This window comes from Bradyrhizobium sp. Kon69 (assembly GCF_055807515.1).
The window spans coordinates 56,005-164,241 of sequence record NZ_JBVVOS010000017.1 but is presented as its reverse complement, the minus strand read 5'-3'; the positions used below and the strand labels follow the sequence as shown (position 1 = coordinate 164,241).

Annotated in this window: 117 protein-coding genes, 3 tRNA genes and 1 pseudogene (1 of these 121 only partly in view); 50 read left to right on the top strand and 71 right to left on the bottom strand. The window is 64.5% G+C overall.

Annotation, left to right across the window (positions count from 1 at the left end; translation table 11 throughout):
• A protein-coding gene (locus AC0L3U_RS23065; RefSeq protein WP_473363324.1) for a sensor domain-containing diguanylate cyclase crosses the window boundary here: on the top strand, positions 1-362 show its 3' end. It extends 1,543 nt beyond the left edge of the window; only the last 362 of its 1,905 coding nucleotides appear in the window; its start codon lies off the left edge, out of view; it ends in the stop codon at positions 360-362.
• A gap of 65 nt (positions 363-427) precedes the next feature.
• On the top strand, positions 428-1,075 hold the full coding sequence (locus tag AC0L3U_RS23060; RefSeq protein ID WP_473363323.1) for an HAD family hydrolase: 648 nt from the start codon (positions 428-430) through the stop codon (positions 1,073-1,075).
• Between the two features lie 24 nt (positions 1,076-1,099).
• Here the strand turns inward: AC0L3U_RS23060 and AC0L3U_RS23055 are convergent, their stop codons facing one another.
• The 6 genes from AC0L3U_RS23055 to AC0L3U_RS23030 all read right to left on the bottom strand — a co-directional run bounded on the left by AC0L3U_RS23055 (position 1,100) and on the right by AC0L3U_RS23030 (position 8,401).
• Positions 1,100-2,068 carry an ABC transporter ATP-binding protein gene (locus tag AC0L3U_RS23055; RefSeq protein WP_473347290.1) on the bottom strand — a complete coding sequence of 323 codons (969 nt, stop codon included), beginning with the start codon at positions 2,066-2,068 and terminating at the stop codon, positions 1,100-1,102.
• Positions 2,065-3,060 (bottom strand): ABC transporter ATP-binding protein, encoded by a 996-nt coding sequence (locus tag AC0L3U_RS23050; protein WP_473363322.1) that lies wholly within the window; start codon positions 3,058-3,060, stop codon positions 2,065-2,067. Before AC0L3U_RS23050 ends, AC0L3U_RS23055 begins: the two co-directional genes overlap by 4 nt.
• Positions 3,060-3,977 (bottom strand): ABC transporter permease, encoded by a 918-nt coding sequence (locus AC0L3U_RS23045; protein ID WP_007597392.1) that lies wholly within the window; start codon positions 3,975-3,977, stop codon positions 3,060-3,062. The genes AC0L3U_RS23050 and AC0L3U_RS23045 overlap by 1 nt, the downstream gene beginning before the upstream one ends.
• Positions 3,943-4,902 (bottom strand): ABC transporter permease, encoded by a 960-nt coding sequence (locus AC0L3U_RS23040; protein ID WP_106941042.1) that lies wholly within the window; start codon positions 4,900-4,902, stop codon positions 3,943-3,945. Before AC0L3U_RS23040 ends, AC0L3U_RS23045 begins: the two co-directional genes overlap by 35 nt.
• Positions 4,903-4,930: 28 nt before the next feature.
• Positions 4,931-6,721 (bottom strand): peptide ABC transporter substrate-binding protein, encoded by a 1,791-nt coding sequence (locus tag AC0L3U_RS23035; protein WP_473363321.1) that lies wholly within the window; start codon positions 6,719-6,721, stop codon positions 4,931-4,933.
• A gap of 261 nt (positions 6,722-6,982) precedes the next feature.
• Positions 6,983-8,401, bottom strand: a complete 1,419-nt coding sequence (locus AC0L3U_RS23030; protein ID WP_456767517.1) for a M20 family metallopeptidase — start codon at positions 8,399-8,401, stop codon at positions 6,983-6,985.
• Between the two features lie 283 nt (positions 8,402-8,684).
• On the opposite strand from AC0L3U_RS23030, the gene AC0L3U_RS23025 reads away from it, so the two are divergent.
• From AC0L3U_RS23025 to AC0L3U_RS23015, 3 genes are all read left to right on the top strand, one after another.
• A complete protein-coding gene (locus tag AC0L3U_RS23025; protein ID WP_456767514.1) occupies positions 8,685-9,656 on the top strand; it encodes a S1C family serine protease in 972 nt (323 codons plus the stop codon).
• A gap of 28 nt (positions 9,657-9,684) precedes the next feature.
• Positions 9,685-10,755 carry a phospholipase gene (locus AC0L3U_RS23020; protein WP_473363320.1) on the top strand — a complete coding sequence of 357 codons (1,071 nt, stop codon included), beginning with the start codon at positions 9,685-9,687 and terminating at the stop codon, positions 10,753-10,755.
• A gap of 82 nt (positions 10,756-10,837) precedes the next feature.
• Positions 10,838-11,044, top strand: coding sequence for a hypothetical protein (locus tag AC0L3U_RS23015; RefSeq protein WP_027514183.1), 207 nt, complete (start codon positions 10,838-10,840; stop codon positions 11,042-11,044).
• A gap of 76 nt (positions 11,045-11,120) precedes the next feature.
• On the opposite strand, the gene AC0L3U_RS23010 is transcribed toward AC0L3U_RS23015, so the two are convergent.
• The 3 genes from AC0L3U_RS23010 to AC0L3U_RS23000 all read right to left on the bottom strand — a co-directional run bounded on the left by AC0L3U_RS23010 (position 11,121) and on the right by AC0L3U_RS23000 (position 12,787).
• Positions 11,121-11,780: a DsbA family protein gene (locus tag AC0L3U_RS23010; protein WP_473363319.1), complete on the bottom strand. Its 660-nt coding sequence runs from the start codon at positions 11,778-11,780 to the stop codon at positions 11,121-11,123.
• A 98-nt stretch (positions 11,781-11,878) separates the two neighbouring features.
• On the bottom strand, positions 11,879-12,355 hold the full coding sequence (locus AC0L3U_RS23005) for a PaaI family thioesterase (protein WP_473363318.1): 477 nt from the start codon (positions 12,353-12,355) through the stop codon (positions 11,879-11,881).
• Positions 12,356-12,358: 3 nt separating this feature from the next.
• A complete protein-coding gene (locus tag AC0L3U_RS23000) occupies positions 12,359-12,787 on the bottom strand; it encodes an acyl-CoA thioesterase (RefSeq protein WP_473363317.1) in 429 nt (142 codons plus the stop codon).
• A gap of 109 nt (positions 12,788-12,896) precedes the next feature.
• On the opposite strand from AC0L3U_RS23000, the gene AC0L3U_RS22995 reads away from it, so the two are divergent.
• Positions 12,897-13,445, top strand: coding sequence for a TetR/AcrR family transcriptional regulator (locus AC0L3U_RS22995; RefSeq protein WP_473363316.1), 549 nt, complete (start codon positions 12,897-12,899; stop codon positions 13,443-13,445).
• A 47-nt stretch (positions 13,446-13,492) separates the two neighbouring features.
• Here the strand turns inward: AC0L3U_RS22995 and AC0L3U_RS22990 are convergent, their stop codons facing one another.
• On the bottom strand, positions 13,493-13,984 hold the full coding sequence (locus AC0L3U_RS22990; RefSeq protein ID WP_473363315.1) for a hypothetical protein: 492 nt from the start codon (positions 13,982-13,984) through the stop codon (positions 13,493-13,495).
• A 201-nt stretch (positions 13,985-14,185) separates the two neighbouring features.
• On the opposite strand from AC0L3U_RS22990, the gene AC0L3U_RS22985 reads away from it, so the two are divergent.
• Both AC0L3U_RS22985 and AC0L3U_RS22980 read left to right on the top strand, forming a co-directional pair.
• Entirely contained in the window at positions 14,186-14,470 is a 285-nt protein-coding gene (locus AC0L3U_RS22985) for a PsiF family protein (protein WP_473363314.1), read from the top strand.
• Between the two features lie 97 nt (positions 14,471-14,567).
• Complete coding sequence (locus AC0L3U_RS22980) at positions 14,568-15,653, top strand: AbrB family transcriptional regulator (protein WP_473363313.1); 1,086 nt, start codon at positions 14,568-14,570, stop codon at positions 15,651-15,653.
• 3 nt (positions 15,654-15,656) lie between these two features.
• On the opposite strand, the gene AC0L3U_RS22975 is transcribed toward AC0L3U_RS22980, so the two are convergent.
• Positions 15,657-16,196 (bottom strand): disulfide bond formation protein B, encoded by a 540-nt coding sequence (locus AC0L3U_RS22975; RefSeq protein ID WP_473363312.1) that lies wholly within the window; start codon positions 16,194-16,196, stop codon positions 15,657-15,659.
• Between the two features lie 154 nt (positions 16,197-16,350).
• Here AC0L3U_RS22975 and AC0L3U_RS22970 point away from each other — a divergent pair.
• The 3 genes from AC0L3U_RS22970 (at position 16,351) to AC0L3U_RS22960 (ending at position 17,326) form a co-directional block, all read left to right on the top strand.
• Positions 16,351-16,435 (top strand) — tRNA-Leu (locus AC0L3U_RS22970).
• A 193-nt stretch (positions 16,436-16,628) separates the two neighbouring features.
• The gene (locus tag AC0L3U_RS22965) at positions 16,629-16,931 is read left to right on the top strand and encodes a hypothetical protein (RefSeq protein WP_473363311.1); all 303 of its coding nucleotides are present in this window, start codon (positions 16,629-16,631) and stop codon (positions 16,929-16,931) included.
• 161 nt (positions 16,932-17,092) lie between these two features.
• Positions 17,093-17,326: a hypothetical protein gene (locus tag AC0L3U_RS22960; RefSeq protein ID WP_247817356.1), complete on the top strand. Its 234-nt coding sequence runs from the start codon at positions 17,093-17,095 to the stop codon at positions 17,324-17,326.
• Positions 17,327-17,390: 64 nt separating this feature from the next.
• Here the strand turns inward: AC0L3U_RS22960 and AC0L3U_RS22955 are convergent, their stop codons facing one another.
• Positions 17,391-19,223 carry a caspase family protein gene (locus AC0L3U_RS22955; RefSeq protein ID WP_473363310.1) on the bottom strand — a complete coding sequence of 611 codons (1,833 nt, stop codon included), beginning with the start codon at positions 19,221-19,223 and terminating at the stop codon, positions 17,391-17,393.
• Positions 19,224-19,459: 236 nt separating this feature from the next.
• On the opposite strand from AC0L3U_RS22955, the gene AC0L3U_RS22950 reads away from it, so the two are divergent.
• Positions 19,460-19,978 (top strand): Ig-like domain-containing protein, encoded by a 519-nt coding sequence (locus AC0L3U_RS22950; RefSeq protein ID WP_473363309.1) that lies wholly within the window; start codon positions 19,460-19,462, stop codon positions 19,976-19,978.
• Positions 19,979-20,010: 32 nt separating this feature from the next.
• Here the strand turns inward: AC0L3U_RS22950 and AC0L3U_RS22945 are convergent, their stop codons facing one another.
• Positions 20,011-21,840, bottom strand: coding sequence for a caspase family protein (locus AC0L3U_RS22945; protein ID WP_473363308.1), 1,830 nt, complete (start codon positions 21,838-21,840; stop codon positions 20,011-20,013).
• A 421-nt stretch (positions 21,841-22,261) separates the two neighbouring features.
• Here AC0L3U_RS22945 and AC0L3U_RS22940 point away from each other — a divergent pair, with 421 nt between their 5' ends.
• Positions 22,262-22,945 carry a response regulator gene (locus tag AC0L3U_RS22940; RefSeq protein WP_456767499.1) on the top strand — a complete coding sequence of 228 codons (684 nt, stop codon included), beginning with the start codon at positions 22,262-22,264 and terminating at the stop codon, positions 22,943-22,945.
• The gene (locus AC0L3U_RS22935; protein WP_473363307.1) at positions 22,942-24,879 is read left to right on the top strand and encodes a sensor histidine kinase; all 1,938 of its coding nucleotides are present in this window, start codon (positions 22,942-22,944) and stop codon (positions 24,877-24,879) included. The genes AC0L3U_RS22940 and AC0L3U_RS22935 overlap by 4 nt, the downstream gene beginning before the upstream one ends.
• 117 nt (positions 24,880-24,996) lie before the next feature.
• Here the strand turns inward: AC0L3U_RS22935 and AC0L3U_RS22930 are convergent, their stop codons facing one another.
• The gene (locus AC0L3U_RS22930; RefSeq protein WP_027565657.1) at positions 24,997-25,278 is read right to left on the bottom strand and encodes a hypothetical protein; all 282 of its coding nucleotides are present in this window, start codon (positions 25,276-25,278) and stop codon (positions 24,997-24,999) included.
• Between the two features lie 69 nt (positions 25,279-25,347).
• Here AC0L3U_RS22930 and AC0L3U_RS22925 point away from each other — a divergent pair, with 69 nt between their 5' ends.
• Entirely contained in the window at positions 25,348-25,737 is a 390-nt protein-coding gene (locus AC0L3U_RS22925; RefSeq protein WP_473363306.1) for a cysteine rich repeat-containing protein, read from the top strand.
• 96 nt (positions 25,738-25,833) lie between these two features.
• Here the strand turns inward: AC0L3U_RS22925 and AC0L3U_RS22920 are convergent, their stop codons facing one another.
• The 4 genes from AC0L3U_RS22920 to AC0L3U_RS22905 all read right to left on the bottom strand — a co-directional run bounded on the left by AC0L3U_RS22920 (position 25,834) and on the right by AC0L3U_RS22905 (position 28,840).
• Positions 25,834-26,547: a hypothetical protein gene (locus AC0L3U_RS22920; protein WP_473363305.1), complete on the bottom strand. Its 714-nt coding sequence runs from the start codon at positions 26,545-26,547 to the stop codon at positions 25,834-25,836.
• A gap of 86 nt (positions 26,548-26,633) precedes the next feature.
• Positions 26,634-27,344, bottom strand: coding sequence for a hypothetical protein (locus AC0L3U_RS22915; protein WP_473363304.1), 711 nt, complete (start codon positions 27,342-27,344; stop codon positions 26,634-26,636).
• A 132-nt stretch (positions 27,345-27,476) separates the two neighbouring features.
• Entirely contained in the window at positions 27,477-27,725 is a 249-nt protein-coding gene (locus AC0L3U_RS22910; RefSeq protein WP_027514201.1) for a hypothetical protein, read from the bottom strand.
• A gap of 140 nt (positions 27,726-27,865) precedes the next feature.
• Positions 27,866-28,840 (bottom strand): NAD(P)H-dependent flavin oxidoreductase, encoded by a 975-nt coding sequence (locus AC0L3U_RS22905; protein WP_473363303.1) that lies wholly within the window; start codon positions 28,838-28,840, stop codon positions 27,866-27,868.
• Between the two features lie 109 nt (positions 28,841-28,949).
• Between AC0L3U_RS22905 and AC0L3U_RS22900 the strand changes: the two genes are divergently transcribed.
• Positions 28,950-30,512, top strand: a complete 1,563-nt coding sequence (locus AC0L3U_RS22900) for an AMP-binding protein (protein WP_473363302.1) — start codon at positions 28,950-28,952, stop codon at positions 30,510-30,512.
• Between the two features lie 10 nt (positions 30,513-30,522).
• On the opposite strand, the gene AC0L3U_RS22895 is transcribed toward AC0L3U_RS22900, so the two are convergent.
• From AC0L3U_RS22895 to AC0L3U_RS22865, 7 genes are all read right to left on the bottom strand, one after another.
• Positions 30,523-31,296, bottom strand: a complete 774-nt coding sequence (locus AC0L3U_RS22895; protein WP_473345423.1) for a thioesterase family protein — start codon at positions 31,294-31,296, stop codon at positions 30,523-30,525.
• Between the two features lie 89 nt (positions 31,297-31,385).
• On the bottom strand, positions 31,386-32,354 hold the full coding sequence (locus AC0L3U_RS22890) for an NAD(P)H-dependent flavin oxidoreductase (protein WP_473363301.1): 969 nt from the start codon (positions 32,352-32,354) through the stop codon (positions 31,386-31,388).
• Between the two features lie 150 nt (positions 32,355-32,504).
• The gene (locus AC0L3U_RS22885) at positions 32,505-33,905 is read right to left on the bottom strand and encodes an aspartate ammonia-lyase (RefSeq protein WP_473363300.1); all 1,401 of its coding nucleotides are present in this window, start codon (positions 33,903-33,905) and stop codon (positions 32,505-32,507) included.
• Positions 33,906-33,936: 31 nt separating this feature from the next.
• A complete protein-coding gene (locus tag AC0L3U_RS22880) occupies positions 33,937-34,473 on the bottom strand; it encodes a hypothetical protein (protein WP_473363299.1) in 537 nt (178 codons plus the stop codon).
• Positions 34,474-34,521: 48 nt separating this feature from the next.
• On the bottom strand, positions 34,522-35,124 hold the full coding sequence (locus AC0L3U_RS22875) for a YqaA family protein (RefSeq protein WP_456767491.1): 603 nt from the start codon (positions 35,122-35,124) through the stop codon (positions 34,522-34,524).
• Between the two features lie 45 nt (positions 35,125-35,169).
• Positions 35,170-35,571 carry a phosphoribosyl-ATP diphosphatase gene (gene hisE, locus AC0L3U_RS22870; RefSeq protein ID WP_456767490.1) on the bottom strand — a complete coding sequence of 134 codons (402 nt, stop codon included), beginning with the start codon at positions 35,569-35,571 and terminating at the stop codon, positions 35,170-35,172.
• A gap of 115 nt (positions 35,572-35,686) precedes the next feature.
• The gene (locus AC0L3U_RS22865) at positions 35,687-36,058 is read right to left on the bottom strand and encodes a hypothetical protein (RefSeq protein WP_473363298.1); all 372 of its coding nucleotides are present in this window, start codon (positions 36,056-36,058) and stop codon (positions 35,687-35,689) included.
• A 227-nt stretch (positions 36,059-36,285) separates the two neighbouring features.
• Here AC0L3U_RS22865 and AC0L3U_RS22860 point away from each other — a divergent pair, with 227 nt between their 5' ends.
• The 6 genes from AC0L3U_RS22860 to AC0L3U_RS22835 all read left to right on the top strand — a co-directional run bounded on the left by AC0L3U_RS22860 (position 36,286) and on the right by AC0L3U_RS22835 (position 43,927).
• Complete coding sequence (locus tag AC0L3U_RS22860; RefSeq protein ID WP_473363297.1) at positions 36,286-37,332, top strand: ABC transporter substrate-binding protein; 1,047 nt, start codon at positions 36,286-36,288, stop codon at positions 37,330-37,332.
• 89 nt (positions 37,333-37,421) lie between these two features.
• Positions 37,422-39,218, top strand: coding sequence for a glucan ABC transporter ATP-binding protein/ permease (locus AC0L3U_RS22855; protein WP_473363296.1), 1,797 nt, complete (start codon positions 37,422-37,424; stop codon positions 39,216-39,218).
• A 215-nt stretch (positions 39,219-39,433) separates the two neighbouring features.
• On the top strand, positions 39,434-40,879 hold the full coding sequence (locus tag AC0L3U_RS22850) for a D-alanyl-D-alanine carboxypeptidase family protein (RefSeq protein ID WP_473363295.1): 1,446 nt from the start codon (positions 39,434-39,436) through the stop codon (positions 40,877-40,879).
• 188 nt (positions 40,880-41,067) lie between these two features.
• A complete protein-coding gene (locus tag AC0L3U_RS22845; RefSeq protein ID WP_473363294.1) occupies positions 41,068-42,753 on the top strand; it encodes a long-chain-fatty-acid--CoA ligase in 1,686 nt (561 codons plus the stop codon).
• Between the two features lie 15 nt (positions 42,754-42,768).
• On the top strand, positions 42,769-43,323 hold the full coding sequence (locus AC0L3U_RS22840; protein ID WP_473363293.1) for a DUF924 family protein: 555 nt from the start codon (positions 42,769-42,771) through the stop codon (positions 43,321-43,323).
• Between the two features lie 118 nt (positions 43,324-43,441).
• Entirely contained in the window at positions 43,442-43,927 is a 486-nt protein-coding gene (locus tag AC0L3U_RS22835; RefSeq protein ID WP_027565673.1) for a peroxiredoxin, read from the top strand.
• Between the two features lie 126 nt (positions 43,928-44,053).
• Here AC0L3U_RS22835 and rnhA read toward each other — a convergent pair whose 3' ends face one another.
• The 3 genes from rnhA to ispH are packed head-to-tail and all read right to left on the bottom strand — an operon-like array spanning position 44,054 to position 46,473.
• Positions 44,054-44,518, bottom strand: coding sequence for a ribonuclease HI (rnhA, locus tag AC0L3U_RS22830; RefSeq protein ID WP_007597503.1), 465 nt, complete (start codon positions 44,516-44,518; stop codon positions 44,054-44,056).
• Positions 44,515-45,498, bottom strand: a complete 984-nt coding sequence (locus AC0L3U_RS22825; protein ID WP_473363292.1) for a homoserine kinase — start codon at positions 45,496-45,498, stop codon at positions 44,515-44,517. The genes rnhA and AC0L3U_RS22825 overlap by 4 nt, the downstream gene beginning before the upstream one ends.
• Before the next feature lie 6 nt (positions 45,499-45,504).
• Positions 45,505-46,473 (bottom strand): 4-hydroxy-3-methylbut-2-enyl diphosphate reductase, encoded by a 969-nt coding sequence (ispH, locus tag AC0L3U_RS22820; protein ID WP_007597506.1) that lies wholly within the window; start codon positions 46,471-46,473, stop codon positions 45,505-45,507.
• Positions 46,474-46,726: 253 nt separating this feature from the next.
• On the opposite strand from ispH, the gene AC0L3U_RS22815 reads away from it, so the two are divergent.
• Positions 46,727-47,422 (top strand): DUF1013 domain-containing protein, encoded by a 696-nt coding sequence (locus AC0L3U_RS22815; RefSeq protein ID WP_007597507.1) that lies wholly within the window; start codon positions 46,727-46,729, stop codon positions 47,420-47,422.
• Positions 47,423-47,610: 188 nt separating this feature from the next.
• Here AC0L3U_RS22815 and AC0L3U_RS22810 read toward each other — a convergent pair whose 3' ends face one another.
• From AC0L3U_RS22810 to AC0L3U_RS22795, 4 genes are all read right to left on the bottom strand, one after another.
• On the bottom strand, positions 47,611-47,871 hold the full coding sequence (locus AC0L3U_RS22810; RefSeq protein WP_007597509.1) for a hypothetical protein: 261 nt from the start codon (positions 47,869-47,871) through the stop codon (positions 47,611-47,613).
• Positions 47,872-47,983: 112 nt separating this feature from the next.
• On the bottom strand, positions 47,984-49,918 hold the full coding sequence (locus tag AC0L3U_RS22805; protein ID WP_473363291.1) for a propionyl-CoA synthetase: 1,935 nt from the start codon (positions 49,916-49,918) through the stop codon (positions 47,984-47,986).
• A gap of 145 nt (positions 49,919-50,063) precedes the next feature.
• Positions 50,064-51,449, bottom strand: a complete 1,386-nt coding sequence (locus AC0L3U_RS22800; RefSeq protein ID WP_473363290.1) for a tetratricopeptide repeat protein — start codon at positions 51,447-51,449, stop codon at positions 50,064-50,066.
• Between the two features lie 146 nt (positions 51,450-51,595).
• Positions 51,596-52,354: a tetratricopeptide repeat protein gene (locus tag AC0L3U_RS22795; protein WP_473363289.1), complete on the bottom strand. Its 759-nt coding sequence runs from the start codon at positions 52,352-52,354 to the stop codon at positions 51,596-51,598.
• A gap of 108 nt (positions 52,355-52,462) precedes the next feature.
• Between AC0L3U_RS22795 and AC0L3U_RS22790 the strand changes: the two genes are divergently transcribed.
• Entirely contained in the window at positions 52,463-54,040 is a 1,578-nt protein-coding gene (locus tag AC0L3U_RS22790) for a cation:proton antiporter (RefSeq protein WP_473363288.1), read from the top strand.
• 77 nt (positions 54,041-54,117) lie between these two features.
• Entirely contained in the window at positions 54,118-54,888 is a 771-nt protein-coding gene (locus tag AC0L3U_RS22785) for a hypothetical protein (protein ID WP_473363287.1), read from the top strand.
• A 130-nt stretch (positions 54,889-55,018) separates the two neighbouring features.
• Here AC0L3U_RS22785 and AC0L3U_RS22780 read toward each other — a convergent pair whose 3' ends face one another.
• The 5 genes from AC0L3U_RS22780 to AC0L3U_RS22760 form a co-directional block, all read right to left on the bottom strand.
• Positions 55,019-55,825 carry an SDR family NAD(P)-dependent oxidoreductase gene (locus tag AC0L3U_RS22780; protein ID WP_473363286.1) on the bottom strand — a complete coding sequence of 269 codons (807 nt, stop codon included), beginning with the start codon at positions 55,823-55,825 and terminating at the stop codon, positions 55,019-55,021.
• An 88-nt stretch (positions 55,826-55,913) separates the two neighbouring features.
• On the bottom strand, positions 55,914-56,327 hold the full coding sequence (locus AC0L3U_RS22775; protein ID WP_473363285.1) for a DUF1850 domain-containing protein: 414 nt from the start codon (positions 56,325-56,327) through the stop codon (positions 55,914-55,916).
• Positions 56,288-58,396: a TRAP transporter permease gene (locus AC0L3U_RS22770; RefSeq protein ID WP_473363284.1), complete on the bottom strand. Its 2,109-nt coding sequence runs from the start codon at positions 58,394-58,396 to the stop codon at positions 56,288-56,290. Before AC0L3U_RS22770 ends, AC0L3U_RS22775 begins: the two co-directional genes overlap by 40 nt.
• A gap of 160 nt (positions 58,397-58,556) precedes the next feature.
• On the bottom strand, positions 58,557-59,504 hold the full coding sequence (locus AC0L3U_RS22765) for a TAXI family TRAP transporter solute-binding subunit (protein WP_473363283.1): 948 nt from the start codon (positions 59,502-59,504) through the stop codon (positions 58,557-58,559).
• A 162-nt stretch (positions 59,505-59,666) separates the two neighbouring features.
• Complete coding sequence (locus AC0L3U_RS22760) at positions 59,667-60,146, bottom strand: hypothetical protein (RefSeq protein WP_456767472.1); 480 nt, start codon at positions 60,144-60,146, stop codon at positions 59,667-59,669.
• A 195-nt stretch (positions 60,147-60,341) separates the two neighbouring features.
• Here AC0L3U_RS22760 and AC0L3U_RS22755 point away from each other — a divergent pair, with 195 nt between their 5' ends.
• Positions 60,342-60,644, top strand: coding sequence for a hypothetical protein (locus tag AC0L3U_RS22755; protein WP_219682443.1), 303 nt, complete (start codon positions 60,342-60,344; stop codon positions 60,642-60,644).
• A 163-nt stretch (positions 60,645-60,807) separates the two neighbouring features.
• Here the strand turns inward: AC0L3U_RS22755 and AC0L3U_RS22750 are convergent, their stop codons facing one another.
• Together AC0L3U_RS22750 and AC0L3U_RS22745 are read right to left on the bottom strand one after the other, a co-directional pair.
• Positions 60,808-62,022 carry a hypothetical protein gene (locus tag AC0L3U_RS22750; protein ID WP_473363282.1) on the bottom strand — a complete coding sequence of 405 codons (1,215 nt, stop codon included), beginning with the start codon at positions 62,020-62,022 and terminating at the stop codon, positions 60,808-60,810.
• A 70-nt stretch (positions 62,023-62,092) separates the two neighbouring features.
• A complete protein-coding gene (locus AC0L3U_RS22745) occupies positions 62,093-62,722 on the bottom strand; it encodes an NUDIX hydrolase (RefSeq protein WP_473363343.1) in 630 nt (209 codons plus the stop codon).
• A gap of 64 nt (positions 62,723-62,786) precedes the next feature.
• Between AC0L3U_RS22745 and AC0L3U_RS22740 the strand changes: the two genes are divergently transcribed.
• The 4 genes from AC0L3U_RS22740 (at position 62,787) to AC0L3U_RS22725 (ending at position 66,618) form a co-directional block, all read left to right on the top strand.
• On the top strand, positions 62,787-63,212 hold the full coding sequence (locus tag AC0L3U_RS22740; protein ID WP_473363281.1) for a PaaI family thioesterase: 426 nt from the start codon (positions 62,787-62,789) through the stop codon (positions 63,210-63,212).
• Between the two features lie 280 nt (positions 63,213-63,492).
• Positions 63,493-64,503, top strand: a complete 1,011-nt coding sequence (locus AC0L3U_RS22735; protein WP_473363280.1) for an aldo/keto reductase — start codon at positions 63,493-63,495, stop codon at positions 64,501-64,503.
• A 13-nt stretch (positions 64,504-64,516) separates the two neighbouring features.
• Complete coding sequence (locus AC0L3U_RS22730) at positions 64,517-65,830, top strand: tetratricopeptide repeat protein (RefSeq protein ID WP_473363279.1); 1,314 nt, start codon at positions 64,517-64,519, stop codon at positions 65,828-65,830.
• A gap of 197 nt (positions 65,831-66,027) precedes the next feature.
• A complete protein-coding gene (locus AC0L3U_RS22725; protein WP_473363278.1) occupies positions 66,028-66,618 on the top strand; it encodes a hypothetical protein in 591 nt (196 codons plus the stop codon).
• A 9-nt stretch (positions 66,619-66,627) separates the two neighbouring features.
• On the opposite strand, the pseudogene AC0L3U_RS22720 reads toward AC0L3U_RS22725, so the two are convergent.
• Positions 66,628-68,185: pseudogene (locus tag AC0L3U_RS22720) on the bottom strand (oleate hydratase).
• A 198-nt stretch (positions 68,186-68,383) separates the two neighbouring features.
• Here AC0L3U_RS22720 and AC0L3U_RS22715 point away from each other — a divergent pair.
• Both AC0L3U_RS22715 and AC0L3U_RS22710 read left to right on the top strand, forming a co-directional pair.
• Complete coding sequence (locus AC0L3U_RS22715) at positions 68,384-68,731, top strand: DUF3088 domain-containing protein (RefSeq protein ID WP_473363277.1); 348 nt, start codon at positions 68,384-68,386, stop codon at positions 68,729-68,731.
• A 263-nt stretch (positions 68,732-68,994) separates the two neighbouring features.
• On the top strand, positions 68,995-69,315 hold the full coding sequence (locus AC0L3U_RS22710) for a hypothetical protein (protein WP_473363276.1): 321 nt from the start codon (positions 68,995-68,997) through the stop codon (positions 69,313-69,315).
• A 58-nt stretch (positions 69,316-69,373) separates the two neighbouring features.
• Here the strand turns inward: AC0L3U_RS22710 and AC0L3U_RS22705 are convergent, their stop codons facing one another.
• The 4 genes from AC0L3U_RS22705 to AC0L3U_RS22690 all read right to left on the bottom strand — a co-directional run bounded on the left by AC0L3U_RS22705 (position 69,374) and on the right by AC0L3U_RS22690 (position 72,430).
• Entirely contained in the window at positions 69,374-70,648 is a 1,275-nt protein-coding gene (locus AC0L3U_RS22705) for a flavin monoamine oxidase family protein (RefSeq protein ID WP_473363275.1), read from the bottom strand.
• A gap of 10 nt (positions 70,649-70,658) precedes the next feature.
• On the bottom strand, positions 70,659-71,369 hold the full coding sequence (locus tag AC0L3U_RS22700) for a RibD family protein (protein ID WP_473363274.1): 711 nt from the start codon (positions 71,367-71,369) through the stop codon (positions 70,659-70,661).
• Positions 71,370-71,388: 19 nt separating this feature from the next.
• Complete coding sequence (locus AC0L3U_RS22695) at positions 71,389-72,063, bottom strand: FABP family protein (protein WP_473363273.1); 675 nt, start codon at positions 72,061-72,063, stop codon at positions 71,389-71,391.
• A 160-nt stretch (positions 72,064-72,223) separates the two neighbouring features.
• The gene (locus AC0L3U_RS22690) at positions 72,224-72,430 is read right to left on the bottom strand and encodes a hypothetical protein (RefSeq protein WP_473363272.1); all 207 of its coding nucleotides are present in this window, start codon (positions 72,428-72,430) and stop codon (positions 72,224-72,226) included.
• 377 nt (positions 72,431-72,807) lie between these two features.
• Between AC0L3U_RS22690 and AC0L3U_RS22685 the strand changes: the two genes are divergently transcribed.
• The 6 genes from AC0L3U_RS22685 to AC0L3U_RS22660 all read left to right on the top strand — a co-directional run bounded on the left by AC0L3U_RS22685 (position 72,808) and on the right by AC0L3U_RS22660 (position 77,288).
• Positions 72,808-73,662 carry a hypothetical protein gene (locus AC0L3U_RS22685; protein ID WP_473363271.1) on the top strand — a complete coding sequence of 285 codons (855 nt, stop codon included), beginning with the start codon at positions 72,808-72,810 and terminating at the stop codon, positions 73,660-73,662.
• Positions 73,663-73,721: 59 nt separating this feature from the next.
• Positions 73,722-74,864, top strand: a complete 1,143-nt coding sequence (locus AC0L3U_RS22680) for a helix-turn-helix transcriptional regulator (protein WP_473363270.1) — start codon at positions 73,722-73,724, stop codon at positions 74,862-74,864.
• A 247-nt stretch (positions 74,865-75,111) separates the two neighbouring features.
• Positions 75,112-75,657 (top strand): sigma-70 family RNA polymerase sigma factor, encoded by a 546-nt coding sequence (locus tag AC0L3U_RS22675; RefSeq protein WP_473363342.1) that lies wholly within the window; start codon positions 75,112-75,114, stop codon positions 75,655-75,657.
• Complete coding sequence (locus tag AC0L3U_RS22670; RefSeq protein ID WP_473363269.1) at positions 75,654-76,301, top strand: ChrR family anti-sigma-E factor; 648 nt, start codon at positions 75,654-75,656, stop codon at positions 76,299-76,301. Before AC0L3U_RS22675 ends, AC0L3U_RS22670 begins: the two co-directional genes overlap by 4 nt.
• A gap of 79 nt (positions 76,302-76,380) precedes the next feature.
• Entirely contained in the window at positions 76,381-76,965 is a 585-nt protein-coding gene (locus AC0L3U_RS22665) for an RNA polymerase sigma factor (protein ID WP_473363268.1), read from the top strand.
• Between the two features lie 20 nt (positions 76,966-76,985).
• A complete protein-coding gene (locus AC0L3U_RS22660; RefSeq protein WP_473363267.1) occupies positions 76,986-77,288 on the top strand; it encodes a hypothetical protein in 303 nt (100 codons plus the stop codon).
• Positions 77,289-77,339: 51 nt separating this feature from the next.
• Here the strand turns inward: AC0L3U_RS22660 and AC0L3U_RS22655 are convergent, their stop codons facing one another.
• Entirely contained in the window at positions 77,340-77,840 is a 501-nt protein-coding gene (locus AC0L3U_RS22655; RefSeq protein ID WP_473363266.1) for a TspO/MBR family protein, read from the bottom strand.
• A 2-nt stretch (positions 77,841-77,842) separates the two neighbouring features.
• Entirely contained in the window at positions 77,843-78,244 is a 402-nt protein-coding gene (locus AC0L3U_RS22650; protein ID WP_473363265.1) for a DUF2177 family protein, read from the bottom strand.
• A 318-nt stretch (positions 78,245-78,562) separates the two neighbouring features.
• Between AC0L3U_RS22650 and AC0L3U_RS22645 the strand changes: the two genes are divergently transcribed.
• From AC0L3U_RS22645 to AC0L3U_RS22635, 3 genes are read left to right on the top strand one after another with little or no spacing between them, the layout of a single operon-like run.
• On the top strand, positions 78,563-79,876 hold the full coding sequence (locus AC0L3U_RS22645) for an NAD(P)/FAD-dependent oxidoreductase (RefSeq protein WP_473363264.1): 1,314 nt from the start codon (positions 78,563-78,565) through the stop codon (positions 79,874-79,876).
• Between the two features lie 3 nt (positions 79,877-79,879).
• On the top strand, positions 79,880-80,662 hold the full coding sequence (locus AC0L3U_RS22640; RefSeq protein ID WP_456767451.1) for a DUF1365 domain-containing protein: 783 nt from the start codon (positions 79,880-79,882) through the stop codon (positions 80,660-80,662).
• A 10-nt stretch (positions 80,663-80,672) separates the two neighbouring features.
• The gene (locus AC0L3U_RS22635; protein ID WP_473363263.1) at positions 80,673-81,890 is read left to right on the top strand and encodes a class I SAM-dependent methyltransferase; all 1,218 of its coding nucleotides are present in this window, start codon (positions 80,673-80,675) and stop codon (positions 81,888-81,890) included.
• A 29-nt stretch (positions 81,891-81,919) separates the two neighbouring features.
• Here the strand turns inward: AC0L3U_RS22635 and AC0L3U_RS22630 are convergent, their stop codons facing one another.
• From AC0L3U_RS22630 to AC0L3U_RS22585, 10 genes are all read right to left on the bottom strand, one after another.
• On the bottom strand, positions 81,920-82,168 hold the full coding sequence (locus AC0L3U_RS22630; RefSeq protein ID WP_473363262.1) for a hypothetical protein: 249 nt from the start codon (positions 82,166-82,168) through the stop codon (positions 81,920-81,922).
• A 168-nt stretch (positions 82,169-82,336) separates the two neighbouring features.
• Positions 82,337-82,412 (bottom strand) — tRNA-Phe (locus AC0L3U_RS22625).
• A gap of 185 nt (positions 82,413-82,597) precedes the next feature.
• On the bottom strand, positions 82,598-82,780 hold the full coding sequence (gene yacG / locus AC0L3U_RS22620) for a DNA gyrase inhibitor YacG (protein WP_247406949.1): 183 nt from the start codon (positions 82,778-82,780) through the stop codon (positions 82,598-82,600).
• Positions 82,781-82,934: 154 nt separating this feature from the next.
• The gene (locus AC0L3U_RS22615) at positions 82,935-83,564 is read right to left on the bottom strand and encodes a Maf-like protein (RefSeq protein WP_027565713.1); all 630 of its coding nucleotides are present in this window, start codon (positions 83,562-83,564) and stop codon (positions 82,935-82,937) included.
• A gap of 156 nt (positions 83,565-83,720) precedes the next feature.
• Positions 83,721-84,188, bottom strand: coding sequence for an arsenate-mycothiol transferase ArsC (locus tag AC0L3U_RS22610; RefSeq protein ID WP_219682453.1), 468 nt, complete (start codon positions 84,186-84,188; stop codon positions 83,721-83,723).
• 5 nt (positions 84,189-84,193) lie between these two features.
• Positions 84,194-84,691: a UPF0262 family protein gene (locus AC0L3U_RS22605; protein ID WP_018453111.1), complete on the bottom strand. Its 498-nt coding sequence runs from the start codon at positions 84,689-84,691 to the stop codon at positions 84,194-84,196.
• Complete coding sequence (gene hisD / locus AC0L3U_RS22600) at positions 84,688-85,983, bottom strand: histidinol dehydrogenase (protein ID WP_473363261.1); 1,296 nt, start codon at positions 85,981-85,983, stop codon at positions 84,688-84,690. Before hisD ends, AC0L3U_RS22605 begins: the two co-directional genes overlap by 4 nt.
• A gap of 152 nt (positions 85,984-86,135) precedes the next feature.
• Entirely contained in the window at positions 86,136-86,573 is a 438-nt protein-coding gene (locus tag AC0L3U_RS22595; protein WP_473363260.1) for a DUF2948 family protein, read from the bottom strand.
• 81 nt (positions 86,574-86,654) lie between these two features.
• The gene (locus AC0L3U_RS22590) at positions 86,655-87,314 is read right to left on the bottom strand and encodes an NAD(P)H-binding protein (protein ID WP_473363259.1); all 660 of its coding nucleotides are present in this window, start codon (positions 87,312-87,314) and stop codon (positions 86,655-86,657) included.
• A 26-nt stretch (positions 87,315-87,340) separates the two neighbouring features.
• On the bottom strand, positions 87,341-88,279 hold the full coding sequence (locus AC0L3U_RS22585) for an SDR family oxidoreductase (RefSeq protein WP_473363258.1): 939 nt from the start codon (positions 88,277-88,279) through the stop codon (positions 87,341-87,343).
• A gap of 83 nt (positions 88,280-88,362) precedes the next feature.
• Here AC0L3U_RS22585 and AC0L3U_RS22580 point away from each other — a divergent pair, with 83 nt between their 5' ends.
• Positions 88,363-89,016: a TetR/AcrR family transcriptional regulator gene (locus AC0L3U_RS22580; protein ID WP_473363257.1), complete on the top strand. Its 654-nt coding sequence runs from the start codon at positions 88,363-88,365 to the stop codon at positions 89,014-89,016.
• A 6-nt stretch (positions 89,017-89,022) separates the two neighbouring features.
• On the opposite strand, the gene AC0L3U_RS22575 is transcribed toward AC0L3U_RS22580, so the two are convergent.
• The 5 genes from AC0L3U_RS22575 to AC0L3U_RS22555 all read right to left on the bottom strand — a co-directional run bounded on the left by AC0L3U_RS22575 (position 89,023) and on the right by AC0L3U_RS22555 (position 93,152).
• Positions 89,023-89,847 (bottom strand): alpha/beta fold hydrolase, encoded by an 825-nt coding sequence (locus AC0L3U_RS22575; protein WP_473363256.1) that lies wholly within the window; start codon positions 89,845-89,847, stop codon positions 89,023-89,025.
• Between the two features lie 19 nt (positions 89,848-89,866).
• Positions 89,867-90,376 carry a hypothetical protein gene (locus tag AC0L3U_RS22570; protein ID WP_473363255.1) on the bottom strand — a complete coding sequence of 170 codons (510 nt, stop codon included), beginning with the start codon at positions 90,374-90,376 and terminating at the stop codon, positions 89,867-89,869.
• A gap of 278 nt (positions 90,377-90,654) precedes the next feature.
• Positions 90,655-90,963, bottom strand: coding sequence for an EthD family reductase (locus AC0L3U_RS22565; protein ID WP_473256112.1), 309 nt, complete (start codon positions 90,961-90,963; stop codon positions 90,655-90,657).
• 240 nt (positions 90,964-91,203) lie between these two features.
• Positions 91,204-92,910 carry an FAD-dependent oxidoreductase gene (locus AC0L3U_RS22560; RefSeq protein WP_473363341.1) on the bottom strand — a complete coding sequence of 569 codons (1,707 nt, stop codon included), beginning with the start codon at positions 92,908-92,910 and terminating at the stop codon, positions 91,204-91,206.
• Between the two features lie 41 nt (positions 92,911-92,951).
• Positions 92,952-93,152, bottom strand: coding sequence for a hypothetical protein (locus tag AC0L3U_RS22555; RefSeq protein WP_473363254.1), 201 nt, complete (start codon positions 93,150-93,152; stop codon positions 92,952-92,954).
• A 315-nt stretch (positions 93,153-93,467) separates the two neighbouring features.
• On the opposite strand from AC0L3U_RS22555, the gene AC0L3U_RS22550 reads away from it, so the two are divergent.
• From AC0L3U_RS22550 to AC0L3U_RS22540, 3 genes are all read left to right on the top strand, one after another.
• Positions 93,468-93,542: transfer RNA gene (locus AC0L3U_RS22550), tRNA-Thr, on the top strand.
• Positions 93,543-94,851: 1,309 nt separating this feature from the next.
• Positions 94,852-95,340, top strand: coding sequence for a hypothetical protein (locus AC0L3U_RS22545; RefSeq protein ID WP_473363253.1), 489 nt, complete (start codon positions 94,852-94,854; stop codon positions 95,338-95,340).
• A 79-nt stretch (positions 95,341-95,419) separates the two neighbouring features.
• A complete protein-coding gene (locus tag AC0L3U_RS22540; RefSeq protein ID WP_473363252.1) occupies positions 95,420-95,806 on the top strand; it encodes a VOC family protein in 387 nt (128 codons plus the stop codon).
• Between the two features lie 125 nt (positions 95,807-95,931).
• On the opposite strand, the gene AC0L3U_RS22535 is transcribed toward AC0L3U_RS22540, so the two are convergent.
• The 4 genes from AC0L3U_RS22535 to AC0L3U_RS22520 all read right to left on the bottom strand — a co-directional run bounded on the left by AC0L3U_RS22535 (position 95,932) and on the right by AC0L3U_RS22520 (position 98,295).
• Entirely contained in the window at positions 95,932-96,408 is a 477-nt protein-coding gene (locus AC0L3U_RS22535) for a Crp/Fnr family transcriptional regulator (protein ID WP_473363251.1), read from the bottom strand.
• A gap of 172 nt (positions 96,409-96,580) precedes the next feature.
• Positions 96,581-97,219, bottom strand: a complete 639-nt coding sequence (locus tag AC0L3U_RS22530) for a ferric reductase-like transmembrane domain-containing protein (protein WP_473363250.1) — start codon at positions 97,217-97,219, stop codon at positions 96,581-96,583.
• Between the two features lie 11 nt (positions 97,220-97,230).
• Entirely contained in the window at positions 97,231-97,719 is a 489-nt protein-coding gene (locus tag AC0L3U_RS22525) for a peptidase associated/transthyretin-like domain-containing protein (protein WP_473363249.1), read from the bottom strand.
• Between the two features lie 153 nt (positions 97,720-97,872).
• The gene (locus AC0L3U_RS22520) at positions 97,873-98,295 is read right to left on the bottom strand and encodes an MgtC/SapB family protein (protein WP_456767371.1); all 423 of its coding nucleotides are present in this window, start codon (positions 98,293-98,295) and stop codon (positions 97,873-97,875) included.
• A 230-nt stretch (positions 98,296-98,525) separates the two neighbouring features.
• Between AC0L3U_RS22520 and AC0L3U_RS22515 the strand changes: the two genes are divergently transcribed.
• Positions 98,526-99,521 (top strand): LLM class flavin-dependent oxidoreductase, encoded by a 996-nt coding sequence (locus tag AC0L3U_RS22515; protein ID WP_473363340.1) that lies wholly within the window; start codon positions 98,526-98,528, stop codon positions 99,519-99,521.
• Between the two features lie 133 nt (positions 99,522-99,654).
• On the opposite strand, the gene AC0L3U_RS22510 is transcribed toward AC0L3U_RS22515, so the two are convergent.
• The 6 genes from AC0L3U_RS22510 to AC0L3U_RS22485 are packed head-to-tail and all read right to left on the bottom strand — an operon-like array spanning position 99,655 to position 104,258.
• On the bottom strand, positions 99,655-100,530 hold the full coding sequence (locus tag AC0L3U_RS22510; RefSeq protein ID WP_473363248.1) for an amidohydrolase family protein: 876 nt from the start codon (positions 100,528-100,530) through the stop codon (positions 99,655-99,657).
• A 13-nt stretch (positions 100,531-100,543) separates the two neighbouring features.
• Positions 100,544-100,936 carry a RidA family protein gene (locus tag AC0L3U_RS22505; protein ID WP_473363247.1) on the bottom strand — a complete coding sequence of 131 codons (393 nt, stop codon included), beginning with the start codon at positions 100,934-100,936 and terminating at the stop codon, positions 100,544-100,546.
• A gap of 25 nt (positions 100,937-100,961) precedes the next feature.
• Positions 100,962-101,765: a 2-oxo-hept-4-ene-1,7-dioate hydratase gene (gene hpaH, locus AC0L3U_RS22500; protein ID WP_473363246.1), complete on the bottom strand. Its 804-nt coding sequence runs from the start codon at positions 101,763-101,765 to the stop codon at positions 100,962-100,964.
• A gap of 3 nt (positions 101,766-101,768) precedes the next feature.
• Positions 101,769-102,629, bottom strand: coding sequence for a fumarylacetoacetate hydrolase family protein (locus AC0L3U_RS22495; RefSeq protein ID WP_473363245.1), 861 nt, complete (start codon positions 102,627-102,629; stop codon positions 101,769-101,771).
• Positions 102,630-102,671: 42 nt separating this feature from the next.
• A complete protein-coding gene (locus AC0L3U_RS22490; protein WP_473363244.1) occupies positions 102,672-103,289 on the bottom strand; it encodes a flavin reductase family protein in 618 nt (205 codons plus the stop codon).
• 3 nt (positions 103,290-103,292) lie between these two features.
• Complete coding sequence (locus AC0L3U_RS22485) at positions 103,293-104,258, bottom strand: Bug family tripartite tricarboxylate transporter substrate binding protein (RefSeq protein ID WP_473363243.1); 966 nt, start codon at positions 104,256-104,258, stop codon at positions 103,293-103,295.
• A gap of 132 nt (positions 104,259-104,390) precedes the next feature.
• On the opposite strand from AC0L3U_RS22485, the gene AC0L3U_RS22480 reads away from it, so the two are divergent.
• From AC0L3U_RS22480 to AC0L3U_RS22465, 4 genes are all read left to right on the top strand, one after another.
• Positions 104,391-105,200, top strand: a complete 810-nt coding sequence (locus AC0L3U_RS22480) for an IclR family transcriptional regulator (RefSeq protein ID WP_473363242.1) — start codon at positions 104,391-104,393, stop codon at positions 105,198-105,200.
• Positions 105,201-105,446: 246 nt separating this feature from the next.
• Positions 105,447-106,742: an O-acetylhomoserine aminocarboxypropyltransferase gene (locus AC0L3U_RS22475; RefSeq protein WP_473363241.1), complete on the top strand. Its 1,296-nt coding sequence runs from the start codon at positions 105,447-105,449 to the stop codon at positions 106,740-106,742.
• A 4-nt stretch (positions 106,743-106,746) separates the two neighbouring features.
• Positions 106,747-107,529, top strand: coding sequence for an alpha/beta fold hydrolase (locus AC0L3U_RS22470; RefSeq protein ID WP_473363240.1), 783 nt, complete (start codon positions 106,747-106,749; stop codon positions 107,527-107,529).
• 68 nt (positions 107,530-107,597) lie between these two features.
• A complete protein-coding gene (locus AC0L3U_RS22465; RefSeq protein WP_473363239.1) occupies positions 107,598-108,101 on the top strand; it encodes a DUF6496 domain-containing protein in 504 nt (167 codons plus the stop codon).
• The last annotated feature ends 136 nt before the right edge of the window (positions 108,102-108,237 follow it).

The window sequence follows — 108,237 nt, the reverse complement described above, 5'->3', positions numbered from 1 at the left end:
TGCGCGCGCTGGCCCGAATCCTGTCCGCGCACACCAAGCGCCCGGCCGATCTCGCGGCACGCTATGGTGGCGAAGAATTCGCCGTGCTGTTGCCGGACACCGGTCCCGAGGGCTGCGCCGAGGTCGGCGATGGGATTCGCAAGGCCCTGCACGATCTGGCCATGCTGCACGCGCAAAGTCCCCCTTCCCGCCTGGTGACTGCAAGCGTCGGCGGCGCGACGAGCCTTCCATCCCAAACCACGACGGACTGCAGCACGCTGGTCGCCGCCGCCGACCGCGCGCTCTACGCCGCCAAGGACAACGGCCGTGACCGGCTGGTGATGTCGGGACAGGTCGTTCCCTGGCCCGCCAGGAGCGCGTGACGGATCGACCGCTGGCCCGATTTGTCGCCGGCGCTCCAGCGCGGTATGGCTTGGATCACGGCCGGATGTTCGGCCCATCCGAGAGTGCCGCTGTGACTGGTAGAATCAAGCTCGTCCTCTTCGACATGGACAATGTCCTTTGCGACTACGACAGGGCAAAGCGTGTCGCATGGCTGGCGAAGCTTGCGGGGACCACGAGCGAATCCGTCCACAAGGCGATCTGGGACAGCGGCTTCGAGTTGCTCGGCGATTCCGGCACTCTCGATGCCGCGGACTATTTGCGGGGTTTCGGCGACCGCATTGGCTATCCGCTGTCACTGGACGAGTGGATCGAGGCGCGACGCCGGTCAATGCAGGCCGATCATGCCATGCTGGAGATTGCCGGCAGCTTGCGTCAAACCGTCGACATTGCCGTCCTGACCAACAACACCACGCTAGTCGCCGGCCATATCGCTGCGCTGCTGCCGGAATTGCCGCCGCTGTTCGGCGCGCGGATCTACGCCTCGGCCCGGTTCAAGACGGCGAAGCCAGACCCGCGCTGCTTCCGCCTCTGTCTGTCGGAGCTCGACGTCAAACCGGAGAGCGTCCTGTTCGTCGACGATCTCATGGCCAATGTCGCCGGCGCACGAGAGGCGGGCCTGTTCGCGCATCACCACACCTCGGTTGAGACTTTCAGGCAGGCCCTTTCGGAGCACGGCTTGCTTCACGCATGAATGGGCGCTCCGCTTTCCCCGGCGTCAGGCGAGATGGCACGCCACAAAGTGCCCGCCCGCTCCCTCCTTCAGCTCCGGTGCGCTTTCCGCGCAACGCGGCTGGGCGATAGGACAGCGGGTGTGGAAGTGGCAGCCCGACGGCGGCTTCATCGGGCTCGGAACGTCGCCCTTGAGGCGGATGCGCTCGCGCTTGAGCTTGGGATCGGGCACCGGCACCGCTGATAACAGCGCCCTCGTGTAGGGATGCTGCGGATTGCGGTAGAGGTCGCTCGCCTTGGCGAGCTCGACGATACGGCCAAGATACATGACCGCGACGCGGTCGGAGATGTGCTCGACCACCGACAAATCGTGCGCGACGAAGAGATAGGTGAGGTTCAGCTCGGCCTGGAGATCTTCCAGCAAGTTGATGACTTGCGCCTGGATCGAGACGTCGAGCGCGGACACCGGTTCGTCGCAGACGATCAGCTTCGGCTCGACCGCGAGCGCGCGCGCGATCACGATGCGCTGGCGCTGGCCGCCGGAGAACTCATGCGGATAGCGCCGCATGTGCTCGGCCTTGAGACCGACCTTCACCAGCAGGCTCGCAACGCGATCCTCGCGCTCCTTGGCCGATGAGCCGAGCTTATGGATGATCAGTGCCTCGCCGAGGATGGCGCCGACCGTCATGCGCGGATTGAGGGAGGCGAACGGGTCCTGGAACACGAGCTGCATGTTCCGCCGCATCGCGCGCAAATCGGTGCCGCTGAGCTGGCCGACGTCCTGGCCGTCGAACACGACCTCGCCGTCGGTCGGCTCGATCAGGCGCAGCACGCAGCGTCCCGTCGTCGACTTCCCGCAGCCGGATTCGCCGACGAGGCCGAGCGTCTCGCCGCGATTGACCGAAAATGAGACTCCGTCGACCGCGTAAACGCTGCCGACCTGGCGCGACAACAGCCCGCCGTGCACGGGAAAATATTTCTTCAGGCCGCTGACGCGGAGCAAGGGCTCGGTCATGCTGCGCCTCCCAACTGCGTATCGCCGAGATGACAGGCCATGCGGTGGCCGGGCGCGATCTCGCGCAGCAGCGGCTCCCTCTCGGTGCAGACGCTCATGGCGTGGCGGCAGCGCGGAGCGAAGCGGCAGCCGACCGGCGGATTGATCAGGATCGGTACCGAGCCGCCGATCGCCTCCAGCCGCAGCTTGTGCTCGCTGGCGAGATCGATGCGCGGGATCGAGCGGATCAGTCCCTGGGTATAGGGATGGCCGGGATTACCGAAGAGGTCGTCGACAGGCGCCTCCTCCACCACCTTGCCGGCATACATCACGACGACGCGCTGCGCGGTCTCGGCGACGACACCCATGGCATGGGTGATCAGCATCACCGCCATGCCGAAGCGTTCCTTCATGTCCTGGAGCAGGTCGAGGATCTGCGCCTGAATAGTGACGTCGAGAGCCGTCGTCGGCTCATCGGCGATGATCAGTTTCGGCTTGCAGGCGAGCGCCATCGCGATCATCACACGCTGGCGCATGCCGCCGGAGAACTGATGCGGATAGTTGTGCACGCGGCCTTCGGCGTTGGGTATCTGTACCAGCTTGAGCATCTCGATGGTGCGCTCGAGCGCCTGTTTGCTGGTGACGTTCTCATGGCGGCGCAGGCTTTCGGCGATCTGCTCGCCGATGGTGAGCACCGGATTGAGCGAGGTCATCGGCTCCTGGAAGATGAAGCCAATCTCCTTGGCGCGGATCTCGTCGAGCTGACTGCTCGTCAGCGGCACGAGATCGCGGCCTTCGAAGATGATCTCGCCCGCCGCGATGCGGCCCGGCGGCATCGCGATCAGCTTCAGGATCGACATCGCGGTGACGGTCTTGCCGCAGCCGGATTCGCCGACGACGCAGAGCGTCTCACCCCGGTTGATGGAGATGTCGACACCGTCGACGGCCTGGAGGATGCCGTCGTCGGTGGAGAAGTGGGTTTTCAGTCCCTTGATCTCGAGCAACGGCGCCATCAGATCACCCGCCGCGCATCGAGCGCGTCACGAAGGCCGTCGCCGATGAAGTTGATGGCGACCACCGCGATGAAGATCGCGCCGCCCGGAAACAGCGCCCAGTGCGGGCCGATGTCGAGAAAGTCCTTGGCATCATAGAGCAGCCGGCCCCAGGTCGGCGTATCCGGCGGGAAGCCGAGGCCGAGGAAGGACAGCGTCGATTCCGCGATGATGGCTGCGGCGACGTCGATGGTGCCGGCGATGATCACCGGACCCAGCGCATTGGGCAGGATATGGCGCACCACCTGCCGTACCGGGCTTGCCCCGAGGGCGCGCGCGGCTTCGACGAATTCCTTCTCGCGGATCGACAGGAACTGGGCGCGGACGAGGCGGGCGACCGGCATCCAGCGCAAGCCACCGATCACGAGCACGATCAGGATGAAAATGCCGCCCTCGGGGCCGAAAGCGGCCTTCAGCCCGTCGCGGAAGAGATAGATCAGCAGCAGCAGCAGGGGCAATTGCGGCAGCGACAGGAAGAGATCGGTGAGCCACATCAGCCCATGGCCGAGCGCACCGCGCGACATGCCTGCGAGCGCGCCGATCAGCACCCCGACAAAGACCGAGACCAGCATCGCGGCGAGACCGACCGCGAGCGAGATGCGCCCGCCATAGATCATGCGGGCAAGGATATCCTGCCCGAGATCGTCGGTGCCAAAGGGATGGGCCAGCGACGGCCCCTGCATGCCCGCCACGATATCGATGTCGTCGATCTTGACCCGCCAGATAAAGGGGCCGACCACCACCGCCAGGATCAGAACGAGGAGCAGGAACGCGCTGACCACGGCAAGCTTGTGGCGGCTATAGCGCCGCCACGTCTCGCGCCAGGGCGAGTAGACGCGCCGCTCAGCGGAGGGAGATGCGAGGGTCAAGCCAGCCATAAAGAACGTCCGCGATGAGATTGAACAGCACGACCAGGCACGCGAAGACGAAGGTGACGGCCATCACCACCGGCGTGTCGTTGGAAAGGATGGAGGAGATCAGCAGCGAGCCGATGCCGGGGATGCGGAAAATCTGCTCGGTGACAATGGCGCCGCCGAACACCGCCGGGATTTGCAACGCAATCAGCGTGACGACCGGGATCATCGCGTTGCGCATCACATGCTTGATGATCACCCGCCGCTGGCCGATGCCCTTGGCGCGAGCGGTGGTGACGTAGTCGAGCCGGATCACGTCGAGCATCGCCGAGCGCACGAAACGCGTCATCGACGCAGCCTGGAACAGGCCGAGCACCGCCACCGGCATGATCGCCTGACGGATCGTCTCCGCCAGCCAGTGAATACCGGTGCCCTTGATGTCGGTCGTGTAGACGAAAGGCAGCCAGTCCAGCGTGACCGAGAAAATCAGGATGAACAGGATGCCGGTGAAGAAGGTCGGCAGCGAGAAGCCGACAAAGGCGAGCGTGTTGGCGACCTGGTCGAACAGCGAATAAGGTTTCGTTGCGGCATAGACCCCGACGGGGATCGCGATCAGGAGCGCCAGAATCTGCGCCGAGCCGATCACATAGAGCGTCGTTGGCAGTCGCTGGAGAATGAGCGTGTCGACGTTCATCCGGCTGACGAAGGAGAAACCCCAGTCGCCGTGCAGCATGGCGTTGAGCCAGTGCAGGTAACGAAGGTAGATCGGATCGTCGAGGCCGAACTTCGCCCGAAGCGCGAGAGCGACTTCGGGCGGCACGTTCGGATTGGTGGCCAGCTCCGAGAAGGGATCGCCCGGGGCTAGTGCGAGCACGACGAACAGCACGAGCGAGATTCCGAGCAGGCTCGGAATCGCGATCAGGAGGCGACGCAGGACATACTGGCTCATGAAGAAGGACCGCTCTAGGCGTGCGTGATCATTCTTCGCGGTACCAGTCGAACAAATTGTCGGTCTCGTTGGCCCAGCCAGAAACGACCGGGCGCAGATTGTTGGCGGCTGCCTCGACCTTCAGGCGGTGCTGCACCGGGATGAAGACGATGTCCTGGTACATGAGGTCATTGGCCTTGATGTAGAACGCCGCGCGCTTGACCGGATCCATCTCGCCGTCCGCGGCAAGAATGGTCGCGTCGTATTCCTTGTTGACCCAGCGCGGGAAGTTGGTGCCCTGCCACTTATTTTCCTTGGTCGCGACTAGGTTCGAAAGATAGCGACGCATGTGCTGCGACGGATCGGGCTGGCTCAGCGGGATCTGGAACATCTCCATGTCGGCGTAGAACTTGGAATAGGTATCGGGATTGCCGACGTCGGAGGAGAAGAACACGGAGGCGACGACCGATTTCAGCTCGACGTCGATGCCCGCCTTCTGGCACGCCTGCTTGACGATCGCCTGCGTCTTCTGACGCGGCCCGTTGATCGCGGTCTGGTAGAGGAGCTTCAGCTTCTTGCCGTCCTTCTCGCGGATACCGTCGGCGCCCGGCTTCCAGCCGGCGTCGTCGAGAATCTTCGAGGCCTTCTCAATGCTGAACTCCCACGTGGTGTTCTTGGACACGAATTTTTCGGGCCCGTTGAGGAAGTTGGCGGTGGTGCGGCCGGCGCGGCCGTAGATCGCCTTCTTGACCGACTCGCGATCGATCAGCAGCGAGAGCGCCTTGCGCACTGCCGGATCGGAAAACAGCGGGTGCTTGGTCTTCATCGAGGAGCGTTCGCCATCGACCTCGGTGTTGGGATCGGTGAAGTTCAGTGCGATGAATTCGGTGTCGCCGCCGACGGCGTAGACGGTCTTTCCCTTGCCGCCCTTCTCCAGGCGCAGCAGCACGTCGTCCTCGACCTGAATGTTCCAGCCGAAATCATATTCGCCGGTCTGGATCACCGCGCGCGCGGCCGAGACGGCGTCGCCGCCCCCCTTCATCTCGATCGAATCGAAATAGGGCCGGTTCGCCATGTGATAATCGGGATTGATCACGCCGCGGACAAGATCGCCCGGCTTGAACTCGACGAACTTGTAGGGACCGGTGCCGACCGGCGAGAGGTTGGTCGGCGCCTCCCGCGACTTGGATCCCATATAGTCCTTGAACAGATGTTTCGGGATGATCGTATTGGGAGCCCCGACAAAAGCGTCGGCCCAGAACGGCGTGGGCTTGTTGAAGAGGATGCGGACCGTAAGGTCGTCCACCTTCTCGACGGTGATGTCGCGGAGCGTCGCGATCGTCAGCGCGGAGGTCGCCGGATCCTTGGCATATTCCCAGTTGAAGACGACGTCGTCGGCTGTGAACGGCGTGCCGTCGTGCCATTTGACGCCGGGCTTGAGCTTCCAGGTCACCGACTTGCCGTCAGCGGCGAGGCCGCCGTTCTGGATCGAGGGAATTTCGGCGGCCAGAACCAGCTTCATATTGCCGTCGGGATCCCAACAGGCGAGCGGCTCGTAGAACAGGCGCGCGCCGTCCTGGTCTTTGGTGCCGGTGGCAAAATGCGGATTGAGCAGAGTCGGCCCCTGCCACCACAGCAGCTTGAGCGCACCACCACCGCCGCGCTTGGTCGGCTTGTAGGTCGAGACGCCCTCGGCCATCGCGACGCCGCCAAGCGCGAGGATCTGGTTCGCCAAAGGCGCAGTGAGACCCACGGCAGCCAGGCGCTGAATGAAGCCGCGGCGATCCATCCGCCCGTCCTTCACGTCACCGATCATCGAACGCAGTTCTTTGTCCAGCATGGTTGTCCCCGTCTGGTTCCCGTATGGATGCAGGCGGTCGCGCGAGGCGACCACCGGGCTTGGCTGGCGGTAGATGGCACACCGAATGGGGTGCGCGTCAACTGCGACCGTGTGTATGCAAACGGTCTTCTGACTGTCTGTTGGGCAAAACCATATTCCGCAGCCCATCCGTTCGGCAATCCAGCATCAAAACACGCTGAATTCCGCGCTGCACTGCAGAAAATTTGATCGCGGCATCAGACGAAGTATCGAGGCGAAATTCTACGCCACGGACATGTCGAGCGGCGGCGCGACGTGGTCTGGCAGCGGACAGACGTAAGGCGTCTTGGCCGTCCGCTTCTTAAGGTCAGCCTTGGCAGCCTTGATCAGCTCGGGGTCCGTCAGCGCCTTGATGCCGATGCCGGCCATCGCCTTGGCCGCCTGCACCATGGCTTTGTGCGCATGCGCGCTCTTGCCCTGCGCGACCACCTGCCAGGTGTGGAAGGGTGTGCCGATTGCAACCGTGGGTGCGTGAACCTGCACGGTCGGCACCACCCAGCTCACGTCGCCGACGTCGGTCGAGCCAACCTGCGGGTTACGCTTGGCATCGAGCGGCACCAGGAAGTCGGCCAGCGGCCGCTCGGTCGGCTCCATGCCAATCGCATAATAGACCGCGGCGATGTCCTTGTCGCTCAGCGTTGCGCGGATTTGGGTCGCGAAGTTCTTGTCGGCGTCGTCAAAATGCGGCGGGCCGAGCTCTTCCATGACCCGGTGCAGCGCTTGCTCCAAGGGAGCATTGGGCAGGATGTTGGAGACCGCGGAAACGATCTTCATCTCCATCTTGGTCTCGGTCATCAAGGCTGCACCCTGCGCGATCTTGTTCACGCGCCCGACCAGCTCGTTCATGCCGGGCAGGTCGCGGGCGCGGATCGAATAGCGCACACGCGCGTGGGCCTGCACCACGTTCGGCGCGATGCCACCGGTATCGAGCACCGCGTAGTGGACGCGCGCATCGCTCGGCATGTGCTCGCGCATATAGTTCACGCCGACATTCATCAGTTCCACCGCGTCGAGCGCGGAGCGGCCGAGATGCGGCGAGGCCGCCGCATGCGAGGTGCGGCCGGTGAAGATGAAATCGGCGCGGGTGTTGGCGAGTGACGGCGTCACTGCCACCTCCCAGAAGCTGCTCGGGTGCCAGGTGATGGCGATGTCGGCGTCTTCAAATGCGCCGGAGCGCACCATGAAGGCTTTTGCCGCGCCGCCTTCTTCCGCCGGGCAGCCGTAATAACGCACGCGGCCGGGCACCTTGTTCTCGGCAAGCCAGTCCTTCACCGCGGTCGCGGCCAGCAGCGCCGCCGAGCCGAGGAGATTGTGACCGCAGCCATGGCCATGGCCGCCGGTCTCGACCGGACGATGCTCCGCGACGCCCGCCTCCTGGCTGAGGCCCGGCAGCGCGTCATATTCCCCCATGAAGGCAATGACCGGCCCGCCCTCGCCCCATTCGCCCATCACCGCGGTCGGAATGCCCGCGACCTGCTCGGTGATGCGAAAGCCCTGATGACGCAACTCGGCAAGATGCTCGGCGGCGGACCGCGCCTCGGTGTAGCAGACTTCGGGCATGCCCCAGACCTTGTCGCTGAGGTCGATGAAACGTGCCTTGATCGTGTCGATGCCACGCCAGATGTCGCTGCGGTTGTCCATGCTTCGGTCCGTGATCCCTAGGTCAAGCGAAGCGGCAATGGTTAGCAGCTTCATTGTGCGGCGCCTAGCACCTCGCCGGACAGCAGCCATGCGGTCAATGCCGGAGAGCCGCCCGACCGACCGTGCATAACCGGTCCTGTGCCTTTCAAAGATTTCACATGGCGTTCTCTGGAATAGTTAGGAACGAGGCTTTCAAGACGGCCTCCTCCGGCCTAAATTATGCGTGCTTCGTGCGTCGTTCCGCTAGCCACAGCGGAGCGATGCTCTCAGCCAGGAGAACTCGATGCCCGCCCTGACCGAATGGAGAGTGCCGCCGGCCAATCAACCGCGTGCGAGCGATTACGGTTTCGATCTCGACCGCGCGCTCGCCTCCGTCGTCGGCCTGCATGCCATCATCCCGCCGGACGCCTTCAGCGCCGAGACACTGGGGACCGAGCGCGCCGGCAACGGCGTCGTGATCGACGATGGGCTGGTGCTCACCATCGGTTATCTCATCACCGAGGCAGAGTCCGTGTGGCTGCATGTCGGAGACGGGCGCGTGGTGGAGGGACATGTGCTCGGCTTCGACGCCGTCACCGGCTTTGGCCTGGTGCAGGCGCTCGGCCAGCTCGACGTCGCCCCCTTGCCGCTCGGTATCTCGGCCGAGACCCGGCTCGGCGACCGCGTCGTGGTCGGCGGCGCTGGCGGACGCACGCGTTCGGTCGCGAGCCAGATCGTGGCCAAGCAGGAATTCGCCGGCTACTGGGAATATCTGCTGGACGAGGCCATCTTCACCCATCCCGCGCACCCAAACTGGGGCGGCACGGCGCTCCTCAACGAGCGCGGCGAGCTGATCGGCATCGGCTCGCTCCAGCTCGAACGCGAGCGCGACGGCAAGGCCGAGCACGTCAACATGATCGTGCCGATCGACCTGTTGAAGCCGATCCTCGACGATCTGCGCAAGTTCGGTCGCGTCAACAAGCCGGCACGGCCATGGCTCGGACTCTTTTCGACCGAGATCGACAACCGCGTGGTGGTGATCGGAATCTCCGCCAATGGTCCCGCCGCCCGCGCCGAGCTCAAGACCGGCGACGTCATCCTCGCGGTCGACGGCGAGAAGGTCACAAGTCAGACCGGCTTCTACAAGAAGCTGTGGGGCCTCGGCGCCGCCGGCGTCGACGTGCCGCTGACGGTACATCATGAAGGCGTCACCTTCGATGTCACAGTGACCTCGACCGATCGCTTCAAGCTCTTGAAGGCGCCGAAGCTGCACTGACAAGTCGAACTGAAGCAGGGAAACGACGATGAGCGAGGCCGTCGTTGACGACATCCTGGCCGTGCTGCCGCCGCTGCTCAATGCGCTGGAAGCGCTCGGCTTCTTTCAGCGCAACCTGCACCCGCCGGCCTTCGCCTCGGTGATGAACGCGATCGGCGCTCCCGACGAGGCGCTGCAAACGGCGCGCGCGGCAATCGGGGAATGGCCGGAGCAGTTTACCGGACTGCGCCAGCGGCTCGATCGTGCCTGCGACGAAACGTTCGCCGCCTTTGCCGGCCTGCGCGAGGTCGAGCGTGGCAATGGCGACCTCGTCGCGGTCTTCCGCGCGCTGCGCCATCTGCCGCGCGCGCAGGAGGCACTCTATCCGCTGGCCGTGCAGTTTCCGCCGGTCAGCAGCTTCTTCCTCAACGCCGCCAATCGCGAGAACGCCGACCTGTTGTCGCGGTTCGAAGCCGGCGCGGACGCGCACACCGGCATCATCCACGATCAAAACGAGCCCGGCAGCCGCGGCGGCTATTCGGTCTACGTGCCCGAATATTATACGCCCGATCGCGCCATGCCGCTGGTGATGGCGCTGCATGGCGGCAGCGGCAACGGCCGCAGTTTTCTGTGGAGCTGGCTGCGCGACGCCCGCAGTCTTGGTGCGATCCTGGTGGCGCCGACCGCGACCGGCCCGACCTGGGCGCTGATGGGTGACGATTCCGACACGCCCAACCTCATCCGCATTCTCGAAACGGTGCGCAGCCGCTGGACCATCGACGCCTCGCGCATGCTGCTCACCGGCATGAGCGACGGCGGCACCTTCTGCTACGTCACCGGGCTTGACGGCGCCTCGCCCTTCACGCATCTCGCGCCGGTCTCGGCGACCTTCCATCCGCTGATGGCGGAGATGGCCGACGCCACACGCCTGCAGCGCCTGCCGATCTTCATCACGCACGGCAAGCTCGATTGGATGTTTCCGGTGCAGACCGCGCGGCAGACGCAGGCAGCCCTCGCTGCCGCCGGCGCGAATGTCACCTATCGCGAGATCGACGACCTCAGCCACACCTACCCACGCGAGATCAACGCGGAGTTGGTGGAGTGGCTGAATGGAGAATGAACAACCTCTCCTTACCTGCGCCGCACTGTCGCGGAACAATCGATCCGGGTCGACGTTATCGCCCGTCATTGGAGGTTTCGCGATGCGGATGTTTCTTGGAATGATTTTGGGCGCGCTGCTGCTTGGCTGTGGCGTGTATGTTTATGACTCCATGCAGACGTCGTCGGTCGCCAATGGCGAGGTCGCGACCACCAATCGCACCATCGTGAACTGGGATGTCGCCAAGGCCGATTGGGACGCGTTGCGCGATCGCGCGCACAAGGACTGGGTCCGCATCTCCTCGAAGTAAGGTATCATGAATGAAATGAGGCGCCGTCGCGGGTCCGCGGCGGCGCCTTCGTATTGCGCGGTGAATATCGCTCGGCTCAGTTCATCTTGGCCTTGCGGGCGTCGGCGATGACCTGCTCGAACTCGTTCATGCTGAGTACGCCCGGCACTCGGTACTTGCCGACGATGAAGGAGGGGGTGCCGCGGAAGCCGAAGGCTTCGGCCTGCTCGTTGTTGCGCTTGAGCACGGCGTCGATGTCCTTGGCGTGGTCGGCGAGATCGCGCTTCAACCGATCCATGTCGACGCCGGCCGCCGCGAGCAACTCGTTAATGCGCGGCTCGGTCAGTCGCGAGCTGACGCCCATCATGGCGTCATGGGCCTGGTGGTATTTGTCCTGGAATTTCGCCGCGAGCGCCGCCCGCGCCGCGGTGACCGAGACCGGCCCGAGGATCGGCCAGTCCTTCATCACCAGCCTGACCTTGCCGTCGTCCTGGATGACCTGACGCAACTCGGGCTCGAGCTTGCGGCAATAGGGGCAGTTGTAGTCGGACCATTCGATAATGCTGATATTCCCGTCGGGATTACCGGCGACGGGAACATCCGGGTCGCGCAGCACCTTGGCTTCGGTCAGCACCTCGTCTTCGTCGGTCGCCGCGCGCGCCGCGGTGATCCCACCCGCGACAAGGGCGCCCGCCCCAATCAGCGTCAGCGCCGCGCGCCGCGTCGGCACAAGGGCTCTATTCCTGAATCCAGCCATATCTCGTTCCATTTCGGTCCCATCTCCGGCGATACGGTTCGAGACTGGGAATTGTTACAGCTCATATAGAGTGTCGCGGCGCCGATGTCATCGCCACGCTATGCGGGTATCGGGGTCGGCGCTTGCGCAGCCGCATCGCGCGGCAGCATTGCCATCAGCGTCCCGGTCATCGTGGCGATCAACGTGACCTTGCCGTCGTGCTCGGCAAACGCCTTGGCCTCGCAAAAGGTCAACGTGCGGCCGGGCTTGACCACCTCGGCCTTGAAGACGAAACGCTCGCCCCGTGCCGGCGCGAGCAGCGTAGTCTTGAACTCGACGGTGAGGATATCGGCCTCGCGCGCCATCAGCGTGAAGGCGGCGACACCACAGGCGTTGTCGAGTCCGGCGGTAATGATACCGGCGTGGACAAAGCCGTTCTGCTGTGTGAGGGCCGGCGAATGCAGCATGGCGAGTTCAGCCTCGCCCGGCGCAAGGCGGACGATTGCGATGCCGAGCGTGTGCATTGCCGGCTGGCGATCGAACATGGCGATGGCAGCCGCGCGATAGCCCGGGTTCTTCGGCTCGTATGCGGCCATGGCTCAGGCCTCCGCCGGCTCGGCGAGATGTCTCAAGGCGATCTCGCGAATGGCGTCCGTGAACGGCACCGATTTGCGCTGGCTGCGGTCCATGTGCACGCCCGTGATCTCGCAGAACGCGGCGATCTCGCCGGTCTCGGCATTGGTCATGTCGTGCCGGAAGCGGATCGATTTGTCGCGGATCTCCAGCAGATGGCTGCGGATCTCGACGATGTCGCCGGCGAGCAGCTCGCGCTTGTAGGTGATGTTCTGCTGCACGGCGGCCATGCCGCGGCCGGAGCCGCGCAGATAGCTCGGCGTCAGCCCGAGGCGGGCGAACAGATTCCAGTTGGCCTCGTCGAATTTGCCGACATACCACATGATGTTCATGTGGCCGACGTGATCGCACTGCCATGGATAGACCGTGCCGCGATAGGTCGCCTCCTGCTCCATCGCAATTCTCCCTGGCCTTTTCTGGCTTTGATTGTTGATACGGTAGCGTATCAACCTCCTCCCGCGTTAGCAATACGGTACCGTATCAAGAATCGGCGAGGCTTCCTGCATGAGTGACGGCAAAGGCGATGTCTGGGTCGAGGCAGGGTTCACCGAGCTCGCCCGATCTGGGGTCGAGGGGGTTCGGGTCGAGGTGCTCGCCAAGAATTTGGGCGTCACCAAGGGCGGCTTCTATCGCCGCTTCGCCGACCGTGCCGCGCTGCTCGGTGCCATGCTGGAGCGCTGGCGCGAGGGGCGCTCCACGGCGATCGCGCAGCAGACGAGGCTCGATGGCCAAGAGCCCCGTGAACGGCTGCGGGCAGTGATCCAGCTCTATTCGGAGCGGCTCAATCCGGACGGGATGGCAATCGAGCTTGCGATCCGGCAATGGGCCCGCTCGGACGAGGGCGCCGCGGCAGCTGTGGCGAATGTGGACGCGGCGCGGCTGAAGCACGTCGCTGAACTCTATCGCGCGACCGGCCTCGAGGCCGAGGCGGCTGAAGCGCAGGCCTTCCTGTTCTACTGCTTCATCTTCGGCCAGAGCCTGCTGTTCGTCGAACGCGGCCCGCGCAAGCGATCGCAGCTCGTGGCGAAATCGGCCGAGAAGCTACTGGATTAAAGCAAGAGGCCGGAGCTTGGCTCCGGCCTCTGCGTCGTCTTGAAGCGTCAGGCGGCGCCCTTCAGCTTCTTGTTGCATTCGCTGTAATAGCCGCCGCCCTTCTCGATCCACTTCATGCCGCCATTGCCGTTGGTGGTCTTGTTGGCGTTGTACTGGTCGACGCAGGTGTGCAGGCGCCCCTTGCCGGGGGTCTCCTTGGCGTATTTCGGATCGACTGCGTTTGGATAGATCGCGGGGCCGGCCGGCAGCGTCGGCGCGGCAGCCGGGGCGGCCTCCTTCTTCGCCTGCTTCGGCTCGGCGGGAGCGGCAGGCGCAGCAGGAGCGGCCGCGGTCGGCGCAGCCGCGGGCGTCGCGTCCGCGCCGCATTGGGCCTTGCGGAAGTCATTCCACTTCGTGGTGCCGAGCGAGCCGTCCTTCTTGGCGGCCTGGTATTTCGCGCTGCACTCCTGCGAGGTCAGCGCCTGCGCCGGCGCACTCGCCACCAGCGCAACAAAGCCCGACAGCGCAACTGCACACAGCAACTTTGATTGAATGGTCATCCTTGGTCTCCTCCTTGATCTTCCCCGAGGGAAGTGAACCGAGGATTGCTATCCTAGCGTGCCGCCCGCTCGCGACAAGGAAGCGATGGCTACTGCCGCCAAAATATAGTGGCCCTCCACGTTCGAATTATTCATGTCGCGTTCAGCAACGCCGGCCGACTTTCGCGCCCTTCGCAATTCCCGCAAGAAGAGTGCAGCACCATGACCTTCACCTCCCGCCTCGCCGTCGTCGCTCTCGCCTCGCTGCTCGCCACCGGCACCGCCTTCGCACAGACCGCCGCGCCGGCAGCAAAGACCGACACCAAGACCACAACCGCCGCCCCCATGGACAAGAAGGCACCGAAGGAGCACTCGGCCGAGTCACTCGAATGCTCCAAGCAGGCGGATGCCAAGGCATTGAAGGGTAAGGAGCGCAAGAAATTCCGCCGCGAATGCATGAAGGAAGCCAAGGCCGGCATGGCCGCGCCGGCTGCGGACAAGAAGTAAATCCTTCCCCCCTGCTCGCGGCTTCGGGAGAGGCGCGCGCATTGCGGCATGACGTGGCCGCAATTGTGCGCCTCTCGCTGATTTGCGATAAGGCGGTGTGAAGCAAATCACCGCCTCCCTGCCGTTCGAATGGCCGAGCCGTGCCAAGATCTTGAGCACGGTGGAAACGCTTGTCATCGGCACCGCCGGAGGCCTCGTGTTTCTGCTCGCGGGCCTTCCGGGAGGATTGATCTCGGGCTCCATGATCGCGGTCGGGATCGCCGCGATCGCCGGTCGCCAGCTGACGCTGCCGCCGATCCTGACCCAGACCGTGCTGGTGCTGCTCGGCATTTCGTTAGGATCAGTCGTCTCGCGCCACCTGCTTCAACAGGTCGGTGCCTATCCGCTCACCATCGGGCTGCTCGCGCTCGCGACCTTCTGCTCGACCTTCGGCTCCAGCTATTATCTCCAGCGCATCCACGGCTGGGACCGCACCTCGGCCTTCCTCGCCGGCAGCCCCGGCGCGCTGTCGCAGATCACGATTTTGGCGGTCGAGCGCGGCGCCGACCTGCCGGGCATCGCGGTGGTGCAGACCATGCGCGTGATCATCCTCACCGCGGCGCTGCCGATGGTGCTGGCGTTCGCCGGCGTGGCGCCCTCCGTCGCGCCATCGCTGACGACGACCATCGCGTCGCCGCTCGACCTCGTCGAGCTGGTCGCGGCCTCGCTGGCCGCGGCGCTCGTCCTGCGGCTGATCAAGTTTCCGGCGAGCTGGATGTTCGGTGCGATGATCGGCTCAAGCGTGCTGCATGGCGCAGGCTGGGTCGAGGGCGGCCTGCCGGACTGGGTACGCGGCGTGGCGCTGGTCGGCATCGGCGCCCTGATCGGCAGCCGCTTCGCGCGGATGCGGATCAAGACGCTCGCCGGCCACATCAACGCGGCGCTGGGCTCGTTCGCCGTCGCCATCGCCGTCTCCGCGATCTTCGTCGGCATCGTAGCGCTCACCACGCAGGTGAAATTCTCCGACGTCGTGGTCGCCTACGCACCGGGCGCGATGGACGCCATGCTGGCGCTGGCCCTGACGCTGCACATCGACCCGATCTTCGTCGGCGCACATCACCTCTCGCGTTTCGTCTTCGTGACGATCGCGACGCCGGGCATCGTGCACCTGTTCGGCCGGACGCAGGACGATGTGGATGATTGAGCCTTAGCGCTTCGCCGTTGCAACGAATCCCCACGCGGCGATCGCAGCCATCAGGAGCGAGATCAGCAAATTGTAGCCGGCCAGCGAGAGGCCGAGGAAGCGCCACTGCACCTCGTCGCAGCGGACCACCTTCACGGTGTCGAGCCGCGACAGCAGGTCGGTGGCGCTGCCGAGATTGACGAGGGGACCGGAGCAGTCAGTCGGTCCCTTCCAAAAGCCCCATTCGACGCCGGCGTGATAGGTGCCGAGCCCGGCATTGGCGAGGCTCGCCAGCACAAGGATCGCGAGGCCCGCGAGCAGCAGCGGCCTCGGCGCACCGCTCCGCGCCGCGAATGCGATGAGCAGGCCGAGCGGGATCGCGAGGTAATAGGCGTAGCGCTGCTCAAGGCAGAGCGGACAGGGCAGGATCCCGAGCACCAGCTGGAAGAACCAGGCGCCCGCGATGGTCGCGGCTGCAATCAGCGTGACCGCGAGCGAAGCGGCCAGCGCGGGGCTCGTGGCCGCCGGTTTGAATGCAGGTATTGCGGCACTCTGGGTCGTCACGGCAGCCTCTTTTCGATGGGTCGCTTTCCAAGGCTGTAGCCCCGGCTCATGCGGCTGTCGAGAACGGCCGGGATCACTTTGGCGCGGGTTGACCCCGCTTGGTCCATGGCTATAGTCCGCCGGCTTCGCGACGCCCGCTTAGGGCCGACCGAGGGCCCCTGTGGCGGAACTGGTAGACGCGCTCGACTCAAAATCGAGTTCCGCAAGGAGTGCTGGTTCGATTCCGGCCAGGGGCACCAGCCTTCGCTGCTTCGCAGCTACGGCTTGGCAAGCCGGGCTAAATCCTAGCCATGCGAAGCAGCGAAGGCTGTCCCGCCGAAGCCTTGGCGAAGGCGGACTGGTTCAACGAGTCCAGTACCTCCCTCTCCCTAGCAATCGTCACATCCCACCTGTATAAACCGGTAGCTTCTTCCGCAATTCGAAGGAGCTCATATGAACGACCTGCACACGTGGCTTTCGCAACAGCACCACGGCCTGCGCACCTTCCGGATCTTTCAGCAAAAGCTCGAGACGCTCGGCCGTGACGACCCCGAACAGCGCGGCCTGTGCCGTCTGTTGAGCGGTCTCGTCGGCAGCTATGTCGAGACGTTCGAAGAGGCTCCGCTGCCCGTCGAGGTCGCTGACGGCGCCTATCATCGCCTGCTGACGCTGGTCGCAAGCCTCGACCTCGAGGGCGACACCAGCCGGCGGCTCGCGGACATCAACCGGGTTGCGACCTGCGAACTCTGGCAGTGACGAGAGCGGGTAGCCGTACGGCCCGCATCCGCATCCCTGGGGACACTTCGCCAGGAGAGGGCCGCGTGCTTGCCTGCACGAACCTTCCTCGACGGGTTCGACTTCGCAGAGCCAGTCCCTATATCGTGCGGCAATGTATGTTGATGCAGCGAGCAGCTTCGATGGCCAGGAGACGCGCGACGGAAACGGACGCCGACGACCTCCCCCGCTTCTTCGTCTGGGTCCGGGGCCTCGAAGGCCCCGAACCGCAGAAATGGATGGCGATGGATTTCGGCGTCGGTGACTGGAAACGGCCGCTCGTGCTCGCCTATCTGGAGCTGCCGGAGGGCGAGCGACACTTGCCGTTGTCGGCGCTGGCCCGGCGATATCCGCCGCCGCGGGGAGAGGCTTCGTAAACGGGCCATCCTGGATGGACGCGAGGATCTCGCCGGCCCTCAACCCAGGGCCAGCAACGCCGCATCACTGGCAGTACTGCTTTCCGCCATAGGTATAACATTTGCCGCCTTCGTTGCTGGCCGGAGCAGACGGCGCACGCTGGCTCGGTTCTTGGCGAGATACGGCCTTTGGCTTCTGGGGCGGCGGATCGGGACGCCGCTGGCATATTCCCTGGGCATCCAGCACGAAATTGTTGTCACAGACGATCTGGACGCAGCGGTCGCCGACCGCCTTTTGCCCCCTCGCACAAACCAGCGGACAGATGCGGTCGGGTCGGGCGCGCACCGCATCGAGCGCATCGAGGCTTGCGACCTTCACGTCGAACTTGGTGCCGGCATATCTGTTGAAGCTGTCGAGCGCCTTTTGCGACGGAGCAGTCCAGGCGCCATCGGCCGCACCGGGATCGCAACCGACGCGCTTCAGGTGCGCCTGGAGCAGGCGGGCGATGTCCGCAGGATCCATCACCGGCACGCTAGTCGGCGCCACGGCGAGAGCAGGAGCTGGCGCGGCGGGCGGGGTCAGAGCGGCAAGCGTAGCCTGGCGCTCCTTCTCGCGCCGCTCCGCCTCGCGCTTCGCCGCCTCGATCTGCTGCTGCGCATCGAGCGCGGCCTGCTTCTTCGCCTGCTCAACCTGAAGGGCCGCGTCATCGGCCTGCCGGCGCGCCTCCGCAACCTGCCGCCGGGCATCGTCGAGCTCGCGCTTGGCCTGGTCTGCGATGCGTTGGCGCTCCTTCTCCAGATCGCGCCGGGCCTGCTCGGAGATCTGCTGCGTGGCCCGTTCGGTCTCGCGCGCCGCCTGCTCCTCAATCTGTTTCCTGAAATCGTCGCTCTTCTGCCGGACCTGCTGCTCAGCCTGCCGCTGTACGGCATCGGCGTTCTCGCTGATTTTTTCTGCGGCCTCGAGCTTGTCGAGCGCCGCATGCGCAAAGTTGGCATAGATGCCGCTGGCATGAGCGGCGAGAAAGGAAAGCCAAGCCTGCTTGGTGCCGGCCTGCGCAGCAAGCTCATAATCCCGCCGGGCTCCCGCGTTCGGATCGACCTTTGGGGCAACCGGCGGCACCAGCGCCACGGTATCGCCGCCGAGCGATCCGTAGACGAAGGGCTCCTGCCGCCGCCCCGTGCTCTTCAGCACCTCGTCGCGAACCCGGCCAAGCGTCAGGCGAAGATCGAGGCCCGGCGTCGCCAAATGATTGAGGAGCGCGGTCGCAAACGGGCTGTGCGCACCGTCGCCGTCGCCAGCGACCGCGCCGGCCTTGGCGGCGAACGCGATCAGCGTATCCGCCGTCGCGGGCTCGAACTTGGCAAGGCCGCGGTTCATCGAACGCGTAGCGACACTGCGCGTCATCCGCTCCGCAAATGGATTGTCGCGGCAGGCATCGAGGATGACGAGCCGCAGCCGCTTCGCCGGATTTATCGCCTGGAGAATCCGGTCCAGCGGGACCGCCTCGTCCTCGACGTCGAAATCGCTCTGCAGCCTGGCATCTGCCGGAATCAGGAAATTCGCGCCGTTCACCTCGATGCCGTGACCAGCGTAATAAACTACCGCCATATCGGAATCCGCGGCAACCGCAGCAAAATCGCGCACCGCTCGCCGCATCTCGGTGACGCCGAGATCCCGGCGCAGCTCCACGATATCGAACCCCATGCGCTTGAAGACGTCGCTGATCGCAGCCGCGTCGTTGTCAGGATTGGCCAGCCGCGCGACGCTCTGGTAGTTGGACACGCCAAGGACCAGCGCCACCCGCTTGTCGGCCTGCGCGGTCGACGCCGCGACCAGCATCCACAAGACCGATAGCGCCAGCCGGCAGTCCAACCGGCTCGAGCGCAACGTCGGGACTGAAGGGCTCAATCGGACCATGATGCGGGCTTCGTTCCACGCTTCGGCAATGGGCTGCAATCTGTATGAATACTATTTCGGTAGCGGTCCGCCCTCAGGTCTGTGCCATCGATCACATATCAGCCCGGCCTTCAGCCGGACGGTCGCCGCCGCGCCGCGTCCTGCCGGCGACTCCCTGCCCGAAATGATAGTGGAAGGGGCATGGCATTGGGAAGCCGTCCTGCAACCTTCCGGGGATACTTGCCTCCCCCGGGCGCTTGAGCTTCTATGTCGGCATAAATCGCTTTTGCTTCATTGGCCGCCAAGGGATTTTCAGACAAGGGGTGTTCAGAATGATCCGTCCTTTCATGACAATTGTGTTGTCGCTTGCAACCTCCGCCTCGTTGCTGCTTTCCGACACTGCCAGCGCCGACAAGATGCGCCCGGGCTTCAAGAGCTACGCAAACCCCCACGGCTTGAATGCCAACACCGCTTGCCGTCGTCCGCATTTCAACATCTGCCAGGGCTGTAATGTCGTCATCCCGATGCGGGTCGCGCAGGATCGCGGTTGCGGGTTCAATTTCCAGTCGCTGGGTCCGTTCGTGGGCCAGGACGTCGTCGTCGCTCCGGCGAACGGGTCTTACAGCCTGGTCAACTCGACAAAGGCTGTGTACCGGCCGAACTCCGGCTTTACCGGCAGCGACCGCTTCGAAAGCCGTCTCTACTTCGAGGACGGTGCCGGCAAGCGCACGTTCCTGAATCTGAAAGTCAACGTCAACGTCGTTCCCAGCCTGTGAGCTGCCGAGGCACCGTGCCCTCGGCACCGGTCTCAATCGCCCTCACAGCTGCCTCCGCATGAATCTCCGCCGGACGGACGCGCGCGACCGCGCGGGCTCGGCTCGTGGCGTGATACCGCCTTCGGCTCCTGGCGCGATACCGCCTTTGGCTTCTGCGGCGGCGGATCGGGACGCCGGCGGCACACGCCCTGGGCATCCAGCACGTCATTGCCGTCGCAGACGATCTGGACGCAACGATCGCCTTCTGCCTTTTGTCCCTTGGCGCACACCAGCGGACAGACACGATCGGGCCGGCCGCGCACCGCATCGAGCACGTCGAGGCTTGCAACTTTGACGTCGAATTTGGTGCCGGCGTTTCGGTTGAAATTGTCGAGCGCCTTTTGCGACGGCGCCGTCCAGGCACCGTCGGTAGTCCCGGGATCGCAGCCGACGCGCTTCAGATGGGCCTGGAGCAGGCGTGCAATATCCGCGGGATCCATTGCCGGCACGACAACCGGCGCAGGGGCAGGCGCAGCCGGCGGAGTTAGCGCGGCGAGTGTGGCCTGTCGCTCCCGCTCGCGCTGTTCCTGTTCGCGCCTTGCGGCCTCGATCTGCTGCTGCGCGTCCAGCGCGGCCTGCTTCTTCGCCTGCTCGACCTGAAGGGCCGCGTCCTCGGCCTGCCGGCGCGCCTCCGCAACCTGCCGCCGGGCATCGTCGAGCTCGCGCTTGGCCTGGTCGGCGATGCGTTGGCGCTCCTTCTCCAGATCGCGCCGGGCCTGCTCGGAGATCTGAAGCTTGGCCTGTTCGGCCTGGCGCGCAGCCTGCTCCTCGATCTGCTTCTTGGCGTCCTCGTTCTTCTGCCTCGCCTGCTGTTCGGCTTGCCGCCTCAGCAAGTCTGCGTTTTCACGGGCCTTCTCCGCCGCATTCAGCTTGTCGAGGGCCGCATGAGCAGACGCAGCGTAGAGGCCGCTACCGTGAACGCCGAGAAACGACGTCCATGCCTCCCTTGTGCCGATCTGCGCTGCAAATTCGTAGTCCCGCTGGGACTCCGCGTCCGGATCGATCTTTGGGGCAATTTGCGGCACCAGCGCTACCGTGTCGCCGCCGAGCGATCCGTAGACGAAGGGCTCCTGCCGCCGCCCCGTGCTCTTCAGCACCTCGTCGCGAACCCGGCCAAGCGTCAGGCGAAGGTCGAGGCCCGGCGTCGCCAGATGATTGAGGAGCGCGGTCGCAAACGGGCTGTGCGCGCCGTCGCCGTCGCCGGCGACCGCGCCGGCCTTGGCGGCGAACGCGATCAGCGTATCCGCCGTCGCGGGCTCGATCTTGGCAAGGCCGCGGTTCATCGAGCGCGTGGCGACACTGCGCGTCATCCGCTCCGCAAACGGGTTGTCGCGGCAGGCATCGAGGATGACGAGCCGCAGCCGCTTCGCCGGATTTATCGCCTGGAGAATCCGGTCCAGCGGGACCGCCTCGTCCTCGACGTCGAAATCGCTCTGCAGCCTGGCGTCTGCCGGAATCAGGAAATTCGCGCCGTTCACCTCGATGCCGTGACCGGCGTAATAGACCACGGCCATGTCGGAATCCGCGGCAACCGCAGCAAAATCGCGCACCGCCCGCCGCATCTCGATGACGCCGAGATCCCGGCGCAGATCGACGACGTCGAACCCCATCCGCTTGAAGACGTCGCTGATGGCGGCCGCGTCGTTGTCGGGATTGGCCAGCCGCGCGACGCTCTGGTAGTTGGACACGCCAAGGACCAGCGCCACCCGCTTGTCAGCCTGCGCGGTCGACGCCGCGACCAGCGTCAGAGCAATCGTCAGCGCAACACGGCCGGCGAGACGCTGCAGGCGGGACATCGGAGCCGGTGGGATCAATCCGACCATGGTGCAGGCTTCAATCCGTAAGGGAGTCCTTAGGCAGGCTCCGGGAAGATTTCGAGGGTCTCCTCCCCTAAGTCAACCCGTCTGTGGCCTACCTCACTTCCCCTGTGCCGCCGTCGGCGTCAGGCCGAACCTCCGGTGACATGGCTGCGGCCGACGAAGCTCGACGTGATCCAGGCCATATCAGCAGTTCTACAAGAACAATGCCGGCACCGCGCGCACCGTCATGCAGCGACTGCCGAGCCCGCCTATGCCGCCGGACAAGCCGGCCGCGACGAAGCAGTAGGCATCGCGTCAGGAACGCCAGAGCGATGCCTTGCGCCCCCATGATCTTGCGCCCCCATGATTATGGGTGTCGCGGCGCCCGCACCGCGGCTAAACTTGGCCCTGCGCCGCGGGGGACACGCGGTGCAGGACGATGATCATGACCGAACAGGGCGAGACGGGTGAAGCCATCACCATCCTCCTCGTCGAGGACGACGCGCCGACCTGCTGGCGGCTTCACGACGCGCTGGTCAAGGCCGGCTACGAGGTGCGCAGCGCCGGCACGCTCGCGGAGGCCCGCGCCGGACTCGGCGAGCGGGCGCCGCGCGTGTTGCTCACCGATCTGCGGCTGCCCGACGGCCACGGCGTCGAGCTGATCCGCGAGACAAGGCAACGCTTTCCCGACACCGAGATCATGGTGATCTCGGCGCTCGGCGACGAAGAGAGTGTGATCTCCGCGATCACGGTCGGCGCCACCGGCTATCTCCTGAAGGATGCGTTCCCCACCGATATCGCCACCACCGTGCGCGATCTGGTCGCCGGCCATTCGCCGATCTCGGCCTCGATCGCCCGTTTCATCGTGCGCAGAACGCAAGGTACCGCGCAGAATGCGGCCGAGCCTCCGCCGGGTCCCGCCCTCAACACCGCAAGGCTCACCCCACGCGAGATCGACATCCTCTGGGGCATCGCCAAGGGTTTCAGCTACGCCGAGATCGCGAGCCATCTCGGCCTGTCCCGGCAGACCGTGCCCGGCCACATCAAGAACATCTATCGCAAGCTCGAAGTGCACACCCGCAGCGAAGCGGTGTTCGAAGCCGTGCAGCAGGGCCTGATCAAGCTGTGAGCGAGATCGCGGCGAAGGCACCGGTCAAACCCGCGCGACGCCGGCTGCTGGTCTCGCGACTCGTGCCCTATCTGCTGCTCCAGGCGCTGATATTGGTCGCGACCGTCCTCGGGCTGCGGCTGCTCCAGCCCAGCGACCCCGACGACTTTGCCCTGAGCGAATTCTCGCTGCGCGAGGACGGCGTAGCGCGTCCCGTGACGTTGCCGCATTTCACGTCGTCACGCTATTCCCTGGCCGACCCGCCGCTCTACACCGGCGCCTTCACGTTCCGCCGCGGCGATGCGGCGTCGGGCTGGTCGGTATTCCTGCCGCGCTTCAGCAACGCGGTGGAGGTCTCAATCAACGGCGTCGTCATCCTGGATTCCCGACGCGATGCCAACGCCAACCGGCCCGACCGCAACACTCCGCAGATCGGGTCGATCCCGTCCTCGCTGCTGCGCGAGGGCGCGAACGAGATCACGGTGCAGCTGTTGGTTTGGGGACCGCTCAAGGGCTTTCTCGATACCGTCTATGTCGGGCCGGATGCGGCCTTGCGGCCGGCCTACGAGACACGCACGCTGATGTTCGTCACGTTGCCCGTGGTGTTCTCTGCCTGGCAGTCGATCCTCGCCGTCATCCTGGCGATCATGTGGCTGATGCGCCGCCGCGAGCCGGTTTACGGCGTACTGGCCGTGGCGATGGTACTCGGCGTGGTGCAGGCCTTCGCGCCGCCACCGGTGCCCCCCGTCAACACGTCCCGGCTCGCCGCGGTGTTGCTCGCGTCCGCACCGATCGAGAGCGCCTTGGTCGTCGTCTTCGGCGTGCTGTTCTTCGGCTGGCGCTGGCCGCGTTTCGGCATGCTGCTGTTCGCGCCGGGGCTCGTCGTGTTCAGTGTCGGGCTGATCGCCGGCCCGCCGTTGCCGCGCATTCTGTTTCTCCTGTTGGGGATTCCCACCGTCGGGCTCTGCCTGCTCCTGATGGCCTGCGTCACCGCTGCCGCGGTGGTGCGGCGGCAGGACGCGGCAAGCTTCACGCTCGGCTGCGCAGTGACCATCGTGCTGATCTGCTGGGTCCACGACATGCTGTCGGTGTTCGAGATCGTGACTGACGAGCGCATCTTCCTCTCGCGCCTGTCCTATTCGGCGATGCTGGTCGCGATCGGCGCCGGCTTGACCTGGCGGTTCGCGCGCGCGCTGAACCAGGTCGACAGCTTTGCCGGCCAGCTCGTAACGCGCGTACGCGAGGCCGAGGAGCGGCTGAAGGTGAGCTTTGCCCGCGAGGAGGAGCGTGCACGGGCCGCCGCGCTTGCCAATGAGCGCACGCGGCTGATGCGCGACCTGCATGACGGCCTCGGCGGCCAGCTCATCAGCATCGTGGCACTGTCCGAGCGCGGGCACGAGGGCGCGACCATCACCGACGCCGCCCGTGCGGCGCTGAAGGACCTCCGCCTCGTCATCGACTCCATGGACGACATCGGCGGCGACCTGATGCTCGCACTCGGCTCCTGGCGCGAGCGCGCGACCGCACAATTGCGACCGCACGACATCGCGCTGGACTGGAACGTGGCGACGCCGCAAGGGCTGCCGCTGCATCCCGAGCTCAGGCCATGGCATGTCATCCAGATCGTGCGCATCCTCGACGAGGCCGTGACCAATGCGGTCAAGCACGCAGAGGCCCGCCGCATCGCGGTCACCATCGAGACGGTCGACGGAGGTCAGGGACCGTACGGTGTGATCAGGGTCGCGGATGACGGCAAGGGCTTTGCGAACGGTTGTGCGCCGGTCGGCAGCGGCGGGGCCGCCGACGCGAGCCAGACCGCGCGGGGCCTTCGCAACATGAGGAGCCGTGCCGCGCGCTGCGGGGCGATGCTCGATCTCGGTTCGGATTCCTCAGGCACGCGCGTGCGGCTGCAATTGCCGCAGATTTTCCCCGACAGCGATGCCGCCGTCGGCTGAAAAGCCCCCTCTCCGAACGTGTGGGACGCGCGGAGAGAGGGACGGGCCGGATGATTTGCCTGCGGAGGATGGGGGGTTCGTCCGCACGGCTCCTTCGCCCGAACTCTTTCGTTGTTCTCAGCGCACGCCCACGCGATTGACCGGACCGCCGCGATTCATCGGCGTGCCCGCGCGCACGCCGACACCGGGCGCACCGACCCCGGGTGTCGCCACGGCGACCGCGGCGGCCGGCGCTACCCTCACCGCTGCCGCCGGTCGTACCACGCAGCCTTTGGGTATGCCGACCGTCTTGCAATAGACCACTGCTTGCGCCGGGCTCGTGCCCAGCGACACCATCGCCGAACCCGCCAGCGCCAAAATCGTCAACCCGGCGCTCAGCGCTCCCGCTCTTTTCGACATCTTGCTCTCCTGCTTGCCGTTCGGCGTCCCGATGCAATCACCGGGTCTCGCAGCCGACGTGCAGCCTGAATGACAAAAGACGGCGCGCTGATACATGCCATGAAAATGGGGGTACGGCGGCGGGACGGGCTGGCCGATGCCATGAACATGGCATGGACCTGCGCCCGGCGGTCGCGAGATGGTCCGGCCCGCTTGATCCCAGGCGGGACCAACGACATTCCCAAGGAGGTGTTTATGAAGATTTCGGTTCTTGCCGTACTGCTGCTCGCCGCGACCGCCCAGACCGCCGCTGCGCAATCCGGTCCGACCCCGCAAGAGCAGATGACCTGCCGAAGCGACGCGAGCAAATTCTGCGCCGAACACATCGGCAAGCCGCCGCAGATGAATGCCTGCCTGCGCGAGAACAAGTCGAAGCTTTCGGACGGCTGCCGCAAGGTCGTGGAATCACACGGCGGGTGAGTGGTCGCCGTCCACAGCACAAATCTCGCCGGTGTTGCGTCAGACCATAGCCGTCGATGCGCCCGTCATAGATCGCGCGCGACGGCGAGGACGGACCTAATCGTCGTCGCCGAATAGCCTGATCTGCGGAAAGCCGCCGCGCGGCCGGCTCGGGACCTCGCGCGCATCGGCATCTTCGCGGATGTTGCGCGCGACGTCGTCCCAATCGGTCCGGTCGCGCATCCCACGCGGCTCGCGGGAATCGTAATGACGGCGCTCGGCCCAGCGCTCACGGCGCTCCGTCCGGCGCCGTTCAGACGTGGCCCGCTTGACGTCAGAATCCCTGGCCTTGGCAAAGGCGTTGTCGGGTGGGGATGACGGCTCTGTCGACGCCTGCTGTGCAGCAGGCTTCGCGAGTTGCGGAGGCGATGCCGGCGCTGGCTTGGGCGGCTCTACCGCAGCCGCTTGCAAGGGCTGTTGCGCTGGCTGTTCAGCGTTGGCCTGAGTGGTCTGCGTGCCGGGCTTCGCAGCTTCGGATTTTGCTTCAGGCGTGGATTCGGGTTTAGCGTCTGATTTGGCTTCGGCCTGCGCTGGCGCGGCGACCATGGCGCCGAAGGCTTGCGAGCCGGTGAGATATTGCAAGCGCTCGGATGGCGCGTCCGTCGTGGCGGGCTTGGCGTCAGCGCGTTGCGCCATCTTGCTGGTATCAGGCCCCTGCTTGGGCGAGACCGGATTCATGATATTGCCGGCGACAATGCCGCCGCCGAGACCAATGGCGATGGCTGCGACGATGGTTCCTGCACCGACGAAATAGGCTGTCGAGGCGCGCATTGGTCCACTCCCTCTTTGGAGCGGGCAACGCTTGTCAATTGCCGGATGTTCCCGATATAGCCGCAATTCCGGAAGGAACTTGCTGGTTAGATCTGCTGCGCGACCTTCTCGAGCCCGATGATGCGGGCGAGCTTGCGGACTTCCTCTTTCTGGTCGTCACGCAGCTGGAACAGCAGCGGCATCGCCGCCGACTTCAACTGCTGGACCTCGTCGCAATTGGGATCGATTGGCACGCCCTGCACGTTCGGATTGGACAGCTTGTTTGCCGAAATCTTGCGGACAACGCTGCGTAGCGCGGTTTCGACTGAGGGCCAGTAATATTCCTGCGACGACGACAACTTCAGACGGTCCCTGATGCCCGCGATCTGCACGTCGGACAGCAGCGAATAGGATTTCTGCGGCTGCGGCTTGGCGACGACCTTCGGCTTGGCCGGGACTTCGACGGCAGGAATCTCTGCAGCGGCCGGAGCCTCGTTCACGCTCGCCTTGGGCATCGGGAAATCGGATGGCGTGGCGGCGGCAAACGCCTGGCGCAGCGGCTCGGTCAGCACCGGCATTTGCGAGAGCTTGTCGGCAGGAACCTGGACCGGGTCGAACGCGGCCGAGGCCAGTGCCAGCGTCGGAACCAGACGGTCGGCCTTGGCCGCCCGATTGGTTGCAAGCGGCCTGGGTGCCGGCGCCTGCGTGATCATTTCGGCGCTGACGCTGGGCACGCTGTCGCGGCCCAGAATGGCGGTGGTGGCGGCGCCGAGGACGAGGAAGCAGGTCAGCACGACGATGGTGATGGCTTTCGACAAACGTCTCTCCGCAACCGGCTTCAAGTCCACGTGATCAGTGCCCGGAAACTGGGCGAAAATTAAGGCTTAACCGTGCCATCGCGGCGGCAATCGCGCGGACTGCGGCGACATTGCCTAGAAAACTCAACGAAATCAGGCAGCTATCGCCAGATCGTAGGCGTCCTGGATGTCGGCCACGATCTCCGAGGCCTCCCAGACTCCGCGCGGCTCGACCGATTGCAGCGCCACCGTCCAATTGCCGCCCCGGCGGGTGCGGGGGACGCTGACGATGTCGAAGCGCACATTGCGGCACAGCGGATGGCGGGCCAGCGCATGGGCTACGCGAACACGAATCTCGTCCAGCGAAGCCGCCGTCTTGGCGTTCAGAAAGTCGAAGTCCATCGCCTGTCCCTCTCGGTCCTGATTGGCGGCCGTGAGAGGGATTCTTGCCGGGCGTTGGTTAATCTGCCGTTAAGTGGGGGCCTCTAAGGAGCGCTCGATTAACCGTGAGGGGGCGACGGGCCCCCTCGGTCTCCGCATTTTTACGGGGAGAGGCGGCCACCCGCCTCCCGATACTCCGCGACTGTCCGCGCGACGAGACCGTTGACCTCCATCACTTCGGTCACACCCGATATCGAATGCCCGCCGCTCCAGATATCGCGCCAGCGCTTGGGGCGGCTCTCGCGTGCGTTGACGTCGATGTCCTTGCCGATGTCGATCGCGCCGCGCGCCGGCAGATCGTCGGGGTCGAGACCGGCCGCGACGATCGACGGTTTGAGCATGCTGGTCTGCAGGCCCGTGAACGCGGTGGTCAGCAGAATGTCGTCCGCGCTGCCGTCGACCAGCATGCGCTTGTGACGCTCGTCCGCCATGCTCTCGCGCGTCGCTATGAACTTTGTGCCCATGTAGCCGAGATCGCAGCCGAGCACTTCGGCCGCGCGCAATGCGTGGCCGTCGCTGATGCCACCCGCGAGCACGATGATGCCATCGTAGAACGCGCGCACCGCGCGGACGAAGGCGAACGGGTTGAGCCAGCCGGTTTGCCCGCCTGCGCCCGCGGTAAGCAGCACGAGCCCGTCGGCACCTGCTTCCGCCGCGCGTTCGGCGTGGCGGATCGAGGCAACATCCGCAAGCACCAGCGCGCCGGCTTCATGCAGCGGCTTCAACACCGGCGCGGGCGATCCAACGGAGGTAATGACGAGCTCCGGCTTGTGGCGCAGCAGCACGGCGAGATCCTGCTCTAGCCGTGCATTGGAGCGGTGCACGATCAGGTTTGGGCACAGCGGCGCGGTCTTGCGGCTGGTTTGATCTTCATGCCGCAGCAGCCGCGCTTCGATGTCGGTGAGCCATTCATCGAGTTGTTCGGTGCTACGGCAATTCGCGCTGGGGAAGCTGCCGATCACACCGTTGCGGCAGGCGGCGACCATGAGCTCGACGCCCGACACCAGAAACATCGGCGCGGCAATCAGCGGTAGGGCGAGACGACCGTGGAAACGTTGCAGCCGATCTGACGTCACGCATGCCTCCCCTCGCGCGGGCTTTGTCGTTCCATCCCGCATTCCCTGTGCTAGCGTTGCGGCAAACATTGGCACGCCAGAAGCCGATGACAAAGCAGCGAGGAAACATATGTCCGATCCGCTCCACGCATCGTCTCCGACTTGTGCGCAGGCGCTGCGGGCACTGTCGCGCTATCCCGGCCGAACTGCTTTCGCATGGCCCGGCGGATCGCTGAGCTATCAGGGCACCATCGACCTGATCGGGCGCATCCAGGGCGTGTTCATGCGGCTTGGATTGCAGCCCGGCGCGCGCGTCGCCTTCCTCACCGCGAACCGCGCCGACACCTGGTGCGCCGGCGTCGCCGCGCAATTGTCGCGGCTCTGCGTCACCGGGCTGCATCCTTTGGGATCGCGGGGAGACCAGCTGTTTCAGCTCGAGGATTCCGGGGCCGAAATGCTGGTGGTCGATGCGGCCGCCTTCCGCGATCGCGGCGGCGAGCTCGCCGCGCAGGCGCCCTGGCTCAAGGCAGTCTTCACCATGGGACCGGCCGACTATGGCGTCGACCTGTTACAGGCGATCGAGAGCGAAGGCCATGCCAGCGCGCATTGCCTCGCCGGCCCCGACGATCTCTCGACGCTGAATTACACCGGTGGCACGACCGGCAAATCAAAGGGCGCGTTGCGCTACCACCGCGAAAATGCCGGGGCCGCGGCCGCTATCCTCGCCGATTTCGAGATCCCCGATGGCGCGCGCTATCTCGCCGTCGCCCCGATCAGCCATGTCGCCGGCACGAAGGTGCTGCCGACCCTGATGCGTGGCGGCACCGTGCACATGCTGAAGGGTTTTGATCCCGAGGCCGTGCTGGCGACGATCGCACGCGAGCGCATCAACTTCACGCTGTTCGTGCCGACCATGATCTATGTGCTGCTCGATCATCCCGCTCTGGCCAAAACCGACCTCTCCTCGCTTGAGCTCGTGCTCTATGGCGCCTCCGCGATGTCGCCGAGCCGGCTGATCGAGGGCATCGAGCGCATCGGGCCGGTGTTTTCGCAACTCTACGGCCAGACCGAATGTTATCCCGTCTCGGTGTTGCGCAAGGCGGATCACGATCCCAACAGGCCGGAGCTGTTCCTGTCATGCGGTTTCCCGATCGCGGCGTGCGAGGTCAAGATCCTCGACGACAACGACCAGGAAGTGAAGACGGGCGAAGCCGGCGAAATCTGCGTCCGCGCTCCACACGTCATGGCGGAATACTGGAAGCGGCCGGACATCACCGCCGAGACGCTGAAGAACGGCTGGGTGCACACCGGCGACATCGCTCGCAAGGACGATCGCGGCTACATGTTCATCCTCGACCGCAAGAAGGACATGATCGTCTCCGGCGGCTTCAACATCTTTCCGCGCGAGGTCGAGGACGTGCTGTCGCAGCATGCGGACGTAGCCATGGTCGCGGTCGTTGGCATCCCCGACGAGAAATGGGGCGAAGCCGTCACCGCTGTCGTCGTCCTGCGCGAAGGCGCAAAACCTGACGCCGATGAACTGATCAATCTGGTGAAGACGCGAAAAGGCTCGGCCCATGCGCCGAAGCAGATCCAGTTCGTCAAGCAACTGCCGATGACCGGCGTCGGCAAGGTCGACAAGAAGGTGCTGCGCGCGAGTTTTTGGAGCGGGCGGGGCCGGATGGTGGGATAGATAGGGTGCCTTACCGCTTCTCGATCACAAGGCTTTGCACGGCGCGGCCGAAATAGCCCTGCCGGTCGGCGAGCCGCGACATCGCAAGCCCGGCGCCATCGGGACCGATCCAGGAATCGCCGTCGAGCAGGATCCATTCGCCGATCGGCTGGCGCGAAAAGCTCACGGTGAGGTCGGCGTTGATGTAGGTCCAGGCGCGGAAATCGAGCGACGAGGCAGTGCCGTTGGAAAAATCGGCCGCGACCACGGCGCGCATCGCCTGCGAGAGCGGTTCGCCTGCGATCAGGGGATGGTCGACGCGAAACCAGATCGCGCCGGCGCCGGCCTGGCCGAAGCGGCCGCGCGCGGCGCGCATCGACACCGATCGCACGAACGGACTGGTGGCGGCATGACCGTCCTCGAGCAGCGAGTCCTCCGGCGACGGCAGCGTAACCGGCAGCGCCTTGACGTCCTCGGGCAGCGTCAACGCCTGGCGCTTGATCTTGAGCACGGTGGCGCCGACCACCTGGACGCCGTCGGCGAGCAGCTTGACCCCGCAGAGCTGGATCTTGCGGCCCTCGCGCAAGATCTCGGTCGCGATCGTGAGCGGCGCCACCGGCACCGGGCGCATCAGGTCGATGGTGACGCGCGCGATGTCCATTGCAACTGGCGTCGGAATGCGCTCAGCCGCCCACGTCACCAGCGAGGCCGGCGCCGAACCGTGCTGCATACGCCGGTCCCACGGGCCCGCGGCATCCGGGCTGGTGACGACGCTGTCGCCGTCGACGCGGTAGATGGGGGTCATCGTTTCTCCGTGATGCACATCCGGCGCTCGGCGAGAGCTGTCGTCCCGGCCCCCGTGCGCAATTGCGCACCAGGCCGGGACGACTAAGATCACAACGGCGGATCGACCGCCTCGTCGTATTCCTTCTTGAAGCGCGCGATCATTTCGGCGGCGGGCACGATGCCGTCGATGCTGCCGACGCCTTGGCCTGAACCCCAGATTTCCTTCCAGGCTTTTGGCTTGGCACGCTCGCCGGAGGCATCAGTGCCGAAGTTCATCTTGGAGGGATCGGACGTCGGCAGGTTCTCCGGATCCATGCCGGCGGCGAGAATCGACGGCTTCAGATAGTTACCGTGCACGCCGGTGAACAGGTTGGAATAGACGATGTCGTCGGCCGTGGCGCCCGCGATCATCTCCTTGTACTTCTCGACCGCATTGGCTTCCTTGGTGGCGATGAAGGCCGAACCGATATAGGCAAAGTCGGCGCCGAGAATGCGCGCGGCGCGGATCGCCTTGCCGTTGCCGATCGCGCCGGACAGCGCGATCGGACCGTCGAACCATTTTCGCGTCTCGGCGACAAACGCCAACGGCGAGATCGTGCCGGCATGGCCGCCCGCGCCCGCCGCGACCAGGATCAGGCCGTCGGCACCCTTCTCGATCGCCTTGTGCGCAAATTTCTGGTTGATCACGTCGTGGAAAACGATGCCGCCCCAGCCGTGCACGGCCTGATTGAGCTCCTCGCGCGCGCCGAGCGACGAGATGATCATCGGCACCTTGTACTTGGCGCAGAGCTGCATGTCATGGTCGAGCCGGTTGTTCGACTTGTGCACGATCTGGTTGACCGCAAACGGCGCCGACGGCTTGTCGGGATGCGCGCGGTCATAGGCCGCGAGCTCTTCGGTGATGCGCGCCAGCCACTCGTCAAGCAGATCCGGCGGCCGTGCGTTCAGCGACGGAAACGAGCCGACCACGCCCGCCTTGCACTGCGCGATCACGAGATCGGGCACCGAGATGATGAAGAGCGGCGAGCCGATCACGGGGATCGACAGGCGTCCCCTAAACAAGGCAGGCATGGACATTGCGGAACGGTCCTCTGTTAGCAGACGCATTGAAGGTTGGGAACCATACCAACAAGGCAATCTTTCCACTGTCAAGTATTGCGTTTTGGCGCCGTGGAGGACGGCGTTACCGCAATTCCAAGCCGCGGAATTCAGCGCGGGACGACGCCATCACGCAATCAGATCCGGATTGATCAGCCGCTCGAACGAGAACATCTCGTCCCATTTCTCCTGGGTCAGCAGCTTGCGTTCGACCACGACGATCTGGTGCAGCGACTTGCCGCTCTTGTAGCCCTCGCGCGCGATCTCGGCGCATTGCTTGTAGCCGAGCAGCGGCTTCAGCACCGTGACGATACCCAGCGAGTTGAGCACCATGTTGCGGGTGTGCTCCGCATTGGCAGTGATGCCCACGACGCAATTCTCGCGCAGGCTGTTGACCGCGCGCTCCATGGTGCGGATGGAGAAGAACAGCGCGAACGAGATCACCGGCTCCATCACGTTGAGCTGGAGCTGACCGGCGGACGCCGCGAGCGTCACGGTGGTGTCGAGCCCGATGACGAGGAAGCTGGTCTGGTTGACGACCTCGGGGATAACAGGATTGACCTTGCCCGGCATGATCGAGGAGCCCGGCTGAAGCTGCGGCAGGTTGATCTCGTTGAAGCCGGCACGCGGGCCCGAGGCGAGCAGGCGGATGTCGTTGCAGATCTTGGTCAGCTTGCTCGCGGTGCGCTTGAGCACGCCGGAGAGCTGCACATAGGCGCCGGTATCCGACGTCGCCTCGACGAGGTCGCCTGCAAGGATGAAGTCGACGCCGGTGAGCGCGCTCAGATGCCGGACCGCGAGCTTGGGATAGCCGTGCGCAGCGGTGACGGAGGTGCCGATCGCGGTGGCGCCGAGGTTGATCTCGCGCAGCAGCGCGCGGGCCTCGGAGATTCGATCGACCTCCTCGCCCATGGTGGTGCCCCAACCCCGGAATTCGGCGCCGAGCGACATCGGCACCGCGTCCTGCAAATGGGTGCGGCCCATCTTCAGCACGCGCTCGAACTCCCTGCCTTTGGCGAAGAACGCCTCCTGGAGCTGACGCAGCGCCGTCATGTAGCTCTCGAGCCGCAGGATCAGCGCCAGCCGAAAGGCGGTCGGATAGGTATCGTTGGTCGACTGGCCGTAATTGACGTGATCGTTGGGGCTGACGTGCTGGTAGTCGCCCTTCGCAAAGCCGAGCGATTCCAGCGCGAGATTGGCGATCACCTCGTTGGCGTTCATGTTGGTGGAGGTGCCGGCCCCGCCCTGGATGAAGTCGGTGACGAACTGGTCCATCATATCGCCGGCGATGACGCGATCGCAGCCCACGATGATGGCTTCCGCGGCCTTGGTGTCCACCGCGCCGAGATCGCGGTTGGCCATGGCGGCGGCCTTCTTGACGTAACCGAGCGCCTTCACGAAGTAAGGCTCCTGGTTCATCGGAATGCCGGTGATGTGGAAGTTCTCCTTCCCGCGGATGGTCTGGACGCCGTAATAGATGTCGTCGGCGATCTCACGCTGTCCGAGGAAGTCCTGCTCCGTGCGGCTCATGGGCGCTCCTTGCTTTGCTCGCGCGACGTCCTCAGTTCTGGCACAGCGCGCTGGTGACGAAGGTATCGGTGCGGCAGTCATCCGGTTTGCGTTGCCTGCCCGGGATCAGAACCTGGGCCGAGCACTTTTCCGCGGAATCGGCATTCAGGCTCTTGCCTTCCGTGTAGCCCTTGCTCTGGCAGAGTTTGTCGGCGGCGAGCTTGCAGTCGGGCGCGCCGTTCGACGAGGCCGGACAGGCCACGCGTCCCGACACCATGGTCGACGGCTTCGCCAGGCGCGACAAATCGTTCATGGTCTCGCTCGGGCTTTTGATCGGCGGCAGGATCGAGGGCAGCTTGTCGAACAGCTTGCCCATTTCGTTGATCAGCCCGGGATTTTCCTCATGCGCCGGCGGCGACGGAGGGGCTGTCGAGGGCGCCGGTGCGGCCTGCGGTCCTTGCTCCTGCAAGCCGAGCGCCGGAGGTGCGGATTGCGGCCATCCGGTACCGCCGGCAACGAGCAGGAGGGAAAGCACCGCAAATATCAGCGTGCCCAGTCGCAAGACCGCATTGCCGGATCGAAGCATCATGACGGCAACCGTAGCCGAACGAGACGCGGCGGCAAAGCGCCTTGGGTGTTAGATCAATTTGACTGCGACGACAAAGCCGAGCACGAGCACCGCGGCGCCGATTGCCACCACCAATCCGAGATGCTTCTCGATCTTGACCCGGATCCAGTCGCCGTAGCGGTTGAGCAGGATCGCGACGATGAAGAAGCGCCCGCCACGCGCCACGATCGAGCACAGGATGAAGAGTCCGATATTGTAACCGGCAAAGCCGGATGTGATGGTCACGAGCTTGTAGGGGATCGGTGTCAGGCCCTTGAGCAGGATGATCACGGCGCCCCATTCGGCATAGGAGGCACGGAAGGCGTCGACCTTGCCGCCGAGGCCATAGACCTCGATCAGCCAATGGCCGACCGAGTCGAAGAGCAGCGCACCGATGGCGTAGCCCAACAGCCCACCCAGCACCGACGTCGCAGTGCAGATCCCCGCATAGACCCAGGCGCGTTGCGGGCGCGCCAGTGACATCGGGATCAGCATCACGTCCGGGGGGACGGGAAAGAAGGAGCTTTCAGCGAAAGCCACGGCGCCCATGATCCAGAGCGCGTAAGGCTTGTGAGCGGCGTCGATGCACCAGTCGTAAATACGTTTCAGCATGGCGCCGCGATGAAGCACCATGGGACGGATTTGTCCATGCCGAGATGGGACCGATTTGTGCCAATACTAGTGGCGCTTGCGCGCGGTGCGGCCTTCGAGCGCGACGATTGGCCGCCTGGCGACACGCGGTGACGCACCTTTGGGCAGTTTCATCGCCGACTTCGGCAGCTTCTCGGCGATGCCGAGCATGTCTTCACGCCGCGTCATCTCGCGCCAGACGTCCTCGGGGCGCACGCCGGCCGAGGCCCAGAGCACGGTCAGATTGTAGAGCAGGTCGGCGCTTTCCCGGATCACGGCTTCGCTATCGCCGTTGACCGCGTCGATGACGACCTCGATAGCCTCTTCAGCCAGCTTCTTCGCCATTTTTGACGGGCCGCGCTGAAACAGCCGCGCGGTGCGCGATGTTGCCGGATCAAGGTCCCTGGCCGCGAGCACAGCCAGATATAGCCGCTCAAGCGAATCACTCATGTACGCAAAGCTACTCTAAACCCATAGCGGGGACGTTAACGCACGACAACAAAAGCAAAAAGCCGGCCGTCGCGGCAAGCGCGACGGCCGGCTGGTCAACACTTGCTAGCCAAAGCTAGTAGCAAGTCGAAAGGTTACCCTGGCCGCCTTGCGCGGACTGGTACGGGCCGCCGCAACGGTGATACGGGCGCGGACCGATATACGAGTCGCCGCCGTAATAGACCGGACCGCCGTCGTAGTAGACCGGGCCGCCGCCGTAATAGGCAGGAGCATCATAAGCGTAGGCGTCACGAGTCGCTGCGATTGCGAGGCCGGTGCCGATAGCACCGGCAATGGCCGCGCCGGCAAGGGCCGCACCGCCGCCGCCACCATGCCAATGACGGCCGCCCGCGTATGAAGCGGTCGGAGCCATTGCGGTCAGCGCCAGCACCGCGGCGGTAGCGAGAACGGCCTTACGGCCGACAAATCCCGAAAATCTATCAAACATGTCCTGGACCCTCCTTGGGACCTCGAATGGTGCCTGATGACAGGCTCGTGTCTCTCAAACACCCGCATCCCATGTTGGGTTCCCCTACCCCAACACAAGCTGAACGGGGTTGCGTGATCGTGACGCAACCGCCGCTCATCCGCCGTTCATGTTGGCGCGGACAAGCTTGTCGCCAGCCGGCGCTCCGAGCGTCACCAAGCCATCACAACACCGGACCGGCGCGACTGATGTTCGAATTCGCGACAATCGCTCTTCGCGGCCTGCTGGCCGCTACAATTTCTCTTGCGGCGCTGACTGCGCGCGATGCTTCCGCGGCCGAGACCGCAGCGCCCTCCATTGCGATCCATTTCACCTTCGACCGCCCGATCGATGCGAGCATGGCGCCGTTCTTTCTTGCCGCAAAGGACGGCAGCTTTAGCGCCGAACGTCTCAACGTCTCCTTCAGCAGCTCGGCCGGATCGCCGGAGGCGCTTGCGCGCGTCGCCAAGGGCGACAGCGAGCTCGCGCTCGTCGACATCAACGAGCTGATCCGCTTCCGCGACAAGGATGCGACACTGGTCAAGGCGGTGTTCGTGCTGTTCAACCGCGCGCCCTACGCGATCATCGCCCGCAGGAGCCGTGGCATCCACCTCCTGTCCGACCTGGACGGCAAGACCGTCGGCGTTGCCGATAGCGATCTGTCGATGCGGCTGTGGCCGGCGCTGGCGCAGCAGAACGGCATCAACACGGCTCACGTGAAATTCCACAAGATCAGCGCCGCGGTGCGCGAGCCGATCCTCTCCGCGGGACAGGTCGATGCCGTCGCCGGCTTCAGCTATCTCTCGGCAGTGAACCTGCGCGACCGCGGCGTACCAAGCGGCGATCTCGTCGCGCTTCGCTATGCCGACTATGGTTGCGAGCCCTATGGCTTTGCCGTCGTGGTCAACCCGGCTTTCGCCGCGGCCAAGCCGGACACCGTGAAGGGATTCGTTCGCGCATTGATCGCCGGCATCAACGCGACCATCAAGGAGCCGGCGCGCGCGGCGGACGAGGCCGCGAGCCGCATTGAGGACGGCGACCGCGATCTTGAGCTGGAGCGCCTGCGCACCGTCCTCGTCGACAACATCCTGACCGACGAGGTCCGTCGCAACGGCCTCGGCGACATCGACCCGGCGCGCATGGATCGCGCGATCGACCAGATCGGGCAGGATTTCAAATTCCGCAAACGGCCGGCGGCGGGCGACATCTTCGACGGCGGGTTCTTGCCGCCCGTTGCAGGGCGGTTGATCAACTGAGCAAAACCGACAGCTTCCGCTATATCTCGCAGCCGATCCCTGATTAGAGTATGGGCTCACTCCGTTCGATCCGCCCGAGCTCCTCGCCCATGCCCATTCTCCGCCTCTACACCCGCGTTCTCGAGCTGCTCGGCAAGGAGGCACGGCTGGGCTGGCTGCTCGCGGTCGTCAATCTCCTGCTTGCGGGCTCGCAATTCGCCGAACCGGTGCTGTTCGGCCGGATCGTCGATGTGCTCTCGGGCAAGACGGTCGCAGGCTCTAACTCGGCCTGGCCGTTCCTGGTTGCCTGGGTCGCATTCGGGCTGTTCACAATCGCCTGCAGCGCGGTCGTAGCGTTGCAGGCCGACCGGCTCTCCCACCGCCAGCGGCAGGCGGTCCTGACGGACTATTTCGAGCACATCATGCAGCTGCCGCTGACCTTCCATTCGGGCACCCATTCGGGCCGGTTGATGAAGGTGATGCTGAACGGCACAGATGCGCTGTGGCGATTATGGGTCGGCTTCTTTCGAGAACATTTTGCCGCGATCCTCTCGGTCGTGGTGCTGCTGCCGCTGTCGCTCTACCTGAACTGGCGGCTTGCAATCCTGCTGTTCGTGCTTTGCATCGTCTTCACCGCGCTGACCACCTTCGTGGTGCGCAGAACTTTCGGCATGCAGATGGAGGTGGAGGAGCACTACAGCGAGCTCTCAGCGCGCGCGTCCGACGCCCTTGGCAATGTCGCGCTGGTGCAGAGTTTCGTGCGCATCGATTCCGAGGTGAAGGGCCTGCGCTCCGTCGCCGACGAGTTGCTAGCGGCGCAAATGCCGGTGCTGTCGTGGTGGGCGCTCGTCACCGTCATCACGCGCGCCTCCACCACGATCACGGTGCTCGCGATCTTCACTTTCGGCATCGCGCTGCACGACCAGGGGCTGACCTCGGTCGGCGAGATCGTGATGTTCGTGAGCTTCGCGACGCTTCTGATCCAGAAGCTGGAGCAGGTCGTGAGCTTCATCAACAACGTGTTCATGGAAGCCCCGCGCCTGCGCGAGTTCTTCAACGTGCTCGATGCGGTGCCCGCGGTGCACGACCGGCACGACGCGATCGATGCGGGTCGGCTCTCCGGCCTCGTCGAATTCAACGACGTCACCTTCTCCTATGACGGTAAGCGGCCGGCGGTCGAGGACCTCTCCTTCACCGCGCTTCCCGGCCAGACCATCGCGCTGGTCGGCGCGACCGGCGCCGGCAAGTCGACGGCGATTGCGCTGCTGCATCGCGCCTTCGATCCGCAGTCCGGGTTCATCAGGATCGACGGCATGGACGTGCGCGGGGTGACGCTGACATCGCTGCGGCGGAACATCGGCGTGGTCTTTCAGGAGGCGCTGCTGTTCAACCGCTCGATCGCGGAGAATTTGCGCGTCGGCAAGCCTGATGCCACCGAGGTCGAGATGCGCAAGGCGGCGGAGCGCGCGCAGGCGCTCGAATTCATCGAGCGCAGCGGCGGCTTCGAGACCAATGCCGGCGAGCGCGGCCGCATGCTGTCCGGCGGCGAGCGCCAGCGGCTGTCGATCGCCCGTGCACTGCTGAAGGATCCGCCGATCCTGATCCTGGACGAGGCGACCAGCGCACTCGACGCCGTTACCGAGGCAAAGGTGAATACCGCTCTCGACGAAGTGATGAAGGGTCGCACCACCTTCGTGATCGCCCATCGCCTCTCCACCATCCGCAATGCCACGCGCATCCTGGTGTTCGAGAACGGACGTGTGATCGAAAGCGGAACTTTTGATGAACTCGTGGCCAAAGGCGGCCATTTCGCCGACCTCGCCAGGGCTCAGTTCATGGTTCAAGAGAACGCACGGGCCAGCGTGACAGCGGCTGAGGCTGCCGCGACGGCCGCCAAATCATCTTAGCAAGTCGCCTTAGCAAGTCGCCTTGGCAAGTCCCCATCATATCGTCGAAATTCGGCCCATTTCATTGCGGAATACCCCGCTGATGCCCCTATTCCCGACGCACCAGCCGGTATAGGTTTGCGGCGCCGCAAGCGGCGGCGCTGGATTTCAGAACCGAACATCAGATCACGAGAGCCGACCGGAACCGGCGGGTCTCCAAGGACCGGAATCGGATAGTGCACGCTCTTCGCCCGCTGCTTCGTCAATCCCTGTTCAACCTGCTCGCCGCGGCACTCGCATGCGGCGCATTGCTCGCGCCGCGCGCGGCGAGCGCCGAAGCGCTGCTCCTGATCGAGGCCGATAGCGGCAAGGTGCTGCAGGCGGAAAACGCGACCATTCCCTGGTATCCGGCTTCCGTCACCAAGATCATGACCGCCTATGTGACGCTGAAGGCGGTCAAGGACGGCAAGCTCACACTCGACACAATCCTCACGGTTTCGCCGACCGCAGCCTCGCAGTCGCCCTCGAAGATGGGGTTCCGCCCAGGAACGCAGCTTACCGTCGACAACGCCCTCAAGATGATGATGGTGAAATCGGCGAACGATATGGCCGTCGTGCTCGCCGAAGGCGTCGGCGGTTCGATCGACGGCTTCTCGGCGCTGATGAACGACACTGCGCAGAAGCTCGGCATGACGCAGACGAGCTACGTCAATCCGAACGGCCTGCCCGCCGACGGACAGATCACCTCCGCGCGGGATCTCGGCATTCTCGCGCGCTCGTTCCTGCGCGACCTGCCCGAGTACGAGTATTTCGTGCACATTCCGGCAATCCGCTTCGGCAAGCGCGTCACCGGCAATTTCAACAAGCTGATCGGCCGCTATCCCGGCGCCGACGGTTTCAAGACCGGCTTCATCTGCGCCTCCGGTTACAACCTCGTCGCATCGGCCACCCGCAACGGCCGCCGGCTGATCGCCGTCGTGCTGGGCGCCAATTCCGGGACCGCGCGCGCGGTGAAGGCGGCGCAGCTGCTGGAGCGCGGCTTCTCGCAAGACAATCTCACCTGGCTCCGCCCCTCGCTCGGCACCGTCGACAAGCTGGTGCCGGTCGATGCCTCGCCGCCGAACCTGCGTGACGACATGTGCGGCGGCCATCGCAAGCGGCCGGCCAGCGACGATGACGACGCACTGATCGCGACCAATGGCGGCACGTCAGGGTCCGCCTCGGCCACGGGCGGCGAAGCTCAGGTCACCTTCTTCACGGCCGGGCTTCAGCCGCCGCTGATGAAGGCCTCCGAGCTGATGGCCTCGGCCCCGGCGGCGGCCGAGCCCGTGCTGGTCTATACCGGTCCGACCCGCACCGGGACTGCGCTGATCGCGGCAGTCGCGGCCGATGCCGACCAGCAGGCCACGCCAAAGCCGCGTGGCAAGAAGTCGCGCGTCGCCAAAAAGCCCGACGCGGCAGACAAGCCGAAGGATGCCAAGACGGCGGCGGCAAAGGCCGACAGCAAGCCGGTGGCGGCCGCCAAGCCCGCCGACGGCAAATCCGCAGCCAAGCCGGCCGGTACCAAGCATGCCGCAGCCAAGCCCGATGCGGTGGCAAAGCCTGCGGTGAGCGGCGAGGCGGCCAAGCCCGCCAAGCCCAAGGCCGCGACCAAGCCCGCCAAGCCGGCCAACAACAGTTAACGGCCGACGCGAGGCGACCGCGCCGCACTTCGCAGTTGCGGCAGCGCCGTTTGCGAGGATTCCGGTAGCCACTCCCTGACGTTTGTCTTAAGCCTCGACCGCTTGCCACCCGTTCCGGCAGGCTCGATACTGACGGCAATGAGGCAAGCCCGAGACACAACGGGCTCTGGTCAATGAGGGGAGTTTCCATGGAGCGCATCTGGCTTAAGCAATATCCGCCCGGCGTCCCCGCCGATATCGAGCCGACGCAATATTCATCGCTGGTCGACCTTCTGGAGGAGAGCTTCGCCAAGTTCGCCGACCGCAAGGCGTTCATCTGCATGGACAAGTCGATCAGCTATCGCGACCTCGACCAGATGTCGCTGGCGATGGCGTCCTACCTGCAAGGACGAGGCCTGCAACGCGGCGCCCGCGTCGCGATCATGATGCCGAACGTGCTGCAATATCCGGTCGCGACCGCGGCCGTGCTGCGCGCCGGTTTCGCCGTGGTCAATGTCAATCCGCTCTACACGCCACGCGAGCTCGAGCACCAGCTCAAGGATTCCGGTGCCGAAGCCATCATCGTGCTGGAGAATTTCGCCCACACCGTCGAGCAGGTGATTGCGAAGACGCAAGTCAAGCACGTCATCGTCGGCAGCATGGGCGACCTGCTCGGCTTCAAGGGCGTGATCGTCAATCTGGTCGTCCGCCGCGTCAAGAAGATGGTGCCGGCCTGGTCGCTGCCGGGCGCGGTGTCCTTCAACGACGCGATCTCCGCGGGCCGCTCTCTGGCCTTCAACAAGCCGAAGCCGTCGCCCGGCGACGTCGCCTTCCTGCAATATACCGGCGGCACCACCGGCGTGTCCAAGGGTGCCACCCTGCTTCATCGCAACATCGTCGCCAACGTCCTGCAGAACGACGCCTGGCTGCAGCCGGCGATGGCCGCGCCGCCGCATGTCGATCAGCTCATGGTCGTCTGCGCGCTGCCGCTCTATCACATCTTCGCGCTGACGGCCTGCTACCTGCTCGCGGTTCGCGCCGGCGGCTGCAATCTCCTGATCCCCAATCCGCGCGACATCCCGGGCTTCATCAAGGAATTGGCGAAGTATCAGGTCAACAATTTCCCGGCCGTGAACACGCTCTACAACGGCCTGATGCACCATCCCGACTTCAAGAAGCTCGACTTCTCCAAGCTGAAGATCTCGAACGGTGGCGGCATGGCGGTGCAGCGTCCGGTCGCCGAACAATGGAAGGCGATCACGGGCTGCTCCATCGCCGAAGGCTACGGCCTGTCGGAGACGTCTCCGACGCTGACCTGCAACACCACGACCGATCCCGAGTTCAACGGCACCATCGGCATCCCCGTGCCCTCGACCTGGATCTCGATCCGCGACGACGACGGCAACGAGATGCCGCTCGGCCAGCCCGGCGAGATCTGCGCCAAGGGCCCGCAGGTGATGTCGGGCTACTGGAACAGGCCGGAGGAGACCGCCAAGGTGATGACCGCGGACGGCTATTTCCGCACCGGCGACATCGGCATCATGGACGAGAAGGGCTACACCAAGATCGTGGACCGCAAGAAGGACATGATCCTGGTCTCCGGTTTCAACGTCTATCCGAACGAGATCGAGGAAGTGATCGCGAGCAACCCCGGGGTGCTCGAATGCGCCGTCATCGGCATTCCCGATTCCAAGTCGGGAGAGGCGGTGAAGGCGTTCGTGGTCAAGAAGGACCCGAACCTCACGGCGGAGGCCCTGGTCAAATTCTGCCAGGAGCAGTTGACGGGCTACAAGGTGCCCAAGCACATCGAATTCCGCACCGACCTGCCGAAGACCAATGTCGGCAAGATCCTGCGCCGGCAGCTGCGCGACGAGAAGAAGGCGGAGGCGGCGTAAGCGCCTCTTTCGTTCATGACCGACGACAGCAACATCAGCCCGGCCGGCATCCTCGCCTTCTGGCGCGAGGCCGGCCGCGATGCCTGGTACGAGCGCAACGACGCGTTCGACGCGGAGGTCAGGCGCCGCTTTCTCGCGCTGTGGCAGAAGGCGGTCGCCGGCGAGTTCTCGTCATGGGAGGCGACCGACGAGGGCGCACTCGCGCTCGTCATCGTGCTCGACCAGTTTCCGCGCAACATGTTTCGCGGCACGTCGCAGGCCTTTGCCAGCGACGCGTTGGCGCGCGACGTCGCCCGCCGCGCCATTGCGCGGGGTGCAGATCAAAGGATCGACCCGGTCCTGCTCGAATTCCTCTATTTGCCCTTCATGCATTCCGAGCACCTGCCCGACCAATTGCACTGCGTCGCGCTGTTTCAAAACACCGACAATGCCGAAAACCTGAAATACGCGCGTGAGCACGCCGACATCATCCGGCGGTTTGGCCGCTTTCCCCACCGCAACCGCCTGCTCGGCCGCGACACCACGCCGGACGAGCAGGCCTTCCTCGACGGCGGCGGGTTCGCCGGCTGATGACATAACGGTGAAGGGTCCCGCCCTCACCGCCTCCGGGTCACTATCCGTGCCGGCAATATTGTGCGGGCCCGCCGCACGGTCTAAAAAGCGGGACCGATTTTCAGGGAGACTGACGATGGCGATCCAGACTGGCGACAAGCTGCCCGAGGCGAAATTCCGCGTGATGACGGCCGAAGGCCCGCAGGTGAAGACCACCGACGATATCTTCAAGGGCAAGAAAGTGGCGCTGTTCGCGGTGCCCGGCGCCTATACCGGCACCTGCCACAAGATGCATCTGCCGAGCATCTTCCTCAATGCCTACGCCCTGAAGGACAAGGGCGTCGACACCATCGCCATCGTCTCCGTCAACGACGCCTTCGTCATGAACGCCTGGAAGCGCGATACCGACCAGCGCGACGAGGCCATCTTCCTGGCCGACGGCAATGCCGACTTCGCCAAGGCGATCGGCATGGAGCTCGACGCCTCCGGCAACGGTCTCGGCATCCGCTCCAAGCGCTACTCGATGCTGGTCGAGGACGGCGTGGTCAAGAAGCTGAACCTCGAGGCGATGCCGGGCAAGGTCGAAGTGTCCGGCGGCGACACGCTGCTCGGGCAGCTGTAAGTTTTAGACCCTGCCCTTTCCAAGGATGACGTCATGCCCGGGCTTGTCCCGGGCATCCACGTTCTTGGTCTTGCGCGGCAAGGCGTGGATGGCCGGGTCAAGCCCGGCCATGACGAACGGAGAGACCTACTCCGCCACCCGCGCCTGCAACCGCGCCTTCACAATCCCGTCCCTCGCGAGCTGATCGGCGCGTTCGTTCTCGGGATGCCCTGCATGGCCCTTGACCCAGTGCCAGCGCACGTCATGGGCCTTCAGCGCAGCATCGAGGCGCTGCCATAGTTCGACATTCTTCACCGGCTTCTTGTCGGCGGTGCGCCAGCCGTTGCGCTTCCAGCCGTGGATCCAGCCGGTGATGCCCTGACGGACATATTGGCTGTCGGTATAGAGATCGACGGTGCACGGCTTCTTCAGCGCTTCCAACGCGGAGATCGCCGCCATCAATTCCATCTGGTTGTTGGTGGTGTGGCGCTCACCACCGTTCAGTTCTTTTTCCTTGTCGCCGAACTTCAGGATCGCGCCCCAGCCGCCGGGCCCCGGATTTCCCGAGCAGGCGCCGTCGGTGTAGATCGTGACAATCGGAAGCTCGCTCACGCCACCAGCCCCGACGGCAACAGCCCATAGTCGCGCACGCTGGAAACGCTCTGGTGGAAGCGCAGCTTGCGGACATATTCCAACGGATCCTTCGGCCTGACCAGCGCGCCGGGCGGAACGTTGAGCCAGTCGACCAGCCGCGTCAGCAGGAAGCGCATCGCGGCGCCGCGCGCGAGCAGCGGCAGCGCGGCCTCTTCCGCCTCGGACAGCTTTCGCACGCGGCCATAGGCATTGAGGAAGGCCCGCGCCTTGGTAACGTTGAAGGAATGATCCGGCTCGAAGCACCAGGCGTTGAGGCAGATCGCGACATCATAGGCAAGCCAGTCATTGCAGGCGAAAGTGAAATCGATGATCCCCGATAGCTTGTCGCCCAGGAAGAAGACGTTGTCGTTGAAGAGGTCGGCGTGGATCACGCCTTCGGGCAGCTGCGTCGGCCAGACCCCGCTCTCGAGGTAGTCGAGCTCGTGGCTCAGGAAGGCGCGCAGGCCGGGCTGCACCTCGTCGGCCCGCTGTGACGCCGCATCGAACAGCGGCCGCCAGCCCGGGACCGACAGCGCGTTCGCACGCCTGATCGCGAAATTCGCACCGGCCAGATGCATCCTGGCGAGCCCCTCGCCGACGCCGGCGCAATGGGCCGCGCTCGGCTTGCGCGGCCAGACGCCCTCGAGAAAGGTGATGATCGCGGCCGGCCGGCCTGACAGCTCGCGCAAGGTCTCGCCGTCCGTTCCCTTCACCGGCAGCGGGCAGTTGACGCCGTGTTCGGCCAGATGCGTCATCAGCGCGAGGAAGAACGGCAGATCGTTCTTCGCCACGCGCTTCTCATAGAGCGTGAGGATGAACGACCCCTTGGTCGTATGCAGCAGGAAGTTGGAATTTTCGACGCCCTCGGCGATGCCCTTGTAGGAGAGCAACTCGCCGAGATCGTATTGGTTGAGAAAGTCCGCAAGCTCGTCGGCGGCAACGTCGGTGTAGACCGCCATGAAGGTCTACTCGGCGGCGGCTTCGGGGCGCACCTGGCGCGGCAGCGGGAAGAACTCGTTCTCTTCCGCGGCCGAGACCGTCTCCACATGCAACGTGAAGCGCTCGGCGAACGCGTCCATGATCTCCTCGACGATCACTTCCGGTGCCGAGGCGCCCGCGGTGATGCCGAGGCTGGTGATGTTCTCGAACCGCTTCCAGTCGATTTCGGTGGCGCGCTGCGCCAGCACGGCGATCGGGCAGCCCTCGCGTTCGGCGACCTCGCGCAGGCGCTGCGAGTTCGACGAGTTCGGCGCACCGACCACGATCAGGGCATCGACCACCGGCGCCACCTTCTTCACCGCGAGCTGGCGGTTGGTGGTGGCGTAGCAGATGTCTTCCTTGTGCGGCCCGTTGATGTTCGGGAAGCGTTCCTTCAGGAGCGCCACGATCTCCGCGGTGTCGTCGATCGACAGCGTGGTCTGGGTCACGAAGGCGAGGTTGTTGGGGTCCTTCGGGGCGATGGTCTTCGCGTCCTCTGCGGTCTCGATCAGGGTCACGGCGCCGGTCGGGAGCTGGCCGAGCGTGCCCACCACCTCCGGATGATGGGAATGGCCGATCAGGAAGATCTCGCGGCCGCGCTTGAAATGGATCGCGGCCTCGCGGTGCACCTTGGTGACCAACGGGCAGGTCGCATCCAGCGAGAACAAATTGCGGGACGTGGCGTCGGCCGGAACCGATTTCGGCACGCCATGGGCCGAGAACACCACCGGCGCGGTGGTGTTTTCCGGGATCTCGGCGAGTTCCTCGACGAAGATCGCGCCCTTCTTCTTCAACCCATCGACGACGTACTTATTGTGCACAATCTCGTGGCGAACATAGACGGGGGCACCGTATTTATCGAGCGCCCGTTCCACGGTGTCGATCGCCCGGACCACCCCGGCGCAGAAGCCACGGGGAGAACAAAGCACGATCTTGAGGTCTGGTTTGGCTGACATTGAGCGATCTCGGGACCGAATCACCTCGCCAAATGGGCGGGAAGCGGTCGATGAATGAATAGGGCTTGGGTACGGTCTTACAGGGACTTGAGAGGGAATTGGGCCCCCTTTCGGGCGCTGTCAAGGCACTATCTATAGCAGAACCATTGCGTGGCTACCCCCTCCGGGCTTATATAGCCCGAATTCCCAGTCATCGCTGATGACCACCGGTTTCGCCTCCAAAGGGGTGGGCGAAGCACAAAGGAGATTTGCCATGAGCAACGCACCTCTGATGCCCAAGGCGACCGCCGTCTGGCTGCTCGACAACACCGCGCTGACCTTCGATCAGGTCGCCGATTTCACCAAAATGCACCCCCTCGAGGTGCGCGCGATCGCCGATGGCGACGCCGCCCAGGGCATCAAAGGCATGGATCCCCTCTCCAATGGGCAGCTGACCCGCGAGGAGATCGAGAAGGGCGAGAACAACCCGGACTACCGGCTCCGCCTCCAGGAGAGCAAGGTGGTGCTGCCGCCGCAGCCCAAGCGCAAGGGCCCGCGTTACACCCCGGTCTCGCGCCGCCACGAGCGCCCGAGCGCCATCCTCTGGCTGCTGCGCAACCATCCCGAGCTCAAGGATGCCCAGATCATGCGCCTGGTCGGCACGACCAAGAGCACGATCGCCAGTGTCCGCGATCGCACCCACTGGAACACATCCCAGCTGACGCCGATTGATCCCGTCACCCTGGGCCTCTGCTCGCAGATCGAGCTCGATTTCGAGGTCGCGCGCGCGGCCAAGGAAAAGCCGATCGACGCAGCCTATGGCGGTGCCACCCTGCTGCCGGCTTCAGAAACCACCAAGAAGGACGAGTACGAACCCGCGGAGAGGTCCAGCGACGATCTCAACGTCGATGCCGTGTTCGCCAAGCTGAAGACGCTCGGCGGCAAGAAGCAGGACCAGGAGGAGGAGTAATCCTTCGCCTTCAGTCGTCATCGAATGCAAGCGCGGCGGGGAAACCCGCCGCTTTTTTTTGGGTGACGCAAGAAGCTTCAGCAACCGCGTCATTGCGAGCGCAGCGAAAAGCAATCCAGATTGTCTCGACGGAGAGATCCTGGATTGCTTCGCTGCGCTCGCAATGACGGATAAGTGGAAAGCAGCCTCTACGGCCGGTCCGGATGGTTCAGCATGTATTCGCCGAGGTCGCGCTGGCGTCGGTCGGCGCGGGTGGTCGCGGCGCTGCGCTGGACGTCGCGGTCCTTGCGGCAGGCCACGTATTCCGGGGAACCAGCCGCATAACCGCGGCTCTGGCAGACCGCGTCGTCATCGTCGCCGCCCATTGCCACCGGCGTCTGGTAGCGCGCCGAGCAGGCGGAGAGAATGAGGCCCGCAAATGCAATCGCTAGAAACGGCTTCGAATTCATGGCAGGCCCTTCATGCTCATGGTGAGGAGCCCGCGCAGACGCGCGCCAAGCGCGCTCCTCAGGATGAGGATTGAGCGGAAAAATGCGGCCTATTCAAGCCCCATTGCAAACCTCACACCCGCCCCTTCAGCGCATCGCCGATCTCGTCGAGCACCTTGGGGTCCTCAATCGTCGCCGGCATGGTCCAGGCTTCACCATCCGCGATCTTCTTGATGGTGCCGCGCAAGATCTTTCCGGAGCGCGTCTTGGGCAGGCGGCCGACGGTGATGGCGAGCTTGAACGCGGCAACGGGACCGAGCTTGTCGCGCACCAGCGCGATGATCTCCTTCTCGATCTCGGCGGGGGCCCGCTTCACACCCGCCTTGAGCACCAGGAAGCCGCAGGGTACCTCGCCCTTGATCGCGTCCTTGACGCCGAGCACAGCGCATTCGGCGACATCGGGATGCGAAGCCAGGATCTCCTCCATGCCGCCGGTTGAGAGCCGATGGCCGGCGACGTTGATGATGTCGTCGGTGCGGCCCATGACGAAGACATAGCCGTTGTCGTCCTTGTAGCCGGCGTCCGACGTTTTGTAGTAGCCGGGGAATTCGGTGAGATAGGCTTCCTTGAAACGATCGTCCTGATTCCACAGCGTCGGCAGGCAGCCCGGCGGCATCGGCAGCTTGATGACGATCGAACCCATGGTGTTCGGGCCGACCGGCTTTGCCGCTTCGTCGACCACGTCGACCTGATAGCCCGGCATCGGCACCGTCGGCGAGCCGTGCTTCACCGGCAGCTGGCCTAAGCCGACCGGATTGCCGGCGATGCACCAGCCGGTTTCGGTCTGCCACCAATGGTCGATGACAGGCACTTTCAACTGCTGCTCCGCCCATTCCACCGTCGGCGGATCCGCGCGCTCGCCGGCCAGGAACAGCGTACGGAAGGTCGAGAGGTCGTATTGCCGGATGAATTTTCCTTCCGGATCTTCTTTCCTGATCGCGCGGAACGCGGTCGGCGCAGTGAAGAAAGCGACGGCCTTGTGCTCGCTGATCACGCGCCAGAATGCGCCGGCATCGGGCGTGCCGACCGGCTTGCCCTCATACATGATCGAGGTCGCGCCGTGCAGCAGCGGGCCGTAGACGATGTAGCTGTGGCCGACCACCCAGCCGATGTCGGAGCCGCACCACCAGACCTCGCCCGGCTTGACGCCATAAAGGTTGAACATGGACCATTTCACCGCGACGAGATGGCCGCCATTGTCGCGCACGACGCCCTTGGGAATGCCGGTCGTGCCTGACGTATAGAGGATGTAGAGCGGATCGGTGGCGGCGACGGGCACGCAAGGCGCCTGCTTGCGGTCGTTCATCGCCTTGCGGCGCAGGCCCGCCCAATCATAGTCGCGGCCGGGCGTGAGGGCGCAGACGAGCTGCGGACGTTGCAGCACGATGCAGGCCTTCGGCTTTGCGGCCGCAAGCCTGATCGCCTCGTCGAGCAGCGGCTTGTACTGCACGATCCGGCCGGGCTCGATGCCGCAGCTCGCCGACAGGATCAACTTTGGCTGCGCATCGTCGATGCGGGTGGCGAGCTCTTTCGCGGCAAAGCCGCCGAACACCACGGAGTGCACCGCGCCAATGCGCGCGCAGGCGAGCATCGCGACGACGGCCTCCGGGACCATCGGCATATAGAGGATGACGCGATCGCCCTTGGCGACACCAAAATCCTGCATGATGGCGGCGAGCGCCTGCACTTCGGCCAGCAGTTCGGCGTAGGTGAATTTGGTGACGCTATTTGTCAGCGGCGAATCATGAATCAGCGCGATCTGGTCGGCGCGGCCGCGTTCGACGTGGCGGTCGAGCGCGTTGTAGCAGGTGTTGACGACGCCACCGCTGAACCAACGGCCGTAGACGCCCTGCGAGGGATCGAAGATCTTTTTCGGTGGCTCGATCCAGTCGATCTCCTTGGCCGCCTCGGCCCAAAAGCCCTCAGGGTCGGCCAGCGAGCGCGCATAAGCCTCGTGATAGAGGCTCCTTCCGTCGACGTTTCCTTGGACGTTTCCTCGGACGTTCATTCCCGCGCTCCCGTTCCCTTTTATTCGCCTGGCCTTGACCTTGTGGCAGGACTAACGTCCCGCCATGACAGGGATCAAGTACCGGCCATGTTTGAGGGGTATTTTCCCGGGAACGGGCCGCGGTTCAAGCTGAAAAGAACAACGCTCAGCTGTCCATCGCATTCAGCCGCTGCAGCCGGTCCTGCATGACCTTCCTGAGATCATAGCCCGGGCGGCCGAAGCTCGTATTGCGGGTGGCGAGGAAGTCGCGTTGGGTGCGACGGAGGTCGCCGGCCGAGCGGGACCCGGCCGATTTCAGCACCCGCTCGTAGGTCTCGGCGATCTGGCGGTCGAGCACGCCCAGCTGCGGATCGGCACAGATCACCTTCTCGACCTCGCGCTTCGCGGTGGCACAATCGAACGACGGGCCATTGCCGGAATTCGCAGCGAGCGGCCGCAACGGCTCGCCGCCGAATTTCGCGATCTCCGCGATCATGGCGCGGCGGCCGGCGGCGGCGTTGTCATTGCCGGGATCGAGCCGCAGCGCGGTCTCGTAGTCGGCCAGCGCCTTCCTGCGTTCGCCCATCTTCTTGTGGAGCACGGCGCGGTTATTGTAGGTCTGCGCGAAATTCGGATCCAGTTTCAGCGCGGCCTCGTAATCGCTCAGCGCCGCGCCAAGCTCGCCCTTGAGGTGGTAGGAGTCGCCCCGGTTGGTGAAGAAGTTCGGCCGCGGTGCCAGCCGGAGCGCCTGATCGTAATCGGCAATCGCCTTGTCGTACTCGCCCATGGCTGCCAGCGACAGCCCGCGATTGTCGTAATATTCGGGCACCTTCGGATCGAGCCTGATCGCCTCGCCGTCGTCGGCAACCGCCTTATCGAGCTGGCCGAGCTTCTTGTAGGCGGCGCCACGATTGGTGTAGCTGCGCGGCCGGTTCGGATCGAGGCGCAACGCCTCGCTGAGATCGCGGATCGCCTTCTCGTTGTCGCCGCCGAGATAATAGGTCACGCCGCGGTCTGACCAGGCCTGTGCATTGTCAGGCTTCAGCTTGATCGCCTGGTCGTAATCGGCAAGCGCGCGGTCGAGCCGGCGCTGGTTGGTGTAGACGACGCCGCGCAGCTCGTAAGATTCCGAATCCTGCGGATCGAGCTCGATGGCCTTGCTGAGGTCCGCCGCGGCGCGGTTGAGATCGCCGCCGGCCTCGCGGAGGAGATCGCCGCGCAGACGCCAGGCCTTTGCGTTCTTGGCATCGAGCGCAATGGCGCGGTCGATATCTCGCAGCGCCTGCGTGAGGTCGCCCGAGGTCCGCGCATTGGCGTCAGCGCGCACCAGCAACGCCGCGGCGCGATCGGAGGATGGAATTGAGGTCTGGTCAATGGTGACGCTGCAGACCGGGATCAGCTCAGCCGGAGCGGCCTTGCTCCCCATCACGCAATCGACGCCGGCCGAGGCAGGGGCGACGAGACCGACGCTCATTGCCGCGCTGAGCAGGAGCGAGCGAAACGAGATTTTTGCAAACGAGAGCATTTGCGCGGAAGGATGCGTGCCGCACATGGCATAGGGCTCCGGGACATCAGGCTTTCACCATTGTCGCGGCGGGGAAGCGATGGGTTCAAAATTGAGCCAGTCAGGGGCGCACCAGCGCCCTTCTCACGAGAAGTCGTCGCGCCCGGGCTTGAGGTTGCGGAGGCCCCAAAGCTTCAATACCCGTCCACCCCGTTGAGCCGCTGCAGCCGCTCCTGCATTGCCTTCTTCAAATCGTACCCCGGCCGGCCGAACCCGGCGTTGCGGCGGGCGATGAAATCGTCCTGCTCGCGCTGAAGCGCCTTCGCTTCGCCTGCATTGCGGGCTTCGCGCAACACGCGCGCGTTGGCGGCAAAGACCTCACGGTCGAGATCAGCGAGCTCGCGGTTGGCGCAGATCGCCTTCTCGACGGGACGGCGCGCACCCTTGCAAATGAAGCTGGGCTTGCCCGCGACCGCCATCTGCGCGCCGATCCGCTCGATCTCGCGCGCCATTGCCTTGTGATTGGCCTTGGCCTTCTCGTGGTTCGGATCAATCTTCAATGCCGCGCCGAAATCCTGCACCGCCTTGGGCTTGTCGCCCTTCCTCAGCCAGAGCTCGCCCCGCGCGTTGAAGATATCGGCGAGACCGGAATCGAGCTCCAGGGCGCGGCTGTCGTCGGCGATCGCGCGGTCGACCTGATCATGCCGGGCAAACAGCGCGCCGCGCGCGATCAGCGCCTTGATCAGGTCGGCCTTCGCCGTCTTCTCGTTGTCGATCACGGCGGCGCAGGCCGTGACGGCCTTGTCAATGTCGTCGGCTGCGGCAGCCGCGAGGCACGGCGCGATGTCGACCTGCGGGACCGCGGCCGGTTCGCCGCCGGTCGCGGCATGAGCCACGACGAACGACAGCGCGAAGAGCACCGCGGCGCCGGACCATTGAATGAGAAAACGCATGCTCGTCACAGTCGGAAAGTCTTGGGTTTCAATCTTGAGTTAAGGTCAGGGTTGAGGTCTTGCCTTGGGGCTGCACTATCCATCATACGGCCGGATTGGTGCTAGCTTGTGGCGCCGCTCAAATCGGTTTCGGGGATCAACGTGTCGACATTCGAATGGATCATCGTGCTTCTGCTCGGCGCCGTTGGATTATCGGCGCTGGCGCGGCGGATCAAGGTCCCCTATCCGACCTTTCTCGCGATCGGGGGTGCACTGATCGCCTTTGTGCCGTCGAGCCCGTCCTGGACGCTGGAGCCCGACCTGGCACTGACTCTTTTTGTCGCACCGGTCCTGCTCGATGCCGCCTTCGACACCTCGTTGCGCGATCTCCGCAACAATTGGGTTCCGGTCTCCACTCTGGTCGTCGCCGCCGTCGGCCTGACCACGGCCGCTGTGGCGTACGTTGCGCACCGGCTGATGCCTGACATGCCCTGGGCCGCCGCGGTTGCGCTCGGCGCCATCGTGGCCCCGCCGGACGCGGCCGCCGCGGTCGCGATCCTGAGCCAGGTCAAGCTGCCTCACCGCATGGTCAAGGTCCTTGAGGGCGAGAGCCTGCTCAACGACGCGACCGCGCTCCTGATCTATCGCATCGCGGTCGGAGCGATCGCCACCGAGCATCTGGCATGGAGCCAGGTCGCGCCGACCATGGCGCTGGCCCTGGTCGGCAGCGTCGTCGCGGGCCTGGTCGCAGGCCGCATCATTCCGCTGTTCATGGAACGCGTGAAGGAGGCGCCGAGCGCGATCATCGTGCAGTTCGCCACCACCTTCATGGTCTGGATCGCCGCCGAGCATCTCGGTCTCTCCGGCATCCTCACCATCGTGGTCTACGCCATCACCATCGCGCGCACGGCGGGGGCACGCATGCCGGCGCGGCTGCGAGTACCTTCCTATGCGGTGTGGGAGACCATGGTGTTCGTGCTCAACGTGCTCGCCTTCATGCTGATCGGCATGCAGATGCGGCCGATCTGGACGCGCCTCAATGCGGACGTGCGCTGGGACTATTGCGTGGCGGCCGCCTGGATCCTGCTCACCGTGGTCCTGGTGCGTCTCGCCTGGATCACGTTCTACCGCACGACGCTGCGCACGCTGGTGGCGCACGGCATCTATCACCCCAAGGATCCGAAGCAGGTCGCCTCGGCCAAGGGCGGCCTCATCATCTCCTGGTGCGGCATGCGCGGCTTGGTCACGCTCGCCACCGCCTTTGCCCTGCCGGAGAGCTTTCCGCATCGTGACTTCATCGTCTTCTCGGCGTTTGCCGTCGTGCTCGGCACGCTGGTCGTTCAGGGGCTGACCCTGCGGCCGCTGATCCTGGCGTTCGGCCTCAAGGACGACGATCCCGTCGGCATCGAGGTCGCGCGCGCCCGCGCCGTCGCCTATCGCGCGGCGCTCGACGCGATCGAGGACGATCCGTCGGAGGAAGCGGAAATCCTGCGGCTGGAATATCGCGCCATCCTGATGCAGGCCGACGACGATCCCCATGGCGGCATCACCAACGGCGAACTGCCCGCCGACCCGCTGCGCCGCCGTGGCATCGCGGCCGCGCGAAAGTCGATCTTCGACCTCCGCGCCAGGGAAGTGATCGGCGACGATGCGTTCCATCGGATCGAGGAAGAGCTCGATCGCGCGGAATTGAGCGCGGGGGGTTAAATCCCCATCCCCGACAAGTGCCCTGCACAGGTGGCTAGGGGCTTGAACCAAACGCCGCCTCCCCAGACTCATCCCTCATGACGACCCTGATCGACGACCGTCGTGTGCGCGCGCGAGATGCGTCGCCCACACGATATTTCTATCTCCACATGGCACTGGCCTGCGCAGCCACCGCTTTTCTCGGCTTCGCACCGACCTATTTTGTGCCGCTCGCCAACCGGACACTGTCCGCAAGCCCCGTCATTCATTTCCATGGTCTGTTGTTCTTCACCTGGTCTCTCTATTTCGTGATCCAGACCTGGCTCGCCGCCTCAGGCCGCGTGGTCAATCACCGTGCGCTCGGCATCGCCGGCGTTTCGCTCGCGACCGCGATGACGATCTTCGGCTTCCTCGCCTCCGTACATGTGATGCAGCATTCCGCGGCGCTCGGACAGAAAGAGGCCGGCATCGCCTTCGCGATCGTGCCGATGAGTGGGATCGCGTTCTTCGCTGGAGTATTCGTGCTCGCGATCATGAACACGCGAAAGCCGGAGATTCACAAACGCCTGATGCTGCTCGCCGCGGTCTCCATCCTCGATGCGGCGATCGCGCGCTGGTTTCTCACTTTCCTCGCGCCTCCGGGACCGCCCGGGCCGCCGCCGGTGCCCGTCACCATCGCGCCTGCAGTGGTCGCTTCGTTGCTGCTCGTCGTCGCCATGGTACGCGACTGGCGCACCGAAGGCCGGGTGCACACGGTCTACATCACCGGCACGCTCGCGATGCTGGCGGTGAAGATCTTGAACTGGCCGGTCAGCGAGACCGCGGCGTGGCATTCGTTTGCCGGCGGGATTCTGGCGCTGGCGCAATAATGTCGTCCTGGCGAAAGCCAGGACCCATTCCCCCGAATGCGATTGTTGAAGAAGCTGGAGCCGGCAGTCTTCGCCAAACGGAGCGTTGTGGTAATGGGCCCTGGCTTACGCCAGGGCGACGAGCAAGGAGCTACGCCCCCGCCTTGCACGTGATCCCGCCGTCCACCACGAGCTCGATCCCCGTCACATATTTCGCCTCGTCCGAGGCCAGGAACAACGCGGCGTTGGCGACGTCGAAGGCGTCGCCCATGTGGCCCATCGGCACTTGCGCATCGCGCGCGCGCCACATCGCTTCGACGTCGCCCTTGGCGTAACTGGCGGCGAGACCTGCGGAATGCTCCACCATCGGCGTCTTCATCAGGCCGGGCAGGATCGCGTTGACGCGGACATGGTGGCGCGCAAACTCGATCGCGGTGGTGCGGGTCATCTGGTTCATCGCCGCTTTCGAAGTGCCGTAAGTGACGTAGGAGATACCCATGTGGCGGATCGAGGCGATCGAGGAGATGTTGATGATGGAGCCGCCGCCCTGTTTCACCATCACGGGAATGACGTGCTTCATGGCGAAATAGGCGCTCTTGAGATTGACGCTGAAGACCCGGTCCCAGCTCTCCTCGGTCACTTCGACGACGCTGCCCATCTCGGCGATGCCGACATTGTTGTCGAGCACGTCGATGCGGCCGTAGGCCTTCAGGCACGCCGCGACCATCGCCTCGACCTCGCGCGCACGCGAGACGTCGGCCGTGAACGCGCTCGCCTTGCCGCCTTCGTCCGTGATGATCTTCGCGGTCTCCTCGGCGGCTGCGCCGTTGCGATCGACGCAAAACACCTGCGCGCCCTCGCGTGCAAAGGTGACCGCGGTGGCCTTGCCGTTGCCCCAACCCGGTCCGATCGAGCCGGCGCCCACCACCATCGCAACCTTGCCCTTGAGCCGACTCATCGCGTGTCTCCCGTGTTTTTCTTGTAGCCCGGATGAGCGTAGCGATATCCGGGGCCGCCGCTCCCGGATGTCGCTTCGCTCATCCGGGCTACGGATCGTCGCAGACCTTCATCGTGGTGACGTTAGCACCAATGGGATGACCGACAATCTCGGACAACGTCCGGCACTTGCCGTCATGGCATAGCCGCCATTCGCCAGCCGCGCCCGAATTGCCCAGCACCACCTCCGGCATCGGCGCCCGCGCGGGCCTCCATTGAAACCAGCCGTCGACCAGCCGCGCCTCGGGCGGCGGCTCCATGCCGGGGCCGGTGCCCTTGACGCGTGCCTGCGTCAGTTCGAGCCCGGCGGGGGTCACGCGCCAGTCTTCCTGCCAGTCGACCTTCGCAATCGAATGCGTCCACACCAGCGTGAACGCGGACAGCGCCAGCGCCTTCACGCCTGAGGCTGTGACGAAGCAGAGGCTCACACCGCCTCGACCGGCGCCGGCGGCCGCCGACGCCACTGCCAGAGCACGATGGCCGCAGCGAGCAGGAAGCCCGCGGTGTCGCTGAACGGGAAGTCGCCGAGCAGGCAGAGCGCGGCGCCGAGCGCGACCAGACGTTCGAGGAACGTCAGCCGCGTGAACAAAAAGCCGATCGCGACCATGCCGAACAGCGCGATCGCCACCAGCGCCTTGAGAGTCGCCAGCGCCACCGCGCCGTAGAAGCCGAGCTTGGCGGCTATGGGATCGCCGGCCTGCAGCATCAGCGCCGGCGAATAGACGAAGATGAAGGGGATAACGTAGCCGGCGAGCGCGATGCGCATCGCCTCCCAGCCGATCTTGTCCGGATTCTCCTTCGCGATCGGTGCCGCGGCCAGCGCCGCCAGCGCCACCGGCGGCGAGAGGTCGGCCATGATGCCGTAATAGAACGCGAACATGTGGCTCGCGATCAGGGGCACGCCGAGTTTCGCCAGCGCGGGCGCCGCGAGCGCTGCCGTGATGATGTAGGTCGGGATGGTCGGGATGCCGGTGCCGAGCAGGATCGACAGCAGCATGGTCATGATCAGCGCCAGGAACAGGCTCTTCTCGCCGAGGCCGATCACCCAGCCGCCGAAGATGGTGCCGACGCCGGTCTGCGACATCATGCCGATGATGACGCCGACGATGGCGCAGGCCATGCCGACGGTGATGGCGGATTTCGCGCTTTCAGCCAGCGCATCGCGGCAGGCGCGCAAGGCGGAAAAGCCGCCACGCACGAACGCAGTGATCACGATCAGCGCGACGACGACGCAGGCGACCGGCACGATCTGAAGGCCGTCGCGGGAGAGCGCGGCAACGACGAGCGCGAGCCCGATCCAGAAGACATAGCGGATCGCCATCGAAGACGCGCCTGTCGTGATGGCGGTGCCGAGAATCAGCCCCACTGTGAGCGCGAGGCCCATGCTGCCGGCATAGAGTGGCGTAAAGCCTTCGAACAGCATGTAGACGAGGGCTGCGAGCGGCAGCACCAGGTACCAACCCTTCACCAGCGCCTTCCAGGCACTCGGGGTCTCCGACTTCTTCATCCCGGTGAGCCCGTGCTTGCCGGCTTCCAGATGCACCATCCAGAAGGCGGAGGCGAAATAGAGCATCGCGGGAATTGCGGCCGCTTTCACGACCTCCGAGTACTGGACGCCGAGCGTCTCCGCCATGATGAAGGCAACCGCGCCCATCACCGGCGGCATGATCTGTCCGCCCATCGAGGCTGTGGCCTCGACGCCGGCCGCGAACGCGCGGCGATAGCCGAACCTGATCATCAGCGGAATCGTGAACTGGCCGACGGTGACGACATTGGCGACGCCGGAGCCGGAGATCGTGCCCATCATGCCCGAGGCGAACACCGCGACCTTGGCCGGGCCGCCGCGAGTCCTGCCGAATAATCCAAGGGAAACGTCGGTGAAGAGCTGGATCATGCCGGCGCGCTCCAGGAACGAGCCGAACAGGATGAACAGGAAGATGTAGGTCGCCGAGACGTAGATCGGCACGCCGTAAAAACCTTCGGTGCCGAACGACAGATGCGTGACGATCTGGTCGAAATCATAGCCGCGATGGTTGAGCGGTGACGGCAGATACTGGCCGAAGAACCAGTAGACGAGACAGGCGCCGCACATCAGCGGGAGCGCCGCGCCCATCAGCCGCCGCGTGCCCTCGAAGATCAGGACGGCGAGCAGCGTGCCGACCACCAGATCGAGGCGTGTCGGATCGCCGTCACGTGCGATCAGATCCGCATAGAAGATCCATTGATAGAGCCCGCACAGAAAGCCGGCGCCGCCGATCAGCCAGCCGATCGCGCGGCCGAAATCGCTTTTGGCGGTGAAGTTGCCGATCAGACCGAAGGTGAGGAGAATAAGGAAGCCGACATGGACGCCGCGCACCACCTGGCTCGGCAGATAGTTGAAGGCCGCGACATAAAGCTGGAAGGTCGCGAAGGCGATGCCGATCCAGTAGGCGAGCGTGCCCCACCAGCCCGGGCCAAAACCTTCCGGAAAACCGTGCTCGAAATTATCGAACTCGACCTTGATGGGCGCTTCGCTGCCCTCTGCCTGCAACATCGATATGTCCCCAACCGTCCAGCGCTTATAGCATTGGCGCCGCGTATTCAGATCGTCATGCCCGGGCTTGTCCCGGGCATCCACGATCTTTCTGGCCTGGCCTTAGAACGTGGATGGCCGGGACAAGCCCGGCCATGACGCCCGATAGTGACGGCCGACCTTACTTGATCAGCCCTTTTTCCTTGTAATAGCGGATCGCGCCGGGGTGCAACGGAACCGGGCTGCCGCTGGCGGCCGTCTCGAGCTTGATCTCCTTGCCGGCCGCATGCGCGTTGGCGAGCTCGGGCAGCGACTCGTAGACCAGTTTTGTCATCTGGTAGGCGAGATCGTCCGACACCGCCGAGCTGGTGACGAGATAGTTGATCACGGCCGCGGACGGTACGTCCTTGTCCTGCCCTGTGTAGGTGTTGGCGGGAATGGTCGCCGCGACAAAGGGCAGGCCGATCTTGTCGACGGTCTCCTTCGGCACCGACACCACCGTGATCGGGCTCGAGGTCGACAGATCCTTCAGCGAGGCCACGCCGAGGCCGGCCGATTGCAAGGTCGCGCCGAGCTGGCGGTTCTTCATGAGATCGACGGATTCGGCAAACGGCAGATACTCGACCTTGCCGAGATCCTTGTAGCTCATGCCGGCCGCCGCCAGGATCGCACGCGAATTGAGCTCCGTGCCCGATTTCGGCGCGCCGACCGACAGGCTCTTGCCCTTGAGGTCCGCCAGCGTCTTGATGCCGCTCTCGGCGGTCGCGACGATCTGGATGTAGTTCGGATAGATCGCGCCGATGGTCCTGAGCTTGTCGAGCTTGGACTTGAAGCCCGCCTCCTCGTCACCGTCCCAGGCCGCTTTCAGCGAGTCGCCCAGCGTGAACGCGATCTCGCCGCGCCCTTGTTGGAGCAGGATCAGATTCTCGACTGACGCCTTGGTGGCCTGCACCTGCGTCTTCACGTTCGGAATCTTGTCACCGTAGATCTTCCCGATCGCGACCCCGAGCGGATAGTAGACGCCGGAGGTGCCGCCGGTCAGCACGTTGATGAAGGATTGCGCCTGCGCGCAAGGTGCCGACGCCGCCAGCGCAAGAGCCGCGGCCACGCCGAAAATCGTCCGTTTCATGATCTTTTCACTCCCCAAACCGGCCGGGAAGTTGGCCGGATGAGGGGTGCGGGTCAACCCATCCAAAAGTCAAAACAGGACTGCGGTAAATGGCTGTCCTGGCTCGATTTTTGGGGAACCCGCGGGTGCGGCGAGGTGGCGCAGCCAGGTCGGGTCAGCCCCTCACTGGAAGGTCATATCCAGGCATTTGGAGATGTCGGAGCCGAGGCCGGAGGAGATGATGATGCAGCCGCGGACTTTCTGCGCACCGACGTCGGCGGCCCAGACCGAGTAGCCGCCGGGGCCGAAGAACGAATTGGTGTTCGGCGGCTCGGTCTCGGTGGCGTCGAAATCGTAATGGCCGTCGGTCTCGAAGATGCGCGGCTTCTTGGTGCAGGCGCCGTCGGTCTGGACGTTGATGACTTCCTTGTTGTCGCGGGTCAGCGCCAGCGAGACCTGGCAGCGGAAATATTCCGAGGTCTTGGTGTTGAAGAGGTAGGTGTATGACTTGCAGGTCGCGGTGTTCAGCTTGCCCGGGGCCAGACCGCGGCTGCACGAAATCCGCTGGTTGTGGCTGAGCTGGTAATCATCGGCCCGGGCGGCCGGCGCGAGCGCCGTCAGCAACAGGCCGGCGGCCCAGCAAGCTTTCATGACGAGGTTCATTCGAATCATCCCCTACCCAATGTTTTTGTCGAATTGCGTTCTAGACGGAAAGCGGAACATAGTCGCGCGGGGACGAAGGGAAAATCACAAACTGCTCGGCAAGACGTGATGCGCTGCGGCGCTTTCGCAAATTGACCCGGAAGCAGCGTTCGTGATTTGTTCAAGCCGGGGCGCCTCGATGGGGAGGATAGGGTGATGGCATTTTCGACAAGGATTTTTCTGGTGACGGCCGTGCTCGGCGCGTTCGCTGCGCCCGCATTGGCGCAGACCGCTGCGACACCTTGGGAGCTCAAGCCCGACACCGGCTACGCCTATGACAAGGACGGCAAGACCTTTTCCTACAAGATGGGCACCAGCAATGCCGGCGAACTTCTGAAGGGCGCCAAGAAGGTGCCGAAAGGCACGCTGTTCTTCATCGGCCACAACGGCCAACTCTACATGCGCAGCGGCCCGTATCTGGAAGGCGACGGCAAGTTCAAGTTCGGGTCGGATCAGTAAGGCGAGGTCGCGGCACGCTCCCTCGCCCCGCTCTTGCGGGGAGAGGGCTGGGGTGAGGGGCTGCCTCCGCGCATGAGATTGTAAAGAGACCTGTACCCCCTCACCCGGATTGCTTCGCAATCCGACCTCTCCCCGCAAGCGGGGCGAGGTGAAGAGACATCGTCTAAAACGCCCCCGCGAGCTCCCGCGCGCCGGCATTGTTGCTGTTGCTGTCCATCCTCGTGTCCGTCACCGCCAACAGCTTCGCCACCGTGTTGTGGCGGATCGCGACCGGGTTGCGCTCGTAGCCGCCGCGCTGGAAGAAGTTCGAGGTCGGCACCTGCTCGCGCATCGTCTGCGGCATCGTCACCATGTCGAGGCCGGTGCCGTCGCCGGTGAGGTTCATCATCTCCAGCTCGGCCGCACTGAGCGGGCGGCTATAGCCCTTGGCGCGCGCGAACAGCACCGAGGTGAGCAGCTTGTGGGTCTGCAGCATCGGCCCGATATCGATGTCGAGCACCATGGCATGCATGGCCCAGCCCTGCGCGGTGTTGCCGATCTTCTCGTGCTCCGACCAGGTGTCGGGCACCGATTTGGCATGCGCCACCATTTTCTTGAGCACAGTGAGCTTGTGCTCGAGCGACTGGCGCGCCGGGCCCGAGGTCCGCGCCACCTTGTCAGAAAGCGCGCGGATGAATTCATGGCCTTGCTCGGCCAGCAGCTCGACGCTGTTGGTCGTCAGCAGCTGGTTGTAGCCCATCGCGGTCGAAATGGCGCGCTTGCCGCCATGCTCGATTCCCGCCTGCACGTCGTAGCTTCCGGTGCCGCCGGTCTCGAACGCATAGACCCGCACCGCCTGCTCGCGCGTCAACCCCGAGGCCAGCGCGTAGCGTGCATAGACGCGCTTGAATTCGACTTCGTTGGCCGGCCGCTGCGGCGTGAACTGGTAGAGTTCCTGCGCCGCGCGCAGCAGATCGGCGACCACGGGGATCGGCTTTCTCGTCGGGCGGTCCGGGGTTTCCTCCGGCTCCGGATTCACCGGCCGTTTCGGCCCGTTATAGAGCGGCGGATGCTCCAGCACGTAATCGTCGAGCGTGATCTGCTGACCGCTGCGCCGCTTCGCGTTGCGGCCTTTCCGCTTCTCGGAGATCTGGCTCCAATAGGCGCCGGCTTCCTCGTCGAACGCAGCACGCGCCGCCTGATATTCCTGCAGCTTGCGGCGATATTCCAGCACGGCGGGCGACGCGCCGCCTTGCGCGAAAAACTGCGACAACAACTGGGCTTTGGCATTGCGGACGGCCGGCGGCAGCGCGTCGGATTCGCCGCCGCGCGCGGCGGGCGCGAGCAGGACGAGCGCGAGTGGAACCAGTCTCACCGCTTTTCGAATCGATTGATGCATGCTGCCCTGTTAGCAGGCATCCGGTAACCGTCACGTTAACACGTCGTTTACCTCGTTTTCGCGCCTCGCGTCACTTCCAGGCGAATACCGGCTGTTCCAGCTCGGTGACGCGGGTGTGCCGCCCCGCCAGCACTTCGCGGAACTGGTAGATCAGGGCCGCCGTCGGTGCGTGGATCAAGCTCGATCGATGGTGGAAGCGGATCACGCGGCGCGTGCTCTCGGGGATTGCGACGAAATCGAAGGCGTCGGCGCGCTCGACCGTCGCGAGCGCGATGCGATGGACGGAGGCGACCTCGTCCGGGTTTGGTTTGATCGCGGCACTATCGGCGGCCCAGACCACGACCGGCGTAATCAGATAGCCGGAGCGGGTCGGATAATCATCGAGCGTGCCGAGCACTTCCGCGCCTGTGAGGTGGAGGCCAAGCTCCTCGTCGAGCTCGCGCAGTGCCGCCTCGACCGGCGTCTCGCCGGCATCGCAGCGTCCGCCGGGCAGAGCCCATTGACCGCGATGGGCGCGCAAATGAGATGCGCGCAGTGTGAGCAGCAACGCCGTGTCATCGCTCTCGCTGGCCGCAGTCAGCGCAATTGCCACCGCGGCACGCTTCAACACCGCCGGCGCCTCGTCCTCCGGCAGCCGCGTGAAGGCCGCGCAGGCAGCCGCGATATTCCGCCGTGTGGCATCATCGAACGGTCTCATGATGCTTGACTACACCACGTCCGGCCCCGATGAAATGAGATCGCACGACCGTTCGGGAATGGACGACATGACCAATAAGACAGCCGCAAGGCTGAAAGCAGACGGCTGGACCATTCTGGAGACCACGGGCTTCATGCATCTGATCGGCCCGCTGTGGGAGCGCAAGGTCGAGAGCCAATACGAATTCGCACTCGCGACCGAGGACAAGCACCACAATCGCCGCGGCATGGTTCAGGGCGGCGTGATGATGACGTTCGCGGACCGCACCTGCGGCATGACCGCCCGCTACGTCTCCGGCAAGGAGTTCATGGCGACGGTGCAGCTCGACACCCATTTCGTCGAAGCCGGACAGATCGGCGACATCCTGATCTCCCGCCCGCGCGTGGTGCGCTCGACGCGCAGCCTGATCTTCATGAGCACCGAGGTGACGGTGGACGGCCGCTGCGTGGTGATGGCCAATGGTGTGTTCAAGATCTTGAAGGGGCCGGGGTAGGCTCCACGCCCAACGCTGTCATTCCTCGCGAAGGCGGGGAATCCAGTACGCCGCGGCTTCTCCGCTCATCACTAACCTCTCGGCGTACTGGATCGCCCGGTCAAGCCGGGCGATGACAGCTGAGAGCGTAGGAAGCATCTTCCCCAACCTTGTCATTGCGAGCGCGGCGAAGCAATCCAGACTGCCGCCGCGGACGCATTTCTGGATTGCTTCGCTGCGCTCGCAATGACGGAGTGAGACGGCTATGCTGTCGCCCGAAAAAGCAGCAAGGACGCGACCCATGCAATATCGCCAACTCGGCCGCAGCGGCCTCAAAGTGTCGCCGATCTGTTTGGGCACCATGATGTTCGGCGGGCCGACCGATGAAGCCTCATCGAAGCGGATCATCGCGAAGGCGCACGAGGCCGGGGTCAATTTCATCGACACCGCCGATGCCTATTCGAAGGGCGCATCCGAAGAGGTCGTGGGACGCGCGATCGGCAACAACCGTCACGCCTGGGTGCTGGCGACGAAACTCGCGAACCCCATGGGCGAGGATCCCAACCGTGTCGGCCTGTCGCGACGCTGGGTATTGCAGGCTGCGGATGAGAGCCTGAAGCGGCTCGGCACCGACCACATCGACATCTATTATCTGCACAAGGAAGACCATTCGACGCCGCTGGAGGAGACGGTGCGCGCGATGGGCGACCTGATCCGCGCCGGCAAGGTGCGCTATTTCGGCGTCTCGAACTATCGCGCCTGGCGCGTCGCCGAGATCTGCAACATTTGCGACCGGCTCGGCATCGACCGGCCCGCGGTGAGTCAGCCCTATTACAACGCCATGAATCGCATGCCCGAAGTCGAGCACTTCCCGGCCTGCTCCTATTACGGCCTCGGCATCGTGCCCTATAGCCCGCTCGCGCGCGGCGTGCTGACCGGCAAATACAAGCCCGACGCGGCTCCCGACAAGGAGACGCGCGCAGGCCGCAACGACACGCGCATGATGCAGACCGAATGGCGGCCGGAATCGCTCCAGCTGGCGCAGGAGATCAAGACCCACGCCGAGAAAAAGGGCATCACCGCCGGCCAGTTCGCGGTCGCCTGGGTGCTGAACTCCGCCTTTGTCTCCTCGATCGTTGCCGGTCCGCGCACCGAGGAGCAATGGGACGGCTACACCGGCGCGCTCGACTATCGCTTCACTGCCGAGGACGAGGCGCTGATCGACAGACTGGTCGTGCCGGGTCATCCCTCGACGCCGGGCTACAACGACCCGGCCTATCCGATCGAAGGACGCCGCGCGCGGACGACCTGAGCCGGAGACAGGAATGGCCCTCGAAGATCGCTACGGCCTGCCGCTCTCCACCTCTTCGCCCGAGGCGGCATCCGCTTATCGCGAAGGCGTCGACCTCATGCTCGCGGGCTGGACCGGCACGGCGGAAACGCTGGAGCGCGCGATTGCGCTCGATCCGGATTTTGCGCTGGCCCATATCGCCCGCGCCCGCCTGCATGGCTTCTATCAGCAAGGCGATCTGGCACGGCAGAAGGCAGCACTCGCGCGCGAGCTCGTGGCGAAACGCGGCACGGAACGCGAGCGTTCGCATGTCGAGACGCTGGCGCTCGCAATCCAGGGCCGGCTGCCCGAGGCGATCGCGGCGACGATGAAGCACGTCGAGGCGTGGCCGCGCGATGCACTGGCGCTGTCGCTGCCGCTCGGCGCCTTCGGCCTGTTCGCGTTCTCCGGCATGGCCGATCACGGCCGCGCGCGGCAGGAGCTGTGCGAACGCGTCGCGCATCACTATGGCGAGGATTGGTGGTTCCTCACCATGTACGGCTGGGCGATGACCGAGAACGGCAATGTCAGTCGCGGCCGCGGCGTCACCGAGCGCGGTTTCGAGCTGCGCCGGCAGAATGCCCATGCCGCGCACGCCGTGCTGCATGCGATGTTCGAGGACGGCTCGATCGAAGCGGCCGACCGGTTCGTCGACGACTGGATGCCCTGTTACGACCGCGCCGGGATCTTGCACGGCCACATCCGTTGGCATCAGGCGCTCGGCGCGCTGGAGCATGGCGATGCCGCACGAGCGCTCGCGATCTATGCCGATGTGCTGCAGCCAAACGCCACACAGGCGCCGCCGCTCAATCTCGTCACCGACGGTGCGTCACTGCTCTGGCGCCTGTCGGCTTACGGCCACGCCGTGCCGAGCGCGCTCTGGCTCGAAGCGGACGCCGCCGCGCAAAAACTGTTTCCGAAATCGAGCCTGCCCTTTGCCGATATCCACATGGCACTGTTGGCGGCAGCGACGCAAAATCGCGAGGCGCTCGCCGCGCGTCTTGCCGTGATCGAGCAGCGGCTCGCCGATGGCAAGCTACCGGCCGGTCCCGTGGTGCCGGCGGTCTGCCGCGCACTGGCGGCCTTTGCCAACGAGGACTACGCGGCATGCGTGCAAACGCTCACGCCGATTCTCAGTGAGGTCGTGCGTCTCGGCGGCAGCCACGCCCAGCGCGAGTTGATCGAGGACACTTTTGTCGTTGCCCTGATGCGCAGCGGCGACCTGCCCCGCGCCCGCACCCTGCTCGATGCCCGCCTGCACCGCCGTCCCTCCTTGCGCGATAGGCGCTGGCAGGCGGCAATGGGGTAGCCCTGCCACGAAAAAAACACCGGCCGGGCGGCAAGTGCCGGCCGGGAATGGGTTGGGCGATCTGGGCGAATCGCCGTTGGGGTGGCGCGGTGGTATTTCAGACGGACTTGGCTGAGCAAACGGGATCGCAACCAATTTGCCGTTCGCTGGTTGTCGGACGGAACTTTCCCGTGGTTCCCTGGCATGTGAGCCTCCCGATGCGCCTCTGCCGACCCATCCTCGCTGTCGCCCTCGTCCCCACCTTCGCCCTCTTGGCAAGCCCTTGTTTTGCCGAGTCTTCCGCGCCGATTCCCGTCAACAATCCACCCGGGCAGCAGACCGCGTTTATCGACTTGCTGGCGCTGATGTCCGGCCACTGCAAGACGTTGAAAGTCGCCGGGCGCACCTTCGCCTGCAAGACGGTCGCCTACGCCCATGGCGACAGAGGCCGGGTCAACTTCACCGTCGCGGTCGACGATCCTGCCGACGAGAATCACGTCGTGTCGTTCTCCGGCGAGAACGGCAAGCGCGCCGACGACAATTCCTACGAGCTGCCGATCGACCGCATGCTGCTCAATTCCAAGGACCGCCCCAAGGTCGACGGCCTGCCGGTGCCGGCCGAGCAGACCTCCAGCGGCCTCTGCCGCCAGACCGGCAATTTCGCCGCCAAGAAGGTGACTGACGTCACCTGCTCCGCCACCGACAGCGAAGGCCGCCGCTACGAACTGCTGTTCGTCTCCGACGGCACACCCGTAAGCGTGCGTCGTATCAGGCAGTCGGCGCCGTCGATCCAGGATCCGTTCAAATAGCTCCATCCGTCACGTGAACGCCTTTTCCAGCGTCGCGAAGATCACCGCGAGCGATTTGTCGTGCCGCGTCACCGGGGGCACCGGGCGATCGATCTTCATCAGCTGATAGACCGCCATTTGCGCCGCGCGCACCGAATATTCGACGGTGAACACGACGTCATCGGGGATTTCGACGAACTGGCTGACGAAGGCGAGATTGACGGAATTCCTGGGCACCGGCAGCGGCCGGTCGGTGGCGGTGCGCGGCATGAACATGCTGGTGATGTAAGGCATGCGACAGGGAATGCAGATCGCATCCCCGAAGACGCCAGGGTCGAAGTTCAGGTGACCGCAAAGCTCCCTCAGGATGTCGGCGCCGCCGCAATCGGACATCGGCTTGGCCACGAAATTGCCGACGCGGTCGGGATGCAGCGCATAGCCCCAGAACACCTGCACGTTGTTCGGCTGTCCGGCGAAATGCGGTTGATGATACAGCACCACCGACATCAGCCAGTTGGAGTCCCTGAACGTGACGAGGCCGCCGGTGCCGGCCTTATTGCCGGAGAACGCCTCCATCTTGTCGAAGAAGCGCGGATCGCGGCAGGTGACAGTGAAGGACAGCCAATAGGATTCCGGGATCGACGCGTTGAACGCGGACGGCTTGCCGAATTCGGGACGTCCGTTCGCGATTTTCTCCCACAGCGTCCAACCCCGGCTGTCGGACTTGGTCAGGCGCGGAGCCGGCTCGGTCATCGAGCCCAGGCTCGAGGCGTCGGTCATCGAGCCGTTCTGAAAGAACACGAGATCGCCGTCCTCGAGCTGGGCATTGGCGGTGCGGCCGTCGCGGTCGAGTACGAGCTGGCGCACCCGCAAGCGTCCGTCCTCGCTCTCGATCGCCATGTCGGTGACGGCGGTGCCGCGCACGAACTGCACGCCCTGCCCCTTGAGCCAGTCGGCAAGCGGCCGCACGATCGCGTCATACTGGTTGTAGACGGTGCGCTTGACGCCGGCGAGCGTCTCGATGCGCGGGAACGTTCATGAAGCGATGCAGATAGCGCTTCAGCTCGACCGCGCTGTGCCAGGGCTGAAAGGCGAAAGTGGTCTGCCACATGTACCAGAAATTGGATTCGAAGAATTTGGGCGACAGCCGGTCGGTGATGCGGCTGTTGCCGAGCGTCTCCTCCGAGGCCTCCGTGAGCCGCAGCAACTCGAGCCGGTCGCGCCCGGAAAATCCCATATGCGAGACATCGAGCTTGAAGCGGTTGCGATCGACCAGCCGCGCTCGCGAATGCGCAGGGTTCTCGGTGTTGAACGCGACGGTTTCCTCGCGCACGCTGAGGCCGGGACGTTCGAGCGAGGGAATGCTCGACAGCAGGTCCCAGGTGCATTCGTAGTGATCGGTCGTGAGCATGCGTCCGCCGCGCAGCGAATAAGCCCCGTTCGCGAGCAGCGCGCCGTCGAGGCTGCCTCCGACCAGCGGCTGCGCCTCGTAGATCACGATGTCCCGCCCCGGCAGCTGCGCGTCACGAACCAGGAACGCCGCGCCCGCGAGCGATCCCACGCCGCCACCGATGAAATACGCCTTCATGTCTTGCCTCGATCTGCAATTCGAATTGTCGCGGCGACATTGCATGGCGAGACCCTGGCCGGAGTTGCGCTGGATCAAGCGCAACGCGCATGAGGATCACGTTGACTTGAGCGATTGACTGATCCGCCCCGACATGGCGTCCTTTCGCGACATCATCGAATCATGTCTTGACATTGCGGCCGTACCTCGGAGCGACCCATGACGCGCGATCGCCTGTTTCTGCTGCGACCTGGTTTCGAGGACCCGGCCTTTCCTGGACGCCGTTTCTATTGCTGGCATTGCGCGCTGATCGAGGGCTTGCTGGTCTCGTTTCCGCAGCTCGCCGACAAGCTCGATGTCGAGCGCATCGCGTGGCCACGCCCGCGGCACGCGGTGATCGCGCTGGCCGGCGAGGAGAACCAGTCGTTGCCGCTGCTCGTGCTGGCGGTTGGAGCGACCTCGCCGCACCAGACCGGCCGCCATCAGGGCCGTGCGTTCATTGCCGACAAGGACGCCATCCTGGCCGCCCTCTCCGAACGCCACGGCTTTCCCGATCCGCATCCGTGAGGGGGAGAGCGCTCGCGCGATGACGCTGTCGAATCTGAACGGCGAATTTGCGCGCATCGTCGCCAGCGATGACGTGATTGCGTCATTCGCGGCAGAGTGATGGCAGGGTTGCGGTCGACGCTGGTGATGCGACAATAAATCTCACGAGACGCGCGTCGCTGCGAATCGGACGCCAATGAAACTGCGTCGTTTCGACGCCTGCACTGGCCGGAACGCGCCGGCTGACCATGTGTTGTCACACGACATTCAACTGGAGTGATGACATGAAGTATCTCTTTGTCGCGATGGCCGTCGGTGCTGCGGCGCTTGCCGGCGGATCCGCGGCGAACGCGGCCGATCATTCAAGCGCAAAACAGAACGCGCCGGCCGCCCAGTCAACCGACATCAGCGCGCAGCACAGGCACCACCATCACGGCTATCGCCATCACTGGCGTCCTCACCACCATCACGGCTATTATCGTCCGCACTACCGGAGCTACGGCTATTATCCGCGGCACCACGGATATTACGGCGGCGGACCGTACGGATATTATGGCGGCGGCGGTCCCAGCGTGACGTTCGGCTTCGGCGGCAGTCGCTGGTAAGACGAGAGGCAGCAACACGAAAGGCCCGCGAAATGCGGGCCTTTTTTTGCTCGTCAGCCTATCCCCGCAAGATCATCCCAACCGTCTGCTGACCGCTCGCCAGCGCCGCTTCGACCGTGCCCATGTCGGCTCCGCGATAGAGCGCCTCGCCGGAGAACAGCACCGGACCGTCGGCGCGCGCGAGGATCGTTTGCGCCTCGCGCGTTCGCGGCGTCGCCCAGGAATAGGCGCCGCGGGCGTAGGGATCGTGCGCCCAGTTTGTCGCAACGGCCGCGATGAGCTCGCGCGCGAGGTCCTCGCGCGACAGGCCGAAGACGGTCGCAAGCGAATCGAGCCCGGCATCGATCAGCGCTTGCGGGTCGAGCTGCGACAGCGCTGCTGTGCGCGGGCCGCCGAACCATCCGGTCAGCACGGGATGCCGGGCCGGATATTGCGTCCACCACACCGGGATGGCTTGGTCGGTCAAAAGGAAGCTCATGTCCGCGAGCTCTTCCTTGCGCTCGCGCCACCACGGCCGCCTGAAGCGCAGCAGGATCTTTATAACGTTACCGAAGCCGATGTCGTCGGCCGCCGCCGCCGCCCTCGCGCGCGCGCGGCTCGGCAGCCCGATCTCGCGCAGCAACGGCAACGGAACAGTAAGGATCACGCGATTGCAATTATGCACCCCGCCGCCGACACAGCGAATGGCGAGCGCGCCGCCCTCCTCCTCGATCGCCGACACCACGCAGCCGAAGCGAAAAATCACGCCAAGCTTGCGGCACTCGGCCGTCAGGAACTCGATCATCGCACCATAGCCGCCCTGGATGCGGGCCTGCGGGGAGTGCCCGCCAGCCATCCATTCCTCGCGCAGCGCCAGCGTGGAGGCACGCTCGGGATCGGCCGCATCATAGCCCTCGACCATTCGCTCGATCGCATGGCGCAGCCGCGCGTGCTCATCGCCGGCAAAATGCCGGCGCAGGAAATCGGCGACGGTGAGGTCGTCGTTCAATTCCCGAACCACGGCGTGCAGCTCAGCCTCATGCGGATCGTGGCGATCCTCGCGCACGACGTCAGCGCCGTCAAAGCCCCACCGCTCGCCTTCGATCTCTTGAAGGGATAACCCGGCCTCCCGCAGCAACGCGCGCGTGACCGGCGCCTCGCCGTGGACGAATTCGGCGCCGCCATCGGCGGGGTAGCCGAACTCCGAAGCGGGCAGCGGATGGATGCGGCCGCCGCAGCGCTCGCGCGCCTCCAGGATCGTCACTGTCCTGCCCGCGCGCGCCAGCTCGCGCGCCGCCATCAGGCCGGCGGCGCCGGCACCGACGATGACGATATGCTCTGACGTTGGCGACATCTCGATGCTGCTACTTGCCCACGGCCTGCGGATCGTTCTGGATCAGATAGCGCAGCAGCAGGACACTGCCGCCGAGATCCCGCGTGCTCTCCAGCGTCATCGCGCTCAGCGGCGCACGCCGGTCCCCGTCGGCGTCCGTGGAATCGAACACGAAGGGCGCGCCCTTGGCGCCGTCGATCGCGGGACTGAGGATCAGGTTGAACTCGTCGATCAGGCCGGCACGCAGGAACGCGCCGTTGGCGACGCCGCCACCCTCCACCAGCAGGCGCTTCACGCCGAGCTCGCGGTTGAGAATGTCCAGCGTCAGTGCGAGGTCGATCTCGGACTTGCCGGCAAAGATATAGGACACGCCCTCGCCACGGAGCCCGGCGAGATGCGCATCGGAGACGCTCTCGGTCAGCACGACGACGATCGGATCGCCGCCGATATCGGAGCGGCCCCAGCCGATCTTGCCCTTCGCATCGAGCACGACGCCATAAGTTTTCGCGTCGCGCCGCGCGAACCAGTTTTCGCGCGGAAATTTCGCGTCCGTCGTCGGCGGATAGGGCTCGCCCTTGGCGAACTCCGAGCCGGTGACGCGGCCGATCACCCAGGCATCGCCGCCGAGCTCGTCGTGGATCTTCTCGAACCAGTCCGTTCCTGCCCCCTTCGGGCGCCAGCGGCTCGGATGGGTGCGGCCGTCCAGACTCGAATGCATCAGGCAAATAACGTAAGGCTTCATGCGTATCTCCGGGCCGCGCTCAGGCGGCCGGCTCATTGCCCTTCTCATTCCCCGTGGCGCGACCGTTCAAGATCGCCGCGAGGGGATTGAGCTTTGGCGGCGCGACGAGTTTGAGCGTGTTGGTGTCGCGATGGTTGAACGGCGCGCCGCGCACGAACAACTCGGTCTGGATCAGATAGGTCCAACTGCCGTCGTCGTTGAAGGTGATGTCGCAGCGGTAAGCGTCGGTGCGGAACGCTTGTTCCAGAAAATCAGTCGAACAGATCCCGTAAGCGGTATCCCCACGCTTGGCGGTGACGGAGATCGCTTTGTCGTCCGGCCCGGCCTTGCCCGACGCCAGCAGCACCTGCCCGCGGGGGAGCGCCAGCGTCTGCATGATCAACCCGGTCGCGGGCTCCCACAACCAGTAGCCGACCTGGTCGTGGAAGGTGATGTCTTCCTCGGGCGTGTTGATGTGGATGTGATAGCGCAGCCCATAGAGCAGCTGCGGCCCGTTGGCTTGCGGATCGATCGGGTCCATCCGGATGCGCTCGATGAAGGTCCGCCGCTCCGGCCCCTCTGCCTTCGGATTGATGTCGATACCTTTGTCGGCCTGCCAGCTGCCGGCGAGACGGCGGAGCGGGCCGAGATTGGCAAGGCCGTCGGGGGAGACGTCCTCGGGCTCGGTGAAGATATCGGCGGGAAGGGGGAGCATGGGTGTCCTCGCGTCGTTGCGAGGCAGCCATAGCATGAGAGCGCGGGCGTGGCTCGTTCTCATGCCTCACAATCGCGAATGGACGTCCGCGCCACGCGCAGACGATCCATGAGGCGAAACGGAGCCGAGCCTCCTCAGTTCGGCTCCGTCGCCATAATGCTTAGTGGCGGTGGTCGCGGACCTCGGGGTGAGTCCGGTGGTCCCGGACGATGGGTTGATCGCGATGGTCGCGCACGACGGGCGGGTCGCGATGGTCGCGGACGATGGTCGTCGCGCTCGAAGGTGTCACCACGTTCGCCAATGCGGTCGCTGCGAGAGCCACGAGGATGTAGTTGCGCATGAGTTTTGCCTTTGCTTGGTGGATCACTGCGAGCCACCTGACAGCAAGCTAGATTGATCAGCTGGAATGATATGTGTCGTCAATCACCCGGCGATGATCGATGCGCTGGTCGGCCGAGCCATAGTCCTGTCGGTTTGCAATCGACGTCGCGTCTGCCGCAGTTTTAATCAGACGCCCGAGCGTCGGACTTACGCGGTCAAAACGCTGACGTTCCGGAATTCGTGAAAATCATGGCAACTGCCCAAGAGAGCGTCATAAGCATTTGTGTTCGGTGTTCCCGTTGCGCCACGGAATCCGGGTGATAAGATCACCGGCTCAGGATTATGAAATAGACCATAGGCGATGAAGCCACTCCTAAACTAGCGTTCACGTGACGTCCGTTATTTTCAGATGAGTGGTTTGGAATGCAGCAGGCTTCGGTCGAGAAGTTCTCGGACCTCATCGGCGCGGTCTACGATTGCGTGATCGCGCCGGAACGCTGGACGGGCGTTCTAAACGAGATTCGCGCGGAGCTCGGCTTCGCGACGGCCGTGCTCTCGGCATATAGCCTCACGAACATGAGGATCGGAGTCAATGCCGCCTCCGGGACCGACCCTGTCCAGACGATGGCCCAGACCAGCATCGAGTATGCGCCTGATATCCTCGAACTCTGGGGCGGCGTTGAGCGCATCCGGCAATATCCGCTTGGAGAACCGATCATTCGATCCCAGGCGGTCCCAGAGGAAATAGTCCTCGGCAATCGCTATCACCTGGAATGGGCTCTCCCCAAGGGCTTGTTCGACGCCGTCGGCGTCGCCCTCGTTCGCGAGAAAACAATGATCGGCAATGCGACATTCAGTCAGCATCAGTCGGACGGGGCCATTGACGATGCGCAGGTTAGCGGATTGCGCGTTCTCGCACCTCACATCCGCCGCGCCGTGATCATCAGCAATCTGTTCGACATGAAGACCGTGGAAGCCGCGACAGTGGAGACCCTGACGGTCGGAGTCGTTCTGGCGGACGGCGATTCGAAGATCGTTCACACCAATGCCGCAGCCACAGCCATGCTCGCGGCAAGCGATCCACTTCTGGCTCGGCATGGCCGGATCGCCGTTCAATCGGCGACCACCACCAGCACGTTGCAATCGGCCATCGCGCAAGCAGCGAAGGTGTCCGTCAGCACCGTGAAAAGTCACCTCTTGCATGTCTTCGAAAAGACAGGTTGCCGGCGCCAGGTCGATCTGGTCCGGCTGGCAAGGTCGCTGACGTTTCCGGTGTAGGGAAGCTCGGGGTGATGGCACGCTCTGTCGTCCAGTGATTATGAAGTGAGTGGTTTGGAATGCAGCAGGCTTCGGTCGAGAAGTTCTCGGACCTCATCGGCAATATCTATGATTGTGTGATCGCACCTGAACGATGGACCGCAGTTCTGGATGAGATTTGCGCCGAATTCGGCTTTGCCACCGGCGCGCTCTCGGTCGCCAGCCTCACCAACATGAAGGCTGTCGTCAACGCGGTGTCCGGGTCCGACCTGGCCCAGATGGCCCAGAATGGGGTCGGATACGGCGCCGACATCATCGAGCTCTGGGGCGGCGCCGAGCGCATTCGGCAATACCCGCTCGGCGAGCCGATCGTTCAATCCCAGGCGGTCCGGCCGGACATCATTTCCAGCAACCGCTATTATCGCGAATGGGCCATGCCCAAGGGCTTGTTCGACGCCGTTGCCGTCGGCCTCGTTCGCGACAGGACGATGGTTGGAAATGCGATATTCAGCCAGCATGAGTCGGCGGGCCGCATTGACGATGCGCAGGTCGACGGATTGCGCCTTCTGGCGCCTCACATCCGCCGCGCCGTGACGATCAGCAATCTGTTCGACATGAAGGCGGTGGAAGCCACCACATTCGCGGCGACGGTGGAGGCCCTGACGGTGGGCGTCGTCCTGGCCGACGAGGATTCGAAAATCGTTCACGCCAACGCCGCAGCCGCGGCGATGCTCGCGGCCGGCGATCCGATCGTGGCAAGGCATGGCAGGATCGCGGTTCAATCCGCGGCGACCACGGCCGCATTGCAATCAGCCGTCGCGCAGGCGGCAAAGGACGAAGCGACGCTCGGGCAAAAAGGCATCGGCATCCCGATCCCGCGCCAAGGCGGTGACCCTCTCGTCATCCACGTTCTGCCGTTGCGACGCAGCCACACCCGATCCGGTCTGATCCAGAGCGCCGCTGCCGCCGTGTTCGTGACGTCAGCCGCCGGGCCGCCGCGATTGCCTCACGATGCGCTCAACCAGCTCTATGACCTGACGCCGGCCGAGATTCGCATCTTCGAGCTCATCTGCGAGGGACACACACGAGACGCGATCTCGGCCTTGCTCGGCGTTTCCGTCAGCACCGTGAAGAGCCACCTCATTCACGTCTTCGAAAAGACGGGCTGCAGGCGCCAGGTCGATCTGGTCAGGCTCGCGAAATCGCTGACGTTCCCGGTGTGAGGCCCGGGGCGAGACGGCGCACGGTCAGCCGGGCCTCTGCGTGGACGGGCCGGAACCTGTCGAAATGATCATCCCGCGGTGATCCAGCGCCTGTCCTCGTTCGTTCCCAGACCCACAGGTCGCTTGTCGAGGCGCTATGATCGCTGCTATCCGAGCTTTAGATGCGCCCATCCGGGCGAAGGCTGGTTTTCCCCGGAGGATTGAAGCGCGGCTGTCGACGGGCACGAGCAAAGGGCCGGACACAAAGGTGGATTGGGCTGATCTGATCGGACGCGTCGCCTCGGCAGGAGACCGGGAGGCCTTCAAGCGCCTGTTCGAGCATTTCGCGCCGCGCATCAAGGGACTGATGCTGAAGGCCGGGTGCAGTTCGGACGAGGCGGAGGAGATTGCTCAAAATACCCTGATCGCCGTCTGGCGAAAGGCAGGCCAGTTCGATCCTGGGACGGCCGGGGCCGCGGCATGGATATTCACCATCTCGCGCAATTTGCGCATCGATTTGTTCCGCAGCAGAGCGCGGGCAGACCGCCTGCGGGGCACCTCTGAGCTTCCCGAGACGCCGGATCCCGCCGAGCCCGCGGACGCCGTCATGTCCCGCGTGCAGGACGCCGCGCGGATCAATTCGGCCGTCAGGCAGCTCTCGATGGAGCAATCCATGGTGGTGAGGTTGTCGTTCATCGAGGAGAGGCCGCACCCGGAAATCGCGAGCCTGCTCGGCATTCCGCTCGGAACGGTGAAGTCGCGGATCAGGCTGGCGATGAACCGCCTGAGAGACATATTGGACGAAGAAGCATGACGATCAGCCATCATCCACCGGAAGATCTTCTGGCCGACTTTGCGGCCGGCAGGTTGGAAGAAGCCCATCAATTGGTGGTGGGGGTGCATGTTGCAGGTTGCGCTCGGTGCGGCCGGTTCGTGCAGGCCATCGAGCAACTTGGCGGTTTGGCGCTTGAAGACATTGAACCAGTGCCGGTCGCATCGGATGCGTTCGAGCAGGTGATGTCGCGCATTCACGATGCTCCCACAGAACGAGCGGCGCGGACTGCCGAGGTCGCTCGCGGCAGCGAGCAGGATGTTCCGGCGGCGCTGCGAAACTACCGCATCGGCAAGCGCAGGCGCATCGCTCCGGGTCTGAGCATGCGGCCGATCGAGCTGTCCGGATCGGGGACGGCGCGGGCTTTTCTGCTTCGCTCCGCGCCGGGGACGCGCATGCTCGAGCACACACACACCGGCACCGAGCTGACCCTCGTGCTCGAGGGCAGCTTCAGCCATGAGGGCGGCCGGTTCGGTCCGGGTGATTTCGACTATGGCGACGACGAGGTCGACCATCGACCTGTGGTGGGCGACGAGGGCCCATGTGTTTGCCTTGTCGCAATGACGGGCGACCTGCGCATGAACAGCCTGCTCGGCAGGCTGATCGGGCCATTCGTGCGGCTTTGATCCACTCGCCTCCATCTTCCGCCGGGTGATCCGAACGCGAGCCCGGAGCGTTTCGAAGGAGACGCAAGGGAGACAGGTCATGGCCGGTTTAAGCCTGACACGACAGGCGCAGAGCGAGACATTGCCCGAACTGCTGGCATGCGTTTCGGCGGGCGATACACGGGCCTTCGCAGCGCTGCATGTGCTGACGCGGAGCAGGCTGCGCAGGACTGCGCTCGCCGTCGGAACTCCGCCCCACGACATCGAGGACATTCTTCAGGAAGCCTATCTGAAGATCTGGCGCAACGCGGGTCGGTTCGACGGCGATCGTGCTTCGGCGATGACCTGGATGTCCGCGATCGCCCGGAATACCGCCATCGACCATTTGCGGGTCAGAAGACTGCCGACCTACGAGTTAGACGAGGCGCTGCTGGTTCCAACAAGTGCTGATCAGCCGGCGAGCGACGATTTCGACTACGCCCGCGCCGAACCGATCGCACGCAGCGTGCTGGCTCGTTTGCCGGAAGACCGCCGCAGGCTGGTGGCGCTGGCCTATCTCGAGGGTGAGAGCCGCGCGAGCTTGTCGCGGCGCTTCGGTGTGCCGGTCGGCACCATCAAGACCTGGTTGCACCGAACCCTTCTGACGGTGCGCAAGGACTGCCTTGCTGCATCGGCTGCAGCCTGAAGCAGGCAAGGAACCCGCGCGTGGCCGCAGAGATCATCGAATTCCCCAACCGTGGACACCAGGATCCGCTTGTGTCCTCCGTTGCGAGACTCGAGCAGATGGTAAGGGAGGTCGACGGTCTGGCGGCCAACCAGCCCGCGGAAGGTCTCGATCATTTGCTCGCTGTCACGGAGCGCTTCGGTAATCGACTGCTCGATCTCGCGCACCTCGTCCTTGACGACGATGCCAAGCGGAGGGTCCAGATCGCATTCACGTCGCTCTCCGACAAGATCGCGGCGACCAGAGACGCGTTTGACGCGTGCGACGGAGCGACGGACCCCTAATTCGGCGCCACGCCGACCCGATGCCATGAAGTCAGCTCTGCGCGGCCGATCCTAATTGAGGCGGAGCAGCGAGATGTTCAGCAAGGTCGCAAAACCCACCCAGCCGGCATAGGGAATGAAAAGGGCCGATGCCAGCCGATCGTTCGCCCATTGACGCCAGACAAAGGCGAGAATCGCAGCGAGCAGCGCAACGATGACGCCGAGCGCCACGTCCATGCGATGAAGCGAAAAGAAGATGGGAGACCATGCAAAATTCAGGATCATCTGCAGGCCCCATAATCTCATCGTCGTTCCGCGCGGCTCCGCCTCGAAGGTGCGGAATCCCGCCACGGCGATCATCAGGAACAGGGCCGTCCAGACCGGTGCGAACACCGCATGCGGCGGATTGAAAGATGGCTTGTTGAGTGCCGCGTACCACGCTTCCGGACGGTTCAGGACCCCGATCAAAATCCCCGCAGCAGGAACCAGAAACAGGAAAGCGGCGCATCGGTACCATCGGCCGCGCTTCCGGTCGCCATCGTGCCGCAGCGACCCGTTGTGCGTCCCATCCATGATCAATGTGCCATCCGTTGAGCCACGAGAAATCCAGTCCAGGCGCTGACGCCGGCGAGGAAGGATCCCCAGCCCACGTCCGCAACAGTGAGCGCCGTCGACCAATTCCTCAGCGTTGCCTGGTTGGTCAGATCGTAGGTCGCATAAGTGAAGCAGCCCAGCATCACGCCGGACGTGAAGGCACGCAGCGCGCCACCATCCTGCTGAGCCGGCAGCACCGCGAACCAGATCAGGCCGAGGGGATAGGCCAGATAAAACGCTGCGGCGGCGGCGAGGTTGGGCTCCGAGCGCAACATGTCGCCCAGCACCGGCCGGTAAAGTCTCTCAATCATGGTCTTGAGCCAGATCATATCGAGCGCAACGAAGGTCGCAGCCACCGACAGATATGTAAAAAACAGGCTCATGTCCGGTCTCCCCTCCGGTGTCGCAACCGGTTTAACAAAGGCATCGGCTGTAAACGACGTGAGCCCCTCGCTGGATCACGCTACGCGCTCGTTCCGCCTGCCGCGCAACCCTGTCAGGCTTTTGAACCAGATCGTGCGACGCCGGAGTTCCGATCATTCCGGCGCCTTCTTGGCGGCGAACGGGTGATCCACGCCGTCCGTTCGAACGTTTCCTCAGTGCGCGTGTGGCCGGTCAGCTATCTGAGCCGGGCGGCGGACGACATTGGCCCGAAACCGGATGTTCCGGCCGTCGCTGGTGGTATTGGGGGGCGACGCAGCATGCGTTTGGCGGTGATCGGGACGGGAATTGCCGGCAATGCCGCCGCATGGCTCCTGTCAGAACGTCATGCCGTGACCGTCTACGAGCGCGAATTGCGACCGGGTGGACACAGTCATACAGTGCGTGTCGACTACGATGGCGAAGAGATCGACGTCGACATCGGCTTCATCGTGTTCAACGAGCCGAACTACCCGGAATTGACGTCTCTGTTCGCGCACCTGGGTGTAAAGACCGAGGAGACATGCATGAGCTTCGCGATGTCGGCCGACCATGGCCGATTCGAGTGGCGGGGCGGCGGCGAGACCTTCCTGCAGGTCGCCTCTGGCCTGTTTGCCCAGCCGCGCAATCTCTTCTCCCCGTCCTATTTTCGCATGCTGGCCGAGGTCCGACGCTTCAACAAGGAAAGCGTCTCCGACTTGCGGGCCGGCCGGCTCGAGAACCTCACACTCGGCGAATATCTGCGCAAGGGAGCGTTCAGCCCGCGCCTGTTCAGCGATTATCTGGGACCGATGGGGGCCGCCATCTGGTCGTCGCCCTCAGCCGATATCCTCGCCTTTCCCGCGGAAAACTTCATCGCCTTTTTCGACAATCACCGGCTGTTGCATCTGGATCGGCCGCTCTGGCGCACCGTCCAGGGCGGCAGCCGGCGCTATGTCGAGAAGCTCACGGCCAGGTTCAGGGCCAGCATCCGGCTCGGCTGCGCGGTGACGTCGATCCATCGGACCGAGCACGGTGTGACGATCGGCGACAGCCACGGCCATCAGGACTCCTACGACGCTGTCGTGATGGCCTGTCACAGCGATCAGGCCCTGGCGATGCTGTCGGATGCCGACCCACGCGAGAGATCCATTCTCGGCGCGATCCGTTACGCTCCAAACACGGCCTATCTGCACCGCGACCTCAACCTCATGCCGAAACGCCGAAACGCATGGGCATCCTGGAATTTCTTGCGCTGGCGACGCGAAACGCCGGCCCAGAACGACGTCGCCGTGACCTACTGGATGAACCGGCTGCAGGGCATCGACGAAAGCAAGCCGCTATTCGTCAGTCTCAATCCCCCTTACGAGCCGGCGCCTCATCTCACGTTCGGCAAGTTCACATTCGCGCATCCACAATATGACGCAAGCGCGTTTGCCGCGCAGAGGAACCTCCCCGAAATCCAGGGACGCCGCCGTACCTGGTTTTGCGGCGCGTGGACCGGCTACGGATTCCATGAGGACGGCTTGCGCTCCGGCATCGCCGTCGCCGAGGCACTTGGCAGTGCGGTGCCGTGGCGACGGTCCGGCGCGTTGCTGGCGCAGGCTGCTGAGTAGAACATGTTGCAACCGGGCGCTCCAGAACGAACAGCGACCTCGTCTGCAGCCGCGCTCTACCTGGGCCGGGTGATGCACGCACGCATGCGGCCCGTGCACCACAGGTTCGCTTACCGGGTCATGAGCCTGCTGATCGACCTCGACCGGCTTGATGAAGCGGACCGCCAGTCTCGCCTATTCGGCGTCAATCGCGCGTCAGTCTTCAGCTTTCACGAATCCGATCACGGCAAGCGTGACGGCGCATCCTTGAGCAACCATGTGCGAGGCCTGGCCGAACAACGCGATATCGATCTGTCGGGCGGGCGCATCCTCCTTTTGTGCTATCCGCGGCTCTTCGGCTACGTGTTCAATCCGCTTTCGATCTACTTCTGCTATGGCAGCAGCGGCAATCTTGCGCTGCTGATCTACGAGGTCCGCAACACTTTTGGCGAAATCCATTCCTACATCCTTCCGGTGGAGGACGCTGCTGCCGGCGGTGCCATACGCCAATGCCAGGCGAAGGAGTTCTACGTCTCGCCATTCATGGAGATGCACACGAAGTATCGCTTCAGCATTGCCCCACCCGACCAGCAAGTGAAGGTCAGAATCGTGCAGACCGATGAGCATGGTGCGATATTTACGGCCGCGTTCTCCGGGCAACGTCGCTCGCTGACCAGCCGCTCGCTGTTGGCGATGCTCGTCACCCTGCCACTTCTCACCTTCAAGGTCGTCGCGGCCATTCATTGGGAAGCGATCCGGCTTTGGGTGAAAAATGTTCCTTACGTCCCCCGTCCGAACCAACGCTGAATGTGAAGCCATGGACCTCGCAGCCACTCACCAGACTGCTCGTTTCGATGACGTTCCCTTGCTCGCGCGGCTCGCGCTTCGGCTTGCCTCGCGGCTTAAGCTCGGCACCGTGGATGTTCGTCTTCCCGACGGCAGAACGGTGGTGTTGCGGGGAACGCATCCGGGGCCGTCGGCGACCATCGAGCTCAACAGCTACGCCTTCGCACGAAGCCTGGTGCTGGGCGGCGATATCGGCATGGCCGAGGCTTACGTTCGAGGCGATTGGAGCACACCGGATCTCTCCCAGCTGCTTTACGTGTTCTGTCTCAACCAGGACCTGGTCGACAGCGCCTTCGCCGGCAATGCACTGGTCCGGCTTTGCCGGCGCGCGCTGCATCGGTTGCGCCGAAACACGCGACTGGGATCGCGGCTGAATATCCACGCCCATTATGATCTCGGCAACGAATTCTTTGCGGCCTGGCTCGATCCGAGCATGACCTACTCGTCGGCATTGTTCTCGCCCGATGCGACCGACCTGCTCGCCGCTCAACGGCACAAGTACGAACAGCTGGCGAAGGCGATCGAGCTGCGGCCCGGCCATACCCTGCTCGAGATCGGCTGCGGCTGGGGCGGCTTCGCCGAATATGCCGCCAAGACTTGCGGCGCCAAGGTCTTGGCGCTCACCATCAGCAAGGAGCAGCACGCATTCGCCAGCCGGCGAATCCACGAAGCCGGGCTCGGCGAAAAAGTCGAAGTCCGGCTCCAGGACTATCGCGATCAGGACGGGCAGTTCGACCGTATCGCCTCGATCGAGATGATCGAGGCCGTCGGCGAGCCGTTCTGGCCGACATACTTCAATCAACTGCATCAACGGCTCAAGCCGGGCGGTCTTGCCGGAATCCAGGCCATCACCGTCCGCGACGAGCTCTTTGACAGCTACCGACGGCGCGTGGACTTCATCCAGAGATACATTTTTCCGGGCGGGATGCTGCCTTCGCCGAATGTCCTGCGCTCGCTCGGCGAACGCGTGCAGATGCCTCTGATCCGGGAGCGGGTCTTTGGACAGGACTACGCCAAGACGCTCGCGGTGTGGCGAACGAGCTTCGGCCATGCCTGGACGGACCTGACCTCACTGGGGTTCGACGAGCCGTTCCGACGGCTGTGGGAATATTATTTGTGCTACTGCGAGGCAGGTTTCAGGGCCGAAAAGATCGACGTCCGGCAACTGGTATTCGCGCGCCGAAGCTGACGTTGCTGATGTCCAGTGCGAACGAACCCTCAGGCAGCCTCCGACGTTGATCGCGCACGCTGCTCGAGCACGCCGATCGTCGAGACCAGATTGTCGCGTCGCGCGCGAAGATTAAGCGCAAGAAGCGGATATGTCGGCTGAAGGGCGTCAAACACCCCTGCTCTCGCCTCTTCCTCGAGAATGTCGGTGTTGATGAGCCGAACGCGCCACCACAAATCGGCGACCAACGCATCGAGCCGGAGTTCGCCGGCAGCACCAGAACGGGACATTTCTTGCATCACTTGCCTCAACCTGAAACGGCCTGTCTTCCAAGGCCAGACTTTGGTCCTGGCTGAGCAAGCAGAGTGCCAGCAATGGGCGGGCGCGATCTGGTTCCGGAACGGTTTGCTGCGCGAGCCGGTTGGTCAAGGCTGGCGCTAGGGAAGTGTTGCCCGTGGAGAGCGGAATGGTGCCCAGGGGCGGAATCGAACCACCGACACTGCGATTTTCAGTCGCATGCTCTACCAACTGAGCTACCTGGGCGTGCTCCAAAGAGGGGCCAAAGCCCATCGAGCGGGCGGTTTATAGTGGGCTGAAGGCTGCCTGTCCACCCGGCTTCGCCAAGTGGCTTCGCCGGGCGCGGCCCGACTGTGCACAAGGCGGGACGTGGCTTGGAAGAAACGGCGCGCGGCGGTGCATCGAGAATTTAAATGGTTGATAGAACAGGGCTATTCTTCGCCATCTGCCTCGTCATCCCGGCCGGGAATGACATAGGAGCCTTTCAGCCAACGGTTCAGATCGACGTCGCGGCAGCGCGAGGAGCAGAACGGGCGGGTGGCCTCGGACTGCGGCTTGCCGCAGATCGGGCAGGTTTTGAGGGAGCTTGCGGGCTTTTTCACCGGGTCGTCCATGAGGTGCTCAGCTGACACATGCGAGCCAGTCCAAGAGCCTGTCGCCAAAGGGGTTCCTCCGGCGAAGGCGCAGGCGTCCCGGCCAGGTCCCGCGGGGCAATTCTACTGTGCATGGGGTTGTTTTCGCGATTTTTTGCAGGAGCGGCTTGTCGGCTCAGATGGCGGTGGCGTTGAGCCAGCCGAAGCGGATCGGGAAACCTTCGCCGCCAAGCAGCGTGGTGGTCTCGTAGAGCGGCAGGCCGACCACGTTGGTGTAGGACCCCACCATCTTGACCACGAACGACCCGGCGATGCCCTGCACGGCGTAGCCGCCGGCTTTGCCGCGCCATTCGCCGGAGCCGATATAGGCCTGGATGTCGTCCTCCGAGAGGCGCTTGAAGCGGACGCGGGTCTCGACCAGGCGCTGGCGGAAGGCCTCGCGCGGCGTCACCAGGGTGATCGCGGTGTAGACGCGGTGGTTACGGCCCGACAGCAGCCGCAGGCATTGCGCGGCCTCGTCGACGAGGTTGGCCTTGGGCAGGATGCGGCGGCCGACCGCCACCACCGTGTCGGCGGAGAGGATGAAGGCGCCGCGCAGCTCGTCGTCGAGCTGCACCGATTTGAGCGCCGCATCGGCCTTGGCCCGCGCCAGCCGGTTGGCGCAGGCGCGCGGCAGCTCGCCCCGCTTCGGCGTCTCGTCGACGTCGGCGGGCCGAAGCGCGTCCGGCTCGATGCCGGCCTGGTTGAGCAGCGACAGGCGCCGCGGCGAACCGGAGGCGAGAACGAATTTGGGGCGGCCGAGCATCAGGTGATTGGGGGAATGAAGCAGGGGGTGAATTGCGCGCGGAACCTATCGGACGGGGGCTGATTTCACAACCCGGGAACCCGGACTTTACTGATTCGATGGGTACGGGATGCGTGTGCCCGCAGTCTGTGACGCGGGTGTTACGGGCGCCGGATGCTAGCCGTTTGCCGCGCCCACCTTCGAAAATCGCCGGCGGATGCGCAGCAGGAGCTGGTCGCAGACGTCACGGTAAGCAGCTAACTTCTGGTCGCGGCTGCCTTCCATGGTGGTCGGATCAAGCGTCGGCCAATACTCGACGTCGGCGGCGAGCGTGCGGGTCAGCTCCAGCGCCTTGTGATGCGCCTCCGGCGAGAGCGTGATGATCAGGTCGAAATTGAGCCCCTCCCAGTCCTCCAGCTCCTCGAAGGTCTGCGGCTTGTGGGTAGAGATATCCTGGCCGAGCTCGGCCATCACGGACACCGCGAACGGATCGAGCTCGCCGCGCCTGGCGCCGGCCGACTTCACATAAAGGCCCTGCGGAAACATGTGCCGCAGCAAGCTCTCGGCCATCGGCGAGCGCACGCTGTTCATGGCGCATGCGAACAGCACCGATTGCGGATCGCGTGCGCGTGGCGGACCCGCCATCGCGCTTAACCCTTCCAGTGCAGGACGGTAATGAGCGTGAACAGGCGGCGCGAGGTCTCGAAATCGACCCGCACCTTGCCCTTCAAGCGCTCCTGCAGCGTACGCGATCCCTCGTCATGAATGCCGCGGCGGCCCATGTCGATGGCCTCGATCTTGTCCGGCGTCGCCGTGCGGATCGCCTGATAGTAGCTGTCGCAGATCATGAAATAATCCTTCACGATCCGCCGGAACGGCGTCAGCGACAACAGATGCGCGACCACGGGCGTGCCGTCCTCGCGGCGGATGTCGAACATCAGCCGGCTGCCGGTGATGCCGATATGCAGCGTGAACGGGCCCTTCCCGTCGGCGCCCTCCGGCGCGAACAGGTTCTGCTCGATCAAATCGTAGATCGCGATCGCGCGCTCATGCTCGATGTCGGGCCCGGAACGGCCGATCGAGTCCTCGTCGAGCGTCACGCCGACGATGCGATTGGTCGAGTCGTCCTGTTCGGGCGGCTGGGTCATGACAAATTGAGGCGCAATCCAATCGAGCGCGAATGGGCATCTAGCCCCTCCGCCTTGCCGAGAATCATCGCGGCCGGACCCAGCGCTCGCAGCTGATCCGGGCCGCATTTCAGGATCGAGGTGCGCTTGAGGAAATCGTGCACCGAAAGACCCGACGAGAATCGTGCCGAGCGCGCCGTCGGCAGCACGTGGTTGGAGCCGCCGACATAGTCGCCGATCGCCTCCGGTGTATGCGGCCCGAGGAACACGGCGCCAGCGTTGCGGATCCTTGCGGCGAGCGCGTCGGGATCTTGCGTCATGATCTCGAGATGCTCGGCGGCAATCGCATCCGCGAGCGGGATGGCGTCGTTGAGGTTCTTCACCATGATGATGGCGCCGAAATCGGCCCACGAGGCGCTGGCGATCGCGGCGCGCGGCAGCGTCTTCAACTGTGCCTCGACGGCCTTTTCGACATCGGCGGCAAGGCGCGCCGAATCGGTAATCAGGATCGACTGCGCGCTGGCATCGTGCTCGGCCTGCGCCAGCAGATCGGCGGCAATCCAGTCGGCATTGCCGGTGTCATCGGCGATGACAAGCACCTCCGAGGGACCGGCGATCATGTCGATGCCGACTTTGCCGAACACCAGCCGCTTTGCCGCGGCGACATACGCGTTGCCGGGTCCAACGATCTTGGCGACAGGCGCGATCGTCGCGGTACCATGTGCGAGCGCGGCAATCGCCTGCGCGCCGCCGACGCGATAGATCTCGGTGACGCCGCCAAGCTTTGCTGCCGCCAGCACCAGCGGATTGAGCTTGCCGTCGGGCGAGGGCACCACCATGACGAGACGGGTCACGCCGGCGACCTTTGCCGGCACCGCATTCATCAGCACCGAGGACGGATAGGCCGCGGTGCCGCCGGGCACATAGAGGCCGGCGGATTCGATCGCGGTGTAGCGCCAGCCGAGCTCGACGCCGAGCGAATCAGTGAAGCGCTCGTCCTTCGGCAGTTGGCGGCTGTGATAGCTCTCGATGCGATCGCGCGCGAACTTGAGCGCATCCAGCGTCGCTGCATCGCAGGCTTTCACCGCGCTCTCGATTTCGGCTGCGGTGACGCGCAGGCCGGATGCATCCAGTGTCAGCCGGTCGAACTTTGCCGTGGCCTCGAGCAGGGCGGCATCGCCCCGTTTCGCCACGTCGTCGACGATGGCACGCGCGGCCGCCTCGACGTCGGCCGAGGCCTCTCGCTTGGCGGCGAGGAAGGCCCCGAATCGCTGGTCAAAATCGGCGCTGCTGCGGTCGAGACGAACGGGCATTTTGCGATGATCTTTTGGCTGGGCTTTAGGGGCAGATTGGCTCACCCGCCCCCTGCTCAATGGCGCGACGGCCCCCCGCCGTCAACCCTTGAGAGGTGTCGTCCCGGCTTCGCCGGGACGACACTGAATATGTGGCATGTAGTATCCATCCCTCACCCCTCCCCTTCAGCCTCCAACCCCGTCCCCAGCTGATCCGCCCCCAGATCCGTCAGCTCGCATTCAAGGCATTCGACGTCGAGACGGATGGCGCCGCCTTGGGCAAACAGCAGCAGCGCGCTCCCGCCGGGGGCATCCTGGCCGTGGAATTCGATGCCGACGAGGTCCAGGACAGTGTCCAGCGCGTCGAGGTCGATGTTGCGCGACTTGCAGGCGAGCACGCGGTCGAAACGGAGGGCGGACACCAGCCTGCGCGGCTCGGCCTCGCCGTCCAGCGTCTGCTCCCAGTCCAACCGGCTCATGCCGACGACCAGCCGCTTTTCGCTTTGCCGCCAGATGATGTCGGAGGGCTGCACGCGAGCGTCCTGGACGTGGGCCGAGATCACGGAGAGGTCGTCGGCGTCGAGTGCGATCAGTTTGAGCTGGGGAGACATCGACGGCGCTTTCTCCTTCGGGCGGACGGGGCTCAACGCGCGCAGGCGGCGAAATTTCCCTAGAACTAACGCCCCACTGGACTAGAGGCTATTGATATCCTCCATCTCCAGCACCTTTTGCGGATAGCCCTCCCGCGCGACCCGGATCATGGCGCGGCCGATCTGCTCGGTCGAGGTGACGAGCCGCGGCGAGAGCCGGCGCAGCACCGACCACAGTGGCCAAGTTGCGGCATATACGGCCTGCACCCACGCGGTCTTGGAGCGGGCACCGTGGAGCGGTTGGATCGCACCGGGCCGGAACATGTAGGCCGCCTTGAACGGCAGCTTGAGCAGATCGTTCTCGGTCTTGCCCTTGACCCGCGCCCACATCCGCGAACCCTGCTCGGTGGAATCAGTGCCGGCGCCCGTGACATAGACGAATGTCATCTGCGGATTGAGCCGGGCCAGCACGGTCGCCGCTGCGAGCGTGAGGTCATAGGTGAGATGACGGTAGCGGTCCTCGCGCATGCCGATCGAGGAGACGCCGAGGCAGAAGAAGCAGGCGTCGAAGCCGGTGAGCTGCGCTTCGATCGCCGAGTAGTCCGTGAAATCGTCGTGCGTGATCTCCGTGAGCTTGGCGTTGCGGACGCCGGTCGGGCTGCGGCCGACCACGAGCACGCGATCGATGCCGGCATCGACCAGGCACTCGCGCAAGACGCCCTGCCCGACCATGCCGGTCGCGCCGAAAACGATGATCTGCATCGGGACCTCCCCGACAGGCCCGCGGCTCATGCGGCGGCCGCGATCTCGTCGAAGGATACACCGGTCAAAGTCGCCGAGACATCCCACAGCATGGCTGCCGAGGCGAAATCCTTTGCTTGCGGCATGATCTTCGCCGGCCGCGGTGGCCCTTTCAATTCGAAGAACCAGTTGGGACCATAGTAGCCGCCCGGCTCCGCTGCCGGCGAGGTCGCCGCCAACAAGGTCGGCAGCGCGCCTTCCGCGGCAGACTGGCTAATGAAGGGCTGCAGCCACCGGCTCACACGCCACTGGAACGTGTTCGCACCCGGCCCGTTCGAAATCAGATCAGTCCGCGCATAGCCGGGATGTGCGGCAAGGCTGGTCAGACCCCAGCCTGCGGCGAGGCTGCGGCGCTGCAACTCCAGCGAAAACATCAGCATTGCCAGCTTGGACTGGCAATAGGCTCGCCACGGACGATAGGAATGCCTAGCCTGCAGATCGTCGAAATTGATCGAACCCGAGCGGTGCGCAAGGCTCGAGAGGTTGACGACCCGGGCCGCCTTCGCCCGGCGAAGCTGCGGCAACAGCTGCGCCGTCAGGGCGTAATGACCGAGATAGTTGGTGCCGAGCTGCATCTCGAAACCATCCGCCGTCTGCTGCCGCTTCGGCAGCGCCATCACGCCGGCATTGTTGACGAGCAGGTCGAGCTGCTCGTTGCCGGCCGCGAAGCGCCTGGCGAAATCGGCGACGGAGGTTAGACTGGCGAGGTCGAGATGCTCGTAGGCGATCAGCGCATTGGGAAAGCGGTCGCAAATGCCCTCGATCGCGCGCAGGCCCTTTGCGTCGTTGCGCCCCGTGAGTATGACAATGGCACCGGCGCCCGCCAGCGCCATCGCCGTCTCGTAACCGAGGCCGCCGGTCGCTCCGGTCACGACGGCAGTCTTGCCGCTGAGGGAGGGGATGTCTGCCGTGGTCCAGTCGGTCATGCCATAGCTCCGTCAGGGCTGGGAAAGGGCCCGCGACGGGTCTAAATGTGCACTGGGTGCAACTTTGCAAGTGGTGAAATGATTTGAAGTTTTCGAAGGTCGCCGGGAAATCAGTCAACAGGCGCACCAAGCCATTGCCGGCAGGAGCAAAATCCGCCGATGGCACCGGCCTGCGCCAGCGTAAATTGCAAGAGACCCGCGAGCGGTTGACCCGCGCCGCGATGGCGCTATTCCTGGAGCGCGGCTTCGAGGCCACGACCATCGACGATATTGCGGCCGCGGCGGACGTGTCGCGACGCAGCTTCTTCCATTATTTCGCCTCGAAGGAGGACGTGGTCGCGGCCTGGCAGGAAGGCGCCGCCGCCGCGCTGATCGCGGAGGTCGTGGCGCGGCCGGCGGGCGAAACCATGCTGACCGCGGCGGAGAACGCGATCGCGGCGGCGCTCAAACGGATCGATCCGGCCGAGGCTGCGGCCATGTCGCGGCTCAAGCGCGACAATCCCGCGCTTCGGGCCCGCGACCAGCTCAAATACGAGAAGCTCGAGCGCGCGCTGGCCGAAGGGCTCGCCCAGCGCGCCAGAACCAAATCGGACCAGCTGAAGGCACGCCTCGTCGCCATGATCGCCACCGGCGCGATGCGCGTCGGCGGCGAGAGCTGGATCGGCGGAGAGGCGCGGGAAAAGCCGGAAGCTTTCGTCAAGCGCACGTTCGACGCGATCAGGGCGATACTGGAGTGAAGCCACTCACTCCCTAAAGAACGCCAGCAGGTCCGCGTTGATGGTCTCGGCGTGCGTCGTCGGCATGCCATGCGGGAAACCCTTGTAGGTCTTCAGCGTGCCGTTCTTCAAAAGCTTGGCCGACAGCGGCGCGGAATCGGCGTAAGGCACGATCTGGTCGTCGTCGCCGTGCATCACCAGCACCGGCACATTGATCTTCTTTAGATCCTCGGTGAAGTCGGTTTGCGAGAACGCGACGATGCCGTCGTAATGGGCCTTTGCGCCGCCCATCATGCCCTGGCGCCACCAGTTCTGGATCACCGCTTCCGAGGGCTTTGCGCCGGGACGATTGTAGCCATAGAAGGGGCCGGCCGCGATGTCGCGGTAGAAGCTGGCGCGGCCGGCAGCGAGCTGCACCTGGAAATCGTCGAACAAGCTCTTCGGCAGGCCGCCGGGATTGGCGTCCGTCTGCAGCATCAACGGCGGCACCGCGGACAGGATCGCGGCCTTCGCCACCCGGCTCTCGCCATGGCGCGCGATGTAATGCACCACTTCGCCGCCGCCGGTGGAGTGGCCGACATGGATCGCTTTCTTCAGGTCGAGATGCGCCGTCACGGCCGCGAGATCATCGGCATAATGATCCATGTCGTGGCCGTCGGCGACCTGTGACGAACGGCCATGGCCGCGACGATCATGCGCGATGACGCGATAGCCGCGGGTGACGAAGAACATCATCTGCGCATCCCAGTCGTCGGCCGACAGCGGCCAGCCATGGCTGAACACGATTGGCTGGCCCGAGCCCCAGTCCTTGTAGAAGATCTCGACGCCATCCTTGGTGGTGATGGTAGGCATTGTCAGGCTCCTTGAATGATCAGGCGAACGCCATCGGCCGGAAGCGGCGCCAGGCGCCGATGGTGAGCACCACGAAGAACACCAGCACGAGGCCCTGCACCACGGCGAACACGGGACCTCCCGGTGGATTCGGCGGAACGGCGGGTGCGATCGCGGCGAGCGCCGGCACCTTCAGGAACGACTGGATCACCAGCACGAAGACGTTGAAATACAGCGAGATCATCGCGGTCACGATGTAGACCGGTCGCCAGACGCCCGCGAGCTTCATGCCGTAGAGCGCGAGGCAGGCGATCGCGAGCAGGACCAGCGAGATGATGCCGATGATATGCGACGGCAGCAGCTCCTTGAACGGAAACAGGAAGCCGGTGGCGCTAGTGAGGATCGTGAACAACAGGAAAATTGCGGTGAGGCCCGGCATCGGCTTCGAGCCGAGCAGGCCAAACATCACGACGAGGCCGGCGGCGATGCCGATCAGGCTAATGATGACATGGACCAACGTGAAGGCGGGCAAGCTCAACCCAAGAACCATGACATCTCTCCTATTCTCCGCATTGAGTTCAGGATTGATATTACGGTCCTCATCGGATTGCCACCTGCGCGGTGTCACACATGCGTGCGCAGCCATGCGTCATCGTGCGAATCGAAAACGCATGGCTGAATGTTTTGCACCGCTGTCGCAAACGACGGCAGTTTGTGGTGCGTAGCGCGGATGGAGCGATAGCGTAATCCGGGATTTTCGCATGCAAATGCAGCGGCCCCGGATTGCGCTTCGCTCCATCCGGGCTACGAGCCGACGAAAGTCGCGGCTCACACTTCCTTGGTGTCGAAGATCAACAGGTCGGCGCCGCCACTGGCGAATTTCGGCACGTCGCCGGCGGCCGCCTTGCCTGCTTCGCTGCCGAAGGCCGACTGGATGGCGGCGACGTTGTCGAAGGTGAGAATGGCAACGAGGTGAATTCCGGAAGGTCCGGCGGGGGAGCCGACCGTGCCCGTGCTGACCGCGTACTTCTTCAAGCCGGGAAGTTTCTTGGCGAGCGGAATGTGGGTCTCGGCATAATGCTTGTCGAAAGCGGCAGCATCCTTGGGCGTCTTGTAGAGCACGACGAGTTCGGCCATTTAGTCCTCCCGTTAAGCGTTTTCTTTGTCGATCCTCATGGTGAGGAGGCGCGTGAGCGCCCCTGCGGACGATGCTTGCGCATCGCCGCGCGAACCATGCAGGCCTGGCTTTGGCAGCTGGGCCTTCATCCTTCGAGACGCGGCCTTCGGCCGCTCCTCAGGATGAGGGGAGATAGTCCCGCATCACACCGCAAGATGGCAAGCCTCAATCGACTTGCCATTTACTTGCCTTGTCCTTGACTAAAGCGCCGGTTTTGCGGCGTCGCCAAGGAAGCCATGCAGGGAGGCCACGACCTGCGCGCCTTCGCCGATGGCGCCGCCGACGCGCTTGACCGAGCCGGAGCGGACATCGCCGACGGCGTAGACGCCGGGCACCGACGTCTCCAGCGGCGCGACCAGCCGGCCCTCGTTCTGCTCCGACTGCGCGCCTGTCACGACGAAGCCGCCGCGATCGAGCGTCACGCCGCAGCCGTCGAGCCAGTTGGTGGCGGGATCGGCGCCGACGAACAGGAAGAGATTGCGGATGTCGGCAAAATCCTCGTCGGCCGACAGCCGACTCTTCCAGCGGATGCGCCGCAGCAGCGAGGCCTCGTCGCCTTCGAGCGCCGTGATCTCGGTGTTGAACATCAGTTCGATGTTCGGCGTGGCTTCGATGCGTTCGATGAGATAGCGCGACATGCTGGCGCCAAGGCCACCGCCGCGGATGATCATCAGCACTTTTTTGGCGTGTCCCGACAGGAACACGGCGGCCTGTCCCGCGGAGTTGCCGGCACCGACCAGCGCGACCTCCTCGCCGGCGCACAGCTTCGCCTCGACCGGCGAGGCCCAATACCAGACGCCGCGGCCCTCGAACGTGTCTAGGTTCTCGATCTCGGGCCGGCGATAGCGCGCGCCGCTTGCGACCACCACCGCGCGCGAATGCAGGGGGTCGCAGCCGTCGAGCGCCACCGAAAACGCGCCATCCTTGCGCGTGCAGTCGAGCGACTTCACCGTCACCGGGATCATGATCTCCGCACCGAATTTTTGCGCCTGGTTGAAGGCGCGCGCGGTCAGGGCCTGGCCGGAAATGCCGGTCGGAAAGCCGAGGTAGTTTTCGATGCGCGCGCTGGCGCCGGCCTGGCCGCCGAAGGCGCGGGTGTCGAGCACGGCGACCGAGAGGCCTTCTGACGCGGCATACACGGCGGTGGCGAGCCCGGCCGGCCCGGAGCCGACGATCGCGACGTCGTAGATGCGGTCGTTGCGCGGGCCGCCGATCATGCCGATCGCGCGCGCAAGCTCGGTTTCGCCGGGGTTGCGCAGCACCGCACCATCGGGAGTGACGACCAGCGGCCAGTCGTCCGGCTTCGGCGAATAACGCGCGATGACGTCGGCGGCGTCGCGATCGCGCGCGGGATCGAGCAGGTGATGTGGCTGGCCGTTGCGGGTGAGGAAGCCCTGCAACCGCACCACGCCTGCCGAATGCGACGGACCGATCAGCACCACGCCGCCGACGCCGCCCTGGAGCAGATTGACCCGGCGCAGGATCAGCGCGCGCATGATGCGCTCGCCGAGCTCGGCCTCGGCGACCAGCAGCGCGCGCAGCCGCTCCGGCGGCAACAGCAGCGTCTCGACATCGCCTTCGGCGCGGCCGTCCACCAGTGCCGGCCGGCCGGAGAGCTGGCTGAGTTCGGCCAGGAATTGTCCAGGCCCCTGGTCGATCAACGGCGTGACATGGCCAAGGCCGTCGCGCTGGGTGATGGCGACGTGGCCCTTCAGCACGACGAACATGCCCGGCCCGGGCTTGCCGGTCTCGAACAGGAATTCCCCATCGACATAGTTGCGGACCTCGCCGAAATGCCTCATCCGCTCGATCTCGGCTGATGTCAGCGTCGGAAAGGTCTGCTCAGGGCGGGTGAACCGCGACATCTGCGCGTCACTCTCGGGTCGTTGCTGCTCGTCCTGCCCCATTGCCACGTCCATGCACTCCAAAAAATTCCAGCCGTCGGATTCTAGCCGCCGGTCTTGTCGGCGGTCCCCTCATCTAGGGAACCATCTTCATTCTGCGAGGGGTCGCCACTTACGGCGCGTTCGCGCGCCTGCATCTTTCGCCGCTTCAGGTTTTCGCGCAGCGCCGATTTCAGCCGGTCGTCGCGGGACGTCCTCGCCTGTCGGGAGTCCTGCTTCGCGCTCTTGTCGTTCTCGTCTGCCATCGGGGTCCATTACAGCGATCGTCGATAACATGCCCGAGGAATAAGGCAGCTCAAGAGGCCCGCGCGATCCGATCGTGCGAAAATCGAAATGGATCGAATCCGGCGTATCGGGCAACTGGCCAGTTGGGTGGGGATATCGGAACCGAATCCGCGGAAAGTCGGCCGTTTCGAGCCAAAACAGGCATTTTGGCCCAGATATCGACCCGATTTTATCGCTTTGGCGGAGCCTGCAAGCTTGCACAGGAGGGGGGCTTGTGGCAGATATCGGCCCGCTTGGTAGGCCCCTCGTGGCGGCCGATTCTTACCCCAGCACATGCTGCCGTAGCTCAGTGGTAGAGCACTCCATTGGTAATGGAGAGGTCGACAGTTCAATCCTGTCTGGCAGCACCATTCCCTGGCTCAAATTGCACATGAAGCAGCCTTCTCGCGGCATGAGGTGCCCGAGTTTTGCTTCTACCTTGACCCTCCTCCGTGAAGAGGGCGCAGGGAAGACCGGGTGCCGGCTGGCACCCGCGGTCCGCTGCGCGAAAGTGTAGCGCAAAGAGACCGCACAGCAGCATACAGGTGACGCCGAACACTCGGCCTTCCCTGCGCAGTGGGTTGACGGCTTATGCCGCGCTCTCCCCGGCGACGAGTTCCTTTTTGTCACCGTCACCTTGCGAATTGACGATGGCCGAAGACCCGGTTGGGCCCCGATCCATCTCCGCAAGGCTTGACCGTAGCAACGACGGCCAGGACCACACGATTTTGCCGTACGCAGCGATCCGGCTTCGCCCAGAGGCTTCGCCGGACACAGGCGCCGTTCGTCCGCACGCAGAAGGACCTCACGAGGTTCATCTCGCCCTGGTCCCGCCTTCGCATGCCCGACGCAGCCGCGTCCACCGCACCCCGATCCACGTTCGTTACGACGGACGATCGCCCCTCTCCCTGGACCGGGATGGCGGATTGATACTGCGATTCCGAATTTCGGTAAAGTGGAATATTTTTGTGGTGGGGGATTGACGGGATTTTGCGAGAGGCGGGTGTGTTGCCCGACGGGTTAGATTGGCGCACATCGTGATCCTAAGCCCGCATATCGCCCCACCTCTGGAAGGGGACACAAACCGACATCGAGCAGACTTCCGCTATGGGCCAAAAGCAGAAGTTCACCCGCCGTCAAGGGTCCGTTTACCAGCACCCCGATGCCGTTCGGTGGACCAATTAATGACGGTCGCAACTGGCTATCAACATTGGTAGTCTTGGCGAATGGCCGGTTCGATAATACTCAAGGTCTTCCGAGTTGTGAGCCTGCTCTGCTTATGCATCGTAGGGATTGCGGTCGTTGTAGTCCCCTTGGAGCTCGTCGCTTATCCTGTTCTAAAATCCGTAGGTTGCGGCTGGTCCGAGGGACAGCAAGGCTTTGCTTGTGCAAGTGGCTGGCTCGGTGACTTCATTTCGACCGTTCTCAACCTGCCGATAATGTTCTCTAACGCGCGAGAGTTTACGTTCGGTGCCTCAGCGTTGGGGCGTGGGATAACGGTCTATTTGTTCGACGCAATCTTCATTCTCGCGCTGGCCCATCCTCTATTGATACTCTTTGCGCGGAAGGGCCGACGGCGAAGCAACTAACGTCCGCAATGGGTCACTTGCGGACATCGCGCGAGCGAGAGCTCCGGTCAGATTTGGCCAAGAGTTGCATAGCATTGCTCAGTGACGAAACATGATGGGTTTCGCTTCGCTCTACCCATTCTACGCGAGCTGCCCGGATCTACCGCCGACCCCGGCGCCAGGAGGCCCCGATCAGCCAAAACACGAACCTGACAAACAGGATCGCGGCCGTGATCTGGATCCAAAGGAAACCACCGAGTTCACGCAAGACAATTTCGGCCTGAGCGCCCCAATAACCAGGAAGCGCATCGCCGACAGCTTCAATGCCGTGCGTGCCGGTTCGCAGGGCCCATCGGACCCACTCAGGCTTGTAAAAAAGCGTAGCGCCGAGCAAAATCCAAGTCAGCAAAGCAGTGCTAAGTCTGAAGGAGTGCACCTTGGCGTGGTGCTTGAACGCGGCGAACCTTCCATTTTCTCCGGCTTGAACCATGTTAGTTTCCTATTCGAAGCCTACGGTGCCGGGGAGTTCGCAGGATGGGTACAGCCAAAACCCATGGAAGACTTGCTCGATATGGAAGACTTGCTCGATGACGAAACGTGATGGGTTTCGCAAGTGCGCTACCCATCCTACGCGAGCTTAAGACCAAGAAAAGGGGAGAGGCATGCTTGGGAGCGCGAAGGTGGCAACCCGGCTTCCAGCCAAAGACCTGGATCGGGCGCGAGCGTTCTATTCGGAAAAACTCGGGCTCGAGCCGGTCGAACAGCGCGAGGGTGGACTCCGTTACGTCTGTGCAAATGGCGAGTTTGCGATATTCATCTCGGCCGGACTGCCATTCGGCACGCACACACAGATGGGCTGGGAAGTCGAGGATATCGAGGCAACGGTGCGCGAGCTTCGCGTGCGGGGAGTCGAATTCGAGGAATATGATCTACCCGGCTTGAAGACCGTTGATGGAATTGCCGCGATTACCGGGAATTACCCCAGCAAGGGTATCGGTGAGCGGGGCGCGTGGTTCCGCGACAGCGAAGGTAACCTGCTGGGAATCGGACAGCCGATTCGATCTTGACGGGCGGCTGGGTCGCTCGTGTCGTCGACATGCGGACGGCCGCCGCCAACCATCGCGGCCTTGCGGCGGCGACGAAACATGATGGGCTTCGCAAGTGCTCCACCCACCTACGCATTATCACTTGATCACTTGTCGTCATCCATCTGATGCGCCGCAAAGCGATCGTCGGAACGGCGCAACCGTCGGCATAGCTCGCGGTTGATGTTCTGCAGGACGATCACGTAGGCGTGGATGTCGGCCTTGTAGCAGGCGTAGAGCTTTTGGGCCGTCAGCTCGTACAGCACGGTCGGACTCTCGGCGACCACCGTGGCAGAACGATTCTGCATTTCGATCAGCGTCATCTCGCCGAAGAAATCGCCGGGCTCCAGAACTGAAATCGGGATGACGCTGCCCGCATTCGCCCGTTTGCTCACCGCCAGCCGGCCGGACTTGACGATGAACAGCGAGCGTCCGGGCTCGCCCTCCGTCACGACGGTTGCTCCGGTATCAAATCGGCACTCGACCAGCATCGACATCAGGAGGTCGAGACTTTGATCCGGGATACCGCCGAAGAACGGTGTGGCGAGCAGGAACGCTTTCAGGTCGGGGACACTGACGGCCATCGCGGAAGGTTACGCCCGGTCGCTGACTGCGGCAAGCGGAGTAGCCTGCTCCGTCATTGCGAGCGTAGCGAAGAAATCCAGAATCTTTCCGCGGAGGGACTCTGGATTGCTTCGTCGCAAGTGCTCCTCGCAATGACGAGTTGAGAGAGCTTCGCCTCTTGAGCCCAGTGAGCTACTGCCGCGCGACACTTTCCCCCCGCAGCGCCCTTCGCTTTCGCCACACTTGCAGGTCAATCATGACCTTCACGGTTGCCACGAGGATCAACACGCACAGCGCTGCCTTCGAGATCGTCTCCATCGTCCCCTCGATCAGCAGGCAATGGACGACGCTGCCTGCGACGATGACGATCGCCAGGGGAATATGGACGATGCGCCAGGTGCGCAGCCGCAGTCCCAATCGCCGGCGCAATGCAGCTAGAAGCGCGACGGTGAAGATGGCCCACATGGCGGTCACGCCGAAGGGGGAGAACGGCGTCGGCGATATATAGGTCAGCGCGTCGATCATGTCGGGCGGGCTGGTGATCCAGAGGCCGGCGACGTGGATCACCACTGCCAGAGCCAGCGCGCCGCCGATCCAGTGATGGGCGCGCCGGCCGCGATAGGTCGACAATCCCGGCAGATATCCGCCGATCAGCAGGGGCTGAACGAGCACGAGACCGAGTGCGATGATCCCGGCGAAGCCGGCGAGGATGTAGACCGGGCCGCGCCATGCGAGCTGTTCGCTTCCCGCGGCGAGCGCGATCGGCACGCCAATGGCGAAAGCAAGGGCGACCCAGATCAGGCGCGCCCGGGCCGATCTCCGCCCCTTCATCTCCAATGCGATCAGGCCGGCTGCAGCACGAAGTGCGCTTCGAGGCTGGTTTCCTTCGCGCTCCGCATCACCGGCCGGAGGAACACGGTTTTGAATTCGCCGCTGTCATAGGCGAGATGGCCATGCGGCTGGCCGAAGATGGGAATGATCTGCGGCATCTCGAGCCGGAACTTGCCGTCCTTGTCGGTGAGCGTGGCGCCATGGCTCTGCGGTTCGTGCTCCTGCCCTTCGGTGGTGTGCGCCCAGATCTGGATGCGTTGGCCTGCGAGCGGCGCCCCGTCGCCGGCGCGGCGCACGGTGCCGCTCATCCAGAAGCCGCCCTTGCCGATGCGGTCCACGATCGCCGCGCCCTTGCGGTAGTTGTTTGCCCCGCCCGACATCGAATCGGTCGGGGCGAGGCCGTCCGCGCGGGCAGGCAGCAGCAGGCTGGAGGTTCCGGCTGCCAGGATGGAACCGCCGGCGACGAGGAGGTTGCGGCGACTGAGTACGACCGAGGTCATGTCATTCCTCCTTGCGACGGCGCGATTGGCGACCAGACGATTTTCTGCACTGAGGTTACAACAACCAGCGCGAGGTGCCCAGTGGAGGCGAGGCGCATGATCGGTCGCAATGACGGTGTTGTGAACGGGGGTGCAGGCCGCTCGCACACGCCATCAATGATCGTCTTCTTCCTTCACCAGCGTCAACAAGCGAAGCGTCAGGAACGTGAATACGGCGACCGTCACCGCGACATCGTAAGCGCCGAGCCCGACGGAGACGCCGATGGCGCCGGTCGCCCAGAGGCTCGCGGCAGTCGCGGTGCCCTGCACCGAAGTCCCCTGCTTGAGAATAGCGCCACCGCCGATGAAGCCGATGCCGGTGATGAGGCCCTCGATCACTTTTGCCATGCCGTCAGGCGAATGCACGAGCAGGCTTTCGCTGGCCTGCACGAAGCCGCAGCTTGCCATTGCGACCAGCGGAAAGGTGCGCAAGCCCGCGCTTCGCGCCCGCTTCTCGCGGTCCCAACCAATGGGAACGGCGAGCGCGAAGGCCGCAGCCAGCGCAACGACATGAACGCCGATGTTGAATCTGTCCAAAGAAAGGCCCCGAAACGAAAATCGTCGCCATCGATCAAACCGGCCGGCAACGCCGCAATGCGGCCCGCGGTTTCAGTGCAGGCGCATTTGCCGCATGCGTCAGCAGCAAGGACTTCGCCTCCGCGTAAGGGAGGCGGCGCAGCATCATGATCGTTTCGGCTGGTATTCCTGCGGCCGGCCCCTACATGTCGAGTTCACTTTCCCATCGCACGCTCCATCCGGACCCGCCCATGATCCCCTTCTCCGTGCTCGACCTCGCGCCCATCCGCCAAGGCGGCGATGCGTCGCAGGCGTTCCGCAATTCGCTCGATCTGGCCCGGCACGCCGAAGGCTGGGGGTACAAGCGGTTCTGGCTGGCCGAGCATCACAACATGACGGGTATCGCGAGCGCGGCGACGTCGGTGGTGATCGGGCATATCGCGGGCGGCACCAAAACCATCCGGGTCGGCTCCGGCGGAATCATGCTGCCGAACCATTCGCCGCTGGTTATCGCCGAGCAGTTCGGCACGCTGGCCTCGCTCTATCCCGAGCGGATCGATCTCGGGCTCGGGCGGGCGCCGGGCACCGACCAGTTCACCGCGCGGGCGCTGCGGCGCGACCTCGCCACCAGCTCCGAGAATTTCCCGCAGGACGTGCTGGAGCTGCAGGCGCTGCTCGGCGACGTCAAGCCGAACCAGACGATCCGCGCCGTGCCGGGCATGGGGACGAAGGTGCCGCTGTGGATCCTGGGATCCAGCACCTTTGGCGCGCAACTCGCAGGCATGCTCGGTTTGCCATTCGCGTTCGCCTCACACTTCGCGCCTCAGATGATGATGCCGGCGCTGCGGGAGTACCGCGCGCGGTTCGAACCCTCGGCACAGCTGGACAAGCCCTATGCGATGGTTGGGGTCAACGTGTTCGCCGCCGATAGCGAGGCGGACGCGCAGCGCATGTTCTCATCGCTGCAGCAGCAGTTCATCAATCTGCGCCGCGGCACGCCCGGCCCGCTGCCGCCGCCCGTCGACGACATGGACGCGCTGTGGTCGCCGGCGGAAAAGGCGATGGTCGGCCAGTCGCTATCCTGCTCGGCGGTCGGCTCGCCTGCCGTGGTGGAAGAGAGGCTGAAGGCGCTGATCGCGGAGACCGGCGCGGACGAACTGATGACGACGGGGCAGATCTACGACCACGCCGCGCGGCTGCGCTCGTTCGAGATCGCAGCCGGGGTGCGGGATCGGCTGGCGGGGTGAGTGCAGAGTCTGGCGCGGCCGACTTGGCAATGGCGCGTTCGTCATTGCGAGCGCAGCGAAGCAATCCAGAGTGCTTCTGCGGAAGCAAGTCTGGATTGCTTCGTCGCTCCGCTCCTCGCAATGACGGGTCGCCCTAATCCGGAAAGCCGAACAGCTTGGCCGGATTGTGCACCAATATCTTCTCCAGCTCCGTCTGATCGGCTGCGTAGCGGTACATCAACTCCAGCAGATCGGCGTCGTTGGGCGGCTGCTTCACCGAGACCGGGTGCGGCCAGTCGCTGGCCCAGACGCAGCGATCGACGGCCGCCTCGATATAGGCGCGCGCGATCGGGATGACGTCGTCGTAAGGAGCACCAAGCTTCGAGGTCTTCTCGCCGAGCGACAACATCACCCAGAAATTGCCCTTGGCAAGCAGCTCCAGCATCTTGCGCAGGTTCGGATCGTTCCTGCCGGCTTCCGGATCGGGGCGCGCCATATGGTCGATCAGCACGGGCACGTCGAGATTTTCGTATTTGGCGACGCTGGAGACGATGCCATCCTTCTCGGGCTGGATCTTGACGTACCAGCCGAGCTCGCGGATGCGCGCAATGGCACGGGCGAAATCGGCATCCGACAGCACGGCGCCGAGCTCCTGGCGGAAGCTGAAGCGCGCGCCGCGGACACCTGCATCATGAAGCTTGGCGAGATAGGAATCGTTCGCCTCGGCGAACACCAGCGCGTTGGCGCAGCCGCGATAGTTCGGGCCCATCGCGGCGAGACCGTCGAGCACGACGGCATGATCGGCGCCGTAGGTGGTGGTCTGCACGATGATGCCGCGCTCGATGCCGAGCGTCTTGTGCACGCGCAGCGCAGCTTCCCAGGTCGCCGTCGGCATCCGGTAGGCCGCACCGGGTCGCTCCGGATATTTCTCGATCGGACCCAGCACGTGAAATTGGCTGTCGACGGTCTTGGGCGGCGGCGCCTTGACCGGGCGGCGCGGGTTCGGGTCGAACGGCAGATAGGTCGGCATGCGGCAGGCTCCCTCAGTCGATCATTGCGGTGAAGTCGCACTGCACCAGCGCGCCGCCATCCATGTTGTCCATCGGCAGCGCGTGGCGCGCCGGGCGTGAATGCTCGTCCGGAAACATTTTTAGCCACTCGACATTCACGGGCGCGCGGTCGTTGCGGTCCTTCAGCCACACCGTCATCTTGATGATGTCGTCCGTGGTGCCGCCGGCAGCCTCGACCGTCGCCTTCATATGCGCGAACATGTTGGCGCATTGCGCGTCGAGACTCTCGGGCATCGCGCCAGCCGCATCGCGGCCGAGGATGACGCCCGACATCACGAGATTGCCGATGCGGCAGGCATTCGGAATCGGGTTGGCGTGCTTGAAGCCGCCGATATGGATGCTCTTGCGCCGCGTGTGACCGGTCATGATGCGCTCCCTCTTTGGTGTTGGTTCAGACGAACTGGCACGACACCGAGCCGAACGCGCCATAATCGGCATGAAACGTGTCGCCACGACGGATGCCGACCGGACGCGTGAACGATCCCGCCAGCACCACCTCGCCGGCGGCGAGATTCTCGTCATGCGGCGCAAGGCGGTTGGCGAGCCAGGCGATACCGTTGGCGGGATGATTGAGCACGCCGGCGGCAAGCCCGGTTTCCTCGACCTCGCCGTTGCGGAACAGCAGCGCGCCGATCCAGCGCATGTCCGCGTCCATCGGACGGAACGGCCGGCCGCCGAGCACCAGCGCGGCGTTCGCCGCGTTGTCCGAGATCGTGTCCATGACCTTTCGCGCCTTGCCCGTCTGGGGATCGACGCGGTGCATGCGCGTCTCCAGGATTTCCAGCGCCGGCGTGACGTAGTCGGTGGCGTTGAGCACGTCGAAGATGGTGCAATCGGGCCCACGCAGCGGCGCCTTCAGCACGAAGGCGAGCTCGACCTCGATCCGCGGCGCGTGAAAGCGGTCGAACGGAATCGGCGTGGCATCGGCATAGAACATGTCGGCGAACAGCACGCCGTAATCCGGCTCGGAAATGCCGACCGCGTTCTGCATCGCCTTCGAGGTCAGCCCGATCTTGTGGCCTTTGATGACGCGACCGCGACTGATCTGAAGTTTGGTCCAGGCGCGCTGAACGGCATAGGCATCCTCGATGCTGAAATCGGGATAGTCTTTGGTGAACATCGTGATCAGCGTCTTGCTGCGCTCGGCTTCGTCGAGCCGCGCGGCAAGGCGTTCGATCGTGGGAGTATCCAGCATGGCTTAACTCTCCGCCGCGACGGTGTTGCGCAGCACGCCGATGCGGCTGGATTCGACCTCGACCACGTCGCCGACTTTCAGCCAGCGCGGCGGGTCGAAGCGGGCGCCTGCCCCGGTCGGCGTGCCCGTCACGATCATGTCGCCGGGCTTCAGGGTGGCGAAGGTGGAGAGATAGGAGATCAGAAAGTCGAACGGGAACATCAGCCGTTCGGTGGTGTCCTGCTGCCGCATCTCGCCGTTGACGCGCGTGACGATGTCGTGAGGCCCGCGCGGGTCGAGCTCGTCCGACGTGACGATCCAGGGACCGATGCTGCCGGAGCGGTCGAAATTCTTGCCCTGCGTAACGTTGAACTTGCCGTGGCGCAGCCAGTCGCGGATCGTGCCCTCGTTGCACAAGGTCATGCCGAAGATGTGCGCCCAGGCCTTTTCGCGCGGAATGTGGCGGCCGCCCTGACCGATCACGATGACGAGCTCGCCTTCGTAATCGAGCTGCTCGGAGACGTGAGGCTTCTCCAACGGCTGACCGGAGCCTGTCATCGAGGACATGCTGCGCACGAACAGGCTGGGATATTTGGGCAGGTCGGAGCTGTCTTTATACTCCGCATTGCGTTCGGCGTAATTGACGCCGATGCACCAGAGCTTTTCCGGCGCCAGCACCGGCGGCAGCAGCACGAGATCGTCGAGTGCATAGTCCGGCTTTTGTCCGGCGACGGCTTCCTGCGCGTCGGCCAGCGCATTGGCTGCGATCAGCGCCCTCACATCGGAGAAGTCGCGGCCGATCCGCCGGGTCAGATCGACGACACCGCCTTCGATGGCGGCACCATAGCGCGGCTCTCCGTCCAGGAGATAACTTAGGAGTCGCATGGTCGTTCTCCAATGGTCTTGAGGCGCGCGCGGGCAGCGCGTTCAGTCTTTCGATTTGGGAGTCTGGAACACGCCGCGCAGCGTCACGATGTCGCCGAGCCGGGCATAGCGCGGCCCGCCGATGCGCGCGATCGGATCGAGCGCCGCAGTCTCGACCTTGCCGTCGTTCACGAGGCCGTCGCGCAGGTGGAACATCACGACCTCCCCCACGATGAGACGGCTGCGGGCGTCGCCGAATTCGAGGCACTGCCGGAAGCGGCATTCCATCGCGACGGGTGCAATGCCAAGACGCGGCACCTTGATGCGCTCGCTCGGGATCGTCTCAAGGCCAAGCTCCGCGACCTCGCTGATCTCAGGCGGATGCTCGACCGATGAGTCGTGCACGGCCTGCATCAGCGGGGTATCGGCGATGTGGATCACATATTCCTCGGTGTCGAGGATGTTGTGCGCGGTGTCCTTGTAGTCCGCGCCCTTGCGGCCGACGCTGATGGCCAGCATCGGCGGCTTCTGCGAGACGAAGGTGAAGGCGCTGAACGGCGCGAGGTTGAGCACGCCCGCGCGGGACAGGCTCGTCACCCAGGCGATCGGGCGCGGCACCACGATGCCGGTCATCAGCCGGTAGATGCGCTCGGCGCCGAGCTCGGTGGGGTCGATCCGCATCGATCAATCCGCCTTGATGTTGGCCTTGCGCACGATCGGAATCCATTTGGCGTCCTCGCGCTCGAGATAGGCCTTGAATTCGTCGGGCGTCATCGCGACGGCTTCGCCGCCGAGCTTCTCGAACTTGTCGACCACGGCGGGATCCTTCAGAATCGCGGTCAGCGCTTCGTGCAGCTTGTCGATCACGGGCGCCGGCGTGCCTGCCGGTGCGAACAGGCCGGTGAAGGTCTGGCCGTCAAAATCCTTGTAGCCGAGCTCGGCAAACGTCGGCACGTCAGGCAGCGACTTCAGACGGTGCGGGCTGGTGACGGCCAGCGCCCGGAACAGGCCGGCCTTGATGTGCTGCAGGCTGACGGTGAGCTGGTCGAACGCGAACTGCACCTGCCCGCCCAAGAGATCGTTGACCGCAGGCGCATTGCCGCGATAGTGCGCGGTGACCCACTGCAGGTCGAGGCTGGACTGCATCAGCTCGCTGAGCAAATGGTTGGTGGTGCCGGGACCGGGCGAGGCCATCGTCAGCTTGCCCGGCTCGCGCTTGGCGAGGTCGATGAATTCCTTGAAATTCGTCGCCTGCACCGACGGATGCACCTCGAGCACCAGCGGCGTCATCGAGATCGTCGTGATCGGCAGGAAGTCCTTCTTCCAGCTATAGACGTCGCGCTTGTTGATCTCGGTCGCGAACAGCACCGGGCCGTTGGCGCCGACGAACAGCGTGTAGCCATCAGGCGCGGACTTCGCGAAGGCCTCGCCCGCGATCATGCCGCCGGCACCGGCCTTGTTCTCGATGATGAAGGGCTGGCCGAGCTTTTCCTGAAGCTTGTCGGCGATGATGCGCGCGGCGCTGTCGACATTGCCGCCGGCCGGATAGGGCACGATCAGCTTGACGTTGCGCGCCGGCCATTGCTGGCCCGACGCCGGTCCCGTCAACATCGCCGCTGCGGCAGCTATGGCAATCCAGATTAATCTCATGTTAACCTCCCGGCGGCGCTTCCAATTTTACGTCGAGTGCCCCGAACATCGTACACGGCATCTCGATTCGGAGCGCAATCTCCAGATGCGCGCTTTACCTGTCGAGTGAATTGTGGCGTTCTTGTCCATATTATGGACAAGACCACTTCTGCAAAATTCCCCCGCCGCATCACCGAACCGCGACAGGGCGCGCAGGCGATCCGGCGCGCGCTCGCGGTGCTGCGCATTCTCGCCGCGGGCCGCGAAGACGGCGTGCCGCTGGCCGAAGTGGTGCGGGCGACCGGCCTCACCCGCCCGACCGTGCATCGCATCGTCCACGTGCTGATCGAGGAAGGCATCGTCGAACGGCATGACAGGACCGGCCGCTACGCGATCGGCAACCAGGTGCCGGAGCTCGCGCTCGCACGGGCCCGGCCGTCGCGGCTGCTGATCGCCGCAAATCCGTCGTTGCAACGCGCCTCGACCGAGATCGGAGACACGCTGTTCCTGACGGTGCGGACCGGCAACGACACGCTGTGCGTCGATCGCAGGATCGGAATCTATCCGATCCAGGTGCTGTCGATCGAGGTCGGCGCGCGCCGGCCGCTCGGCGTCTCCAGCGCAGGCGTTGCCATCCTCGCCGCGATGCCGGCCCAGGACGCCCGGAAAATCGTCGCAGCCAATGAGAAGAGATTGGAGGCCTACCGGACCGACGCTGCGACGGTGCTGGGCCAGGTCACCGCCGCAAGACGGCTGGGATATGGCATGAGGGAAATTGGTCTCGTGCAGGGCACGAAATCGATCTCGACCTGGATCAAGACCCCCGACGGCCGCCCCGCCGCCGCGATGACCGTCTCCGCCGTTCGGACGAGGCTCGGCCCGCGTCGCGAACAGGAGGTGGCGGAGATTTTGCTGCGGGAGGCGCGGATCATCGAGCAGGCGATCCGGGGGAATACTGGATAGCGCTGACGGTGCCGCTTCACCTCTCCTTGCTTGCGGGGAGAGGTCGGATCGCTCTTGCGATCCGGGTGAGGGGGTACAGGTCTCTCGACCATCTCGCGTGCGGAGAGAGGCCCCTCACCCCAGCCCTCTCCCCGTAAGAACGGGGCGAGGGAGCGCACCGACGATACGGCGCTGTCAATGGGCTGACTTCGCGCTCCGTTTTATGGCACAAGAGCCGCCTCCGCCGACCGAGCAACGAGGCCACGCATGCCCGCGCCAAAACCGCCCGCCTTCGAGACCCTGAGCCTGCATGCGGGCCAGCATCCGGATCCCGCGACCGGCGCCCGCGCGGTGCCGATCTACCAGACCACGTCCTACGTGTTCCAGGATTCCGATCACGCCGCCGCGCTGTTCAATCTCGAGCGCGCCGGCCACATCTACACGCGCATCTCCAATCCGACCACAGGTGTGCTCGAGGAACGGCTTGCGGCGCTGGAAGGCGGCGTCGGCGCGATCTGCACCGCGAGCGGCATGGCCGCGCTGCATCTCGCCATCGCGACGTTGCTCAATGCCGGTGACCATATCGTGGCGTCGAGCTCGCTCTATGGCGGCACCATCAATTTGCTGGCGCACACGCTGCCGCGCTTCGGCATCACCACAACGTTCGTGAAACCGCGCGATCTCGACGCCTTCCGCGCGGCGATCACGCCGAACACGAAGCTGGTGATCGGCGAGACCATCGGCAATCCCGGGCTCGAAGTGCTTGATATTCCGAAGGTCGCCGCGATCGCGCATGACGCGAAGATTCCACTGCTGATCGACAACACCTTTGCCACGCCCTACCTCAGCCGTCCGATCGAACTCGGCGCCGACATCGTCATGCATTCGGCAACCAAATGGATCGGCGGCCACGGCATCGCGATCGGCGGCGCCATCGTCGACGGCGGCCGTTTCGACTGGCGCTCATCCGGAAAATTCGGCGTGCTGACCGAGCCCTATGGCGGCTATCACGGCATCGTCTTCGACGAGCAGTTCGGCACCGCCGCCTTCATCATGCGCGCGCGCACCGAAGGCCTGCGTGATTTCGGCGCCTGCCTGTCGCCGACCAACGCGTTCCAGCTGTTGCAGGGCGTGGAGACGCTCGGCGTGCGCATGGACCGCCACATCCAGAACACGCACCTCGTGCTGGAAGCGCTGAAAGCCAACAAGGCCGTGGATTGGGTGCTGCATCCCTCGCTGGAGGACCACACGGACTACCAGCTCGCAAAGCAATTGCTGCCGCGCGGCGCCGGCTCGATCGTCTCCTTCGGCATCAAGGGCGGGCGGCCCGCGGGGCGCAAGTTCATCGAATCGCTGCGCATGATCAGTCATCTCGCCAATGTCGGTGACGCCAAGACGCTGGTGATCCACCCGGCGTCAACCACGCACCAGCAGATGGACGCCGAGCAGCTCAAGGCCTCCGGCATCGGCGAGGAGCTGGTGCGGCTCTCGGTCGGCATCGAGACCGCCAGCGACATCATCGACGATCTCGCGCAGGCGCTGCGCATCTCGCAAAAGGTCTGACACCATGAAGCTCTCCGTCAACGGCGCCGAGGTGCTGGTCGCAACCGGCGGCCGCGACTTCGACAGATCCCTGCCCGCAGTCGTCTTCCTCCATGGCGCCGGCTTCGATCATTCGACCTGGGCGCTGCACACGCGCTGGTTCGCCCATCACGGCTTTGGCGTGCTGGCGCCTGATCTGCCCGGCCACGGCCGTTCGCCCGGACCATCGCTCGCAAGCATCGCCGAGATGGCCGACTGGACGGCGGCGCTGCTCGATGCGGCCAGAGCGACGAAAGCGCATCTGATCGGCCATTCCATGGGATCGCTGATCTCGCTGGAGACGGCCGCACGTCACCCCGACAAGGTGTCCGCCCTCAGCCTGATCGGCACGGCCGCGACCATGACGGTCGGCCCGGATCTGCTGAAAGCGGCAGAAGCCAATTCGCAGGATGCGAACGACATGGTCTCGATCTGGGGCCTCGGCTTCAACGCCGAGCTCGGTGGCAGCCTCGCGCCGGGCCTGTGGATGCATGGCGGGGCGCAGGCCGTCTTGAAACACTGCGAGCCGGGCGTGCTGTTCCGGGATTTGTCCGCCTGCAATGCTTACGCGAATGCGCTTGCCGCCGCCGGGAGCGTGAAGGTGCCCACGACGCTTATCCTCGGCGAGCGGGACATGATGACGCCGGTGAAGGCCGGCAAGGCACTCGCGGCGGCGATCCCGCATGCGAAGACCGTCGTGGTGCCGGGCGCCGGCCACATGATCATGGCCGAACGCCCGGATGAACTGCTGGCTGCGCTACGGAACTGACAGGATCAATCGTCCATCTTGCGCGTTGCGGTCAGATATCCCTGTGAATTCCAGAGGGAACTGGACCCATGCCAAGACAGGAAGTCATTCGCAAAGCCAGGCAAGACAAGCGTGCCGGAAAATCCGCAAGCACGCAGGCCGGCGAATTCGTCAAGGACCAGATCGACAAGATCCGCAAGGGCAAGCATGGCGCGCGCTCGACGAAACAGGCCATCGCCATCGGTCTGTCCGAAGCGCGCCGCGCCGGCGTCGATCTGCCGCCACCGCGCAAGGGTCGCGCCAAGAAGGCGACGCGTCGTAGCGCCAAATATGCCTATGAGGTCGGTCAGGGCAAACGCACCCCGAAGCGCCGGCCGCGCGTGTCGCAGGCCGTCGAAAAGGTCTTGAAGAAGGAGCCGCGCTCGACCGCATCGCGCAGCGCACTGGCGAAGCAGGGCAAGCGTGCAGCGAGTCAGCGATCCGCCGCGTCACGTTCGGCTACCGCGCGCAAGGCAAGTCGCACCAAGGGTGCCAAGGCCCGCTCCACCGCCGCAAAGAAGGCGGCACGCACCAGGGCGCGCCGCCGGAGTTGATCAGTTCGCGCGCCGGCCCCGTTCGGAGAACACGTTCTCCCCCTCCTTCCCTTCTCCCCTTGCGGGAGAAGGTGGCGCGAAGCGCCGGATGAGGGGTTGCCTCGGCGAATCCTGAAGCAAGAGAGTCGCGTGCGGA

Excerpts from the sequence above, each read along its gene's own strand:
- AC0L3U_RS23060 (WP_473363323.1), top strand. The coding sequence starts at position 428 with ATGTTCGGCCCATCCGAGAGTGCCGCTGTGACTGGTAGAATCAAGCTC.
- AC0L3U_RS23055 (WP_473347290.1), bottom strand. The coding sequence starts at position 2,068 with ATGACCGAGCCCTTGCTCCGCGTCAGCGGCCTGAAGAAATATTTTCCC.
- AC0L3U_RS23050 (WP_473363322.1), bottom strand. The coding sequence starts at position 3,060 with ATGGCGCCGTTGCTCGAGATCAAGGGACTGAAAACCCACTTCTCCACC.
- AC0L3U_RS23045 (WP_007597392.1), bottom strand. The coding sequence starts at position 3,977 with ATGGCTGGCTTGACCCTCGCATCTCCCTCCGCTGAGCGGCGCGTCTAC.
- AC0L3U_RS23040 (WP_106941042.1), bottom strand. The coding sequence starts at position 4,902 with ATGAGCCAGTATGTCCTGCGTCGCCTCCTGATCGCGATTCCGAGCCTG.
- AC0L3U_RS23035 (WP_473363321.1), bottom strand. The coding sequence starts at position 6,721 with ATGCTGGACAAAGAACTGCGTTCGATGATCGGTGACGTGAAGGACGGG.
- AC0L3U_RS23030 (WP_456767517.1), bottom strand. The coding sequence starts at position 8,401 with ATGGACAACCGCAGCGACATCTGGCGTGGCATCGACACGATCAAGGCA.
- AC0L3U_RS23025 (WP_456767514.1), top strand. The coding sequence starts at position 8,685 with ATGCCCGCCCTGACCGAATGGAGAGTGCCGCCGGCCAATCAACCGCGT.
- AC0L3U_RS23020 (WP_473363320.1), top strand. The coding sequence starts at position 9,685 with ATGAGCGAGGCCGTCGTTGACGACATCCTGGCCGTGCTGCCGCCGCTG.
- AC0L3U_RS23015 (WP_027514183.1), top strand. The coding sequence starts at position 10,838 with ATGCGGATGTTTCTTGGAATGATTTTGGGCGCGCTGCTGCTTGGCTGT.
- AC0L3U_RS23010 (WP_473363319.1), bottom strand. The coding sequence starts at position 11,780 with ATGGCTGGATTCAGGAATAGAGCCCTTGTGCCGACGCGGCGCGCGGCG.
- AC0L3U_RS23005 (WP_473363318.1), bottom strand. The coding sequence starts at position 12,355 with ATGGCCGCATACGAGCCGAAGAACCCGGGCTATCGCGCGGCTGCCATC.
- AC0L3U_RS23000 (WP_473363317.1), bottom strand. The coding sequence starts at position 12,787 with ATGGAGCAGGAGGCGACCTATCGCGGCACGGTCTATCCATGGCAGTGC.
- AC0L3U_RS22995 (WP_473363316.1), top strand. The coding sequence starts at position 12,897 with ATGAGTGACGGCAAAGGCGATGTCTGGGTCGAGGCAGGGTTCACCGAG.
- AC0L3U_RS22990 (WP_473363315.1), bottom strand. The coding sequence starts at position 13,984 with ATGACCATTCAATCAAAGTTGCTGTGTGCAGTTGCGCTGTCGGGCTTT.
- AC0L3U_RS22985 (WP_473363314.1), top strand. The coding sequence starts at position 14,186 with ATGACCTTCACCTCCCGCCTCGCCGTCGTCGCTCTCGCCTCGCTGCTC.
- AC0L3U_RS22965 (WP_473363311.1), top strand. The coding sequence starts at position 16,629 with ATGAACGACCTGCACACGTGGCTTTCGCAACAGCACCACGGCCTGCGC.
- AC0L3U_RS22960 (WP_247817356.1), top strand. The coding sequence starts at position 17,093 with ATGGCCAGGAGACGCGCGACGGAAACGGACGCCGACGACCTCCCCCGC.
- AC0L3U_RS22955 (WP_473363310.1), bottom strand. The coding sequence starts at position 19,223 with ATGGTCCGATTGAGCCCTTCAGTCCCGACGTTGCGCTCGAGCCGGTTG.
- AC0L3U_RS22945 (WP_473363308.1), bottom strand. The coding sequence starts at position 21,840 with ATGGTCGGATTGATCCCACCGGCTCCGATGTCCCGCCTGCAGCGTCTC.
- AC0L3U_RS22940 (WP_456767499.1), top strand. The coding sequence starts at position 22,262 with ATGACCGAACAGGGCGAGACGGGTGAAGCCATCACCATCCTCCTCGTC.
- AC0L3U_RS22930 (WP_027565657.1), bottom strand. The coding sequence starts at position 25,278 with ATGTCGAAAAGAGCGGGAGCGCTGAGCGCCGGGTTGACGATTTTGGCG.
- AC0L3U_RS22925 (WP_473363306.1), top strand. The coding sequence starts at position 25,348 with ATGACAAAAGACGGCGCGCTGATACATGCCATGAAAATGGGGGTACGG.
- AC0L3U_RS22920 (WP_473363305.1), bottom strand. The coding sequence starts at position 26,547 with ATGCGCGCCTCGACAGCCTATTTCGTCGGTGCAGGAACCATCGTCGCA.
- AC0L3U_RS22910 (WP_027514201.1), bottom strand. The coding sequence starts at position 27,725 with ATGGACTTCGACTTTCTGAACGCCAAGACGGCGGCTTCGCTGGACGAG.
- AC0L3U_RS22900 (WP_473363302.1), top strand. The coding sequence starts at position 28,950 with ATGTCCGATCCGCTCCACGCATCGTCTCCGACTTGTGCGCAGGCGCTG.
- AC0L3U_RS22895 (WP_473345423.1), bottom strand. The coding sequence starts at position 31,296 with ATGACCCCCATCTACCGCGTCGACGGCGACAGCGTCGTCACCAGCCCG.
- AC0L3U_RS22890 (WP_473363301.1), bottom strand. The coding sequence starts at position 32,354 with ATGTCCATGCCTGCCTTGTTTAGGGGACGCCTGTCGATCCCCGTGATC.
- AC0L3U_RS22885 (WP_473363300.1), bottom strand. The coding sequence starts at position 33,905 with ATGAGCCGCACGGAGCAGGACTTCCTCGGACAGCGTGAGATCGCCGAC.
- AC0L3U_RS22880 (WP_473363299.1), bottom strand. The coding sequence starts at position 34,473 with ATGATGCTTCGATCCGGCAATGCGGTCTTGCGACTGGGCACGCTGATA.
- AC0L3U_RS22875 (WP_456767491.1), bottom strand. The coding sequence starts at position 35,124 with ATGGTGCTTCATCGCGGCGCCATGCTGAAACGTATTTACGACTGGTGC.
- hisE (WP_456767490.1), bottom strand. The coding sequence starts at position 35,571 with ATGAGTGATTCGCTTGAGCGGCTATATCTGGCTGTGCTCGCGGCCAGG.
- AC0L3U_RS22865 (WP_473363298.1), bottom strand. The coding sequence starts at position 36,058 with ATGTTTGATAGATTTTCGGGATTTGTCGGCCGTAAGGCCGTTCTCGCT.
- AC0L3U_RS22860 (WP_473363297.1), top strand. The coding sequence starts at position 36,286 with ATGTTCGAATTCGCGACAATCGCTCTTCGCGGCCTGCTGGCCGCTACA.
- AC0L3U_RS22855 (WP_473363296.1), top strand. The coding sequence starts at position 37,422 with ATGCCCATTCTCCGCCTCTACACCCGCGTTCTCGAGCTGCTCGGCAAG.
- AC0L3U_RS22845 (WP_473363294.1), top strand. The coding sequence starts at position 41,068 with ATGGAGCGCATCTGGCTTAAGCAATATCCGCCCGGCGTCCCCGCCGAT.
- AC0L3U_RS22840 (WP_473363293.1), top strand. The coding sequence starts at position 42,769 with ATGACCGACGACAGCAACATCAGCCCGGCCGGCATCCTCGCCTTCTGG.
- AC0L3U_RS22835 (WP_027565673.1), top strand. The coding sequence starts at position 43,442 with ATGGCGATCCAGACTGGCGACAAGCTGCCCGAGGCGAAATTCCGCGTG.
- AC0L3U_RS22825 (WP_473363292.1), bottom strand. The coding sequence starts at position 45,498 with ATGGCGGTCTACACCGACGTTGCCGCCGACGAGCTTGCGGACTTTCTC.
- ispH (WP_007597506.1), bottom strand. The coding sequence starts at position 46,473 with ATGTCAGCCAAACCAGACCTCAAGATCGTGCTTTGTTCTCCCCGTGGC.
- AC0L3U_RS22815 (WP_007597507.1), top strand. The coding sequence starts at position 46,727 with ATGAGCAACGCACCTCTGATGCCCAAGGCGACCGCCGTCTGGCTGCTC.
- AC0L3U_RS22810 (WP_007597509.1), bottom strand. The coding sequence starts at position 47,871 with ATGAATTCGAAGCCGTTTCTAGCGATTGCATTTGCGGGCCTCATTCTC.
- AC0L3U_RS22805 (WP_473363291.1), bottom strand. The coding sequence starts at position 49,918 with ATGAACGTCCGAGGAAACGTCCAAGGAAACGTCGACGGAAGGAGCCTC.
- AC0L3U_RS22800 (WP_473363290.1), bottom strand. The coding sequence starts at position 51,449 with ATGTGCGGCACGCATCCTTCCGCGCAAATGCTCTCGTTTGCAAAAATC.
- AC0L3U_RS22795 (WP_473363289.1), bottom strand. The coding sequence starts at position 52,354 with ATGCGTTTTCTCATTCAATGGTCCGGCGCCGCGGTGCTCTTCGCGCTG.
- AC0L3U_RS22785 (WP_473363287.1), top strand. The coding sequence starts at position 54,118 with ATGACGACCCTGATCGACGACCGTCGTGTGCGCGCGCGAGATGCGTCG.
- AC0L3U_RS22780 (WP_473363286.1), bottom strand. The coding sequence starts at position 55,825 with ATGAGTCGGCTCAAGGGCAAGGTTGCGATGGTGGTGGGCGCCGGCTCG.
- AC0L3U_RS22770 (WP_473363284.1), bottom strand. The coding sequence starts at position 58,396 with ATGTTGCAGGCAGAGGGCAGCGAAGCGCCCATCAAGGTCGAGTTCGAT.
- AC0L3U_RS22765 (WP_473363283.1), bottom strand. The coding sequence starts at position 59,504 with ATGAAACGGACGATTTTCGGCGTGGCCGCGGCTCTTGCGCTGGCGGCG.
- AC0L3U_RS22760 (WP_456767472.1), bottom strand. The coding sequence starts at position 60,146 with ATGAACCTCGTCATGAAAGCTTGCTGGGCCGCCGGCCTGTTGCTGACG.
- AC0L3U_RS22755 (WP_219682443.1), top strand. The coding sequence starts at position 60,342 with ATGGCATTTTCGACAAGGATTTTTCTGGTGACGGCCGTGCTCGGCGCG.
- AC0L3U_RS22750 (WP_473363282.1), bottom strand. The coding sequence starts at position 62,022 with ATGCATCAATCGATTCGAAAAGCGGTGAGACTGGTTCCACTCGCGCTC.
- AC0L3U_RS22740 (WP_473363281.1), top strand. The coding sequence starts at position 62,787 with ATGACCAATAAGACAGCCGCAAGGCTGAAAGCAGACGGCTGGACCATT.
- AC0L3U_RS22735 (WP_473363280.1), top strand. The coding sequence starts at position 63,493 with ATGCAATATCGCCAACTCGGCCGCAGCGGCCTCAAAGTGTCGCCGATC.
- AC0L3U_RS22730 (WP_473363279.1), top strand. The coding sequence starts at position 64,517 with ATGGCCCTCGAAGATCGCTACGGCCTGCCGCTCTCCACCTCTTCGCCC.
- AC0L3U_RS22725 (WP_473363278.1), top strand. The coding sequence starts at position 66,028 with ATGCGCCTCTGCCGACCCATCCTCGCTGTCGCCCTCGTCCCCACCTTC.
- AC0L3U_RS22715 (WP_473363277.1), top strand. The coding sequence starts at position 68,384 with ATGACGCGCGATCGCCTGTTTCTGCTGCGACCTGGTTTCGAGGACCCG.
- AC0L3U_RS22710 (WP_473363276.1), top strand. The coding sequence starts at position 68,995 with ATGAAGTATCTCTTTGTCGCGATGGCCGTCGGTGCTGCGGCGCTTGCC.
- AC0L3U_RS22705 (WP_473363275.1), bottom strand. The coding sequence starts at position 70,648 with ATGTCGCCAACGTCAGAGCATATCGTCATCGTCGGTGCCGGCGCCGCC.
- AC0L3U_RS22700 (WP_473363274.1), bottom strand. The coding sequence starts at position 71,369 with ATGAAGCCTTACGTTATTTGCCTGATGCATTCGAGTCTGGACGGCCGC.
- AC0L3U_RS22695 (WP_473363273.1), bottom strand. The coding sequence starts at position 72,063 with ATGCTCCCCCTTCCCGCCGATATCTTCACCGAGCCCGAGGACGTCTCC.
- AC0L3U_RS22685 (WP_473363271.1), top strand. The coding sequence starts at position 72,808 with ATGCAGCAGGCTTCGGTCGAGAAGTTCTCGGACCTCATCGGCGCGGTC.
- AC0L3U_RS22680 (WP_473363270.1), top strand. The coding sequence starts at position 73,722 with ATGCAGCAGGCTTCGGTCGAGAAGTTCTCGGACCTCATCGGCAATATC.
- AC0L3U_RS22670 (WP_473363269.1), top strand. The coding sequence starts at position 75,654 with ATGACGATCAGCCATCATCCACCGGAAGATCTTCTGGCCGACTTTGCG.
- AC0L3U_RS22665 (WP_473363268.1), top strand. The coding sequence starts at position 76,381 with ATGGCCGGTTTAAGCCTGACACGACAGGCGCAGAGCGAGACATTGCCC.
- AC0L3U_RS22655 (WP_473363266.1), bottom strand. The coding sequence starts at position 77,840 with ATGGATGGGACGCACAACGGGTCGCTGCGGCACGATGGCGACCGGAAG.
- AC0L3U_RS22650 (WP_473363265.1), bottom strand. The coding sequence starts at position 78,244 with ATGAGCCTGTTTTTTACATATCTGTCGGTGGCTGCGACCTTCGTTGCG.
- AC0L3U_RS22645 (WP_473363264.1), top strand. The coding sequence starts at position 78,563 with ATGCGTTTGGCGGTGATCGGGACGGGAATTGCCGGCAATGCCGCCGCA.
- AC0L3U_RS22640 (WP_456767451.1), top strand. The coding sequence starts at position 79,880 with ATGTTGCAACCGGGCGCTCCAGAACGAACAGCGACCTCGTCTGCAGCC.
- AC0L3U_RS22635 (WP_473363263.1), top strand. The coding sequence starts at position 80,673 with ATGGACCTCGCAGCCACTCACCAGACTGCTCGTTTCGATGACGTTCCC.
- AC0L3U_RS22630 (WP_473363262.1), bottom strand. The coding sequence starts at position 82,168 with ATGCAAGAAATGTCCCGTTCTGGTGCTGCCGGCGAACTCCGGCTCGAT.
- yacG (WP_247406949.1), bottom strand. The coding sequence starts at position 82,780 with ATGGACGACCCGGTGAAAAAGCCCGCAAGCTCCCTCAAAACCTGCCCG.
- AC0L3U_RS22615 (WP_027565713.1), bottom strand. The coding sequence starts at position 83,564 with ATGCTCGGCCGCCCCAAATTCGTTCTCGCCTCCGGTTCGCCGCGGCGC.
- AC0L3U_RS22610 (WP_219682453.1), bottom strand. The coding sequence starts at position 84,188 with ATGGCGGGTCCGCCACGCGCACGCGATCCGCAATCGGTGCTGTTCGCA.
- AC0L3U_RS22605 (WP_018453111.1), bottom strand. The coding sequence starts at position 84,691 with ATGACCCAGCCGCCCGAACAGGACGACTCGACCAATCGCATCGTCGGC.
- hisD (WP_473363261.1), bottom strand. The coding sequence starts at position 85,983 with ATGCCCGTTCGTCTCGACCGCAGCAGCGCCGATTTTGACCAGCGATTC.
- AC0L3U_RS22595 (WP_473363260.1), bottom strand. The coding sequence starts at position 86,573 with ATGTCTCCCCAGCTCAAACTGATCGCACTCGACGCCGACGACCTCTCC.
- AC0L3U_RS22590 (WP_473363259.1), bottom strand. The coding sequence starts at position 87,314 with ATGCAGATCATCGTTTTCGGCGCGACCGGCATGGTCGGGCAGGGCGTC.
- AC0L3U_RS22585 (WP_473363258.1), bottom strand. The coding sequence starts at position 88,279 with ATGACCGACTGGACCACGGCAGACATCCCCTCCCTCAGCGGCAAGACT.
- AC0L3U_RS22575 (WP_473363256.1), bottom strand. The coding sequence starts at position 89,847 with ATGCCTACCATCACCACCAAGGATGGCGTCGAGATCTTCTACAAGGAC.
- AC0L3U_RS22570 (WP_473363255.1), bottom strand. The coding sequence starts at position 90,376 with ATGGTTCTTGGGTTGAGCTTGCCCGCCTTCACGTTGGTCCATGTCATC.
- AC0L3U_RS22565 (WP_473256112.1), bottom strand. The coding sequence starts at position 90,963 with ATGGCCGAACTCGTCGTGCTCTACAAGACGCCCAAGGATGCTGCCGCT.
- AC0L3U_RS22560 (WP_473363341.1), bottom strand. The coding sequence starts at position 92,910 with ATGGGGCAGGACGAGCAGCAACGACCCGAGAGTGACGCGCAGATGTCG.
- AC0L3U_RS22555 (WP_473363254.1), bottom strand. The coding sequence starts at position 93,152 with ATGGCAGACGAGAACGACAAGAGCGCGAAGCAGGACTCCCGACAGGCG.
- AC0L3U_RS22545 (WP_473363253.1), top strand. The coding sequence starts at position 94,852 with ATGATGGGTTTCGCTTCGCTCTACCCATTCTACGCGAGCTGCCCGGAT.
- AC0L3U_RS22535 (WP_473363251.1), bottom strand. The coding sequence starts at position 96,408 with ATGGCCGTCAGTGTCCCCGACCTGAAAGCGTTCCTGCTCGCCACACCG.
- AC0L3U_RS22530 (WP_473363250.1), bottom strand. The coding sequence starts at position 97,219 with ATGAAGGGGCGGAGATCGGCCCGGGCGCGCCTGATCTGGGTCGCCCTT.
- AC0L3U_RS22525 (WP_473363249.1), bottom strand. The coding sequence starts at position 97,719 with ATGACCTCGGTCGTACTCAGTCGCCGCAACCTCCTCGTCGCCGGCGGT.
- AC0L3U_RS22515 (WP_473363340.1), top strand. The coding sequence starts at position 98,526 with ATGATCCCCTTCTCCGTGCTCGACCTCGCGCCCATCCGCCAAGGCGGC.
- AC0L3U_RS22510 (WP_473363248.1), bottom strand. The coding sequence starts at position 100,530 with ATGCCGACCTATCTGCCGTTCGACCCGAACCCGCGCCGCCCGGTCAAG.
- AC0L3U_RS22505 (WP_473363247.1), bottom strand. The coding sequence starts at position 100,936 with ATGACCGGTCACACGCGGCGCAAGAGCATCCATATCGGCGGCTTCAAG.
- hpaH (WP_473363246.1), bottom strand. The coding sequence starts at position 101,765 with ATGCTGGATACTCCCACGATCGAACGCCTTGCCGCGCGGCTCGACGAA.
- AC0L3U_RS22495 (WP_473363245.1), bottom strand. The coding sequence starts at position 102,629 with ATGCGACTCCTAAGTTATCTCCTGGACGGAGAGCCGCGCTATGGTGCC.
- AC0L3U_RS22490 (WP_473363244.1), bottom strand. The coding sequence starts at position 103,289 with ATGCGGATCGACCCCACCGAGCTCGGCGCCGAGCGCATCTACCGGCTG.
- AC0L3U_RS22485 (WP_473363243.1), bottom strand. The coding sequence starts at position 104,258 with ATGAGATTAATCTGGATTGCCATAGCTGCCGCAGCGGCGATGTTGACG.
- AC0L3U_RS22480 (WP_473363242.1), top strand. The coding sequence starts at position 104,391 with ATGGACAAGACCACTTCTGCAAAATTCCCCCGCCGCATCACCGAACCG.
- AC0L3U_RS22475 (WP_473363241.1), top strand. The coding sequence starts at position 105,447 with ATGCCCGCGCCAAAACCGCCCGCCTTCGAGACCCTGAGCCTGCATGCG.
- AC0L3U_RS22470 (WP_473363240.1), top strand. The coding sequence starts at position 106,747 with ATGAAGCTCTCCGTCAACGGCGCCGAGGTGCTGGTCGCAACCGGCGGC.
- AC0L3U_RS22465 (WP_473363239.1), top strand. The coding sequence starts at position 107,598 with ATGCCAAGACAGGAAGTCATTCGCAAAGCCAGGCAAGACAAGCGTGCC.